The organism is Paenibacillus auburnensis, assembly GCF_927798115.1.
In the GTDB taxonomy this organism is placed as follows: domain Bacteria; phylum Bacillota; class Bacilli; order Paenibacillales; family Paenibacillaceae; genus Paenibacillus_AQ; species Paenibacillus_AQ auburnensis.
On sequence record NZ_CAKMMG010000001.1, the window covers coordinates 692060 to 807402 of the forward strand.

Consider the following 115343-nt stretch of genomic DNA (forward strand, 5'->3'; position numbering starts at 1 on the left):
GACACCGGTGGTTTTCTTGAACACCTTGGAGAAGTGGGCCAATTCCATGCCTACCTGCTCAGCGATATCGCTGATGCTGAACTTGGAGCCCGATAGCAGCCGTTTAGCCAGCTCCATCCGCTTGAGCTGCACATATTGCATCGGCGGCATGCCCATGAATTTCTTGAAGTAAGGAATGAAATAATTCGGGTGAAGATGCACAAGCTCGGCCAGTTCCTCTACCTCCATAGGTACATTCAGGCGTTCATCAATATAACCCAGGACATTAGCAAGTTTACCCTGGTCACCGGTATGCGCCAGATCATCGAGAAAATTGGCATACCCCCCGCCCTCCAGGCAGAGTGCAAGTAATTGAAGCAGACTCGCCTGTCTCCGCAAGGTAGAGAGAAAGCTGTCATCCTCAAACAAAGCGATCAGCTCATTAAAAATAGCCCGCACAGCATCCGGATCAGCAACTTCGCTGATATAAAGCTTGCCTGCACTATGGAACAAAGGCCATTCCCCGATCTGCGCATCGAAATGACAATAATAGCGGATATAAGGATTACGGGGAGAGGTCATGGTTGTTTGGGTTGTCCCCGCCGGCATAATCATCAAATGCCCGGCATGCGGATAATGGGTTTCTCCGTTAATAATTACCTTGCCTTCTCCGCTGTCAATGAAATACAGCCGGTTAAAGGAAGGCGTCTCCTTGTTCCGGTCCCAGCCGGGGTATTTACTGCTCAGCTGGGCATGGGTGACTCTGACCGTCAGATTCTGCAGCAGCCGTCCGGTCAGATTACCGGGATGGTTCATGTGTCATTCCTCCTCCCTAAGGTCAGCTATATAAGCGAGGTAGTAGTCTACCTAATAGGCGGAAGCAGCGGAGGGGAAGTTTGGAACTGTAGGAGCGATAGCGTCCGCCTTTAGGTTTGGATTTCTACCGCGATAAGCGGTTCAAATCAAGAAATCCAAACCTAACAGCGGCCGGAAGTCCAAACATTCCCCGCAGTTGCGTATGGCCGGTTAGTAGTTATAGCTTGTATATCATGACCATTATACCGCTTTCATTTGTTCAATACATCTTAATTATATACAAAAACACCTTAATTCCGCTCATGTTCATCACCGGGGATTAGGGTTATTCTCATTTCATAAACATTTACAGGAGTGATCCGAATAATGAAGAAGGTCCGATTTGGAATTATCGGTGTTGGCAACATGGGCCGGGCCCATGCCCATAGCCTGCTGAAAGAGGTAAAAGGAGCTGAATTAACAGCCGTCTGTGATATTAGTCCTGAGCGTCTGGAGTGGGCGGCTGAGGAGTTGCCTGAGCATGTACAGCGGTTTAGCAGCAGTGAGGAGCTGTTCGAATCAGGGTGTGTCGATGCGGTCTTAATCTCTACCCCGCACTATGATCATCCCGTGCTCGCTATTCAGGCTTTTAAACACGGCTTACATGTGCTGATCGAAAAGCCGGCTGGTGTATACACGAAGGCCGTCCAGGAAATGAACGATGCTGCCGCACAGAGTGACCGCATATTCGGCATTATGTACAACCAGCGGACGAATCCGCTCTATCAGAAGCTGAGAGAGCTGATCCAATCAGGCGAGCTTGGTGAGATCCGCCGCACGAACTGGATCATCACGAACTGGTACCGTTCACAGAGCTATTACAACTCCGGCGGCTGGCGTGCCACCTGGGCGGGAGAAGGCGGCGGTGTGCTGTTGAACCAGGACCCCCATCAGCTGGATCTCTGGCAGTGGACAACCGGGATGATGCCGAAGCGTGTAAGGGCTTTTTGCCATTTCGGCAAGTATCGCAACATTGAAGTGGAGGATGATGTAACCGCCTATGTCGAGTATGAGAATGGGGCAACCGGCCTGTTCATAACTACGACAGGGGAAGCGCCGGGAACGAACCGTTTTGAGATTACCGGAGACAACGGAAAAATCGTCGTAGAAGACGGGAAGCTGACCTTCTGGCGGCTGCGTACACCGGAGCCGGAGTTCAATGCCGCCTATACCGGAGGATTCGGACAACCGGAATGTTGGAAATGCGAAATCCCGGTAGAGATAGGAAGCGGTGAGCAGCATGTAGGTATTTTGCGCAACTTCACAAATGCGATTCTCACGGGTGAATCCCTTATAGCACCAGGTGAAGAGGGGATACATGGTCTGACGCTTTCCAATGCCATGTATCTGTCGGCCTGGACAGACAACTGGGTAGACCTGCCGATCGATGCAGACTTGTTCTATGAACAGCTTATGGAGAAAGTTCAGAACTCCACCTTCCGCAAAGAGGCTGCTGGTCCCCGGACACTGGATGTATCAGGAACACATTAGCTGCATTCAGCTGATTTTAAAAACCTATTAAGGAGTGACTCCGCTGCATGAAACAGACAACGATCGCCGCACAAATGTACACCTTGCGAGAATTTACCCAAACCCCGGAGGGTTTACGGGAAGCTTTTCAGAAACTGAAAGATATCGGCTATCAAGCTGTGCAGATTTCCGGGATTGGCAAGATTGATCCTCAGCTGGTCAAACAATATGCCGATGAGGCAGGGCTTGTGATCTGTGCGACCCATGTATCCTGGGACCGGCTGGTGAATGATCTGGAAGCACTCGCTGCTGAACATAAGCTGTGGAATTGCAAATACATCGGCCTCGGAGCTCTGCCCGTTGAATATCAGAACAGTCTGGAAGGCTACCGCACTTTCGCGCGGCTGGCTTCAGATATTGCCCGTACGCTGCAACAAGAGCATGGCTTGCAATTCATCTATCATAATCATGATTTTGAATTTGAACGCGTAGACGGAGTTCCTGGCGTCGAGGTGCTGCTGAAGGAAAGTGACGTTAATGCACTCGGCTTTGAGCTGGATTTGTACTGGGTACAGGCTGGCGGGGGAAGTCCGGTAGACTGGATCCGTAAGGTGCAGGGTAGGATGCAGGTGGTGCATCTGAAAGATATGGCGGTTGTGGATCGAAAACAGGTGTTTGCCGAAATAGGTGAAGGAAATATGAACTATGAAGACATTATCAAAGCCTGCCGTGAGACCGGTGTGGAGTGGTATGTTGTGGAACAGGATGTCTGCCGCCGTAATCCGTTTGAGAGCCTGGCTATCAGTCTGAACTATTTACAGAAGCTGTTATAGTCTGAGGAGGATAAGAAGCATGAACCGGAAAAATGGGATGCTGTACGCACCTACGCATGAAGCGCGGCCGGTGGTGGGGCCGGGAGAATTCACATTTGCAGCGATTGCATTGGATCACGGTCACATCTATGGGATGTGTAACGGGCTTGTGGAAGCAGGCGCGATATTGAAATGGGTCTACGATCCAGATGAGGCCAAGGTCAAAGCCTTCACCGCCGTCTATCCGGGAGTCAGAGCCGCCCGCAGTGCTGAAGAAATTCTGGAGGACCCTGTAGTCCGGCTGGTTGCTGCGGCGGCTATTCCCTCGGAGCGGGCAGGTCTGGGTCTTAGGGTCATGGCGCACGGGAAGGATTATTTTACGGACAAAACACCGTTCACCTCGCTTGCCCAGCTGGCAGATGTGCGGCTTCAGGCGGCTGAGACCAAGCGCAAATACATGACTTATTTCAGCGAACGGCTGCATGTAGAAAGTGCAGTTTACGCCGGACATCTGGTGGAGCAGGGGGCGATCGGCCGAGTCCTTCAAGTGATCGGCATGGGCCCGCACCGCCTGAATGCGGCAAGCCGGCCGGATTGGTTCTTCAAGCGTGAGAACTACGGCGGCATTCTGTGCGACATCGGGAGCCATCAGATCGAGCAGTTTCTCTTTTACGCGGGCTGCCGCGATGCTAAGGTGCTGCACAGTAAAGTTGCCAATTATAATAATGCTGCTTACCCTGAGCTTGAAGATTTTGGCGATGCTACGCTCGTCGGGGACAACGGGGCTACGCAGTATTTTCGCGTGGACTGGTTTACGCCGGAGGGACTCGGAACATGGGGGGACGGCCGGACGATTATTATGGGGACCGAAGGTTATATTGAGCTGCGCAAATACAGTGATATTGCGCGTTCCGAAGCCAAAGATCATGTCTACTGGGTAGACGGACAGGGCGAGCATTATGAGCATGTTGCAGGCAAAGTGGGCTATCCCTTCTTCGGAGAACTGATCCTGGATTGTCTACAGCGGAGCGAGCTGGCGATGACCCAGGAGCATGTCTTCAAAGCAGCAGAGCTGTGTCTGATAGCACAGGCTGAAGCCATGAATCTTACACCGGATACCCTTAAATAAATAGCGGAAGCGCATTACGAACGGATGGTGTTAACAATGACTACACTTGGGGCAGCCATTATCGGCTGCGGAGCCATTGCTCCGCTTCATGCGAAGGCGATTGCCTCTATGGAAGGTACACAGCTCCTGGCCGCAGCGGATAGTGATGCTGATCAGGCAAATGCCTTCGGAGAGCAGTACGGCTGCGGGGTTGTGCGGGACTACCGTGAGCTTTTGGGCAGAACAGATATTGATATTGTGCATTTGTGTACGCCCCATTACCTGCATGCACAGATGGCTATTGATTTCCTGAACGCCGGCAAACATGTCTTAACTGAAAAACCGCTGGCCATCGATGTACCTTCTGCACGGCGGATGCTGGAAGCGGCTGATCATAGCAAGGGACAGCTTGGCATCGTATACCAAAACCGCTATAATGAGCCTTCCATTCAGATCAGGCAGACCATAGATCATGGGACGCTTGGGAGTCTGCTCTGTATGAAGGGCGTAGTTACTTGGAACCGCAGTGAGCATTACTATACGGAGAGCGGCTGGAGGGGGAAGTGGGCGACCGAAGGCGGTGGCGTACTGATTAATCAGACCATTCATACTCTGGATCTGCTGCAGTGGTTCGGAGGTGAGATTTCCTCTGTCAGCGGCAGTGTAAGCACGGATGTGCTGGAGGGAATCATCGAGGTGGAGGACAGTGCCCATGCCTGCATCACTTTTAGTAACAAGGTGCGGGGGCTTTTTTATGGCACCAATGCTTACTCGGTCAATTCACCCGTAGAGCTGGAGCTGGTGTTTGAATATGGAACCCTGCTGCAGCGCCGGGATTGTCTTTATTTATGGAAAGACGGACGTGAGGAGCTTCTATGTGAGCCCGGTACAGCAGCTACCGGTGGTAAATCGTACTGGGGGACAGGACATCAGCGGTTAATCCATGATTTCTATGACCATATCCGGGAGGGACGGGAGTTCTGGCTGAACGGCCGGGAAGGAATAAAAGCACTTGAAATCATCGCCGGCATCTATAGTTCATCAGGAAACCAAAGGGTTCCGGCATCAGCTAATGGACTCCGCTCAAATTGACTTTATGGACATTTAGCCTTATCTTCATATCATGCGTTTTGTTTTTATACGATGATAGACAGAGAGAGGGAATTGAGTGATGGAACAGGCGATGTTTGCTGGGGGCTGCTTCTGGTGCATGGTCACTCCGTTTGAGGAGCTGCCGGGTATACACGGGATTGTGTCCGGCTATGCAGGAGGTACAATCGAGAATCCGACCTACGAACAGGTCAAGACTGGAACAACCGGACATTTCGAAGTTGTACAGATCACTTTTGATCCGGAAGTATTTCCATATGAGAGGCTGCTGGAGCTCTTCTGGCCGCAGATTGATCCGACTGACGATGGAGGACAATTTCAGGACCGGGGAAGCCAGTACCGTACAGCGGTGTTTTATTATAACGAAAATCAGCGTTTAGCGGCCTTGGCTTCCAGGGAGCAGGTTGCGGCCAGCGGCAGATTCGAAGGTCCAGTCGTGACGGAAATTCTGCCTGCGCCAGTCTTCTACCGGGCTGAAGAATATCATCAGGATTACCATAAAAAGAATCCGAAGCATTACAAAGAGGACCGTGAACAGTCCGGCCGTGATACGTTTATTTCGAAGCACTGGTAAAAATAAAATTTGTCTTGAAGACTCTTCAACGAAATCAGTATTCGCCCTTTTGAGAATTTAGAGGGAAAAACGCCTGCTAATTATGAATGAAATGTCTTTATTTTGGGGTTAGAGGGAAATTATCCCTGTAATCTTCTCTCTACATGCTTCAAAAGGGAATCTCTCCAAGAGTAGCGGGCATATTTCCCACTAATTTCTTAAATGGTACGTCGGTCATAGAAATAGAAGGAGAGAATCCCTTTATTGGGATGAAAATAACTTTTTCTTATTTCCGTCCACTGTCAAGCACTAATGTGAGTGTTGAGCCATCTTGAAAAGCCTTATATCTCTTGATTTCAGGAGAATTAAGGCCTTTTTCACTATTTGGAGGATTCGCTTGATTCATTCTATCAAATTGCACTAATATGAAGTTCATATACCATTACAACTATGAGGTGAATCCATGCGGTTTCTTGAATTTCATATCGGCCAAGTATTTAGAACGAAGTCTTTATCCATAACAAAAGAGAATATTACGAGCTTCGCTTCCGAGTTTGACCCGCAATATATGCATTTGGATGAAGAAAAAGCCAAGCAGGGCAGATTTAACGGAATCATCGCCTCCGGTATTCAGACCCTTGCGGTGACATTCAAACTATGGGTGGAAACAGGCAGCTATGGTGATGATGTTATTGCCGGAACGGCGATGAATAATATTAGATTTCTTAAGCCGGTGTTCCCGGGAGATGAATTACATACGGTAGTTGAAGTCATAGATGTAATAGAGAAAAAGAATGAGAACGGGATTGTTACGGTTCGGCTTTCGACCTTCAATCAATCTGATGAAAAGGTATTTGAAGGGGAATTATCCGTTCTGGTAAGAAAATAAAGCAGACTCTCTAAGCTCAATAAAACAGCGGCAGCTCAGGACTGTTCCCGGTCTATGGCTCCCGCTGTTTTATTTTAAGGGACTAGTTTAATTGTCTTTTTTTTCGCTAGCGCTGTGATTGTGATGCCATGGGCAAGTACGGACTTTCTGTCAGAGGTACTGGAGAAGGCTATGGAGTTAAGCCGATTTATAATAAAGATCTTAAAACAATTGGAACTCTATAAGATAGATTGCAACCTAATTTTGCAGACATTCCAATTTTAGCTAATTAATACTTCTTTAAGAAAGATACCAATGGTATTGTAGAATTTGTAACAACCATAGAGGCTAATACATCTTTTCTAGAATACTATAAACCATTATTCAATAGATCGCTTATTCTTATACCCGGCGGATTTGGTGTTGTGATGGTTTCTGTTCCTGCAATTCCTTGAAGAAAGAAGGGGGAGGTTTATGAGGGAGTTTAATACCAATGAAGGAATTGGAGGTTTCACTGTTGGTTATTATTCGACTGATAGTGTGCAAGCTACTAATGCAAGTTGGACAAGACAATCTAGATTTGTCGGTCCATCCAAACCTTCTGTAAAAACTGTTTGTGAAGTCCCTATAGCAGTGAAAGAAAATCATTTTGTGATTAACAATAAAAGAGATTTGTTATTTGGGGGAGATGGGGAATTTTATAATGTAAATATAGGAGGTAAAATCAATTGGCATTATAAGGATTTACGAAATATTATTGATAGATTCTTTTTTACAAGTCCAATAATAATGAAAAGTGGTTATGTTTTATTTGGGACTTCGGGAGCATGGAATTCAAAGGGACATAAAGTAATTGCATTAGATATTAACGGAAATATTGAGTGGGAGTTCAGTTGCGAAGATGGTGTTTCATCAACTTGTGTTACCGATAGTGAAGGGAATATTTATTTTACTACCTACGGTTCAAAGTTATATTCCATCGATTTAAAAGGGAACCTCAGGTGGATCTTTCGTTACGAGGCTGAATTTTCATTAACACCCGTTATATCTAAAGATTGTAAAATTTATATTTCGTCTAATGATGAGTTTATGATGATATTAGATTTATCGGGGAACCTATTAGAAAAATTCGAAATAGGAACGTGTGGGCCGCATTCCTTCCCGGTATTGGATCAACGTGGTAATTTATATTTCAAAACAAATATGATTGATGATATTCAGTTGATATCATTAGATAGCGTGGGAACAACTAACTGGCTTTTTAGTCCTAAAAGAGGAGATATAATTACATCTCCTGCACTAAGTGAAGCGGGATTTATATTTGTAGGGGCCACCTTTTTTCAACTAATTTGTGTTGACTGCGCTGGGACAGAGATGTGGACGACAGAAGTTGAAGGATTTATGAGCCATCCACCAATAGTAGATGTAAATAGTAATATATATACAGTTAGCTATAAAGAAATTAGAGGTAAAGGTTATTCTTATCTGCAATCATTTAGTCAAGAAGGCAAAGAAAGTTGGAAAATAAAAATGGAAGGGATTCTAACGCTGCCTGTTCTTAGTTCAGATGGCGAGATAGTTTTATTGTTAAATAAAACAAGTGGTTGGTCACAACAAACACAAATAATTACAGTAACATAGAAGATGTTAACAAAGTCTTCAAGAGCGATCATTATTATTGAGGAACCAGGTGTTGTATACCGATTCCGGGTCTTCTTTAACGTTTTGTTCCTTACCTTAATCCGTTCCTAATCTCAGACGGTTTACCCGAATTCAATAAAGAGCAGAGCCTTCCGGTTACCGGAGGGGCTCTGCTCTTTTGAAATAAGAATATATAGAGTTACTAGTGGTTCATGCCAGCCATTCCGTTAATAATTTCCGGGTTGACCATACCAAAAATCATGGCGATATGTGCGACTACCAGGAAACCGCTGATCAGCATAAAGTGCAGCTTCAGCTTGCTCTCCTCCGAACGTTTGCGGGCGATCAGGCCCAGGTCCAGCAAAGCTAACGGCAGCAGGAAAAGTACCCCGCTCAAGTAAAAGCCCACCGCTACAACATCAACCCAGGTATGCCATTCACCGTTCACCGTGAGCGGTACAAATGCAGTCGGGAACAGGTACAGAAACACACCGGTAAAATAAAGACCGGCCAGGATACTGCATACCCGGTTGAATGCTCTCAGCGGTCCGTTTAGTTTTTTGGTGAACAAAATAATAAACTCAGTGACTGTAATCGTCTCCGCAAAAATAACGGGAATCGCCATAAATAAAATCAGATTCCATGGCTGGTTGTCCGCAAGCAGGGACATGTAGTGTGTCATGGTCATGTTACATCCTCCAATAGCAAATTAGCTTACTCTCAGATCTTAGTCGATAACTATGTGGAATGTATGTAGAAACGGGGGTATGATTGAACAAGCTGTGAAGTGAAGCTAGATGGAGTTCAAAGTAATGAATTTTGAGGGGGGCAGGTCGAAATGAGCGGAAAGCTGAAGAGTATTTTATTTGATTTGGACGGGACCTTAACCGACCCGAAAGAGGGAATTACCCGATGTGTCGAATATGCTTTGAACAAGTTCGGTATTGAGGTAGATCATCTGGATCTGCTGCTCCCGTATATCGGGCCGCCGCTGTATGATTCGTTTGTGCAAATTCAGGGATTACCCGAGGAACAGGCGGCTCAGGCAGTAGTTTATTACCGTGAACGCTACAGCACTATAGGGATGTTTGAAAATAGTGTCATACCCGGTATTCCGCAACTGCTGGAAACACTACAGGGAATGGGATACACGTTATACGTTGCTACTTCGAAACCAACTGTATTCGCCGAAGAAATTCTCCGGCATTACGGGCTGGACGGATACTTTAAGCATGTCGCAGGCAGTAATCTGGATGGTACACGCTCCAAGAAGCGTGAGGTGATCCAGTATGTGCTGGAACAGAATGTCATAGCTCCGGAAGAGGCTCTGATGATCGGGGACAGGGAGCATGATATTATCGGGGCAAAAGGCTGCGGCGTAGCCTCTGTCGGTGTATTGTTCGGCTATGGTTCGGAGGAGGAGTTGTCCAGTAGCGGCGCGGATTATATTGCTTCCACCGTAGAAGAGATTCAGGAGATTATTTCACGTATTGGTGTTTTGGCTGGCGGGGAATGGCTTCGGACAATAAACTAATTTTAACATTTGCTCTTGACTTTTCGGAGGGCGGTTCAGTATTATGTAACCAGCAACACCATATCCAAGGCATTGACCAAAGACATGATATCCTTCAAGGACTGACCAGAGAGAGAAGTGATTGGTGAGAGCTTCTTACAGAGACCGGCCGGATGTTACCCCTTTGCAGCCGTGGCACTGAACCCTCCCTGCTGTTAGGGCGGCTGTAAATGCCACCGACTTATCCCCGATACCGGATACCATGAGGATTATGCGACTTTACTTCCGTCTAACAGCAGGGGGTTGTAACAGCGCAGGTCAAACTAGGGTGGAACCACGAGCTGAACGCACTCGTCCCTTTTCGGGAGAGATGCGTTTTTTTGCGTTCAATACCACTTGAAGAGATGGAGGCCACAATCATGGAGATCAATGTAACACTACCGGATGGAAACGTTAAGAGGTATTCGTATAACACCGAAATTAGTGCAATAGCTGAATCTATAAGTCCCAGTCTGAAGAAAAATGCGGTTGCAGGTAAAATAAACGGCAAACTCGTGGACCTTCATTACCCGGTTGCACATGACAGCCGGCTTGAAATCGTGCTCCTGGATAGCAAAGAGGGCCAGGACATTCACAGACACAGCACAGCCCATCTGTTGGCTCAGGCTATTAAACGCATATATGGCGGCAAGAATGTTAAGCTTGGCATCGGTCCGGTGATTGAAGACGGGTTCTACTATGATATTGATATCGAGCAGCCATTGTCTAGCGAGGATCTGGCGGCAATTGAACTGGAGATGCAACGGATCATTAAGGAGAATCTGCCGATTGTCCGCCGGGAAGTCAGCCGGGAAGAGGCGGTTGCCCTGTTCGAAAACCTTGAAGAACCGCTTAAGCTGGAGCTGATTCACGATCTGCCCGAAGATGCTGCTATCAGTATTTATGATCAGGGTGATTTCTCGGATTTGTGCCGGGGGCCGCATCTGGCTTCAACTGGCCAAATTAAAGTATTTAAGCTCATGAGTGTAGCCGGAGCTTACTGGCGCGGGGATTCGAATAACAAGATGCTTCAGCGGATTTATGGCGTCTCGTTCCTAAAAAAAGCGCAGCTCGAAGAGCATTTGCATATGCTCGAAGAAGCGAAGAAGCGTGATCACCGCAAGCTGGGTAAAGAGCTGGAGCTGTTCATGTTCTCCGAAGAATCCCCGGGAATGCCGTTTTACCTGCCAAAAGGGATGATCATCCGCACAGAGCTGGAGGATTTCAGCCGCAGACTCCAGCGGGAACGGGCATACAGCGAAGTCCGCACACCGCTGATGATGAACAACCGGCTGTGGGAGCAGTCCGGACACTACGATCATTACAAGGACGATATGTATTTCACACATGTGGATGAGGCGAAGTTTGCGCTGAAGCCGATGAACTGTCCAGGACATATGCTGATCTTCAAAAACAGCCGTCACTCCTACCGGGAGCTGCCGATCCGCCTAGCCGAATTCGGGCAGGTGCACCGTAATGAATCTTCCGGGTCCTTGAACGGGATGATGCGTGTCCGTACTTTCTGCCAGGATGATGCCCATTTATTCGTCCTGCCGGAGCAGATTGAAGCAGAAATCGGGCAGGTGCTGGATCTGATCGATCACATCTATAACGTATTCGGCTTCGAATACAAGGTCGAGTTATCCACTCGTCCGGAGGATTATATGGGAGAAGAAAGTCTCTGGGATCAGGCCGAAGCGGCGCTGGAAATGGTGCTTCAGAACCGTGGCATCCCCTACCGGATTAATCCGGGAGACGGCGCCTTCTACGGGCCAAAGATTGATTTTCACATTCTGGATGCGCTGAAGAGAAGCTGGCAGTGCGGAACAGTACAGCTGGATTTCCAGATGCCGGAGAAATTTGACCTGACTTACATCGGTGAAGACGGTCAGAAACACCGGCCAGTCGTCATTCACCGGGCGGTGTACGGTTCGATCGACCGGTTCATTGGAATTCTCACAGAGCATTTCAGCGGGGCTTTTCCGGTATGGCTGTCTCCGGTGCAAGCCAAGCTGCTGCCTGTTTCCGGGAATCATGCAGACTATGCCTTCCAAGTGAAGCAGGCACTGGCGTCCGCCGGAATCCGGGCTGAGGTGGATGACCGCAACGAGAAGCTTGGCCTGAAGATCCGTGAAGCCCAGCTTGAAAAGGTTCCGTATATGCTCGTCCTTGGTGATAATGAGCAGAAATCCGCTACAGTCTCCGTTAGAAAACGTGCTGCGGGCGATGCCGGGACAATGAGTATAGAAGAGATTGTCCGTCAGATTGCTGTTGAGATTGCTGATAGAAGTTAATTGTTCCTACATTAAAATGTATCAAGATGAACAGCTCCGTTTTTACATAAACGGGGCTGTTTTTTTATAGAAATATGGCAGACAGTGAGGGCGGGATATCTTATAATCTATTAGGAAGTACGCTTAAGAGCGTGATTAATCAGAATATAGGAGGCAGCTTCGTGATCTCGGACAACATTAGACAACTGAACGGTACATTTATTAAAATGGTTCCTATGGAAGCAGCACATAAGGCAGAGTTGACCTCCATACTGAACAATCCGCAAATTTGGGAGTTCACCTGGAGGAAAATAGCCTCCGCCGGTGAAGTAGAGCAGCTGATTGATACAGCACTTACGGGTAAAGAGAAGGGGCATGACCTGCCTTATGTGATGATTGATCTTTCGACTGGCAGAATCGCCGGCACTTCACGGATTATGCATATCGACCGGACTCACAGGAATGCAGAAATCGGCTGTACCTGGATCTCTCCAGACTACTGGAGAACTCCGGTTAATACGGAGGCCAAAGCGCTGCTGCTGCAGCACTGCTTCGAGCACCTGGAGCTGATCCGGGTCAATTTCACGATTGTCGGTGACAATCTGAGATCCCAACGAGCTATCGAACGGATTGGTGCGGTAAAAGAAGGCGTCCTGCGGAAACACCGGATCACTTCAGGGGGGGCTGTGCTGAATAATGTGCTGTACAGCATCATTGATGAAGAGTGGCCTGCGGTAAAGGCGAATTTACATTATCTGCTGCATGAGAAATACATCAGGCAGTAATCGATGCTGCGTTTAATAATAGAAGCAAGAGCCACCGATCGGCTCTTTTTTTATGCCTGTTTAATTGATATAATAGAAACATATATTCCCCGATAACAATAACTTATCAGTATCACCCAGCCCATATTTCACCCTGCATGGGGTAAATATGGGTTTGTGTTATTTATTCGGGATTCCTAAGATGATGCTAGACTATGACTTGATGGCGAGGTAGGCATTAGATATGAACTGGACGGATTTTGGTGAACGGAATAAACGGCTCAATCCCCTATGGAGCCTTGGTGCAGGCATGAATCTCGGTGAACTGCAGCCTTATAAGGAGATGATTGCGCTCAGCGTGCTGCTGCAGGTCTACTACCTGGAGCTGGAATCGAACGAGCAGCGGTCTAAAGAAGATATCATCGCTCTTGCATGGAGTTCATTGGAACGCTTCAATATTGCCAGGCTAGGCACGACTGAATCGGTGGAACGGCTGGTCGACGGATTGCTGTGGAGCGGCAGCGGCGGTGATTTTGAAGCGGTGTATTATAACGACCACACCCGGCAGATGACGGTGCAGAAATACAAATACTTCACGGTTGACGAGGATGCAACCCGAAGCAGCTGGGAAGAGAATGGTACTACCATTTACAGGCTCTCCGAATATGCATTAGAGCTGATCTTCATGAGCCATGAGATCATCGATGAATTTCAGATCAGCATTAAGCTGCTGGAGATACAGATGCATATTAAGCATGGCCGTGTAACCCGGGCGATGCAGGATGTGAATGAACTCATTTCGCGTGTACGGAAGATGACCCAGCAGCAGCAGGAATACCGCAGCGCTTTGCGCCGCAATCCGAAGCATATTTTCAGCGAATATGGCGTGATGCGGCATCAGCGGTTGGAGGAGATTAACCAGCAGTTTGACGAAGAACGTAAACACTTCGATAATATTCACCGCTCGCTGGCCCGGCTGGCCAATGACGAGAAGGATGTAATCGACTTTAACGAGCTGCGTCTGCTGTCCGAACGTGTGGAGCTCTCGCGTAAAGTGCATGATGAGCTGGCTGAGGTCGTCCTGAGTATTTTTGAAGCCGAGACGAACTTAAGACTGAATTTCCCGGAGCTGTTCTGGGGAGCCGCAGGCTTTAATTTCCGGACGAATGTCTGGGAGGAATGGGTGAAGAGTGAGGGCCTTCCCGGAGGGGACAGCCTGGAACTCCTGGTCAGCGGGCTGTTTGCGCCGCATCAGGACTTCATCTATCCTCTTGCCTGGGCTTGGGAGGAGCAGGATGTCGGCTTTTTGCCGGAAGATTTGTTTGATGAGCCGGAGGATGAAGGAGAAGAGCAGGAGGCTCCTTATGTTCCGAAGTCGATCCCGTGGGCTAAGGTCTCTGAGCTATGGCTTCCTGTATTTACGGAGCTGGCTGAAGCAGGGCGGTTTACATTCTCAGCAGAGGCTTTCCCGGTAGAGGCCAAGCTGCAATGGGCAAGGACGCCGGATGCCGTCGACCTATGGGTACAGTTTTTTCACACGGAGATTAGGGTTCAAGAGCTTGGAGCAGACAGCCCGGGCGGGACGGACGAATGCCAGCAGTTAATCCAGCATCTACTCGCAGAACATCCTGAGCTGGAGGTACTGCGTGGCAAAGTACTTAGAACAACAATTGACCGAGAACAGCGGAATGAAGCCGTCAGATGGCCTGGGCTGGAAATGAGCCCTTATACCATGACTATAGTACAGAGATGAGAGGTTAGAGCATGAGCTATTCATTAGAACAATTACAGATGGCCTCCCGGCTGTTTTTTGATCTGCTTCGCCGGAAAGTAATTTCACTTGATGATCCTGCCGCGGCGGAATGCCTGCAGGATACGGGGGCTTACGATGCCCTGCAGTATCTGGCTAAAGAGGGAGGTTGCCGGATCATGAATTCCGGACACCGCCTGCATCTGTTGGTGAATCCGCTCGGCTCGGGATTTGCCACCAACTTCACCCAGCTGCGGAACAAATACTCAAGGGTTGAGCGTAAAACCCATCTACATATTATCAACGTCATTATTCTGGTATTTCTGGCGGAGATGGATCAGGACGAGCAGCATTTCAAGCCCGGACAGGACAGCATGTCCTATATTCAGATTGCTGACCAGGTATCTTCATTGTTTCAGTCATGGAATGACATGGATGAAGACGGGACGTTCAGCAAACAGTGGCGTCTGGATATACAGGCGATGTACAAGGTATGGACCAGTCTTTATATGCAGACTAAGAGCCAGGAGGACGGAGACTCTTTATCCAGAGGGTACGGCTCGCGGATCGGTTTGATCCATGAAGGCATGAAGCTGCTGGAGGATGAGCATCTGGTATTCATTTCTGAGAATGAGAAGCGGATTTTCCCGCGCGAAGAATTGTATGAACGAATGCGGTACCTGTATCACGATGTTGACCGTTATAAGGAACTGAAAGCTTTGATCGGCCGGACCTTGACGGAGAAAGAAGGGGAAGCCCATGCCGCGCATTGAGCGTATCCGAATCGCCGGACTGAAGTATGAGAAGATGCTCAAAAAATATGATGATATGGTCCTTGACCTCTGCAACGAGGAAGGACCGGCCAACACTCTGATCACCTTGATGAACGGCGGCGGAAAGGGCGTACTGCTGCAGTCGATTTTTCAATTGCTGATTCCCAAAGCCGCTTGGGGTAAAGATAACGAGAATCAGGTAGAGGCTTTCTTTCATAATCACAAAAAGCAGCTCAAGCCCTATACCTTCCATGTCGCTATTGAATGGAAGCTGGATAACGAAGACCGTAATGAATATATGACAACCGCAATTGCCATGACTGCTCACAGTTCTGTTGACCAGCTTGAGATCAAGGTGGATTATTTGCTATACACCCTTATGGATTATGACGAGCAGGCGGAGCTCACCCTTTCGACCCTGCCCCTCTATAATCAGTCAGAAGACGGTCCGGCGAGTTTTGAAGCGATCCAGCAGTTTGTGCGCGAGCACCGCGGGGAGATTGTTTCGTTTGGCAGCAGCAATTCGGAGCTCAAGAAATATTACAATTATCTGCAGGAACGGGACATTCATATCGGTGAGTGGCGTAACATGAAGAAAATTAACGGCGAAGAAGGCGGGATTAAGGGCTATTTTCAAAAAAATGATGCCTTCACGAACCAGAATCTGTTCGAGAAGCTGATCATTCCAGAAATCGGCTCCAGTCTTAACGAAGGTCTTCGCGAGGAAGACGGCTCCCTGCAGCGGATGTTCCTTGATACGGCGACGGTCGCCCAGCGGCTTCCTATGCTGGAACAGCGGGAGAAGGCTTTTGCCGAATTCACTTCACTGGCTGCGCCGCTCTATGATCTGGTGAAGCAAGGAACGGAAGCCGAGCAGAGTTTTCAGGAGTCCGAGCTGCAGGGGCGGCAGATTTTTACGGTCATCCATGATGAGCTTAAGACTGCCGAGGACAGGCGGCGTGAGCAAGCAGATGAACTGGTCCGCCTGCATCAGGAAGCCCGCCAGCTGCGGTTTGAGGCAGACAACCTGAACTATCTGCGCAGCAAAGAGGAACATGACCGGAAGCAGGATGAGTTCAAGGGAATCAGTGATAATCAGGCAAGAGCACGCGGACGGCTGGATGAATCGAAGGAGAAGGAAAAACATCTGGAAGTGGCGTACTACTTAGCCAAACGCAAAGTCCATCTCCGCCAGATCGAGCAGTGGCAGAAGGAAATAGAAGCGATCGAAGGTTCGCTTGAAATGAAGGAACGGCAAGAGGTGATTAAGAGCGCCAAGAATGAGCTGCGTACCCAGTGGGATAAGGTATCCTTGCTGTGGCAGAAGCAAATTTCCATATTTGCTGAGCGCCAACATGCCTTAACGACAGAAGAGGCGGGATTGCAAAAGGAAAGAGAAAGTTTCCTACTGGAGCTGGGCGGACTGGAGAACCGGATTAATGAGCTTACTAGCGCTATCCGGCAATTTACAGAGGAAACGGGCATCTTCACCTCACGCCATGGACAAGAAGCTGCGTCCGCTCCAGGTGCAGCGCTTCAGCGGACGTTAATAGCTATCAACGGGATTGAAGGCAGTATCACCGAACTCAAGGAGCAGCGCAAGCTTGCCGAGGCGCAGCGGTTCAGCCTGCACAAAGCTCATGCAGAGCTTAGCGTAAAACAGAACGCCCAGAATCAGCAAACTGATGAGCTGAACAATCAGCTTGAAGTTCAGATGAACAAAGAATCACAGCTATGGTCACAACTGGTCGTGCTGCTTGAGCTGTATGAAGAGCATCAGGTAATGGGTGTATCGGCATTGTTTGAGGCCAAAGCTGTGATTCAGGAGCGGTTTATCCGCAGGCTGGATGATGCTGAGCAGCAGACGAAACGGCTCAGAAGAGCTTATTACCATCAGCAGATGGATGTAGAGCTGCAGCAGGAAGCGTACTGGCTGCCTAATGCAGACGTTCTTACTGTGAAAGATACGTTGGATGCTCTGAAGATTACCTCCATGCTCGGCAGTTCTTTTCTCAATGACTTGTCTTATTTAAACCGTGAAGAAGAGCTGGAACGTCATCCGCTGCTCCCGTACGGACTAATTGTTACACAGCGTGAGGCGGATAAAATCCCTCCTGGTGCTTTGAAGGAAATTATCCTCAAATCTGCTGTACCGGTCTTTATCCGCGAAGAAATGGCTGGGACGGCAGTGGAGCCCTTCCGGCTGCTCTCCAACCAGGGGCCCCAGATGATTCTGCAGCCTGAACGCTTCCAGGACTGGAAGCGCGGTATCGCATCAAGGCTGAAGGAGCAGGAGGAAGAGCTGCAGGACGCGGAAAATTACCTCTCCAAGCTGAGATCTGCCCGCCAGGAGTTCGAGCGGCTGTTCCAAGGCGAGCATACGATGAATCTCAGAGCTAAGCTGAGCACACTTGCACAACTCAGCGATGAGCTTGTCCGGAAGCTAAGTAGCCTGAACCATGAGATCAGCAGCAATGAAGAGGCTCTGGCAGGCATTCAGAAAGAACTGGTTCAGAATGAACTGGAGCAGACCGGGCTTGAACAAAGGGTGCAGGCGCTGCGCCAGTGGGAAGAACGTACGAAGAAGCAGGAGCAGGACTACAGGGACAAGCAGAGCGCTGTGGAACGCAAACAGGTTCTAAGCAAAGAGATAGCCGCCAAGGAGCAGGGGATTGCCCAGCTGAAAGCGGAAATGGACAGCACCGCACAGCAGCGCGTGAATTGGATTGGGGATACCCGCTTCTCCTTGTTCCCGAGGCTGCAAAGCTGGTTCCCTGAGCTTGTTTTTCCTGGTGAACTTCAGCCTTCAGAGGCTTCCGCTTTGAAGGAGGAAGAGCTTGATCCTGAGGCTCAAAATATGCTCCAGCAGCTGCTCAGTACTGTGGAAAGCCTGCAGCAATCCTTAACGCAGAATGAGCTGGAAATCCGTACCCGGGCGGGCAATATTAAACGAGCTGGTGAACAGTTGACTGAGCTGGAATCCGCCGTCAATCAGGTAGATAAACAATGGAAGAATGCGGCTGAGCCTTCCGATTCTCCGGAAACCCTTATGACAGCGAGAGCACGCCAGAAGAACGAGACAGCTAATCTGGATGAAGATTACCAGAACGTGCGTGAATCCTTCATCCGCTGCCAGACGATTCTGGAGAACCTGCAGAAGGATCTGCGGAAAGCTGAAAAAACGATCAAAGAAAAACACGAACGCCCGGTGGAAATCTGGCAGGAATCCCTCGATGCTAAAGAAGCAGAGGTTAATGCACGCAACCGGGAAAACGAGCATTTGCTGAACAGCTGCAAGCAGGCCTTATCTTCAATGGATCAGTGGATTCAAACGCTGAGTAATCAGAGCAAGATAATGGATACGCATGTTGAAGGCCGCACACAGCTGAGGGAAGTGCCGGAAGAAATACAGCTGCGCGTAAGAGAAGATTGTGAACCGCTGGTAGCCGATTGGCTGCTACAGAGCAAGAAAAGCCGCGGAGAGCGAGCCGAAATCTCCCGCAAAGTGAAGGAAGAGAAATCTTCTTTAAGCAGTAAGCTCGCCAAGTGCGGATGGAACAGCGAACTGGAGACCAAGATTCAGGAGCGGCTTAATACCGTACACTGGGATGATTTCTTTATTGCCCGCCAAGTGCTGGATTCCATGCTGCAGAGCTCGCAGGATCAGATTGAGAGCATCCGTAGTGATAAGGAAGGGATGGAGCTGTCCCGGAAGCTATGGGTCGGGCGCGCCGCCAAGCGGGTCGTGCAAATTGTGGATATCCTGAAGCGCATGGAACGGAGGATGATCATCCACAATGAGAACGGACATGCCTTTCCGCTGGTGCGGCTGAATTATAAGAATATCACCGTTCCAAAGACTACAGAGGATATCGAACCGCTGGTCAGCGACTATTTCAACCGCTGCATCAGCATTTTGCTGGAGAAATATCCGAAGATTGAGCAGGTTCCGGCAGCTGCGGTCAAGGAGCTTATAAATGACGGGAAAATCGTATATGCCGCAATGCAGAACCGTTTCCCGGTGCTTCAGGTGTACAAGCCGGTCACCGAGAACTACTTCCTCTATGCGGCCCCGGAAGAATTCCATTACTCCGACTGGGAGGTTATTAACCGCGGAGCGCTGGATGAAGCTGTCGGCAGCGGCGGTCAGCGCCAATCCGTGCAGCTTCTGGTAGCGATGATGATCATGACGCATAAACGGGTTAACCGTGAGAACAAAGGCTGGACGGTCTTCTTATATGACAACCCGTTCGGCGAAATGGTCTCTAACAACGTGCTTGATCCGGTATTTGAGATCTCCAAAGCATTGAGGTTCCAGTGGCTGATCGTCACGCCGCCGGAGCTGGTTAAGAATGATGTCAGTGTCCGTTTCGGCGTTTACTGGCAGCTCTATTTTGGCGGCGATAAGGGAGAAATGCTGGAATCCACGCTCGTAAAAGGCGGAAGAAAGCTGATCCCGGCTTCGCTGTTCTAAATATAAAATATCAAATAGAACCAGCCTGCCAGGCTCAAACCTGGCAGGCTGGTTCTATTTTTATATGGATGTAATTTTAGATCATTCAGGAGACTATTAAATCATACTAGTGTTCCTCTTCGCATAGAATCTATTATCTATCTAATCAAGTAATAACATCGGGCAGGGGGATTCAGATGAATCGGAAGATTATCAAAATAACATTTATCGCCATGATGCTGAGTATGATGCTACCGCTACTGAGCTGGGCAAAACCGGCTGTACCGGAGCCTACGGAATCGTTCTACGTCAATGATTTTGCCAATGTAATTGACGTAAAGGCTGAGAACTATATGGTCAATTACGGAGTAAAGCTTCACCAGGAGACCGGAGCACAGGTGGTGCTGGTTACGGTTGACTCCACAGGGGGAGCTTCCATGGAAGAGTATGCGACTTTGCTGTTCAACAGCTGGGGTATGGGTTCAGCGGATAAGAACAATAGAGTCCTCCTGCTGCTCTCGATCAAAGATAATAAATATTGGGCACTGCAGGGAAACGGGCTAAAGAGCACCTTAACAGATAACGTCTTGTCACAGATTCTCTCGGATTCACTCGAGCCGGACTTTGCGGACAAAAATTACGCCGCCGGTGCGCGGAAAACCTACGGAGCACTCATTGAACGCCTGGGCGGGATTTGGAAAGAGCCGCTCGGGAGCAGGAATTATGTGGCTGACAACGCCAGAGTCCTGCCTCAGGTAACCAGGCTGTATCTCAACCAGTCCAGTAACCTTTATAAAACAACGACCGGAAGCGGCATTTACATCGTAACAGTGAAGAATACCGGAGGCCGCAGCCTGCAGGATTACACCTACGCAAAATTTGCATCCATACGTGCCGGTTCCAGGGATGTGCTGCTAGTGCTGGATATCGAAGGCGACAACTACCATGTGCTGCAGGGAAGAAATGTAGACAGGACGCTGACGAATGAGCTTATCAGAGGCATTCTGGATAAGGTGCTCGAACCGCAATTTGCCGGCAAAAATTACGCTGCCGGTGTCACAGCAACGGCAAATGAATTTTACAGCTTTTTTCTGGCCAGAGCAGATCACAGTCCGGAAATAGCTTCGGCAGCTTCCATGACAGCTTTTACAGCGGCAAACGACAATTCCATAAACACCGGAACGGATAGACCGGCAGTGTCGACAGCAGCTATATCGTTAACGAAGCCAGCCTCATTGAGTAAGGGACTGACATTTCTTGCGCTTTCCATTATATTTATCGTATTGATTGCAACGTTGGTGTCACGCCGCAACCAATATAACTAGAGCAGCAGAACCCTCTTTTCTAAGAGGGTTTTCTTTATTTTACAAGTTATGGATCGCAGAGTTAAAAAACTGAAACCTTTACTTCCGCGATATCGTCTATCATGGGAAGATATGATTCTATCATGATTTCCATTATATGCATCTCCAGGGAGGAAGAAAGAAGTGAGTACTTCATCATTACCCCAGCGTTCAGACGTACGAAAGAAGAAAAAACCTGTCCGTAAACGTAAGAAAAAAAGCTTTCTGCGCAGACTCACCCGAGTCTTCCTATTCTTTATCGTGTTGCTGGTTGCTGCCGGGGGCTGGCTGTATTTTGCACCTTCTGCCCATAATCTCCGTTATTTGATCGCAGACACATTGATAACGACACAACACCGCTATATGGCGAAATATATTATTGGTGAAGATGAGCTGAAGAATCGGGTAGCCGAGTACAATCAGCGTTTTGTACATATGGGTGACGAGAAGGATACCCATACGATCGCAACCCCTGCACCTGAAGTTGAAGCAGAGAAGCCGCTGGTCGAGATTGAGAAGGTGTCCGGGACTAGTTATTCAGGTTATGTAATGACGGTCAATGATCCTACGAAGGTCCGGTTAGGTGTTCCGGGTAAAATCGGCTCCGGTGAGAAAGTATCCAGTATGGTCAAGCGTACCGGGGCGATTGCCGGAGTGAACGGCGGAGGGTTTGCCGACCCGAACTGGAAGGGTAACGGATTTAAACCGATCGGGCTGGTCGTATCGCAGGGAAAGTTATTTTATAATGGCCTTGGCGGCAAGAAATCTACACAGATAGTTGGCCTGGATAAGCAGGGCAAAATGATTGCAGGAAACTATTCGCTGGAAGAGCTGAGTGAGCTTGGTGTGCAGGAAGCTGTATCTTTTCAGCCGCGGATTATTGTCAATGGCAAGGGATTAATCAAGAACGCAGCAGAGGGCTGGGGAATTGCACCAAGAACCGCGATGGGCCAACGTGCGGATGGGGCGCTGCTGTTTGTTGTCATCGACGGCCGGCAGCCTGGTTACAGCATCGGTGCGAACCTTTATGACGTCCAGCAGATTATGCTGAAGCATGGAGCGGTAATTGCCGCGAATCTGGACGGCGGATCATCGACGGTACTGGTTAAGGATAATGAAATCATTAATAAACCTTCTTCGCAATACGGCGAACGTTATCTGCCTACGGCATTTCTCGTCTTTGAGCATCCGGAGCAGGCACAGATTGCGAATATTTGGGAAGGGCTTGATCCTTCGCAGATCGATGCTGCCAAGAAGCGGACACAGTAACGATAGATTTTAAGAGAGCAGTAGACGTAGTACCGCAAGTAAGGATATGCTAATAAAATAACTAGATACGCACAGGGCTACAGCCTTTGATTAGAGGGGGAACGGGATTGACATTGCAGCAGCTCCGCTACGCCATTGAGATTGCGAACAGCGGCTCTATGAACGAAGCGGCCAAACGGCTTTTTGTGTCACAGCCCAGTCTCTCCAATGCCATCAAGGAACTGGAGAGCGAGCTGGGAATCACGATTTTTGAACGGACCAACCGGGGAATCAGCATTTCAGCGGAAGGCATGGAGTTCTTGGGCTATGCAAGGCAGATTATCGAGCAGACCGAGTTCATGGAGAACCGGTATACCGGCAAGAAACGCAGCCCGGTTTATTTTTCCGTGTCCACCCAGCATTATGCTTTTGTCGTCGATGCTTTTGTGCGTCTGATGAAGGAACGCAAGGTGTCGGAATATAATTTCAGCCTGCGTGAGACACAGACCTACGAAGTTATCGAGGATGTGCGGACACTGCGCAGTGATCTCGGGATTTTGTATATCAACGAAAGCAACTATAAGGTAATGAATAAGCTGTTCAGCGACGGGAACCTCAAATTCACCCCGCTGTTCAACACGAATCCGCATGTCTATGTCAGAACCGGACATCCGCTGTCCGCTAAGGAAAGCCTTATCCTGGACGACATCCTCCCTTATCCGTATATTACCTTTGAGCAGGGAGACAACAATTCTTTGCACTATTCTGAGGAAATGCTTAGCTTCACCCAGATTGAGAAGAATATAAAGGTAACCGACCGGGCAACACTTACGAACCTGCTGCTAGGCAGCGATTCCTATACAATAGGCACTGGAATCATGGCTTCTGAGCTGAACGGCAACGGCCTGGTGACCATACCTTATGACAGCAATGAAGTGTTTACCGTCGGCTGGATTACTCACAAGGACCGCAAACCCAGTGAAATCATGTCGAGTTATATCGAACTATTAAATGATCTGGTCGCAAGCAGTTACTTCGACTTGAATCAATTCTTACTATAACAGCAGGAGGGACGTATGATCAGTCCAATAACCGGTTCCGCCAGAAATGCACCGCCCTTTCGTTATGACATCGTCGGCAGCTTCCTGCGCAGTGACGAAATTAAGGCAGCCCGCAGCAGGTATGAACAGGGCGAGATTACAGCTATACAGCTTCACGAAATAGAGAATAAGGAGATTGCTGAACTGCTGAAGCATGAAAAGGCGTTGGGCCTCAAGGCAGTCACCGATGGGGAATTCCGCCGTTCGTGGTGGCATCTTGATTTCTTCCTGGGGATTAAAGGAACTCAAAAAATCATCCTCAATCAAAGCAGCGGCTCCAAGGAAAGTACTCAGCGGGCTGAGAGCTTTAAGATTACCGGCAAAATCGCGTTTGAAGATCATCCGATGATTGCCCATTTTACGCAGCTGCAGGAGATGGCAGGAGATACGCTGGCCAAAATGACGATCCCAGCCCCATCCTTGTTCCACTTCGTGCAGGATTATAACGGGAATGAAATATATCCCGATCAGCAGCTGCTGTATCAGGACATTATTACTGTATATAAGGCTGCTATTCAAACCTTTTATGATGCAGGGTGCCGTTACCTGCAGCTGGATGATACCACCTGGGGTACGCTTTCCAGCGGCAGACACCGGGCCCATCTCCGCAGCAGAGGAGTCGATCCGGAGCAGCTTGCTAAGGATTATGTGCGTCTGATTAATGAGAGTATTGCCGGCAGACCTGAGGATATGACGATCGCGCTACATGTGTGCCGCGGCAATTTCCGGTCCACCTGGTTCGCAGCGGGCGGTTATGAGCCGGTTGCCGAAGTGCTGTTCGGTGAAACGCAGGTGGATGCCTTTTTCCTTGAATATGACAATGAACGTTCCGGAGACTTCGCTCCGCTGCGGTTTATCCGTGACCAGTTTGTAGTGCTTGGCCTGGTTACCACCAAACATGGGGGACTGGAGAGCAAGGAGCAGCTAAAGCTGCGGATCGCCGAAGCTGCCCAATATGTGAATATCGAGAAGCTGTGCCTCAGCCCGCAATGCGGTTTTGCTTCAACGGAGGAAGGGAACATCCTAACCGTAGAAGAGCAGTGGGATAAGATCCGGCTGGTCGTTGAGACGGCGAATGAAGTTTGGGTTTAGTTCTATTATGCGGAGAAGAAGTATCTGGGACTATTCAAAAGATTCTTCTTGGAACTTTAACTTGAAAAGCCCGGAAATCCATGTTTAAATAATCTTAATTGTATACGAAAAGCGATGAAGAGAAGAGTACTTAAGATAACGTTGTTCCCAGAGAGCTCCAGGGTGGTGAGATGGAGCAGCAATGTGCTTAACGAATAAAGTCTCCGAGCTGCATACGGAATTGGGCAAGGCAATATAGCTCAAGGATGGTATGACGGGATCTCCCGTTACAGAGATAGGGTATAAGCGTAATGGCCGTACCTGAAGAGGCGGGCCTGGCAACATGTCCGTGAACAGAGGTGGTACCACGACGCTATTCATAGCTCTCGTCCTCAAGATAACAATCTTGAGGGCGGGAGCTTTTTTGCTTTTCCTATATTAATAACAGAGGAGAGTTAACATGCATTGGGCACAAAAATACGCAAACGATTTAATCCAAAACCATCCTGAGCGCCAGACCTTTGTATGTGCATCAGGGATCAGCCCGTCGGGTTCTGTACATATCGGGAACTTTCGGGAGATCGTCACCACATACTTCGTCACGCAGGCATTGAAGAAATCCGGTAAAGAAGTACGATTTATTTTCTCATGGGATGATTTCGACCGGTTCCCCAAGGTTCCGGCTCAGCTTGATCCTTCTTATGAACAATATATCGGCTTACCATATACCAAGGTGCCTTGTCCCTGCGGAAGTCATGCCTCCTATGCGGAGCATTATGAACAGGAATTTGAACAGGCACTGGCTGCTTTCGGGATCGTTCCCGAGTTCATTTATCAGAGCCGCGAGTATCAATCGCTCAGGTATAATCCGGCCATTCTGCACGCGCTGCGCAACAGAGCGGAAATATACGACATTCTGATGATGTTCAAAACCGGAAAAACAACGGACGATGCACGGACAGCCTTTTATCCGGTACAAGTATACTGTGAGCGCTGCGGGAAGGATACAACCAGTGTCCATGCTTTTGATGAAGACTCAGAAAACATAATCTATAGCTGCAAATGCGGCTGTTATAATACGCTTTACGTTCCAGAGGCGGCGAATATCAAACTACACTGGAAAATCGACTGGCCGATGCGCTGGGGAATGGAGCAGGTCGTGTTCGAGCCGGGAGGCCGGGACCACTCCTCTGAAACGGGCAGCTATAATGTCGCCAAGGTGATCTCGAAGAGAATCTTCGGGAATCAGCCTCCGTATTACGTGCCTTATGAATTCATCAGCATCAAAGGCAGCCATGCCAAAATGTCCAGCTCTTCCGGCCATAATTACACGCCTGCCGATCTGCTGGAGGTGTATGGGCCAGAGCCGATCATGTTCCTGTTTGCCAAATATCATCCGAATACCGCTTTTAGTATTGGGCTTGATGAGGATGTTCTGCGTAATTACACGGAGTTCGAAAGATTCCGCAAAGCATATGACGCCGGAACGCTGACTGACGAAGATTTACGCACAGCCATAGAGCTGTCACTTATGCAGGATAACGAATCTCATGCACCAAGCTTTAGTCAGGTATCCAGTCTGCTGCCGCTGATCAATTTTGACAACAGAGTACTGCAGGAACTGCTCAGGCAAGGCGGTGAAGATTACTCTGAGGAAATCATTCAGCAAACGGCAGCACGGGCCGGGCATTGGATCAGACAGTTTGTTCCACAAAGATTAGTCACGGTGAACGAAAGTCAGGACACGACTTTGTACCATACGCTTGGGGCTGTTGAGCAGGAGCGGATTAACGCTTTTTGCGGCTTGTTGAGAGAAGAAGAATTAGAGGAAGAGGAGCTCATGAGACGAGTTTACGCCATTTGTCACCATGATGACAAAAAGATGATGAGAAGCAATCAGAAACGCCTGTTTGCCTTGATATATCAGCTTGTTCTGCATCAGTCAGAAGGCCCGCGGATTCCCGCACTGATCCAGGCTGTAGGAACGGAACGTCTACTCAGTCTGCTGGACTTTACGGGATCGTCCCGGGAGAGGTATAATAGAACGGACTGTTTATAATTAATGTTGGAAAGTGAGCGGAACACTATGGGTCGTAAATGGAATAATATTAAAGAAAAGAAAGCATCCAAGGATGCCAATACTAGTAAGATCTATGCCAAGTTTGGTGTTGAGATTTATGTAGCAGCCAAGAAAGGCGAGCCGGATCCGGAGTCGAACCGTGCACTTAAGGTCGTTCTGGAACGTGCCAAAACGTATAATGTACCTAAAGCTATCATCGACCGTGCGCTGGAGAAAGCTAAAGGCAGCGGCGACGAAAACTATGTTGAGCTGCGTTATGAAGGCTTCGGTCCAAGCGGTTCCATGATCATCATCGATGCATTGACCAATAATGTGAACCGTACAGCTCCGCTTGTGCGTTCCGCATTCAGCAAAAACGGCGGAAACATGGGCGTCAGCGGATCGGTAACGTATATGTTTGACACCACGGCTGTTATCGGACTTGAAGGCAAATCTGCCGAAGAAGTTATGGAGCTGCTGATCGAGGCGGACGTAGATGTGCGTGATGTGCTGGAAGAGGATGAAGCGGTTATCGTGTATGCCGAGCCTGACCAGTTCCATGCGGTTCAGGAAGTCCTGCGCGGAGCCGGTATCACCGACTTCACCGTAGCAGAGCTGACAATGCTGCCGCAGAACTATGTAACCCTTCCGGAAGATGCCGAAGCCCAATTCGAGAAGCTGATCGACGCTCTGGAAGAACTCGATGATGTACAGCAGGTATATCACAACGTCGATTCCGAAGAATAGGGAGAATAATCCGGGCTGCAGATTGCCACAATAAGCTGAACCATTAAGTTTACACTTAAGGAGGCAGCACAGTGACAAATGACTATAAACCGGACAAGAACCTGATCAACACCGTCGAGGAGCTGGACCAAACGCCGGTTACCAGCCAGCAGGCCCAGCAAATGGAGCAGAAGAAGCTCGATGTCCGCAAGGAAGCTCTAATGGATGATAAGACGACTTATAAGAAGAATGAACAGAACACTTATAAGTGACACTTCCGCTATAAAGGGAGTAAGAGAGCGGCAGGAGATGATCCTGCTGCTTTTTTATTGAGGCTGGAAAATACATAGCAGGAGGATTTAACAAAAGCATGGACCATATAAGTACAGGAATGATCATCGTTTTGGTGGTTTGCGGATTTTTGGCCGGATTCATAGATTCTGTAGTAGGGGGCGGAGGGCTAATCTCGATTCCGGCCCTACTGTCCGCAGGCATTCCCCTTCATCTGCTGCTGGGCAGCAACAAATTGGCCGGTACAATGTGTTCGTTTACAAGCACTGCTTCGTTTGTCCGTTCCGGGAAAATCAACTTTCAGCTGCTGAAGCTGCTCATTCCCTTTTCAATCATTGGGGCGGTGGCTGGCTCATTTACCGTCAGGCAGGTACCCTCAGAGTTTCTGAAGCCACTTGTTATAGTTATGCTGGTTGTAATTACGATCTATACCTTATTCAAAAAATCATGGGGTGATGTGTCCACCTTCTCCGGCAGCAGCAAAAAAACACGTCTGATTGGCATTATTGTGGCGCTTGTTATCGGGTTTTATGACGGATTTTTTGGTCCGGGCACCGGATCATTTCTGATCTTTGCTTTTCTGATGCTGGGCTTTGAGTTTGTAACTGCCGCCGGCAATGCCAAGGTTCTGAATTTTGCCAGCAATATCTCCAGTCTGCTCACGTTTATCGCGCTTGGTTCTGTCAGCTTTTATTATGGTTTGCTGCTGGGTGTACCAATGGTGGTTGGTGCAGTTATTGGCTCGAAGGTTGCGATCCGTAAGGGAGCCGGATACATCCGGCCGCTCTTTATTACAGTGACTGTGATCTTGATCGGCAAGCAGATTTGGGATACGATGCACTAAAGACACACTCTTGCTGAGGTGATGGATAGGTTGAAGATCACGTTAATACATAAGGAAGCGGCCTGGCAGCTAAGACACGAGGTGATGTGGCCAGAGCGTGAGCTGGACTACGTGAAGCTGGAGGATGACGATGCCGGGTTGCATTACGGGCTATTCGAAGGTGAAGAGCTGATATCAGTAGTCTCTCTATTTATAGGCGGTAATGAAGCTCAATTCCGCAAATTTGCTACCCAGGAATCACAGCAAGGCAAAGGGTATGGGAGCAGACTGCTGCAGCATATGCTGAACGAAGCGGAAAGCTCCGGTGTGAAGCGGATTTATTGTAATGCCAGAAGCCACAAAGCAGCCTTTTATCAGAGGTTCGGATTGGCAGTAACAGACCAGACCTTCACTAAAGGCGGAAAAGACTATATTATTATGGAACGTTTCTTCGGTGCATCCGGAGAGGGAGAGAGAAACGGAGTGAAACAGATTAATGACTAATAAGTTATATTACGAATCTGCATATATCAAGGAATGGGAGACCGAGGTCAGCCGGATCGTGGAGAGGGAGGATGGGCTCTACCTGATTTTGAAGGACACAGCATTCTATCCGCTTGGCGGCGGACAACCCTGTGATACCGGATTTATTAATGATATTCCTGTGCTAGATGTCATTTTGGAGGAGGAAGAAGTACTCCATAAGGTGGAGAGCCTGCCTGCAGGGTCTAGCGTAAGCTGCCGGATCGACTGGGAGAGAAGATTTGACCACATGCAGCAGCACAGCGGACAGCATTTGTTGTCCGCCATGTTCCTTGAGCTATGTCAGGCGATGACCCTGAGTTTCCACCTTGGGAGCGATTATGCGACGATTGATATCGAGCTGCCGGAGTTGTCTGCGGAACGGATGCTTGAGGTTGAGGCAGAGGTGAACCGGCAAATCTATCTGAACCGCAGCATCACCAGTTATTTGGTCAGTGAGGAAGAATTGGCCCGATTGCCGCTGGTGAAGCAGCCCAAAGTAACCGAGAACATCCGGATTGTGGAGATCGAAGGTGTGGAGTATAACGCCTGCGGTGGAACGCATGTCTCCTCTACAGGCTCAATTGGCATGATTAAGCTGCTAAGATCTGAGAAGCAGAAGGGTAACATCCGTATTACCTTTAAGTGCGGAGGGCGTGCACTGGAGGAATTCAATAACAATGCCCGCATCCTTAGCGCCTTGTCCGTGAAATTCAATACCGGCAAGGATGAAATCGTGGACCGGATTGAGAAGTGGGAGTTGGAGCAGAAGCTACTTCAAGCGGAGCTCACGGCCCTTAAAGAGCAGAATGACAGCTATGTGGCGGCTGAGCTGTTGTCAGTGCAGGAGCCAGGCAGCGGGATCGTCGCGCAGGTTTTTGAGCAGAGATCACTTAAAGATCTGCAGAGTCTGGCGGTTAAGCTGACGGCACTGACGGACTTGCCGGTGCTGCTGTTGTCAGCTGCCGAGAATAAAGTGGTGTTTGCCCATAGCGGAAGTGCCGGGCTGTCCTGCGGCGCCTTTTTCAAAGCCAACTTAGGGGAGTTTCAGGGAAAAGGCGGAGGCAGTGACAAAATGGCTCAGGCCGGCTTTCCTACCTGGGAGCAGGCCTTGGCTTTCTATGAATTTGCAAAACGGCAATAGCACCTGAGCAACATTGTTTTGCGGTACACTTGCCGGGAGTACAAGAAAAGAACCTGAATCCTCGTATACAAGGGTTCAGGTTCTTTTTTAAGCACTTAGTGAAGTAATGGTAATCTACCAGGAAATAACTACTTTTTAACTGCAGTCATAAGCATAAGAGTTAAGAAATTTTCGGTGTCGGCATCGTGAAGTTCAAAATCTGCCGTTTCTCTCCATAACGCCTTGCCGTTCGGGATGTCTTCAGCGTATGTAACCTCAACAAGTTTTGTCTTTTGCCACATATTTCTCCACCATCCGGCACTATGCCAGGCATACATTTCCGGTTCCCAAAGTGAAGCCAAGCCATCCGGCAAGCCTTCGGTGAATTCCCTTGTCAATGCAGGGCATACAATTCCATACTGACCGCCTTGTTTAGCTAATCTTGCGTAATGGCTGCTGAAGTAACACTCGTCAGTACCGAAGTAATGATAAGCATCTATGCTGATTACCGCATCAAAAAATTCACTGGCAAAAGGCAAACTACGGGCATCCGCTTGTATCGGAACAACCAGATCACTGACGCCTGCTTTAACAAAACGTTTATAGTTATCGCTTGCACTAAACCAAAGGTCATTGGCATATACATTAACTCCATATTCCTTCGCCAGTATAATTGATGTAATGCCTATGCCGCACCCCATATCTAGAACGCGCATCCCAGGGGTAAACTTCATTTTTTCGCACAGCAACTCGAGAAGACGAAGGGCATCCGGGCCCATAATATATTTACTGTTCGTTTGTTCTTCGAAATCTTTAATTAATTCGTTGATCAGGTCACCGTATTTTTCTTTAAAAAGATATGTTTTCATTGTTCATTCTCCTTTTTTGTAGTCCCTGTAAAGGTCTTACAGAAAAAGAGCATAAAGAAGCTCTGAATCGTTTATGCCCTTTACAGGGTTAGTTAAAACTCACCTTTATCAATCGCACAATGCTCATCATATAGACACATCCTTTCACTATTATGTTATTTATTGTAATACTCCATCATCGGCCGGCACGGCGATTTATATCACAGATGACCGGGGTTTTATAGTTTTCTTGCTTTAACTACGAAAGTTACAGGCAGCATTTTTGCTTTTTTTGCAAAATCACTGTTATCGTTCTTCGCTTGCATAATGTCCTCATCTGATTCCTCAATTAATTGCTCAAGGACAAATCCCGCTTTTGCGAGCGCGTTCAAATAGGTCGATAGTTTACGGTCCGATAAGGTTAATGTACCTTCATCAAGGGATGCGGTATACCAGGATTCATCGAAATAAGATTTTGTAAAAGCAAGCATGTTATTCTCTGCAACAACACATTTGTGTATAGGATGAGACCAGCTGAAAATAAAGACGCCATCCTTTTTCAAGTAAGAAGCGATCCTGCTAAAAGTACCCTCAAGGTCGGTGGTCCAGCCTAAGGCATAAACCGAATAAACGAAGTCAAAATAGTTCTCCGGAATCCCACATTCATCTTCCATGGGAGAACAGATCAATTGGGCTGAAAGACCGCAGGACCTCAAAAGTTGCGAAGTCTTTTCGATTTGTTTTGCAGATATATCGGTACCCCATAGTTCAGATGCTTTGCGTTCCCCCAGATAAAGCAAGGACTGCCCGCTTCCACAGCCTATTTCCAGTACCTTTTTTCCTGAAACATCGCCCAAAAGCTGGCACTTCTCTTCGGAGACATAGGCTCCATACAAAGGAAGCGCGGTTGCTCCCAGGATTTCATTTCCTTTTGTATCCCAAAAGATGCTGTTTGTTTTATGTATAGAATTTCTGTCCATCTCGGCTGTGATAGCGCTGCCAACTGCGCCGGCTCCAATAACATTTGTTCTATAAACTGAATTCTTGTCCATGTCGATACCCTCTCCCGATTTAATAATATGAGCCAAAAGCGTATATCCCAACTTGCGCGTTATCCCAATAACACATATCGATCACAAACATTCTGCGATTTTGATGCCAAAATAATGTATCATTTTTCTATGAACAATTCCACCTAAAATATTCCATACAGCGTCTGTCTGTTCTCTTAATGAAAGTACACCTCCCCGGAGCAATTTGTGGATAGTGAGAAGGATGGTGCTTTAGCGCAGTCTGCCAATTCTTGATTGACATCGCAGGAATAAATGCGGATTTCCGCTTGGAAAATTCTAGTAGGAGTGTGTAGAATGAATTTAAAAGATAAGTTGATATTAATAAAAGAAAATGGCTATAAAGCCCCTTCCGATACATTCCAGTTGGTACAAGAAATGATAAATAACATCGGTTATTTGGATGCCCAGCTACGTGATGAGCTCATTTATACAACCTTATCACATTGGATTCCTGGTAATTCTCTAACTGCATACGAACTAGAGCAACTTCTGCCCGTTGTTTTGGATAACAAACATTTGCTTTTTAAGCTTGGTGAAACAAATACGGACTCCGTCTTCACCCGATCTTTCTCTATGCTAGTTATACCGCTCTTCTTCATGAGGCATAGAGAATCACCATTTCTCACAAGAGAGCAAATTCATCAGATAAAAGAGAAAGTATTTTACAATTTAAAAGAAGAGCGAGATTACCGGGGGTATGACGAAAAAAAAGGCTGGGCTCATGCCATAGCCCATGCAGCAGATGCTTTGGACGATTTGGCTCAATGTTCCGAACTGGATGAAAATGACCTTTTAACCATCCTCAATTTGGTTTACGAAAAGATGACCATAACAGATCGAATTTACTCCGATGGTGAAGATGAGAGAATGGTAAGATCCATAATAAGTATTTTAAACAGAAAAATTCTTAGCCAGACTTATGTAGAGCAATGGATTCAAAGTTTTGGTGAAGTGGAGAGAAATTCAGAATTTTTTCCTGCCTTTAAACAAAAGAATAATATAAAGAACTTTTTGAAAAGTTTATACTTTCGAGTTAAATTTTACAAAGTAGATGACGGTCTCTGTACAATTATCGAGCAAACTTTATATAAAGTGGAAAAAATATACTATTCATAAATACCGGGAGAGTGACGAGAGATGAACAATGAAGAAAGGTTTTCGGACCGGGTTGATTCCTATTTGAAGTACCGTCCAAGCTATCCGAAAGAGGCTGTTGATTATTTGTATGACTCCATCGGGTTGCGTTCGAACAGTAGAATAGCAGACATCGGTTCAGGTACAGGGATCTTTGCAAAGCTGCTTCTGGAACGCGGAAGCTATGTGACCGGGGTTGAGCCGAATCAGGCAATGCGGGTAGCCGCTGAGCAAATACTCGGAGATAAGCCGAACTTTCAGACTAGTTCCGGGTCAGCAGAATCTACAGGATTACAGGATCAGTCAGTTGAATTTATTGTCTGTGCACAGGCGTTTCACTGGTTTGACCGCTTAGCAGCACGAACCGAGTTTCGCAGAATTCTAAAGCCAGGTGGGAAGGTGATACTGCTCTGGAATTCCCGGCTTACAAACGGCACCCCATTTCGTGAGGAGTACGATCAACTGCTTCATACATACGGAACTGACTATGAGAAAGTTAATCATAAAAATATCTCTCATGAAATCCTTCACTCTTTTTTCAAGGAAGGTACGATGCAAGAAGTTCGGTTCAGAATGAGTCAGCTATTCGATTTCGAGGGCTTAAAGGGCCGGCTGCTATCCTCTTCATACAGTCCTACCCCGGGGCACCCGAATTACGATCCGATGATGAAGGAACTGCGGGATCTTTTTGACCGGAACAATCAGGATGGTTTAGTTCCTTTCGAATATGAAACTGAGATTTATTGGGGAGAAGTATAGGTAGTATTACATGTAATTCTTAAGATGCTGTCCACAAGATTTGAGCTTGTTCAAGAAACCGTCGTTAAGCATGGACCCATTTCACTTCATGACTCCTGATCAATAGAGACGTACCAGACAGAAATATTCGAAAAGACCTTGACTTAGAGTGGACTGTAAGCCGTACACTACTACTAAGACTATTCCTATTTGAGGAATAGGGGAATGAGAAAGCAATAAGTTACTGAAAGCGATAACAATGCCGCAAAATTGAATCAACAATCTAAATCTCCGGGAGGCAATCATATGAATTACCGCAAGCTTGGAAATACCGGTCTATCAGTCAGTGAAGTCAGCTTTGGCACTTGGGCCATTGGCGGCGACTGGGGGACAAGCCGGGACGAGGACGGACTGAAGGGGCTGTCACTCGCAATCGAACAAGGTGTGAATTTTTTCGACACTGCTGACGTTTACGGTTCTGGACATGCCGAAGAGCTGCTAGCCAAGGCTACCAAAGGTAAGGAAGATCAAATACATATTGCCACGAAGTTTTGCCGTGCCGGCGATATTCATGATCCTGAAACTTACTCGAAGCACATGGTTAGTGAGTATGCTGAACAAAGCCTGCGCCGTTTACAGCGTGAAGCGATTGATCTGTATCAGATCCATTGCCCGCCGATTGAGATTCTGCGGGATGGAAGTGTATTTGCTGTATTGGATCAATTAAAGGCAGAAGGAAAAATCCGCAACTACGGCGTAAGTGTTGAAACAATAGAAGAGGGTCTGCTATGTCTGGAGTACCCGGGTGTAGAATCGCTCCAGGTTATCTTTAACCTGTTCCGCCAGCAGCCTGCGCTTGAACTGCTGCCGCGGGCAGAAGCTCAGGGAACCGGGATTTTGGTACGTCTGCCGCTTGCCAGCGGGCTTCTTACCGGGAAGTTTGGGAAGGACAGCACCTTCCAGCCGAATGATCACCGCAACTTCAATGCAAACGGCGAGCAGTTCAATGTCGGGGAGACCTTTGCCGGACTGCCGTTCCCCAAGGGTGTAGAGCTGGCGTCCCAACTGGAGTGGATCAGCGAAGGACGGGGCAACATGGCTAGAGCCTCGATGCGCTGGATTCTTGATCATTCTGCAGTCAGCTGTATCATACCAGGCTTTAAGAATGAAGCTCAGGTTACTGATAATCTGGCGGCGGGGGAAGTATCATCCTTCACAGCTGAAGAAATGCAGCGGTTGAGCCGGTTTTACAGTGACGATGTAGCTCCACACATCCGCGGGGGTGTATAAGCGCAAGTTATGACAAGAAATACAACCATTGGTCTGCTCGCTCATGTCGATGCGGGAAAAACAACCTTTGCAGAGCAATTGCTCTACCATACGGAGGCAATCCGCAGCCGGGGGCGGGTAGACCATAAAGATACTTTTTTAGATACGCATGACATTGAAAAAGCGCGCGGGATCACAGTATTTGCCGATCAGGCTGAATTTAGCATGGGAGATTCACGTTACTTTTTGTTGGACACGCCCGGTCATGTCGATTTCTCGCCGGAGATGGAGCGCGCACTGCAAATTCTCGACTATGCCGTGGTCATTGTAAGCGCCGTTGAGGGAGTAGAAGGACACACAGTAACGGTATGGCAGCTGCTTCGGCGGCATGACATACCGACTTTCTTTTTTATCAACAAAACTGACCGTACGGGCGCCGATCCGCAGCGGGTACTAGCAGAAATCCGCCAGCAGCTTACCATAGATGCCGTTATGCTGCCTGACCTGGAAGCTGCCGGAGCTGGAGAAGAACTTCAGGCGTTTATGGCTGAACGCGATGAACAGCTGTTCGAAGCTTATCTCGGCGGAAGCCTAAATGATTCTGCATGGCAGGAAGCGCTCATCACGATAGTCAAACAAAATAAGATCTTCCCGTGTATGGCAGGTTCTGCGCTGCTGGATGTTGGTATAGATTGCTTTCTCCGAAATCTCGAAGCATTAACAAGCACCGGATATGATCACCGTCTGCCATTTGCCGGGAGGGTCTATAAGATCCGTCATGATGAGAGAGGTACACGGATTACCTACATTAAAGCGCTGCAAGGCGTACTCAAAGCTAGAGAGGAATTGGCTTACGGCCCGGCGAGGGAACGGGTCTCCGAGCGGATTACCGGGATCCGCAGAATTTACGGGGCAAAGGCAGCTGCTGCAGATTGGGGGGCTGCCGGTGAACTGTTTGCAGTTACGGGACTAACAGCTGCCATGCCTGGCGAAGGCGTTGGGGCGTTACAGGATCACCTGGGCAGCGAGCTGATTCCGACTTTGAAAGCTAAAGTGAATTTTGCACCGCCAGTCCACCTTAAGGAAGTGCTTCATGCCTTCCAGCAGCTAGGTGCAGAAGACCCGTCACTAAATGTCAGCTGGGACGAAGCGCTGCAGGAGCTGCATATTCATGTTATGGGACAAATCCAGCTGGAGATTCTGGACCAGATTCTGCGCGAACGGTTTCGTATTCCGGTGACCTTCGGCGATCCGGAAATTCTGTATCTGGAGACGATCAACAATACGGTTTACGGCTGCGGCCATTTTGAGCCGCTAGGACATTATGCAGAGGTGCATCTTAAGCTTGAACCCGGCGAACGAGGCAGCGGAATCTCTGTTTATAATGAGTGTCATCCTGATGACTTATCTGTCGGTTACCAGCACCAGATTGTGCAGCATCTTAAGGATAACGGCCATCACGGCCTGCTTACCGGATCACCGCTGACCGATCTGCGCATCACGCTGCTAAACGGAAGAGCCCATAATAAGCATACCTCCGGCGGGGATTTCCGGGAAGCGGCTTATCGCGCCTTACGACAAGGGCTGGAGCAGGCGGAGAATATATTGCTGGAGCCGGTTTATGATCTCAAGATCAGGATAAATACCGATTATGTGGGCAAAGTAATGGCAGATATCCAGCAGGCAAGCGGAAGCTTTACGGCACCAGAGGTAACAGAGCAGGCTGCAATTATTACCGGTACAGTACCGGTTGCGACATTTATGAACTATTCGGTCAGACTAGCCTCAATGACACAGGGCAAAGGTTCCTTGTCGCTAAGGGTGGCCGGGTATCAGAACTGCCATCAGGCGGAGAGTGTGATTGAGCACAAACAGTATGATAAAAATGCGGATCCGGCTTATAGTTCAATTTCGATTTTTTGTTCGAAAGGACAGGCCTATTCGGTTCCCTGGGATGAAGCAGAGCGGCATATGCATGTAAAGCTACAGCGGTAATTCCTGAAGCATGCAAAGTAATCAGGACATATGTCCTTTTCTCAGCAACGGATATTGCTTTACTCTTAGAAAGAGCAAAGTCAAGATTCGGAGGGGATTTCCATGACTGCAATGATAGACAAGATAGCCTGGATTCACATCGTTGAAGGGAAAGTATTAAGTGCACGTTCCAACGGTAAGGACACCTATTATTTTCCCGGCGGCAAGCGTGAAGCGGGTGAAACCGACAACGAGACCTTAATCCGCGAAATCGAAGAGGAATTAACGGTCCATATTCAGCCGGATACCATTCAGCTGTTCGGCAAATTTGCCGCAGCAGCCCACGGTAAAGAGGCAGGGGTACAGGTCCAAATGACCTGTCTGACTGCGGATTATAGCGGAACGCTTGCTCCGGCAGCGGAAATCGCTGAACTGGCCTGGCTGAGTTATAAAGACAGAGACAAGGTTTCCGCTGTCAGCCAACTTATTTTTGACCAATTGCATGAAATGAAGCTGCTCCTCTAATTGGATGTTAACCAGATATGGCCCGTTTCAGCCTGTTAAGGCTTGAAGCGGGCTTTCGTCTACTTATGGCAGATTAGTAAATTTCAGTTTAGGACATATGTCCTTCACGGATTACGCCGGATGTCATTTAATTAAAGCAGAGAACACATAGAGGAGAGAGAAGCATATGAAAGGAATTATATTTGCCTTTATTGCAGGAGCGTGCATTACGCTGCAAGGGGTCGCAAACGCGCGAATTAGCCAGGATATCGGCACATGGCAGGCGGCGACAATAACCCAGCTTACCGGTTTTATTATGGCGCTGGTCATTCTGCTGTTTGTACGGGATGGAAAGAAACAAGGCTTGAAAAAAGTTAAACCTTTATATCTGACGGGAGGCGGACTGGCCGCATTCATTATTTTCAGCGAAGTTACCGCCATTCAGAACATTGGAGTCACCTTTACCATATCTGCGCTGCTGATTGCCCAGCTGTTTTTGACCTTCCTGATCGATATTAACGGCTGGTTTGGTGTAGCTAAACAAAAAATGCGGCTACCCCAGTTCCTTGGCATCGGGATGATGATTGCCGGTGTCATTATTCTCAAATTCTGAGACCCAGCCGGAGGTGAAAATCTGCGATGAAAGAAATTAAAGACCGCCAGCAGATAGATTCCTATATGAAGGATCAACAGCTGGATGCGATTTTTACCGGACCCTTAGGTGAGCATTTATCGCTCTACAGTTTTGATCAGGGAGAGTATATTTGTTCCAAAGGTGACCCATCAGGAACGCTGTATATATTAGTAAAGGGTAAGCTGAAGATTTACACGACAACTGCCGAAGGTAAAACCTTAATCATCTCCTTTAAGACACCGCTTGAGTTGATTGGGGATGTTGAATATATTCAGGGGACTGAGATGATAAATACGGTTGAAGCTGTATCCCCAGTGCATATGCTCGGTATCTCATACGTCTGGCTTCAGAAACATGGCAAGAATAACCCCGCGCTGCTACAGTTTTTGCTGGAGATTATCACGCTAAAGTTTTACCGTAAATCGGATTTTCTGAGTCTCAATCTAATGCATCCGGTGGAGGTGCGGCTGGCCAGTTACCTGCTGTCGATCAGCTATGATGAATCAGATCCTTCATTTACCGGTCAGCTTAAGACAATTAATCTGGTGGATACGGCCAACTTTATCGGCACCAGCTATAGACATTTGAACCGGGTACTGCAGAAATTTTGCCGGGACGGATTAACCGAACGCAGCAAAGGGCTCATCCTTGTAAAAGACCGGAAAGGGCTTAGCGCCGTGGCCCACCGAAATATTTATGAATAACTAATTCGTAACATAAGGAGTTTTTGCAAAATGATACTTGGACTATTATTGGCTTTATTCGCGGGATCGCTGGTAAGCCTGCAGAATATTTTTAACAGTAAAGTGAATGAACATACGGGATCATGGACCACGACAACACTGGTTTTGGGCATGGGCTTCATCGCTTCCCTGATTATGGGACTGATCACTCAAGGAACTGGCATGTTCACACTGCAGCATATGCAGGCGTGGTATTGGTTCAGCGGAGTTATCGGTGTGGGGGTTGTAATCTGTCTCGTGCAAGCTACCAAGCTGCTGGGAGCTACTTACGCAATTTCGATTGTACTAACATCCCAGCTGGGTTTCGCGCTGTTATGGGATTCACTGGGATGGCTGGGTCTGACTAAGGTTCCGTTCTCCCTCAATCAGCTGCTGGGTGTTCTGGTCATCGTTGGCGGTATTCTAGTATTCAAATTAGGCGGAGGCCGTGAGGCTGAGCCAGAGGATAAAGTTAAGTCTGGCCAGCGGCGGCAGGCCCTGCATATGGACTAATGAATCTTAACCTGAATAAGCCAGAGCCTCCTGAATCCCAGGTAGCTCTGGCTTATATTTTTGTGTCATACGGCGCTGCCGGCTACACTTGTCCCAGCGAAGCTGCTTTGCTGCCGTGAAGCAGGCTTTTCCACTTCGCGTATACCGCCCATGCCTCGCCATTGTCGAGCAGATGCTTGCAGGTGTACACGCCTTCTTCAATCGAATTCACCTTGCCGGCCAGATGGAGTCTGACTCCGCCATTTAGCAGGGTCTGGTTGTAAAAGGCCATGTGCCCGCCGCCCTGAAGAACCTCCTCCGCAGTTTGCAGTTGGCGCAGGGCCGTCCATTCCAGCTCAGGAACTTCCGTTTCCAGCCCAAGGGACTCCGGATCGATGATATCCAGCTGGGCCTGGCCGCCAGTGATCGTGTATACCCGGTTTGGACGGTCGATGTAGAGATCCTCGGAGCCTTCAACCCCCTGGACAATCAGTCCTTTTTGATACCCGAGCTTAATGATCAGTCTGGAGAGACGGTCAAATACGGTATTATGATAAATCCCGAATACGATATAAGGGGAGCAAGAATAGTCAATCAGCTTCTCTGCGGTATTCAGGATGGTTCTCATTCCGATATCCTCTCTTAGGGGGCGGAGGGCACCGAGCGGGGGACACCAGTCTTCTGCTTTGGCGAACAGCACGCCGCTGCCGGCTGCCGCTTCAATGGCATCAGCCTGTGTTAGCCTCGCGATATCTATGCCGGACTCCTGAATCATATCCTGCAAGGTAACGCCCCATTTTGGGGGAAGACAAGCTGTACCATGCAGGGTAACCGGCACACCTGCAGCGGATAGCAGAAAAGCTGTTGGAAAAGTTGCGATGAAGGAATGCTTCCGCCCGTCATAAGGTCCTGCGCAATCAAGTCCCTGCAGCACCGGTTCACGGCGGGCAAGCTTACGACTGACGGCTACAAAAGCTTCTAGCTCTTCAATACTCTCCAGCTTGATCCGTTCAGCGATCAAAAAGGCTCCGATCTGCACAGGAGAGGCCGTCTGCCCTAGGATCGCTTCTGCTGCAATGAGCGCTTCATCGTAGCTCAAATCCCGCGCGCCGCGTTTGCCTCTGGCGACTTCTTTTAGAATATTAATCATGTCGGATTCTCCTTAAGTTTGATCCTGCAGCAGCTGATAGACTTTGACGATGGATGTAGCTACATCCACCATACGTTTACGTTCGTTCATCGCCTGCTTACGTAAAAGGTCGTAGGCTTCGGATTCACTGATGTTTTTGGCTTTGGACAGAATGCCCTTGGCCATATCGATCCATTTGCGTTCCTCGATCCGCGCAAGCAGCTGTTCCTTCTCTTTCAGCCACTGATGGCGCTCAAAGCACTGTCTGGAGCTGAAATGAAGAATCCAATGTATCTCCTGGGCCTGCATAGAAGGGGAGAGAATACCATCCACCATAATATCATCACCGCAGGCAGAGACGGATAAGTTTGCGGTAGATGAGGTGCACCACCACAGAACAGGGGCGATTTTGTGCCGGATAAGCTTTTCTCTCCAGAGATTAATCTCGGTAATCGGCATATTCAGAATGAAGGCGTCAATATCCCGGATCATTCCAGCAGCCTGCTCCTGGTCAGTGGCTACACCGACTACATACCCGCAGGACTTAAGAATGCCTTCCGGACTCTGTGCTGAGCGAGTCTCTATGTCGTTCTCTGTTTTGCCGTTATGAATCAAGAGCAGGGAATGCATAGCTTGACGCTCCTTTTAGATCGTAATGATCGAGGCATAATAGCTGAAGTGTACCGCTAATTGATTAGATGTTATATTATATAACACAAAACACCCTGTTTTGTCGATGGATTTAATAAATAAAAATTTATATGTCATCATTATTGACATTTAGCGAGGTGCTGTAGTATAGTCGATTTAACAAATTCATTATTACGGCGAGTACAACGATGTATTCGGTCGAAGCGGCAATGGCGCCTGCTCTCACAATATCGCAACGGGAAAACTATTTTTCCGGGCGGGGTGAAGCGGGTTATTTCTGTTGTCTACATGGAGAGGGGAGAGAGAGACATATGTCTACTTTACGCAAAAAACTGGTCATGGTCGGCAATGGAATGGCGGGGGTAAGAGCGATCGAGCATTTATTGAAATTGGCCCCCGAGGCTTATGAAATTACAATATTCGGTGCCGAACCGCATCCCAATTATAACCGGATAATGCTGTCCTCTGTCCTTGCAGGCGGAGCTTCTATGAACGATATCATCATTAATGATCTGGAATGGTACCACAGTAATGGCATCCGTCTTTATACAGGACATACCGTAACTTCCATCGATACCCGCCAGAAAAAAGTGCACACGGATAAAGGCATTGAAGCCAGTTATGATGAGCTGATTCTGGCCACCGGGTCTAATCCGTTCATGCTGCCGCTGCCTGGAGCTGAGAAGGAGGGTGTGATCGCATTCCGCGACATTAAGGACACCCAGATTATGCAGGAAACAGCGAAGACTCACCGGAAAGCACTGGTGATCGGCGGCGGTCTGCTGGGACTGGAGGCGGCCAGAGGGCTTTTGCATCTGGGGATGGAGGTATCCGTTGTCCATATCCATGAATATATTATGGAACGCCAATTAGATGAAGCAGCATCTGTGATGCTCCGCAAAGAGCTGGAAGCGCAGGGGATGAAGTTCCTCCTGAAGAAGCAGTCAGAAGCCATCCTGGGCAAAAAAAGAGTGAAGGGCCTGTTGTTTGCCGACGGAGAAATTGCTGAAGCAGACCTGATTGTAATGGCCGTGGGCATTAAACCGAATATTGAACTGGCCCGCAAAAGCGGGATTGAGATCAACCGCGGCATTATCGTAAATGATTATATGGAGACAAACACTCCCGGGGTATATTCCGTAGGGGAATGTGCAGAGCACCGGGGGATCGCATACGGGCTGGTTGCTCCATTATATGAACAAGGAGCCGTTCTCGCCAAAAGACTGGCAGGGGTACAGACCGAAGGCTATGCGGGTTCGATCACTTCAACCAAGCTGAAGGTGTCAGGTGTGGATGTATTCTCAGCGGGCCAGTTTACCGAACAGCCCGGTTCCCGGGCGCTCCGTTACCAGGATGAGATTGAAGGAGTCTATAAGAAACTGGTGATTAAGGATGACAAGCTGGTAGGCGCGGTGTTGTTCGGAGACACGGGAGACGGGGCGCAGCTGTTCTCCATGATTAAGAATCATGAGAATATTAAAGGAATGGAGAAAGAGCTGCTGCTCGGCGTATCATCTGATGCGCTGGCTTCACCAAAAGGGAATCGCCTGGAAGCGATGGCTGATGATGAGATTATCTGCGGCTGCAACGGCGTGTCTAAAGGCGCAATTGCCGAAGCGATACAATCCGGAGGGTGTACCAGTGTGGGAGCGATCAAAGCCTGCACGAAGGCTTCTGCTTCCTGCGGCGGCTGCAAACCGCTGGTGGAAGGACTGTTACAAATATACGCCGGTGATAATGCTGTAACGGTGAAGGAAGGCATTTGCGGCTGCACCACGCTTGGACGTGATGAGATTGTTGCCGAAATCAAACGCATGGAGCTGAAGACGGTAAAGGAAGTAATGAATGTACTGGACTGGAGCAATGACGAAGGCTGTGCCAAATGCCGTCCTTCCCTGAATTATTATCTGGGCATGCTGTGGCCGGAAGAATATATCGATGAAAAGGAATCCAGATTCACGAACGAACGCTACCACGCCAATATTCAAAAAGACGGAACCTATTCCGTAGTGCCGCGGATTTACGGCGGGGTTACCACACCGGCTGATCTGATCAAAATCGCTGAGGTTGCAGCCAAATTCGATGTGCCCATGGTGAAGTTCACCGGCGGACAGAGATTGGATCTGCTCGGCGTCAAGAAAGAGGATCTGCCGAAGATGTGGGAGGAGCTGGATATGCCATCCGGCCATGCCTACGGCAAGACACTCCGGACCGTCAAGACCTGTGTCGGCTCTACCTTCTGCCGGTTCGGTACCCAGGATGCGATCGGCATGGGAATCCGGCTGGAGAAAGCCTTCGAGCGGCTCAACACTCCGGCCAAGGTGAAACTGGCAGTATCCGGCTGTCCGCGCAACTGTGCAGAAGCTACAATCAAGGACTTCGGTGTTGTTGCGATCGATGGAGGCTGGGAGCTGCATATCGGCGGCAACGGTGGTGTGCACGTTCGGGCCACGGATCTGCTCTGCGTAGTCAAAACAGATGATGAGGTGCTGGAATGGGCCAGTGCATTCCTACAATACTACCGTGAGAATGCCGGATGGAATGAGCGGACTGCCCAGTGGGTTGAGCGTGTAGGGCTGGAAAGCATCAAGCAGGCACTTGATGACAGGGAAGAGCGCCTTGCCCTGAAGGAGCGGATTGAAGCCACCCTGCGATTGACAAGCGACCCATGGAAGCAGATTGTCAATGAGCCGGAGCTGCGTAAAAATTTCGAGCCTATTACACAACCTGAGACGGTATAAGGAGGCCCTACCCATGACAATGACCAAAATGCTCGTAGGCAATGTAAATGAAATTGATATTAAAGGGTCCCGGAAGCTGCTTGTGGGGAATACCGAAATCGCCTTGTTTCGCCTAACAACAGGAGAGGTTCTGGCTATTGAGAATAAATGCCCCCACAAAGGAGGCGCTTTGTCTGAAGGTATGGTCTGCGGATCAAGAGTGCATTGTCCGCTCCACGACTGGAGAATAGATCTGCACAGCGGCAATGTTCTAACCCCGGATACAGGTCATGTTAAGACCTATGAGGTAGAAATTGACCCTGAAAGCGGCAGTATCTATCTGACCATATAGTTCTTAAACAAAGTAGAGGCGGGGATAATATGCATGATTATTCTGATATAGAGACCGTCAAGCTGGCCTCGCTGGGGGAAAGCTTATGAAACAGGGCAGTATATCTATCGTCGGTGCAGGCCCGGGTGATCCTGAGCTGATCACGGTCAAAGCAATGCGCCGCATTCAGGCAGCAGATGTTATTCTGTATGACCGCCTCGTGAATGAAGAACTGCTGGATTATGCATCAGGTGACGCGATCCGCATCTATTGCGGGAAAGCTCCTGGTCAGCATTCCATGCCTCAAGAATCCACAGAGCGGTTGATGATCAAGTACGCTGCAGCAGGCAGTCATGTGGTCCGTTTAAAGGGAGGAGATCCGTTCGTTTTTGGCAGAGGCGGGGAAGAAGCATTGGCCGCCGCCGCTGCCGGAATACCGTACGAGATCATTCCCGGAATTACTTCGGCCATCGGGTCAGCCGCTTCCGCCGGTATTCCGCTGACCCACCGGGGAGTAGCCGCCTCATTCGCCATCGTAACCGGCAGCCGCTGTCAGGACGCTGATGCTCCTGTCCGCTGGGATATGTTGGCCCACAGTGTGGATACTTTGGCAATCTATATGGGCGTCAGCCGGTTAAGCGAAATCTGCGGGCAGCTGATGAAGCACGGCAAGGATCCGCAGACTCCGGTTGCCTTAATCGAGAACGGAACCACATCAGGCGAGCGGACGGTCACTGGAACTCTTGGCAACATCGGCAAGCTGGCGGCAATGATGAAGATCCATAATCCGGCAATGATTATCGTCGGAGAAGTAGTTAATGTAAGAGAGCAGCTGCTAAGTCTGGAGCATGCGGCCCGTTCGCAGATCGGTTGAGCCGGGAATGTCACAAAGGTAGTGAGTGCGGTCACACGGGTGGAAGGTGCAGCCGGGTTATATTTGCGGTATACTCTATTCACAGAATGCACCGCTCCAAGGAGGTAACTATCTATGCACATTCAACTCGATACGCTAACTACTGACCGGCTTCTTAAGAGTCTTGCAGGCCAGCCGGGATCCTTCAAGCTGTTCTATGATACGGAAGACTGCGGCTGTAATGGCGTGCTGGTCATTCAGATTATTACTGAGCCAAATGCAACAGATATTGTATTTCAGCAAGAACCGTTCACGTTTCTCTGTGACCGTCAGCAGGAATCCTTGTTCGATGAGGTCATGCGGCTGGAAGCGGAAGAGAATTATCCCTCTTACAAGCTAACAAGTGATTCTACGCTGTTCGGCAGCAATATCAGGGTAAGGGACACACGTCAACAAACGGTTAATTAGAATATAGAACATCGTCACTCAGTAAATCCCGTTTGCCGGAATCTTTGGTAGACGGGATTTTTGTATAGTCAGGAGGTGCGATAAGAATTAACCAGGAGGTTTTGAAACCACTACCCAAACAGGTCGTACTGATTGACATATATATTAATAATGCGAGGTGTTGTACTTGGGTATTGAGAGGCAAATTGTAAATACTTCAAAAGGAAGGCTGCAATATAACATCAGCGGTAACGGAAGTCCGGCGATTGTATTAATTAATGGCGGCTCGGGGCCTATTGAAGGATGGATGAGAATTCTGCCGCAACTTGCGAATTGGTCATCTGTATTTTCCTATAATCGCTTTGGTGTTGCAGGAAGTGACAAACCTCAAGAACCCCAAGACGGGTTGACCATAATTGAAACCTTGCGGGAAGTATTAAAGATAATTGGTCTTGAACCTCCATATGTATTGGTCGGACATTCATTGGGCGGATTATATGCAAATTTGTATGCTCGGCGATACCCGAATGAAATAGCAGGGGTTGTATTTTTAGAATCCAGTCATCCGAAAGATATTGAGCTGGAGGCGTATCAAGGAAAGGTAATCAAGAGGATCAATAAGATATTGTCGGTATTCGATTCCTTATCTCCATATAAGAAATTCAATGAAGTCAATTTTGTAAAGGAAACAGTACAACAAATCCTTACTGCCAATGCGTTTCCGGACATACCGGTATATGTAATAAGCGGAGAGAAAAATAATAAAATGATGCCGGAGATCGTTCGCACTAAACGACTGGAGCATCAGCTGGAGCTACTTTCTTTATCCGCAAACAGCAAACATTTCTCTGCAAAAAATAGCGGACATTTCCCGCAGTTCTCCGAACCCCAAATCGTCATAAACGCAATTCGGGAATGTTGGGAGCAAATGAAAGGAAACCTGTAATAAGGGAACATTATGAGTAAATTTTATACTATAAGAGCACGTGGTTCCGCTCAAACAAACAACAAACAGCAAGTCTCCGTAAAAGAGTCCTGCTGTTTGTTGTATTGTCTAAAGTTTAATAAGCGGTCCAGCCGCCATCAGCGGTTATGACTGAAGCGTTCACAAAGCTGGCTTCATCGGAAGCGAGAAACAGTGCTACCTTTGCGATTTCATCCGGCTTGCCGTTGCGCGGGTTAAGCGCTAATCCGGCCTGGATACGTCCCATACCGAATTCGTTAATATGGGTCATCGTTGAGCCGATATTCGTCTCTACTCCGCCTGGTGCAATCGCGTTACAGCGAATTCCTTCCTTGGCGTACATAAACCCGGTGTTCTTGGTGAAACCGACAACGGCATGCTTGGTGGCAGTATAGGCAGCGCCGGCACGGGCACCGAATAAGCCGCCAGCAGAGGCGATGTTGATGATAACCCCTTTTTTCTTATCTAGGAATAGGGGGAGTACTTTGCGGGTTGCGCGCATGACAGAGGTTGTATTGATAGCAAAAATCCGCTCCCACTGGTCATCCTTAATGTCACCTGCAGGCTCGAAGTTATCCATAATGCCAGCATTGTTGACCAGTATATCTACTGTTCCATACGTTGTGATAGCAGTATCGATTAGATTCTGAATATCTTCCTCTACAGCAACATTAGTCTTGACCATGATCGCATCGCCGCCGGCGGCTTTGATCTCATCCACTGTACCGTTAGCAGCCTCTGGATTAATGTCGGAAACAACGACCTTCGCACCTTCTTTGGCATATAGAATAGCGATCGCTTTGCCCATCCCTGAAGCAGCTCCGGTAATTACAGCAACCTTGTCTTGAAGCCTCATCTTCATTCCTCCTATCATTGTAGTTTCATTACCCAAGCAGCCCTGGTGAAGTTTTTCTTCAAAATTCATTCATAGTATAATTAATTTTAAATTAAATATTCAATATGCAAACTTGAACGTTACTGTCTGTTAAGCAACACTATTATTGACGATTGTACAGTATCAGCAAATTGATAGGAGGTTCCCATGACGACTACATCTCCCGTGTTAGACCGAAGAATAAGCAAATCCCAAGCGGCACTGAAGGATGCCATGATCCAGCTGCTGCATAAAAAAGATTTCAAAGACATCTCTGTCACAGACATCGTACAGCAGGCGAACCTGAACCGCGGCACCTTCTACAGGCATTATCAATATAAAGAGGAGCTGTTCGAAGCTATACTGGAGGATGTTACGACGGATCTGATCAACTCCTACCGTGAGCCTTATTTGCGTAATGAAACCTTTGAAGTCGGAAAGCTGACCTCTGCCGGGGTAAAAATCTTTGATCATGTGGCAAGAAATGCTTACTTTTACAAGCTAATAGATAATACGGGTGCACTAGCCGGCTTTCAGCACCGCATTTGTCATGTCCTTAAAACACTGGCGCTCCATGATATGATGCACACGCCAACAGTAAAGGACAAGCTCAATCATGAGCTGCAGGCCAGTTATCAGGCTTATGCTATTCTGGGTATGATCATCGAATGGATCAATTCCGGATTCAAATACAGCTCTACATATATGGCGGAGCAGCTGGTAGCCATCATTCATTTCAATTCCGCAGATGTTATATTTACACCGCATATCTCTGAATTAAGTTTTGATCCTGTAATAGACAATGTGTACAGAGAAGGGGAACACTGATGAAGTTTATTGGACTGGATATTGGTACGACATCAATCACCGGACTGATCTATGACCTGGAGCAGAAGACGGTTGTCTTCTCCGTCACCGATGACAGCGGCACTGGCACACTGGAGCACAAAGAAGAGTGGGAACGGCTTCAAGATCCCGAATCTATCATTAAGAGAACCAGTAGGATTCTTGAACAACTCTATCCCATGGAGGAGGAAATAAGCGGAATTGGCTTAACCGGACAGATGCACGGAATTGTCTATACGGATAACATGGGGCAACATGTCAGTCCATTATACACATGGCAGGACGGCAGAGCCGGTCTGCCAATGGATGGCGGTACTTCTTATGCACAGAAGCTGAGTGAGACTACAGGCTATAACATTGCTCCGGGTTACGGGCTTGCTACTCATTACTATAACATCCAGAACGGGCTAGTTCCGGCTGCTGCGGTCAACTTCTGTACGATTACAGATTATGCCGCACTTCGCCTGACAGGGAGCAGGTCGCCGTTAATCGATGCAACTCAGGCTGCCGGTATCGGGTGCTACAGTTTTGATGCGGGAGGGTTTGACTATGCAGCGATTGAACGGGCTGGAATACATACAGGGTTGTTGCCGCAGGTGGTACCTTCCGGTACGCTGATTGGAACCACGCCAAGAGGGATCCCGGTGTACTGCTCGCTCGGGGATAATCAGGCCAGCTTTCTCGGAAGTGTTCCGGTTCCCGGGGAATCGGTTTTGCTTAATATGGGTACGGGAAGCCAGCTTTCCGTTCTGCTGCCTGATGCTGAGTACCAGTTAGCGGGGATGGAGGTGCGGCCTTTTCCAGGCGGAGGCAGGCTTGTCGTAGGTGCGGCGCTCAGCGGAGGGAAATCCTATGCACTGCTGGAACATTTTTTCCGGGAACTAATTACTGCCTACACGGGAGAGGCACCAGGAAAGCTGTATAGCTTCATGGAGCAGCTTCTCAGTGATGTAGAAACTGCCGGGAAAGAACTGACAGTGAATACGCAGTTTCTCGGCACACGTACGAACCCGGAAGTGCGCGGCAGTATCGGGCAGATTTCGCTGGATAATTTCACTCCTGGCCATCTGGCTCATGCATTCCTGCAAGGGATGATTGATGAGCTGTATGCATTCTATACGACGCTTACTAGATTAACGGGTAGCGCCTTTAAGTATGCGATAGGGTCCGGAAATGCACTGCGTGCCAATGCTGTGTTATGCGGAAAAGCCCAGTCCACTTTTAAGCTGCCGCTGGCGCTTAGTCATTCACCGGAAGAAGCTGCGGTTGGAGCGGCACTCAATGCTGCTGTAGGAGCTGGCGGGGTAGAAAGCTTTACCGAAGCCGGCCAATATATCAGCCTGGAGCTGCCGGCAGCCCCTGAACCCGTTGTACCTGAAGCAGATTTCCCCATAAACCCGTGATCATGCCGAGACAGGCTGTACCTATGCTTTTCCCCGTCTCGGATTTACACTCTGGCGCTCTATCTCGCTTACTGAAGCTGATTTGCAGACGGACGAGTATCTATGCTTCCGCCGGATATATATGAGGAAATAATAGATATATAGAGTTTAATCAGCAACTCCCCGCTGCTTCCAGAGTGGGCTCAACCAGCAGCCGGCGAAGATCAGTAAATTAACGGCAATAGTGATCAGAAATACAGTACGCGGACCGGACAGCTCGGAGATCCAGCCCGATCCCATAATCGCAAACGGCATCCCCAGCTTGAAAATTGAACCGGTAATCCCGCTTACCCGGCCAATGAGATGATAGGGTGTAGTCTCCTGGCGGAACGTCCAGATGCTGACGGTGCTGACCGTCTCGAAACATCCGTACAGGAATAAACCGAGAGCGAGCAGATAAACAGAGTGGGAGGCATAGAAGATAATACTTGTAATCCCGGTGAATAAGCTGGACAAGGTCATTAACCGGCCAACCGGCAAATAACGCCGCAGTCTGCCGATCAGCAGGCTTCCAGCTAGCCCGCCGACTCCAGAAGCCGAGAACACGATCCCAAGCTCCAGATTGCTCAGCTTCAGCTCATCCTTGGCGAAGAAGATAATAGTAGTGTCTACCATACCGGATGAACAATTGAGGAACACAACGGCGATGCTCATCGCGAGCAGCAAACGGTTCGTGCGCAGCTCGGTCCAGCCTGTCTGAAGCTCCTTCCAGAAGCCTTCCCTGCTATGGGCTGCGATTCGTGGAGTTTCATCCGTTCTAATAAAGCTTAAGGTCACGAACGCCAGGCTGAAGGCCACTGCTGTGAGCAGCAATGCTTCATGCAGCTTCGGCAGCATTAGCAGAAGTCCGGTCAGCACGGGTCCGGCGATTCCGACAAAGGTCGTGACGAAGTTATAAGAAGCATTAGCCGGAGTAAGCATGGATGTAGGCAGAGAATGCTTCACCATGGCAACCCTGGCATTGGAGTAGGCATATCCAAAGGTCATCAGCAGAAACCCGGCTACATAGAACAGGAACAGTGAGTGGATACCCCGCTCAATCGCCAGATAAAGTCCGGCAAGTATAACAATCTGCAGCAGAATGGCGGTTAAGGACCATCTCTTCTTATGCGCTCTGTCCACAAGTACACCTATGAACACCGCAAGCAGCAGGTTTGGAAGAAACTCAATGCCACGCATTGTGGACATCACGACTGAGGATTTCGTGAGATCATATAGAATGAGGGGAAGCGCAAGCTCATAAATTTTATTCCCTAATGCCATAACGGCACCCGCGCCGAGCAGAATCATAAAGGCCGGACTCTGCCAGGTCCGCTGGGCTGCTGTGGCAATCGGTACATAATGTTTGGACATATCTGTTTGCACACTCCTCTTTACCTGTTGGTGTCATCAAATTATACTTTTGGGAAAGTAGAAGTAAAATAGAAAAATGAATTCTGCAATTTCGCCTTTTAGGGGAGGGCAATCAGATGGACATGGCGGATTATTATCTGAGGTTAAAAAAACGTTACGCTGCAGAAGCAGACGGCATCTGGTTTCCCGTTACAATGGATGAGCTGGCAGCTGTGTTTGACTGTACTAGGCGCAACACCCAATTCCTGATTCAAAAGCTGAAAGAGGAGCATTTTATCGGCTGGCAACCGGGACTGGGACGGGGGAATACATCAAAGCTTGTTTTGCTGCGCAATAAGGAAGAGCTGATGCTTGAGAGGGCACAGTATTTAGCTTCACATGGCCAGATTAATGAAGCCTTTATGTCCCTCCGGGAAAGTGACGGGGAGTCGCTGCATGCCGAATTCCGCACTTGGCTTGTGGAACAGTTCGGTGTGCAGAAGCAGAAGAGTGAGGCGGATGTGCTGCGGTATCCTTTTTACCGTCCTGTCCTGGATCTAGACCCGATGAAGGTGGTGCGGCGGACAGAAGCGCATATGATCCGCCAGCTGTGTGATACACTGACCCAATATGATGCAGCCAGCGGCCAGCTGAAGGCGGGGCTTGCCCATCACTGGGAACATGACGGAACATGTAGAAGATGGACCTTTTACCTGCGCAAAGGAGTGCTGTTTCATCACGGAAAACGTCTGACTGCAGATGATGTGAAGTATACCTTTGCTCGGATCCTTCAGTGGAACCCGAGGGATTGGCTGGTAAAAAGTGTACAGACTATCGAAGTTTCGGGCACTTACAGCCTGTGCTTTGAGCTGCAGGAGCGAAATGCGCTGTTTGCGCATTTTATTGCTACGGAAAGGTTTGCCATTGTTCCGGATGATCTGGAGCAGCTGGCGGCAAGACGTGATTTTACCAGGCTGCCGGTAGGGACGGGGCCTTTCAGCATTATCAGCAACACAGAATCTATGCTTGTTCTGGAAGCTAATGAGCATTATTTTGCCGGACGGCCTTTTCTGGACCGGATTGAGATGTGGGTGTGGCCCGGTTATGAGGAAGAACTGCGGCAGGAGCAACCGCTCGCTAATTCCCATCTCCTGTATTTTGAGGCGCTTAATAAGGTGGAGTCCGTGCAGACGCTGAATCAGCTTGAGCTGGGGAGCACTGTACTTACTTTCAACCTTTCTAAACCTGGGGTACTGCAGGATTTACAGCTGCGTCAGGCCATTCACCAGGTGATCAGCCGCAAACAAATGATACTGGAGCTGAAAGGCAGGAGAACTCAGCCCGCATCGGGGTTTGATCCTGGCTTCTATGATGCTGGCTACGCCGGTGACTGTTCAGCCGCAGCGACACTGGAACTGTTGAAACACTCCGCATATGCAGGAGAAATTCTCCAGCTGTATACTTATGAATATTTCAGCAATGAAGAGGATGTACGCTGGATTCAGACAGCATGCAGGAACATAGGTGTGCATATTGAGCTAAACGTACTGCCGATCCGGGAGCTGTCACAAGCGGAACTGATCATACAGGCGGATATGATTTATGCGGGTGAAGTGCTGGGTGACGAGCCCTCCATCACACTGCTCGAAATGTACAGGTCGAATAACGGATATATTCAGAACCATCTCGACCCTTCTATAAGACAGAAGGTGGAATCTATGCTGTCTGATGCGATTAGTGCACAAGAGGAGGAACAGCGGAGGGTGGTACTAAGAGCAGTAGAGCACGAACTAAAACAGCGGGTGAACGTACTATTTGTGTATCACAGTCTGCAGGAAGTCGGTCATAATCCGTCACTGCACGGTATCTCGCTGAATGCATGGGGTAAAATCAACTATAAAGATGTCTGGGTGAAGTGACATGATTAAGGCCATCCTTTGGAGGATGGCCATTTTTTAGAGAAGCCCGGTCTGCCTGCACCCTCAGGTTATTCTGCTGTGCTCAATTGCCGCTCATTCCACTTTAACAGGATGTAGCTTTTGATTTGTTCTGCTACTTGAGAAGGTGGTGTAGTGGAGGTGTCGATGGTAGGCATTGGCGGAATATAGTCGGTATCTGCATGGTCGAGTAGCCACTGTGCAAATTGCTCATGCTGCTTCAGCAGATCCTCTGTCCATATGGCATTGTCCTCGCGGCTGCGAAGCCGGGTACTGCGGGTTAGATCATCGCAATGGAGGTTAATAAAGCAGATTTCACTAAAGTTAGCGTAAGTATCACATTTTTCGGCATCCCAGGTCATAAACGTCCCGCAAATAATGGTACCTCTCCCTGACTTCGCTACGGCGTTCGCAAAATGCAGCAGTAGGTTATACCTGTCCTTATATTCCAGCTTATCCGCGGTTGTACCGAAATTATCAAGATCTGTGCTGAACACCACAAATTCGGGCATCAATGTTCTTAATTCATGCATCACGGTTGTCTTTCCTACGCCACTGGCACCTGTGATAATAAATAACGGCAATTTCTGTGTCATGATTCAGTTCTCCTTATATACTCAGTGATATAGCGGTGGTCCTCCTCAGAACTTGTCCAAAAGATAACAGGGGCCCGCGTAATATTCATTTGATGCAAGGCAATATTACGGTGGCGTCCATCATTGATCTCAAATCTGCCGAAGATATCGGAAATGGTGTATCCTGGGATAGCCAGTATATGAAAAAAGACGCCCGATCAGGCGTCCATGTGACTACTTTATAGCTATGTAGATCTCGATTTCTAAGTTTGCCGGATCGTACTTTCTGGTGTCGTAAAGCTCGAAATCTCCCGTGTACGTTCTGACCTCCGGTGAATCCTTGAAATAATCCCATATTTCTTGCCAGGCTTCCGCAACGACTTCATACACCGGACCTTTTCGTGTTTTGAAGACGAGGTACTTGCTCTCTGGTATTCGCATAACTTCAAGATTGTTGTCGTCCTGCGCCCGCGCATCGTTAATCTCATGTCCAATTAAGGTGGTATAAGCCCCATTTGCGTCACTTTCGTAGTCGGTATAAAGCGCGTAAATATAATGGGGATCTCTGATCCCGGGCAGGGAGGGGAGATTGCTCTGAAAGTAGGTTTCCCATAGCTTTGGCAAGCGCCCGTCTGTTCCGGCTTCTTCTGCGTTTGTGGTGCGTACCGCTACTCCTGTTAGCATCAGCTTTTGCTTGTGAGTGGTAAAAGTAATCATAGTCTGCATCAACTCCTTGCAACAAATTATACAGGGAGTAACTTGACTACCTAGTGTCAGGTATAGAAGGGATGTTCTGATAAATTGATTAAGTAGCTGGCAAAAAGCTATAATAGCTACTATATCTATTCATCCACGTATCATGAAAGTAGGATCATTATGAAAGTCGTTATGCTGCTCTTTTGGGGAATTGTGCTGTTCATTTTCACGTGTGCCGCCAATTCAAGCTTTTGGAGTACAGGTGTACTGCCGTATTTCCATTGGACGTCCTCACCGGATTTTCATCACTTGCTCCAGATGGATCTTTACCACACTAAGGCTTATATTATCCGGAAAATCGGGCATTTTTCGGGGTTTTCCATTTTCGGAACTCTGCTCTACCGCATCAATAAAAGCTATGGGAAAAGCATTTTATGGTCCGTAGGATTTGCCGTTGCAACTGAAATATTTCAGCTGTACTTCGGGCGAGACGGAAGGCTGTACGATATGGTTATTGACTCCTCAGGTATCCTGACCGGAATGATCCTTCTGGCACTTATGAAGAGCCGGATTAGAACAAGCGGATTGATAAGCCGGCGCAGTTAAATCAGTTAATCAAGCGCTTAAGCTGCCCCTGCATATAAATAGGTACTCAAAAAATCAGCCATGGTTAATGCCTGCCGTTCAATACGGTCATAGAGCTGAATACTGCCTTTGTAATCCTGCTGCAACATCGTGACTGCTTCTGCCTTTGTTAAGGCAAGATGCTCGTAAAACATTTTCCGGAATTCTTCCTTAGGGAAATAGGGATTCAAACGGGAGGGTAATTCAATAATCTGATCAGCATTTGCATACCACCGCTTCTCTGCTGACGCAGCGGCTGCGGAGTCTCCTGCTTTTGCCGCTTTCACAAGCTCAGAGGCGATAACCAAATGCTCTTTAATCAGTTTGCTGAAGGCATCGGCTGTGGCAGCTCCATATAAGGGTCTAAGCGCGTCCCCCATATCCGTGGCATTCCGCAGAAGCCGGGCTACCACTGGATCGGTATCGGGCAAGCCGAAGACAAGACTGGTGATCGCCATGCGGGTCCAAGCCACATGCTGCTCCCATAAAGAGCGCATGGCTTCCTTGAACTCAAACTGACCGGGGGAGAAGCAAATCAATTGCTGGCCTGTATTTGCAGGGGAAATATTAGACCATCCATACACCGATCTATTCGTATAAGGGCTGAAGCCGCCATTAGGATACATTAAAGATCCTCCCTTGAATTTTGATACCCTATACTATGGGTATTCCGCCTAGATGGTTCGTTTACATTCACTGATTCTTTAGTCCAACACACCTAAAAGGGGAACTCCTGTCGAAGGAATTCCCCTTTTTGATGTACCGTCTTGAACTTCGTTTATCTTGGTGAAATTGTAAACCGGAACGAATATGGCCGGTTGGCAGGCAAAGTGAACTCGTCATGCGTCGGGGCACCCCAGCTGTCATCGCCGCCGACGCCCATCTGCTTATAGTTCACCCGCAGTACAGTTTTATCCGAAGCAGGCAATTTATACACATGATCACTTGCTTCCAGTTCGTCGGGGGTCCACGGTAATGCGTTCACCTCAATCGGAACTGTTCCCTCGATATGGAAGCCTGTGCCGTTCACGCCTTCTGTAAGAGAAGCATATCTGACATCTGTTTTATTGCCGGATTCCTGAGGACGGAGATAAGGGGTGAACTGGTCAATGACCTTTCCGCTATATCGTCCAATTGCCGCGCCGGTATTTCTGTCCCAATGGTTCTCGTGCGGTCCGCGTCCGTACCAGGAGATGGTATCGAGTCCGCCGTCCAGCACGAACATCATGCCGAACTCAGGGATTTCCGGCAGATCACTGCCTCCCGGGTTCAAGTCTTGCGTGATCTCTACTGATCCATCTACCCGGATCTCATATCTCACCCGCAGAATGGAGTCAGGATTCGTGAACAGGAGGTAGGTGGCTGACACAAAGCAACGGCTGCCTTCCGTATGACAGTTGAAATCGATCAAACTCTGGGAGGTGGAGGCTTCTTTCCAGACGGCGCAGCGTTTATCCAGGCCGTTACCCAGGTCATTATCCGTGACGGCCCGCCAGAAATTCGCTCTTACAGGCTGCAGTAAACGTTCTTTACCGGCTGACTGATAGGAGTACAGTTCTCCGGTAGTTGTATTGAAAGCTAGAGAGAAGCTATCGCCTGAAATGGTGACGGCGTTTTCTTGTTCGGCAATGTGAAGCGCACCGCCTGTGGACACCACACGGCTGGATGCCAGCCAGGGCACAAGTACAAACTGTTCCCAGGCCATCTCATGATTGGCTTCTGACCATGAGGTTTCATCAGGCTGAGTAAAGGAAATAGTCAGCACAGCTTCTTTTCCATTCACCAATTCATTCAGCTCATAAGGAATGATGAATTCAACCGTTTCGCCAGGTGCTGCAGCTATCCGCATAGTACCTTCTTGGGTGGTTTCTCCATCCCGGGCGATTCTCCACTCCAGACTGTATTCTTCGATATTGGTAAATAAGAAGGTATTGCGGATCTGGAAATGTCCCTTTTGCAGATCTAGGGCAGAGATCTTGATGCTCTGATAGCATTTCTTCACCTCAAGCAATTTCGGAGTTACTGTACGGTCCGCAAACAATAATCCGTTGCCGCTAAAGTTTCCGTCATGCGGGGTTTCGCCAAAGTCTCCGCCATACGCCAGGTACTCTACACCTTCCGCTGTAGTAGTGCGGATCGCCTGATCCACCCAGTCCCAGATGAAGGCGCCTTGAATAATATCATATTTATCGAACAGTTCTGTATAAAGATGCAGTCCGCCGCAGGAGTTGCCCATCGCATGGCTGTATTCGCACAGAATATAAGGCTTTTGCGGGTTATTTTTGGCATATTGCTCCACGGCATCCGGCTTGATGTACATGGTGGATTCGATATCGCTGGCTGCCTCCGAAGGTCTGTAGTGGAAAATGCCTTCATAGTGAACAGGCCGGGTCGGATCGGCTTCTCTCAGGTAATCATGCATCGCAAGGAAATTATCGCCCCCAAAGGATTCGTTGCCCAGGGACCAGATGATCACGGACGGATGATTCTTGTCTCTTTGCATCATGGAATTGCAGCGGTCGATGACATTGGCACGCCATTCCGGTCTGCTTGCGGGAACGTTGTATTCATGCAGCTCCTGCTGGCCATACTGCCAGGAACCATGGGTCTCCAGATTCGTCTCATCAATCACATAGAGGCCGTATTCATCGCACAGCTCATACCATACAGACTGGTTCGGGTAGTGGGAAGTCCGTACAGCATTGATGTTATGGGATTTCATGAGCTGAATATCGCGGATCATATCTTCTTTGGAAAGGGCGCGGCCGGTGTCGCAGGAAAATTCATGGCGGTTGGTACCTTTCAGCACAATCCGTTTGCCGTTGATTTTCATCAGACCGTCTTTGATTTCGAACGTGCGGAAACCAACCTTGCAGCTGACCGCTTCCTGCAGCTGATCCTGATCGTCCACAACGGTAATGAGCAGGGTATATAAATGAGGCTTCTCCGCACTCCACTTCTTAGGGCGTTCGATGTGTGCGGATAGCTTAACCTGCTGAACCTCACCTTCGGCAAAAGTAATATCCGCCGACAACGGCTGTTCAAAGATTGGCTGTTTTTGGTCATCAAAGAGCTGCACTTGAACGGAATGAGGGGAGAGCTCCCGGTTGAAATAATTCTCCAGCTGCAAATTCACCTTAATATCGGCATCCGCAAAATCTTCATCAAGCTCCGTCACTACAAAAAAGTCCGTAAGGTGTACTTGAGGCGTCGTGTATAAATAAACATCGCGGAAAATCCCGCTCAGCCGCCAGAAATCCTGATCCTCCAGCCAGCTGGCATCACACCAGCGGTAGACTTCAACAGCAAGCTTATTCTCGCCTTCATGCAAGTAAGCCGTAATATCATATTCTGAAGGGGTAAAGGTGTCTTCACCATAACCCACTAGTTCACCATTCACCCATACATAAAATGCGGATTCGACCCCCTGGAAGCTAAGGAATACAGGCTGGCCTTCCCAGGCTTCTGGTACAGTAAATGTCCGGGTGTACGAGCCTACGGGATTATACACGGTTGGAGCAAAAGGAGGCTTCAGGTCAGGCTCGGAAAGGGCCCAGGGATAACGAACATTGGTATATTGCGGATAATCGTACCCCTGGAACTGCCAATGGGAGGGCACAGGGATTTCGGCCCAGCTGCTGGTATCGTAATCTGATTTATAGAAATCCTTGATGCGCTGCTCAGGGGTCTCCGCGAAGGCAAACTTCCAGCTGCCGTTAAGGGTTTGATAATTAGGGGAGGCTGTTTTGTCTCCATGCAGTGCCTGCTCAACAGTCGTGTAGGACATCATGGATGAATGAGCCGGCAAGCGGTTCAATTCAAAAATTTCGGGATTGTTATTCCATTCAGGATAGCCGTTGGCGGGTGGTTGGTAGTTTAGCTTCTTGCGCACATTAACATCTCCTTGTATTGTTATATTCATATTATAAATTGGCAAATGCCTATAAGATATACAAGGATATTATAGTGATATAACAATATATGAAACAGGTGAACAGACTTGGAGAGCATGATGGTTTTTTGCGAAACAGATGAAACGGTCCAGCTGCCGCTGTATGCTACAACGATCGGGTATTGGGAACATCAGGAAGAGACTGAACGTCCGGCAGGGTTTCCGGATTATCAGCTGCATCAGATTTTGGATGGCAAGGGCGAGCTGAAGATAAAAGATAAACGGCAGATTGTCGGCCCGGGAGATGTATTCATTACCTTTCCGGATATTCCGCATTCCTACACACCGGTTAGCCGGGAGTGGGAGCTGGCCTGGATATCTTTTCAGGGGAGAGAGGCCGGAGGGATGTTGTCCTATGCGGGCATCCGCGAGTCAGGTATCTGGAGACTAAGGGAACCAGAACTTCTTGCTCCGCTAAAGGAAATGCTGCTGCTGCCGGGAGGCAACGATCTCGAGGTGAACCTGGAACGTTCCAAGCTGCTGTACTCGCTGCTGCTGGACTTAAAAAGAAACCTGCCTCCTGCTCCGAATAAGGAAGATGAGCTTGTACGGATCAAACCGGTTCTGGAGCATATCGAGCTTCATCTGCACCGGACACTGACCTTAAAGGAGCTGTCTGAGGTAATCTCTGTTTCTCCACAATATTTGTGCCGGCTGTTTCAGCGTACGGTGCATGACCGTCCGGTAACCTATATCAATAAGCAGCGTATTAACCGGAGCAAGCAATTGATGTATCAGGAACGTGAAAAAAAGCTGTACGAAATCGCACAGCTGACAGGCTTTGAGAACGCGAGCTACTTCTGCGCGGTATTCAAACGATTAACCGGAATGAAGCCGGAGCAGTTCAAGCAGTTGCATGGTTTGGATTAAATGAACTGTAAAATACCCATAGCTATAAAAAACGCTCCTATCCATATTGCCACAGCACCTGAGAACGTTCTTGAATCGATGTAGGCTTGGCTTGGCTCAGAGTCGCCGCTAACTTTCCATCCTTCATTCATGCGCCAGTCAAAGGTAGGATTCTTGCGGACATAGATACCAAATGCAATCGTCCCGATCCCAATAATCATACTGAAAATTCCTAAGACGATCATTAGACCAACTCCTTTAAAGGGTTATACGGGAATTGTTGGTGAAGGTTCAGTAGAGTGAATAAATGTATTACGCCTTATCTCCCTGGTTATCGTCATTGTAAATAAACTGCTCTACCCGCTCAGCGGTAACCGCTACATCGGGATGCGAATTGTCGATTAGCGCCACGTTGGCTTCCGGCAGCGGCCACTTAAGGGTACGGCTGCAGAGTGACGAGCGGAAGAGCTCCCAATGACGAAACTTCCAGTCATCCAGCGGGGAATGCCTGCCCTGTATCCGCTTGCGGAACAGCTCCTCGTCAGCTAATGTGACCAGAACGACCTTGACTATTACGTCTTGCAGTGTAAGGCCTATCCTCTTCAGTTCGCTTTCAATCCAGCCAGGATCCGCTGCTTCCTTAGTGAAGGGTCCAACCACGTAGACATCGCTGTCCAGGCCGAGATTATCGAGTGCAGCATCCATGGTGATCCGGTACCCCAGGTCCCGGCACAGTCTTTTGTATTCGGCGGAATCCCTGTCTGTTGGGTCTAGTCCGTGCATCGTCATAATTGCATCAGCCGCAGGCCTTAATAAAATATCCATGTCGAAAAAGGCAGCCTTGCGGCGGGATGCGACTGCTTTGGCTAATGTAGTTTTGCCGGCGCCTGCCGGACCCAGGAAAAAGACAAGTTTGTTCATTTTCAGTAGGCTCCTTACTATCCTAATCGGGATGAACTTCAGCTTCTCTATCGTAACATGACTTATGTCTAAGTTGAAAATCAAAAAGGCGCGTATTTAGGATTATGGTGCCTGCAGCTTTTGATTTTGTACCAATGGGACAGCTTGCAAGAAACGGAGTAAAAAAGAGCAAATCATCGGCCGCTTAAGAGCGAAGTCAAAGAATACGCCTTCATTCGTGCAGAGGCGGCATTCTTTGGCTTTTATTTCCATACGTGGCGTTTTACATTAACCGATCACAGGCGTAAGATTCAAATCAGCAACCGAATACAATAACTGTTCTCAAATGGCTGAATTCCAGTAATGGGAACGGGGGAACCAATGGTGAACGCGGCATTCGCTCAAGATACTGCCGCTCACCCGGGGTGAATCCTTGCTGGGTGTTGATAAGCATCTCTGGCAAGGTAGGGCAATCTCGCTGCCCGAATCCGTCAGCTAACCCCGTAAGCCTCGAAGAGAGAGGATGAGCGCCATGATCGATTAATTGACCACGGAGAGCCCTGATGCTTCTGTGGTCTTTTTGCTGCGCACGCAGGAAGAGAAAATGTTCAGGATGGTAGTTAAAAATCTTATAACAACGAAAATAAGAGCATCTTCGTACGACCAAAACGGATCAAAACGGCTATAAAGGGGGGATTGATATCATTACTGTATTTATCGTGTGCTTCTGGGTAGGACTGCTGCTCCTCCTCAGCGGCGGATTTCATGGGCATGGCCTTGCAGGTCATATGCATGTAGGAGGCGGCGATGCCGGAGGTCCGGGTTTTGTGCCCATACTTCCGCTGATGGTATTTGTCACAGTCTGGGGCGGCACGGGTTATGTCCTGACTCGGTTTAGCGTGATGACTATGCTTCTAGTGGTGCTGATCTGCACAGTGGTTGCCTTACTGGTAGGCTGTCTTATGTATGTGGTGCTGGCCCGGGTGATGACCCGGTATGACAGCAGCATGAATGAAATTGATTATGATCCATCGGGTCTACTTGGATACATCAGTATTCCTGCATTGGATGGAGCCGTTGGGGAAATGAAATATGTGCTTCACGGAACGATGCGATCCATTGGAGTAAGGGCAGAAGCCGGCCAGCAGCTCTCCAAGGGCGATAGGGTGATTATTCTGAAGGTGGATAAAGGAATGGCAACAGTAACTCTCTTTGAGAGCGAAATCGGACAATTATAAATAATAGGGAGTGTCGAATGTTATGGTTCTTCTTTATTTAATCTCGGCAATTGTTGTAGTAATCCTGCTTGCTTTGTTCAGTATTGTAAATTCTTATAAAAAGGTTCCGCCCAATCAGGCGATGATTGTGTACGGCCTTGGCGGAAAAAGAGTGGTACAGGGCGGCGGGACATTCGTCATCCCCGGCTTCCAGAACAATAAAACCATCTCCATGATGCTGATGAGCTTTGATGTCATCCCGGCACAGGCAATGTTCTCCCGGCAAGGCATCAAGCTCAACCTGGAGGCAGTGGCTCAGATTAAGATCAAAAGTGATCCTACCGCTATTCTGACTGCCAGCGAGCAGTTTATCGACCGGCCGGAAGAAGACCGCGAGACGATAATCCTTCATTCAGTGGAAGGCCATTTGCGCGGCTTAATCGGGCAATTATCGGTGGAATCGATACTTAAGACACCTGACGAAATCAACAGCAAGATGCGGGAAACCTGCTCGGAGGACCTCGACAAGATGGGACTGGAAGTAGTCAGCTTCACCATTAAGAAAATTACCGACGACAAAGGCTACATCGATAATATGGGAGTTCCGGAAATTGAGCGTATCCGCCGCGATGCCAGCATTGCCAAAGCGGAAGCAGAACGCGATATTCAGATCAAGCAGGCTGAAGCTGAGAAAGAATCCTCCATTGCCAAAGCCAATGCACATCAAGCCACCATTGAAGCGGAAACCGCGGCCCGCGCCAAGGAATCCCTGTTCGAGAAGGATCTGAACATTAAGCAGGCAGACTTTAAGCTGGAGACAGAAGTGAAGAAAGCCCAGGCGGATCTTGCGTACGAATTGCAGCAGAACAAAATCAAGCAGTCGCTGGTTACTGAACAGGTCAAAATTACGCAGATGGAAGCGGAAGCCAACCGGACTGTCCGGGAAATCGAAGTGGAGCTGAGACAGAAAGAACTGGAGGCTACGGTGATTAAGCCTGCCCAGGCGGAAAACCAGGCTACGATTATGAGAGCAGAAGCAGCTAAGCAGCGGCAAATTCTCGAGGCGGAAGCTGAGGCAGCCACAACAACCAAACGCGGTCTGGCAACGGCGGAAGCAGAGCTGGCCAAGGGTAAAGCTAACGCGGAAATTGTTCAGCTGGCTGGAGCGGCGGAAGCAGGCGCACTTGAGAAGAAAGCCGAAGCCTACAAACAGTTCACGCAAGCCGCGCTCACGGTAGAATTCCTGAAGGTTCTGCCTGAGCTGGCTGAAAAAATCGCTTCCCCTCTGGCTAAGGTGGATAAGATTACAGTGATTTCACAGGATGGAGCTTCATCCGGCGTGAACAAAATTACCGGAGATATCGCCAAAATCATGACCCAGATTCCTGAATTGACCCAGACACTAACCGGTATGAACGTGACCGAGGCGATTAGCGGGCTGCTCGGCAGAAATAAAGAGCAGTAATCCATTATCGAAGTATTATTCAAACCAGCTCTGTACAGCGGCGATAGCTATTCGTGCCGTACAGGGCTGGTTTCGTTTGTTTCGGCCGGGATAAGTAGTTCAGGTCTGCTTAATCCTGTATAATAGCAAAATAAAACAGATTAGGATTGTTGGGGGCAGAATACAGATGAACATAAGACAGATCCAATTTTCAGACAATGGCCCAATCGAACGAATTATACGTGAATGCCTGATTGAATACGGAGGTAACCGTGACGGCCTGGCCTGGGCTGATGCGAGCATGCATGATCTCTATAGCTATTACAATGCAGCAGAGAACCGGGCTTACTGGATTGTAGAAGAAGATGGGGAAGTGCTGGGAGGCTGCGGAATCGCCGCTTTTGACGGGTCGGATGAAGTGTGTGAATTGCAGAAAATGTACCTCACTACGTCAACCAGAGGTACAGGAATCGCCTCAGAGCTGTTACAGACTGCACTAGATTTTGCAAAGCTTCACTATAAACAATGTTACCTGGAAACGCTGCAGACCATGGCCGCCGCGAACCGCTTTTATCAGAAGCAGGGCTTTACACTGCTGGCGGAGCCGCTTGCCGGATCTGAGCATTTTGCCTGTGACGCCTGGTATATTAAGGATTTAAACTAGCTAGATTATTATCATGGAAGAGGTGAATCCAGTGATACTTCCAGTTCTGACCTCCACACTTGCTGCACAAATCCAGCAGTCTGAGACAGACTATCTCACGTCAAGAATTCAATCCATCCTTGAGCGAAATGGGAATCCGGAGGGAGTGGAGATTGCGCGTTTCGGGAATGCTGCTGCTTTTTACATCAGGACTATGCCTTGGGCGCTGTTTAATTCCGTTAAAGGACTCTCGGATGAAGATAGTGATCAGTTGGAGGCTATCCTTCAGTTCTACCGGTCCAGAGACCGGGCCTTTCAGATCGATATCGATCCGGTCCGTTCCGGTTCCAGGCTATTCACAGCTCTGGCAGAAAAGGGCTTGCATCAGACAGGCTTTCATTCTGTGCTATACGGGCTACCTAAGCAAGAACCGCCTGCGTCACAGTCTAATATAAAGATTACTGAAATAACGCAGCCGTCTGAATTTGACGGTTTTGCCGAAATTCATTGCCTGGGCTCCGGAATGCCGCTATCTGCCAAACCTCATTTCATGAACAATAATATTGGACTACTGAACAGACCGGGCTGGAAGCTGTTTCTGGCTACGCTTGACGATGTCCCGGCCGGAGTAGCAGTGATGCACATCAATGGGAGTATAGCTTCCTGCACGCTGGCTGCGACCGCGCCGGAATACCGGAACCATGGGATACAAACCGCGCTGATTCAGCGCAGACTATACGAAGCTCATCTTGCGGGTTGTCAGCTTGTTGCTTCACAGGCCAGCTTCGGATCCACCAGCCAGAATAATCTGGAGCGTGCAGGTTTCCGGATCGCCTGGACACGGTCAGTATGGGGTTGAACAGAAAAATAGAATATACAATAGGAGACAATCAATGAGAAAACCAATTATCGCAGTTGATATGGATGATACCATCTGCCATCTCGTTAAGCGGGCGATTTATCATAACAATAATGAATTCCCGACCCATCTGCTACGCTATGAGGATATGTTCGACTGGAACAGTGACCATCTGCGCCATCCGGACAGCACGATGGATATCTTTTTTGGAAGACCGGGCCTGTATGAGGAGCTTGAGCTGTTCGATGAGCATGTAGTTGGAGAGATGGAGAAGCTGCACAATGCTTATGATGTTATTATTGTGACTGCAGCTGTACCGAAAACCGTCGTAGAAAAATGGAACTGGCTGCAAAAGCATATGCCCTTTATCCCGGCCGATAACTTCTTTACCTGCAAGCGGAAGCATCTGATCAACTTCGATCTGCTGATTGACGATGGCCCGCATAATCTGCTGCCTGCTGTACAGGAGGGCAAAAAAGTACTGTGTATCCCGCATCCCTGGAATCTGAGAGCAAGGGAAGAATATGCATTCCCGCTGATGACCTCCTGGAAAGGTGCGAAAGAGCGGATTGATGAAATTCTACAATCGTAGCCATACATTGTTAAATGCTTATAATCCTGTAGGCGCGATTGACAGACCGCCTGCAGGGACTTTATACTTAAGTCACTTAAACGTATAAGTGGAATTCAAATTCCCGCTATGAGGAGTGTACTGCTATGGATTTAGCGGCTTTTATTCATGAACCTAAAGGGGCATTATCATACGCCATTGATTCTGAGACCCTGCATATCCGCATCAAAACGAGAAAAGATGATATCCAGTCGGTCACCTTGCTGGCTATTGATCCGTTCAACTGGAAACCGGTAGCCAAGGATTCGCATGTCTATGAGTTTGCTGTAGATACAATGCAGCATGTGGAGATGAAGAAGGAGTATGTTACCCGGTACCACGACTGCTGGTTTGCCGAGCTTACCGGATTCAACTGGAGAAGAATTAAGTATGGCTTTGTGCTGAATGACGGCAATGATTATTGTTTTGCCGGCTGCCAGCAGTTCGTTCCGCTTCCCAAAGACTGGACACCGCCTAAGGATCACACGAACTATTTCCATTATCCTTATATTCTGGAAGAAGATCTGTATGAGGCGCCGTCGTGGGTAAAAGATACTGTATGGTATCAGATTTTTCCGGACCGTTTCAACCGGGGTTCTGCTGCAGAGGATGCGAAAGATAGGGAAGATCTACTGGAATGGGGCAGTGATGAGCTGGACGGCGTTCATAAAAAGTTCGGCGGAAATTTGCAGGGTGTCATTGAGAAGCTGGACTACATCCGGGATCTGGGCTGTGACGGCATTTATTTCACACCTATTTTTGATTCGCCAAGCTCACACAAATATGATACGAAAGATTATTTCAAGATTGATCCGCAGTTCGGCGACAATAGTAAACTTGGCGTTCTAGTAGAAGAGGCGCACAAGCGGGGTATTCGGGTCATGCTCGATGCAGTGTTCAACCATTGCGGCTATGAGCACCCGTTCTGGCAGGATGTATTGAAGCACGGCAGCAGCTCGCCTTATTTTGACTACTTCTATATCCTGGACGCGGACAAACCAGTGGTACCTGACACTGCGCTTGCGGCCAGTGAAGGCTATTATTTCGGAGAGCATCTGAATTACCGGACGTTTGCGTATACGGAGCAGATGCCCAAGTGGAATACCGGCAATCCTGCGGCAAGGGAGTATCTGTTAAGCGCAGCTGTCTATTGGACGGAACAATATAATATAGACGGCTGGCGGCTCGATGTGGCGAACGAAGTCTCCCATGATTTTTGGCGGGAATTCCGAAAACGGATCAAGGCCATCCGCAAAGACATTTATATTCTCGGAGAAAACTGGCTCTATTCGAATCCGTGGCTGCAGGGTGACCAGTTCGATGGGGTGATGAATTATGAGTTCACTGGACCGGTTACCCGGTACTTCGGGAAGGATCTTCCGGAACAGGAGCAGTATACTGCTGAGGATTTTGTGTATGCCATCAATCAGCTGCTGGTCAGCTATCCTAAGCATGTAGCGCGCAATATGTTCAATCTGCTCGACAGCCATGATACCGCGCGGATTCTGCACTTTTGCGGAGGAGACCCGGAGCTGGTGAAGCTTCCTTATGTCTTCCTGCTGACCTATGGCGGTTCACCAAGCATCTATTATGGCGGTGAGGTTGGCCTGGGCGGGGACGAACATCATAACCGTCAGTGTATGCCCTGGAAGCCGGACCAGCAGAATCTGGCGCTTTATCAAACGATCCGCAGACTGATCGGACTCCGCAAGGAGAATCCGCTGTTTAAGGCGATTGATATCGGGTGGCTGTCCGCAGGGGGAGCAACCAATACATTGATTTACAAAAAAGAAAGCAGCAGCGGAACCCTGTTTGTGCTCATCCATAATTCCAGCGAGCCAGCCGATATTGGGCTTCCCAGCGAAATGCAAGGACGGAAAATGAGAGATTTGTACAATGATCAGCCGGTTGAAACCGCTGCGGAAATCCGGATGGAAGCATATTCGTTTAGACTGCTGGCAGCGGAGTAAACTAAATTATGCAGGAGGAACAGTCATGACATCAGGTGCAAAACCGTCTATTCTGGACAAAATGACGATGACCGTTGAACGGAAGGACAACCGCGCAGTCTCGTTCACCAATAAAGAAGCGGTATATTACTTTACCCAATCCCATGTAACGGATCATCCTGAACACGCTTATTTTGAGGGATTGAACGTGGCGAAGAACCGGCTCTTTGGCGGATATACTTTATATGCAGACCATCAAAAGCTGGATAATCAGCAAGCAGCGGTTAAGGTCAGCCCTTATTCCATGATCCGTACTCACGGCAGCCTGACCGAAGAGCTGTGGCTGTTTGATTACCGGAATGTGCTTGAAGTAAGCCTGAACGGGGCAGGGAAAGACATTGGGATTACGCTAAAAGGAAAAGAGCTGGAGTATTTGAAGCTCAGTGGGAATACCGCTTATTTCAAGGCCATGGAAGGGGAGTGGATCATTGCACTGCGTCCCCGGAATGACCATCCGTTATCGCTGCGGAGCAAGGTCTTCCATACAGTTGGCGAAGCCGGGGGCTTCTATATTTCCGCTGCCCGGACATTAGCTGAAGCCGCTGCCTTAATTCAGGATACTGAAAAGCACGCAAACCGGCTGAAGGCTGAGCGCATTAAGCGTATGGAGGATTTTTTGCAGCAGAATGCTTATGTTACCAGTAGCAATGAACCGCTGACGCTCGCACTCCGCTGGCTCAGCCTGACGATGGATCAGCTCGTAACCAGACAACAGGGAGAGGGGATCTATGCCGGACTCCCCTGGTTCAATGAATACTGGGGCCGCGATCAGTTCATCGCTCTTCCGGGTGCGGTACTGGTCAGCGGCCAGTTCGAAACGGCTAAGCATATTCTTATGTCCTTTGCAGAATACCAGAACACAGATGAGACCTCGAAGTATTATGGCAGAGTTCCGAATATCCTGGCACCGGAGAATATTGACTACCACACGACTGACGGGACCCCGAGGTTTATTATCCAGCTGCAGGATTATGTTAAATATTCCGGGGATACAGAGGTTATTAAAAAGCTGTACCCGGCGGTGCGCAGCAGTATCGAAGGTTCGCTCAAGTACTGGGTGGATGCCAAAGGCTATCTCACCCATGATGACAATGAGACCTGGATGGATGCACGGGATGCTAACCTAAACTCCTACTCTCCGCGGGAAACCCGCGCCAATGATATACAGGCCCTGTGGTATCACCAGCTGCGGGCAGGTGTGTATTTTGCAGAATATATGGGCGATCAGAAGAATGCAGAGCAGTGGGGAAGCCTGGCTGACCGGTTAAAAAGCAATTTCGAACGGGATTTCCGCGATCCGTCACATCCGTATCTGGCGGACCGTTTGGATGCTGCTGACGAGCCGGAGTTCTCTCTGCGTCCGAACCAGCTGTTTGCTTTTGACATGTTCGAAGATCGTGACTTTAAGGATGCCGCAGTCCGTACTGCATGGGAGGAGCTGGTATATCCTTGGGGCGTTGCTTCCCTTGACCGGCAGCATCCATTCTTCCATCCCTTCCATCTGACAGAGAAGTATCATAAAGATGAAGCTTATCATAACGGCACCGTGTGGACCTGGCTGAACGGCATTGCCATGCAGCGCATGATTGAAGCCGGGCAGGAAGAAACCGCATATAAACTCTTCCATAATATGAACTGGCAGGCGCTTCATCTTGGGGTCGTCGGAGGACTGAGTGAGAACCTGGATGCCTACCCGCATGAAGGAGAGAGCTGGGCCAAACTGACCGGTGCCTATCTGCAGGCCTGGTCCAATGCGGAGCAGTTGCGTGTATGGTATCAGTATTTCCTGGGCGTAAGGCCTGATATGATCCATCATACAGTTCGGCTTGCTCCGCGAATTCCGCAGGAGTTAAGAGATCTCCATTATCATGTAAAAGTCGGAGAGGGTATGATTGAGGCTGAATATTCAGCGAATAACGCGGAGCAGCTGTACACCTACCGCTTCAAGGGAATCAAACTTCAGGCAGTGATCGATATTGCGCCGTTTGCCGAGCTGGAGCTTGAGGCCGAAGCGGGAGCTGAGCTGCGGATAAGCCGGACAGGGCAGGAGCTTGAGATTGAACTGGTGAATGGAAGCGGTGAAATCTTCAGGCAGCTAACTGTCCAACCTTCTAAGGACAGAATAGAGCAGCAGCTGCACAGCGACCAGTTCTTTGCGGGTGTGCATTTTGCAGAGCCGCTTGTACTGCAGAAGCATCCGGTAATGCAGCGCGAAAATACAACGGTTGTAGTAACAGAGGAATAGGCCGTATGCATTCGGAGACCAAAAAGACCAGTCATTTTAAGGCTGGTCTTTTTGGGGTTAACCCTCAATTCCGCTGCAGGGAGTCCGTCAGCTTAAGAGAAAAGGGCTTACAATTCTATTTTACAAAGAAAGCCCCTATGCGGGGCCGTATGTTAGTATCTGTGTGCGTATTTGCGGAGTTCCTCAGGAATGCTGATTTCCCCTAAAATCTCTTCAACAGCCTGCCATGCCTCTTGAAAAACACCACCGCTATAACTCGTCCGGTTCCGGGCGGGTCCGGTCATTGACATATCAAATACGATATATTCCCCGACATCTTCAATCACTCTAAAGCTTACTGCACGGTCATTTTTCTGAATCCGTACTTCTTCCATGATGCTTCCTCCTCATTGGATGTACCTGTATAAAGACATATTCACTAATAGAATTATACTATTATCGTGCATGTGCATCAATTCACAAATGTGATTTGTATAGTTACCAATAATGAGAGGAGAAAAGAGTATAGATCTTCCATTGTAATGAGATTATCATTAATCTGACCCACTTTGGATGAAAGAGTAGGATCAACGGGATTTATCCCATTAATCTGGCTCACTTTGGGTGAAAGAGCTGAATCAACGGGATTTATCCCATTAATCTTGCCCACTTTGGGTGAAAGAGCTGAATCAAAGGGATTTATCCCTTTGATCCTAACCCAAGCACTTAGCCCGCATGCTCACTAGTCCGCCATGTGCGTTCCTGCAGCCCCATAAAAGGGTCTATGCACATGTTATAACACGTGTTATACTTTTGCCGAGGTGCTGATATGAGCAAAAAAAGAGTAACCAGCCATGATGTAGCCAAACTGGCGGGCGTATCCCGCAGCGTGGTATCCGCTGTGCTGAACGATACACCAGGTATCGGGGTAGGCGCCCAGACCCGTGAGGCGGTGCTGCACGCGATCGCAGAGCTGAATTATCACGTGGATGCCCAGGCGCGTAGTATGAAGACCGGCCGCAGCATGACGTTGGCTGCATTCGGTGATACCGGACATCCGCTGTTTATGCGGCTGCTTGAAGGAATGCAGCGGGAATGCGAAGCGGCCGGATACCACATTCTGCTCTGCTCACCAGGGGAGCGGAGGCCGGGTGAAGCCAGGAGCGCGCTGCTGGACCTGTATCACCAGCGCAAGATTGACGGGATTGTTACGCTGGACAATACCAGCTACCGCAGTGCAGACTGGGCTGCTAAAGTGCACGACGCCGGTGTTCCCTACGTATCCGTGGAAGGATACGCAGAGACAGATGGAGTCCACTCCGTGCTGGCTGACTATAGAGGCAGTGTCCTTACAGCACTTGATTATCTGTGCAGGGATGAAGCAGAGTATCAAGAGGGGCCGGTCTATGCGGAGGTACATCACGGGACAGACGGCAGACGGATCAACTGGTCCGAGAAAAACCGCCGCAACGCTTATAAAGATTGGTGCAGCCGGCATGGCTATCAGCCGCAGATTAAGCGGATGGATGAGCTGGAGGGTGTTGAAGGTTGGATCAGCTGGCTAACTGAGCTTCAGGCGCAGGCTAGCAATGCATTGCCGCCGGTGCTGGTGAACTGGTCAAGCACGGTTCCCGACCTCTATCGCGCAGCCCGACAGCTCAGTCTCAGCATAGGTGATACGCTGAAGGTTATGTCCGCTGATAATACCATCCAAGGCGACCGCCTGAGTGTTCCCCGGCTGAGCTGTGTAGAAATTCCATATGTCCAGATGGGCGAGGAAGCCGTTCGCTGCATCTTGAAGCAGCTGGAACAGGGGCAAGACGGCAAACCGGGCAAGCTGTGGCTGCCGGCGGTCTTGAGACCGGGAGAGAGTGCATAATGTTTGGTTAAAATGGTCAGGAAAAGTAGCACTGGCTAAACTTATTAAGCTTACTGAATGGTTTATCAAAAAGCGGACCCTGCCATCAGCCGGACCGCACTGGAAATGGCATCCCCCCTTAGAGGATTGCCTTTTCTTTATAGCATATAACACGTGTTATAAAAAGGAGGATGAAAGCGTTGTTTTGGACAGATGAGAAGCTTGGCGCACGGATTGCTGAATTGGAAAGTTACCGGTACCGTGAGGCAGTTGTCTTAACGGAATGGCTTGGCCTTGAAGACAAGGAGGGGGCTAATGGTGTATACCCGCCGGACTTGAAGCTGGGAGATCCCTACCGGATCGGTGATTACTGGACCGGGCGGGATATGTACCTCTGGCTGCACAGAACGGTAGAGGTTCCGGCACATTGGCTAGGCAAACGTATTGTAGGCCTGTTCGATTTCGGGCGTACGGGCAGCGGGAATAACAGCGGTTTTGAATCACTGCTGTTTCTAAACGGGAAGCCGTATCAGGGAGTGGACTCCAATCACCAGGAGGTTTTTTTGGAGCCGGAGACAGCCGGTACGGCCGTCAGCTTTACCTTCCGGTTATGGTCAGGCCTTGAAGGCGGCGGGCAGCCGGTGCCGCAGGAGCATCGGATCAAGCGGGCGGAACTTGCGTGGCTTGATGAGGCAGCCGACAATCTCTATTACACCGGCCGGGCTATGCTGGCCGTATACAAATCGCTAGGCAGCAGTGATCCGCTGAAGCAGGAGCTGCAGAGCGCGCTGGACCGGGCCTTCCGCCTGCTGGACTGGTCGAGGCCGGGCAGCGAAGCTTTTTACGCCTCTGTCAGGGAAGCGGATGAGCAGCTGGCAGCGCGGCTTGCGGCGATGGAACAGAAGCACCCGGTAACGGTGACGGCTATAGGGCATACCCATATCGACGTTGCCTGGCTGTGGCGGCTGACCCATACCCGTGAGAAGGCGGCACGCTCTTTTTCTACAGTGCTGAGGCTGATGAAGCAGTACCCGGAATATATTTTTCTGCAGACACAGCCGCAGCTGTACGACTACATCAAGCGGGACTACCCTGAGTTGTACGCCGAAATTTCCGCGCGGGTCTGTGAAGGCCGCTGGGAAGCAGGCGGTGCGATGTGGCTGGAGGCAGATTGTAACCTGACGAGCGGCGAATCGCTGGTACGCCAGATTTTGTACGGCACGAAATTTTTGCGGGAAGAATTCGGCGTGGAATGTAAATATTTATGGTTGCCGGATGTCTTTGGCTACAGCTGGGCGCTGCCGCAGATTTTGCGCAAGTCCGGTATAGACACGTTTATGACGACCAAAATCAGCTGGAGCCAGTACAACCGTATGCCGCATGATACGTTCCACTGGCGGGGGATGGACGGGAGCGAGGTGCTAGCCCACTTTATTACTACACCGGAAGGACCGGAATCCAGCGCCTGGTATTATACTTACAACGGCTTAATGGAACCGTTCGCTGTCCAGGGCATCTGGGATTCCTACCGGGACAAGAATCTGAACCGCGATCTGCTGCTAGCCTATGGATACGGAGACGGCGGCGGCGGGGTAAACCGGGAGCATCTGGAGATGCGGCGCCGGCTCGATGCCATACCTGGGGTGCCGAACCTGAAACCGGGCCGGGCGGATGATTATTTTGAGCGCCTGAATGAGACCATCCGCAGCACGGATCAGTATGTCCATACCTGGGACGGTGAGCTGTACCTTGAGTACCATAGAGGAACCTATACCAGCCAGGCTTACAATAAAAAAATGAACCGCCGGCTGGAGCTGCTGTACCGGGAAGCGGAGTGGCTTCAGGTGCTGCTGGCTGCCGAGTCGGGCAGCTTCGGGAAATACCCGGCGGAGGAATTAAATGAGGGCTGGAAAATTATCCTGCGCAATCAATTCCATGATATTATCCCGGGCTCATCCATCCGCGAGGTCTACGAGGATTCGCGCGCGGAGTATGCGGAAGCAGAGCGGATCGGTATTCAGGCAGCCCGGAATGCAGGGGAATCTTTAACAGCTTCCTCCATACCGGATTCAGGCAAATCAGTATATACGGTATTTAACGGGGCTTCCTTTGACCAGGTAGGACTGCTCAGCGTAACCGCCGAAGATTCAGAATACAGACAGTGGCGGGATGAGAAGGGTTCAGTCCTGCGTGCACAGCAGCTGGACAACAAATGGCTGATCGAAGCGCCGGAGATCCCGATGCTGGCTGCAGCAGTCATTAGTGCAGACAGAACTGAACCTGTTGAACCGGCAGTTCAAACGAACTCTTTTGAATGGGAAAACTCCACCCTGACAACGCCTCACTATATTATGCAATGGAATGCCTCTGGACAGCTATGCCGCCTGTATGACCGTGATGCTGACCGCGAGGTGCTTGCTGCAGGGGAATGCGGAAATGTGCTGCAGGTGTTCGAGGATAAGCCGAAGCAGTATGATGCGTGGGACATTGATCTGTATTATCAGGAGAAAAAACGGGAAATTACCGCACTTGTCTCTGCTCAGCTGGTTGAATCAGGTCCGCTCGTTGCCGTGTTGCAGTTCTCCTGGAAGTACATGGACTCTTCGATCATCCAGAAGGTAAAAGTGTATGCCGTAAGCCGCCGGATTGATTTTGAGACGCTGGTTGACTGGCATGAGCAGCACCAGCTGCTTAAGGTTGCTTTTCCGGTCACCATCCGTTCGACAGAGGCTACCTATGATATCCAGTACGGTAATGTGAAGCGTCCGACTCATTGGAATACAAGCTGGGATTACGCGCGTTTTGAGAGCGTGGGGCATCAATGGGCGGATTTGTCGGAGCGGGGCTACGGCGTAAGCCTGCTTAATGATTGCAAGTACGGGTATGACATCAAGGATCATGTGATGCGTCTGTCGCTGATTAAATCGGCAACCTCACCGGACTGGCAGGCCGATCAGGGTGAACACCGGTTCACTTATAGCCTGCTGCCGCATGAGGGAGACTGGGCTGAAGGCCGTACAGCAGAGGAAGCGTGGATGCTTAACAATCCGCTGCAGGCGGTCCAGGGAGTCTTTTCCGGGGAAAAGAACAAATCGCTGATCCGCACAGATAGCGCCGGAATTGCAATTGACGCCATTAAACGTTCCGAGCAGGGTGACAGCTGTGTGATCCGGCTGCATGAATTCTTCGGCGGCCGCCGGAAAGTCAAGCTGAGCAGCGGATATCCTGTTCATTCCTGGCAGCTGTGCGATCTCATGGAGCGCCCACAGGGAGAGGTTAACTGCGGCGGTGAAATCGAGCTTGAATTCAAGCCCTATGAAATTCATACCCTGCTTATAAAATTCTTTGAATAGCTCTGCGAACTCATTATCCGGGAGGAATGAACATGCCGCTGATCAGAAGAGTTAACCGGCTGCAGAAAGAGCTGCAGCTGCGATGGATTAAGGAAAGCCGCGACATCGGGGAGTGGTCCCTGCAAAGGGCGTTTTATGCGGATGAAGGGGGGTACCGGTATGATGCTGAAAAGGAAACCGCTGCTCCCGGCCGCCTGCAGAGCCAGGTAAGAGAAACGCTGTTTATGGAAGCTACGGTCATAATACCGGCAGATTGGGCGGATAAAAAGGCCGGAATCGTATTCAAGGCCGGGGGAGAGGGACTGCTGTCCATTAACGGGTCGCCTTATCATGGACTCGACAAGAACAGAAGCTTTGTTCCTCTGTCCAAGACGCTTGCGGCAAGCGGTGAGTTGAAGCTGAGTATAGAGCTGTATCATGTGCCGCTGATTCCTGACGATCCTTTAAATGGTCAAAAGGATAATGATGCTCTGCCTGTGCATTTTCAGGAAGCCCGGCTGGTGACTGTAAACCCGGCTGCAGAAAGCCTGTATTTCACGGTGACCGTCTGTCTGGACACACTGAACCGACTGGCGGAGCGTTCGATTGAACGTCTTCAGCTGGAGCAAGCGCTTGAGGATGCCATTCTGTTTATCGGGGACCCGGCGGAGGCGGACGAGAAACGTTTCCAGCAGGCTGAGGAGCAGCTGCTAAGCAAACTTCAGGCCGCCGCGGGCAGCCGGAATCCGGGGGACGCCGGAACGATGCATATGGTAGGTCAGTCGCATATCGACCTCGCCTGGCTGTGGCCGCTGAAGGAAACCGTGCGCAAAACCAGCCGTACCTTTTCAACCGTTATTACGCTTATGGAGCATTATGATGATTACCTGTATTCGCAAAGCCAGCCGCAGCTCTACGCTTATGTAAAGAAGCATTTTCCTGACTTATATGAGCGCATCAAAAAGCGCGTAGCAGACGGACGCTGGGAGCTTGTCGGCGGAATGTGGGTTGAGCCGGATTTGAACATTCCTTCCGGGGAATCACTGGTCCGGCAGCTACTGTACGGGCGGGCCTTTTATGAACGGGAATTCGGCAAAACCTCACGGGTGGAATGGCTGCCTGATACGTTCGGTTATTGTGCCTCCCTTCCCCAGCTTCTGAAGAAGTCCGGCGTTGAATATTTCATGACCACCAAAATGAACTGGAACGACACAAACGCCTTTCCGTACGATCTGTTTTACTGGGAAGGCATTGACGGAACGAAAATTCTGTCCTTCCTGAATCATGGTCTTAACGAGAATACACTCCCGGGAGATGTTGGTGAGCACTGGGACAGCTTCAAACAGAAGAAAGCTCATCCGGAGCAGATGCTGCTGTACGGGTACGGAGACGGCGGGGGCGGCGTGACCCGGGAGATGCTGGAGGTCATTGGCCGTTCTGCGGCATTGCCCGGACTTCCGGTGAGCCGGTTCAGCACAGCTCATGACTTCTTTGACGGTGTCCGCGATGCTGCTCCCAAGCTGCCAGTATGGTCGGGCGACATGTACCTGGAGCTGCACAGGGGAACCTACACGACACACGGGAGCAACAAGCGCTGGAACCGTAAGGCAGAGGCGCTGTACCGCGAAGCCGAAATCTGGAACTCCCTGTCCTATTTATCAGGTGCGGCGACACTTGAGGGATGTGCGGAGCTGCAGCAGGGCAGGCTTCAGGAAGGCTGGGAGCTACTGCTGCTGAACCAGTTCCATGATATTATTCCCGGCACTTCCATCCCTGAAGTGTATGTTAAATCAGCTGAGCACTATGAGGAAATATTCAACCGCGGTGAAAAGGCGCTCGGCATTGCACTCAAGGCTCTTGCCGCAGCCGTTGATACCCGGGGAACAGGGACTCCGCTGCTTCTGTTTAACAGCCTTTCCTGGAACCGCAGTGATGCTGCACTCCTAACCGGAGGAGTCGAACTGCTGAATAAAGTCCCGTACGACGCCGGCGGAAATCCGCTACCATACGATCTGCTGAAATCAAAGGACAGTTACCAGATGAACTTTTGTCCGGGAGAGATACCTTCGCTGGGTTATACTACGGTCTGGCTGCGGGATAAGGCGGATGACGCAGCGGAGACAGTTACATCCGTTACACAGGATTCTGCGCCCGGCCGTGATATTGCCGGAACTGCAAATCTGGATCGATGGGAAACGGCCTACTACAGCTTACGATTTGACGATTCCGGGCGTATTGTCTCCTGGGTTGATAAAGCTGCAGGCCGTGAGCTGATTAAGCCTGACACTGCCGCCAATCATCTGCAGCTGTTCCATGACCGCCCGACGGTCTGGGATGCCTGGGAAATTGATCCGCATTTTGCGGAACAGCCGGCGGCGGAAGCCGTTCTGCTCTCCAGTGAAGTCATGCTTCAAGGAAACACCAGGGACATCTTGAGATTCTCCTGGCAGCTGAATGATTCGATGATTGAACAGTGTCTGGTTCTGTATCATGAGTCCCGCCGTGTGGATTTTGAAACCCGGGTGGACTGGCACGAGGAGCATAAGCTGCTCAAAGTTGCTTTTCCGGTAGATATCCGCTCCTCAAAGGCAGTCTATGAAATTCCATTCGGCAGCATTGAACGGCCGACCCATAACAATACGAGCTGGGAGCAAGCTCAGTTTGAGGTATGCGGACACCGCTGGGCAAATTTGTCGGAAGGCGGCTACGGGATAAGCCTGCTGAACGATTGCAAATACGGCTATGACATCAAAGGCAGCGTTATGCGTCTGTCCTTGCTGCGCTCCCCGCGCTGGCCGGATATTACAGCTGATATCGGTGTACATGAGTTCACGTATTCCCTGTATCCGCATGAAGGTGGCTGGAGGGAAGGCGGAGTGGTACGGCAAGGCTTTGAGCTTAATCAGCCGCTGACGATATACGCCACAACAGCACATGATGGCATACGCCCTTCTATGGCTTCATTACTGGAGGTGCAGAGCCGGCATGGTATTGTCGATGCAATCAAGATAGCCGAAGACTCCGGCGGAGCTGTAATCCGGCTGTATGAATCAGGCGGCGGCAGGGAACAGGTGGAGCTGGCTTTTTCCGCCGGACTGGAGGGACAGAAGCAGGCAGGCGGGGAAGCTCCGGCTGAAGGGCATGGCAGAAGTCAGGTCAGGGTAACAGAGACCAATCTGATGGAACAGCCGGCGGAGAACCCGCTGCTGTCGGTAAACGGCGGGACGGTAACCCGCATGCTTACACCATATGAAGTGGTTACACTAAAAGCAGTATTATCCAAATAGCAATGGCCTTTAAGCAGCTTTCCCTGGAGGGGAGCTGCTTTTTGTTTTGGCAGCTCAAGCGAATAGATATTTCCACCCGGTTTGTAGATGCATGGGATACGTTAAATCTTGAGTGCTTGCTACAATAGGACTGTAATCTAAAGGAACAGGTTCCAGCGATGATCGATCCTAAATAAAGGGGAGTGCATGCAAGTGACAAGAAAACGTTCACTGATCGGATCTCTGACTGCGGTTTTTGCCCTTACCGGGATATTGGCCGGCTGCGGCGGCAATAACAATGCCGGAAGCAGTGAAGCTACAACAGCGCCGTCCGGTTCGGCGGCTACAACGACACCTGCGGCTACAGCCGCTGAAGTGCAGAAAGTAAATTTCTCAATTGTCTCGGCCAGACCGGGTGATGAAGCTTTTTACAAGGAACAAATGGACATTTTTATGAAAGCGAATCCAGAGGTTAAGGTCACGGTCATTGCCAATCCGACGGAGCAGTATAACAATGCGCTGCAGCTGTCTTTTGCCGCTAACGAAGGCCCGGATATCTTCTTTATTGAAGGCGGTCAGCCTCAGGCGAGAACGGTGTACGACAATAAATGGGTAGAGCCGCTGGACAGCTACATGGATGATGCTTTTGTGGCCCGTTTCCCGGAAGGGGCCTTCAGCCGTACCAGCCAGACCCGGGTGAACGGGGAGGTCATCGGGATTCCGGTCCGCGACCCGCGCTTCGACAAGGTAAGACCGCTGTACTACAACAAGACTATTCTGGAGCAATACGGCTACAGCGAGCCGCCTAAGACGCACAGTGAATTTGTGGAAGCAGCCACCAAAATCACAAAAGAAGGCAAAGGCCAGGTGTACGGCTTCGCTATGATGGGCAAGGCGCCAGCGGTGTTTGGGCTGAGTGTCTCCGGCCTCGGATCAGGGCTTGAAGGCGGGGTAATCGGATACGAGGGCAACACAATTATCAATCTCAAAACCGGGCAGTTCTCGTCGAAGTCGGCGACACCGGTCGTGGAAATCCTGCGTAAGCTGAACGCGCAGAAGATTGTGGCGCCTGGCTGGGAGAACTGGGATACCGCCCAGATGCACCAGCAATTCGCAGCCGGACGGGTAGCGATGTTCATCGGTGCAGCATGGCAGGCAGAAGAAATCCGCAAGTTGAATGAGGGCATGGATATGGGCATTGCAGCTGCACCGATCCCTGATGCCGGACGGAGCGGATACCGGGATACTCCGACGATTGCCGAGCCGCGTTATGCAATGAGCTCACAGTCAAAGGTGAAGGAAGCCGCCTGGAAGGTGCTGGACTTCCTCGGGTCAGTGGAGTTTGAACGGGCGAATTACGAATATGCAAAAGAGCTCGTGCTGATGCCAGCAGCAATGGAGGGCATTGCGATGTCGGCGGATATGGAGCAGATCGTAAAGGTAATGGATGAGACTATCCGGATGGCTCCGGCTGTGAATACGAATAACCAGAACTATGACCAGTTCTCGAAGAGCATAAGCGATGCCATGCCGAAGCCGAAGATTCAGGAGGTATTCCTGAAGGCGGTGGTCAGCAACGAGGATCCGGTGCCGCTGGCGGAGGATTATGATGCCAAGGCCAATAAGGTCATCGATGAGCAGATCAAGATTGCAAACGACGGAGGCATCAAATTCAGCAGAGAAGACCTGAAGTATCCGAATTGGAACCCGATGGAGAATTATATCATCGAATAAGCGCTGATCCTCAAGGCCCCGGAAACCATACAGAAACAGACAGGAGTGAATTCACAATGGGTTACGGCACACCACAGCAGAGTATTCCTGCTTCCGCCGGCAAGGCTCCGCTCTCCAAAAGAGCGGAGCTGTTCAAACAGATCAAGAAGCACCGTTATCATTACCTGTTCGTGCTGCCGATGCTGGTGTTCTTTGCCGCTTTTACTCTGTGGCCGATGATTGCAAGCTGGTACTACTCGTTCTTTAACTGGGACGGCATCGGCTGGCCGACGGACTTTATCGGGCTTGGCAACTTCAGGGAGGTCGCATCCGATCCGGGCTTCTGGAATGCTTTTATGAACACGTTCCTGTTCGCCCTGACGCATGTGCTGATCCAGATGCCGCTGGCACTCATCGTTGCGGTCATTCTCAACAACCAGTTTCTTTCAGGGAGAAATGTATACAGGCTGCTGCTGTTCGTGCCCGTTATCTCTACTACGGCGGTTATCGGCGTTATTTTCTCGATTCTGCTGAACCCGCTGGGCGGCGCGATTAATGAAATGCTGCTGGGCACAGGGCTGATCAATGAGCCGATTAACTTCCTCGGTTCTACAGCACTCGCGCTTCCGACACTACTCGCTGTTTCTGTCTGGAAAAGCTTCGGAACTCCCATGATCTACTGGCTTGCCGGGCTGCAAACGATTCCGGGCGAACTGTTTGAGGCGGCAAAAATTGACGGGGCAAGCAAGGTGCAGAGCTTTTTCCGGATTACTGTTCCGATGCTGGCGCCAATTGGTCTTGTCATTACTCTGCTCACTTTTATCAACAACCTGGATCCGTTTGATCTGGTCCGTACGATGACTGAAGGCGGGCCGGTGAAGGCGACTGATGTAGTGCAGACTTATATATTCCGCTATGCGTTCGAACCGGAAAGCGGTTCATCCCGTTACGGTTTCGCCTCGGCAGCAGGCATCCTATTCAGTCTGGCCGTCCTTGTTGTCGTCATCATTCAAGCGCTGACCGGCAAATATGCCCGCAGATCCGGCACGAAAGGAGCCTAAGCCCAATGTACCGCCTAAACCGATTCCTGAGACAGCTGCCGGCCCAAATCCTGCTGCTTGTCTTCACACTAATCTGGAGTTATCCGTTCATCTGGATTATCTCGTCCTCCTTCAAATCGCAAAGTGAAATGTTCCTTGGCGGAATCAACATCATTCCCAAGGAGCCGACGCTTGATAATTTCGTGAGGGCCTGGGATCTGGCTAACTTTTATCAATATTTCTTTAATTCGGTTATCGTTACCGCATCTGTCGTACTGCTGGTCCTTGTTCTTACCTCAATGGCAGGTTACGCGCTGGGAAGAGGCAGCATGCCCGGTAAAAAGCTGATCATGACGATGCTGGTCATGTCGATGTTCCTGCCCAAAGGCTTCACCATTCTCCCGCTGTTTGAGCTGATCGTCGGGCTGGGCTTCAACAATACGCTGATGGGCGTCATCCTGGCCGAATCGGGTCCGTCCAAAATCGTATCCATTCTGCTGTTTGTCGGCTACTTTGCCTCGCTGCCCAAAGAGATGGAGGAGTCCGCAACGATTGACGGGGCCGGTTATTTCCGGATGTTCTTCAGCATTATGCTGCCGTTGTCGAAGCCGATCCTGGGCACAGTAACCATTTTCAGCTTTATCGGGGCATGGAATGCGTTTTTTGTTCCGCTGACGTTCACTTTAAGCAAGCCGTCGCTGCGGACGCTGGGTGTCGGGATGTATAACTTCTTTGGAACCAACAGTGTGGACTGGACCGGGCTGGCGGCGGGAGCGGTTATGTCCGTAGTGCCTATCATCATCGTTTTCCTGTTCCTGCAGAGGTATTTCATCGAAGGTCTGGCCGGTTCCATTAAAGGCTAATCAGGCAGGAGGTGTAGCATGAGTCGATCACAATCCGTCCGGGCGGAGGTTCTCGTGGTTGGAGGCGGGACAGCAGGCTGTGTGGCGGCAATTGCGGCCGCTGAGGAAGGCGCAAAGGTCATTTTGGTCGAAAATGATACTGCACTCGGCGGAGTAGCTACCCGCGGTGGTATCCACCGTTATTACTACGGGTCACCCGGGGGGCTGCAGGAGGAGATTGACCGCCGTACCGCAGAAGCAGCCGCAGTGTTCGGGGGAAAGACCAAGGGCTTTCATCCGGATGCCAAACGGGTAGTGCTTGCCGCCCTATGCCGGGAAAAGGGGATTGGGGTCTACCTGAACTCAGCAGTTTATGAGGTCATAAAAGATGAGGAGAATGTTGAAGGAGTGCGCGTGTTAACTCCGGCCGGGCGGCTGGAAATCCGCGCCCGGGTAACCATCGACAGCACAGGAAATGCCCATTTGGTACGCATGGCCGGCGGCCGACTGCGGTACGGCAGGGAGCTCGACGGCGTGTACCAAAATTACTCCTTCATTCCACGCAGAGTACTGAACGGTGAGATCGGGTATGACAATCTCGATGCGGGGTGGGTAGATCCGTATGATCCCTGGGATGTGTCGCGCGCTTTTATCCGCGGCCGGGAATGGGTCAGGGAAGGGTATACACAAGGAGCGCATTATTTTGCCGTGTCGTCCATGCTCGGGGTTCGGGAAGGCGGTCTGATCGAGGGTGACGCAACGATTACCCTGCAGGATTATATTGAAGACCGGCCTTCACCGGAGGTGATCTGCCGCAGCTATTCCCATCTGGATAATCACGGCTTCGACACAGGGAATGAAAGTGAATTCAGCCAGCTGTGGATTGCGGTGATGGGCCTGTTCGTGAAGGGGCTCTGGTGCGATATTCCATACGGGGCGCTTTTGCCTGCCGGTCTCGGAAATCTGCTGGTAGCCGGGCGGGCACTCTCGGTAGACCGTGATGTCGGAATGGGCGTACGGATGCAAAAGGATATGCATAAGGTTGGCGAGGCCGCAGGGGTTGCTGCTGCGATGAGTATCCGTTCCGGCTGTACACCGCGTGAGCTCGACCGTTCAGGGCTGCAGAAGCGGCTGGTGGAACGGGAAGTGCTGGAAGCGGAGGAACTGCGGCGGACTCATGGCCGGAATCTGCGCTTTAAGCGCGGTGAGCTGGCTGGTGTGGAGCTGGGAAGGGAGAGCGCCGCTTCTCTTAGCGAACAGCTTGCCTATTATTTCGAGACGGACGAGCGGTGGAAGGCAGTCTGGTTACTGGGCAGCTCTGCTGCAGCTGCACAGGACCGTCAGGCCGCCCTATTGCTGGAAAGCAAGCTTAAGGAAGGCACACCGGAGGCAAGATTCTGTGCTGCTATCACACTGGCCATGCTTGGAAGAGAAGAGACAGTTCCATATCTTCTGGAACGCATTGCCTACAGGGATATGAATAAGCTCAGCAATCATCCCAAATGCGTCCCGTTCTGGATTGCATCGTTTGTTCTGCTGCGCATGCTGAAAAGCACCGCCGGAGTGATTCTGGCTGTAGCTGCACTTAAAGAGCAGCCGGGCACTGTTCACAGCACCTTTTTACTGGATTACTTGTCAGCTGTTTGTCCATTGCTTAACGACGGGGAGCGCATTGAGGTTGCCGGAGCTGTTGCGGCGTGGTTGGAATCCGGTGAAGCGGGCAGTGATTACCGGATGCACGGGGACCGGCCGGAATCGCTAAGCTGGAGTCTTGAGCTCAGGGCAGCAGCGCTGCTGGCAGACTTGACCGGGGAGCATGGGAAGGACACTGGAGCTGCGGCCGCAGCGTCAGCCGATCCGCGCGGTTATGTCCGCAACGCGGCTACCCGGCTTCTTCCTTGGAGCATGGCGGGTAACCCGGACGAAGAAGGGGCGATTCCGCAGCTTGGGGAGTTTGACATAGCGGTAATTGGCGCTGGAACCGCAGCGGTTGTCTCTGCAGCAGCCTTAGCCCTTCAAGGCAGAAGAGTAGTGCTGATTGCAGACGGAAGCGCCTTACTGACAGAGGTTACAAAGTCCCGGATGACTTTATTCAGTGGAATGAATGTAAAGGTTGACGGTGGTGTTGAACATGAGCTGGTTGACCTGCTGCAGGAAGAAGGGGCTTGGAACGGCGAGCAACTGGAGCCGGTAAAGGTACAGCTGGCGGCAGACCGCCTGCTGCAGAATGCCGGGGTAAGCGTTCTGTATGAGGCCCGCTGTCTGAAGCAGCAGAAGGCAGAAGGATGGAACCGGATTGAGATTGCCTATAAGAACGGCAAAGGCTTGCTTGCTGCCGGCAGGATTATTGGGCAAGCTGATTCATCTCTGGTCGTCCGGCAGGCCGTTCCTGGTACACTGACTGCGGTATTGACAGGTTTCCGGCTTTCCGATGAAACGGCTTATGGCAGCTGGATGGAATGGAACCTTAACAGTAACCGGCTGTATCTGCGTCTACGGCCGGGTTATTATCCGGAAGAAGCGTATTTGGATGTCCGCTGGCCGGCAGAAGCTGGGGAAGCTGCAGGTACAGGTGAGCTGCTTATGCTGCCGGCAGTTGAGGAACTCCGGAACCTTGGAATGATTCCGGAGCATGCTGCTCTCGCCTATATTGCAGATGAACCGTGGCCGGACGGGTTGTCAGATGATGCAGGAACTGTTAATGCAAAACCAGCTGAAAGCTTCTGGATTGCCCGGCAGATTAAAGCGGGGCTGGCCGCTGCTGCACCTGATAATTGAGAATGGCAGAAGTAGTAGGCTTTTTGTTCATAGAATATCTATTCCATATTCAAAGGAGCGATTATTCATGAGTATTCTATCTTCTTTGCCGTTAATACGTGTAGCTGAAATCAAGGTGGAAGGCACACCGTTGCCTGATGTAACCTTCAGTTCTCTGGCAGCACTCGTACCTGAAGGCACTCGGCATCTGGTTGTCGAGGTCAATGCTGCCCAGACCTATACGGAGCGCAGATTCTGTGAGGTTATTCTGAACGGTGATACCGCCGCCCACTATAACCGCAGAGAATTCGTTGCATCCGGTTCTACGGTAACGACAACCAGCACGACGAATACTGATATTGCCCAGGGCGTAGACATCCCTCCTTCAAATGCAGGGTATGGAGGCGGTTATCTGCTGTTTCCCTTTGCCTTCCGTACAGACAATCTGAAGCTCTGGCAGAGTATGGGTTCTTCGCTGGAGACAAGACTGCAGCGTCATGCCGGAGCCTGGGAGAGCACAGCAGCGGTTGACTCTATTACACTTCGGCCATGGCAGAATGTACCCGGCGGGTTTAACCATTGGGCAACAGGCTCCATCATCACCTTATATGCAGTCGATGAAGCGCTGCTGGCCACAGACCGGCTGCCGGATACGCAGTCCAAGAAATTCACGTTCGGCACGCTGCCAACGGATGCCAATCATCTGATCCTGCTGATGTATCTCCGGTCCAGCCATAGTGTGTCTACCCGTCAGGGCGACCGGGTATATCAAGAGCTGAATCAGGATAGCGCCTCTTCAAATTATCCTGTTCAGCGTTTCGGGGGGGAAGGGATTGCGGATGCTAAAATCATCGACGAATTTTATAACGAGAAACGGGTCGGCTGGTCAACAGCAGCAGCAGCTCCAGCGGAATCCTTCGGCAATCTGGTGGTCATGTATCCGGAATACCGCAGCACGGATTTCCATAAGCCGTGGATAAGCCAGCATGCTGCGTACGAGGATATTTTCTATCCCGTCAGCCAGGAGAACGGCCGGAGAAGGAATACGGCAGCATTGACCCGACTGCATTATTTCCCGGGTATGGGCGGAGAATCTTATCTTCCCGGTTCAATCATGAGCGCGTACAAGTCCGGGACACCGGCTGCGCGGCATGTTGTCTCCGCTTCCGGTGAAGCTTCGGTCACGCTTCAGGTTCCTGCCGGAAGTGTCGGCCTCCGTGCAGTAGTGGTTGCCAGAACAAACAGCAGCGCGGAAGAGGACCGGCTGCTGATCGAGCTTAACAATGATACCTCTGCAGCAAGCTATGCCATCCGCAGGGCATCGGCCAAGGGGGAACTCAACATCGAGGGAACGCATGAGACGATGCTGCAGACAGACAATGAAATCGGAGTCATTCCGGGCGGTGGGGCAGAGGCCGGCCAATACGGCTGCGGTGCACTGTCCATTATCCGGCACGCTGAGACCGACCGCCATAAGCATATTCTGTCACTGATCGGCGCAGCCAGCGGCCGCCTGGCCTTGTACGGCGGCCGGTGGAAGAATACCGCAGCCGTAACCACCGTGACCTTCAAGCCGAAGGCCGGCACATTGTTTGCCGCCGGCTCAGTCTTCGAGCTGATAGTTGCGGCTGATGCACTCTAGGCGCATATATGGTATGGAATGTCGCGGTCAAATGAAGGGCAAAAATGCCCTTGATTTAGCCTAATGCCGCAGTTACGGGCAAATACCTAGCAACAACAAAAAGGAGTATTCCCGAAACATTGCGGAGTACTCCTTTTTCCTGCCCCTAAACTTTGCCCGTACGCAAGCCTTCTTCCTCCCGGTACTGGCTGGGGGTTTTGCCGACCAGCCTGCGGAAAATCCGGGCGAAGTATTTATAATCAGGGATGCCGACCTGTTCGGCGATTTCGCCGACCTGCTTATCCGTTTCACGCAGGTACTGTTTGGACTTCTCAATCCTGTAGCGGGTTACGTAATCGGAGAAGTTAATACCGGTCTGCGCCTTGAACAAATGACTGAAGTAGTTCGGGCTGATGGCGGTGTATTCGCTGATATCCGCTACACTGACCGGCTCCCGGTAATGTCTGGCGACGTAATCCAGCGCCTTTTGGATTTCGCTGCGCTGCACAGGCTGGTCGAAGGATAGCTGGATGGCACTCTGCTTCCACATGAACAGGCGGAGCAGAAATTCTTCAGCGTCGAAGATCGTCTCGATGCCGCCGAGCTCAGAGCGAAAACGGCTGCGGGAATCAGCATCTGCCGTAGTCCAGCGCACGGCCAGTTCCTCCATCCAGCGAAGCAGTTCATCAGGCCGGAGCTGCATCCTGGTAAAAGGCCGTATGTATGCGTCATGCACCAGCCGCTGAAGCTGTGACGGATCACTCCAGCCGGCAAGCCGTTCCACCGGGTCCGGTAGTTCCGGTAAAGATGAGTTATGATCATTCAAGGCAGCGGCTGGTTCAGCTCCAAGCATGTTCTCCTGTCCGGCTCCTGATGCGGCCTCGCAAATGTGCAGCCCGCCGTGCCCGTGATAGAACAGAGCGGCCCTCAGCTCCTCTAATTCGCCGAAAGCCGAGCTTAACGATGCCGGCCAGGTTTGCGGGATGGTATCCATGCGGTGTGTTGAGCTTATACAGACAGAGACGGTAAACGGCAAATATTTTCGCGCATGATGCAAAATATTTTCATAGAATAGCTGAAGCTCCTCCTGATCACCGCAGGATGGGGACAGCTGAACCCACAGTCCGATACTTTGCAGCTCCCAGTCGTAAACATTGCAGCAAAGCTTCCCATCCGCAAGTTCCTCAATGATCCTCATCATCACATACTTGAACAGGGAGAGGTCCTTGGCATGAAACGTCCGGGAGAGTGCGGTGAACCGGTCTATGCTGACCATTCCCAGTACATACGCCGGTGCAGGCCTGTGCCAGTTCACGAAATCACAGGTACTATTTAGCTTAGATATGGACTGCACAGCCCCGGACATAATATCATGGATGAGCTGTTTGCGCAGCAGCGGCTGGCTGTCCTGCAGATGCTTGCGTTCCTCAATAGACAGCAGCATTTTCTCCCGGTCGGCTTCGATCTCAGAACGGGCCTGAACGAGAATGTCCAGCAGCTCTTGATAACCGGAGGTCACCTTCAGCAGATAACCTAACGCACCAAGCATTACCGCCTTACGGGCGAATTCGAATTCCTGAAAGCTGGACAGAATAATTACTTTGACCTGCGGCATCTGCTGTTTCAGCTGCTCCGTCAGCTCCAGTCCGTTCATCCGGGGCATTACCACATCGGTAATGACAATGTCAGGGCTCAGCTGCCGGCACAGCTCCAGCGCTTCTTCGCCGTCCTCCGCTTCCCCGACAATTTCAAAGCCATGCTCCTCCAGCGGAAAAGCATAACGGAACCTCTCGCGGATCAGCGCCTCGTCATCTACTACGATACAACGGATTTTGTCCAGTACAACCGGATTAATGCTCATCTGCCTGTCCTCCTCTCAGCGCCGGGAAGGAAATGATAATCTTGGTGCCAAGCCCTTCAGTGCTTTCAATTTTCAGACCGTAAGCCTCTCCGAATTGCAGCTGCAGCCGCTCATGAACATTCCGCAGGCCCATTGACGAGTAACGCGGAAGCTCTTCAGAAGCATGAAAGCCGTGGTCGGAAGGCTCCAATAGTCCGGCAAGCCGCCCGGCTGGGATCCCAGTGCCATTGTCTTCTATGTAGAGCTGTACGATTTTGGATTTGTGCAACCTGCCGCCAACCGTAATCTGCCCGTCTCCGCGCCGTTTTTCCTTAATTCCGTGAAAAATGGCATTTTCCACAATTGGCTGCAGGGTCAGCTTTAGAATTTGACAATCGAGTATTTCTTCATCCACCTTAAAGGTAACCGCAAATTTGTTCTGGTAGCGGATTTGCTGCAAATATACGTAATGCTTCAGTCCCTGCAGCTCATCGCCCAGCGAAGTCAGCGCTTCCCCTTTGCCCATCGAATAATTCAGCAGATTAACGAGCGCATGCAGCACCTTGGCGATTTCGTCCGTCCGTTTCAGGTCGACCAAGGCATTAATGGAGTTAAGCGTATTGTAGAGAAAATGCGGGTTAATCTGGGCTTGCAGCGCGCGGAATTCGTACTGCTTTTTCATCTTTTCAATTCTCAGCTTGTCGTCAATCAGCTCCCCGATATGATCCAGCATGACGTTAAAGGAGTCTGCCAGCGTGCGGAACTCATCCTTGCGCTTCAGCTGGACCCGGAGCCCCAAATTACCTTTTTGAATACGGCGCATCTGCAGAATCAGGCCGGAGATCGGTCCGTCAATGTAACGAGCCAAAAAAAACGAGATAATTAGCGAAAGCAGTATAAAAAAGATCACCAGATAGATGGCATAAACCCGCAGCTGAGTGACCGGAGCGAGGATGTCCTGCTTGTCAACAAAGCTGACCAGCCGCCAATTCTGCGAATTAGGGCTGCCGAACAGAGCCACAAATTCCTCATTCGCTGTATACAAGGGGAGCACGCCGGCGGCTTCCTGCTGAAGATAGCTTTTGATCTGGGGAAAAAGACCGCTGTATTCATCCTGCCGTACTTTAACAGAGCTGAGGATCGGCTGGATCTCCGGGTTGAACAGCAGGGTGGAGGTGGAGGGAGAAGGATTCATACCGGCGATCAGCTCGTTCAGGGCAAGCAGGTCGATGTCGGCAGCCAAGATGCCCTGGATGTCCATTCCTCTGTAAACGGTTACGGCCATCGTAAGTACAAGCCCTTTATTCTTGGACTGGTAGGGGCCGGCAGTCTGCAGGGAGGTCCAGGAGGTCCGGGCAGAGGCAAACAGCTTATCCACAAGGGACTCCGGAAGCACAGTAGTCTGTGCCGTTTCATAAACAGAGTAGTCCGGGGCAATGAAATACATGCCTCTGGAAAAAGGATACACGGAATACTGATACATCTGAAGCACACGGGTAATACCTTCCCGCGACTGGTCCGTTTCCGACAGCTTTCCGGCCAGCTGGCCGAGCGGAGCCTGGATATCCGATAGAATCCGTTCCAATTGCTCGGATTGCCGGTCCGAGTACGATTTCATCTGGCTCATCTGTTTTTCGGTCAGCAGATCGGTAATATACCCGTAGGCAATCAGGCTGATCGATAGTGCAACCGTCAGCATACAGGCAAGGATGATGACGAACATTTTAAAGCGGATTTTGTGCATAAAAAGTAGCAGCTTCTTCATAGCCGGCAGCCCTCCGCATATTTGACCTGTAAGTCCAGTTTAACGATGCTTTTTCACCACTGTCAATGCGCTGGCCAAAGCGGATAGATTTATCCACCCTTGTTGTAGCTGTGTAGGATACGCTCCGAGCTTAGACAAAATGATGACATGCAAAAGTCCTTGTGTATGTTATCATCTATTAGTCTGTAAATCTTGTAAGGATTTTGATAGCAGATGGAGTAGTTACATGTCAGAGGATGTGCTATTTTTGTAAAAGCAAGCGAGATTTCCCTAAGCTGAGAGGAGAGATTTACGATGAAGCTGCTCAATTATGTGCAGGATGGCGGTTATAAGCTGGGTATACATACGGATGCAGGGATTGTAGACGTTGCCGGAGCTGCTGAAGCAAGCGGACAGACGGAGTTAGCGGACCTAAATATCCATCAGGCCATTTCAGGCGGAGATGCAGTACTTGATAAGCTGCTTAGTCTTACCGATTTCGCTCACGGTAACCCGGCCAACAGCCATTTGCTGCTTGATGAAGCCGGACTCGCCTTTGGGCCGGCGGTGACCCATCCGGGTAAAATCCTCTGCGTGGGCCTCAACTACCGCAAGCATGCGGAAGAAACGAAGGCAGCGATCCCGCAGACGCCGATTCTGTTCAGCAAATTTAACAATGCGCTGGCCGGGCATCAGGAGGAGGTGCCGCTACCAGCGGTTTCTCAGCAGGTGGACTATGAGGCTGAGCTGGCCATAGTGATTGGTCGTAAGGCTTATAATGTAAGTAAAGAGGATGCACTTGATTACGTCTTCGGCTATTGCTGTGCGAATGATCTATCGGCCCGTGATTTGCAATTCCGTACCCAGCAGTGGCTGCTCGGCAAAACCTGTGATAAGTTCGCACCCGTAGGTCCGTATCTGGTTACAGCGGATGAAATAGGGAATCCGAATAACTTGAGAATTACCTGCACGGTTAACGGTGAAGTACGGCAATCTTCGAATACGTCAGATATGATCTTCCATTGTGATGAGATTGTCAGCTACATTTCACAGCATATGACGCTGGAGCCGGGGGACATCATTCTGACAGGTACACCGGAAGGCGTGGTACTCGGTTATCCGCCGGAGAAGCAGGTATATCTGCATGCTGGCGATGTCGTGACCGTGGAGATCGAACAGCTGGGCAGGCTGACCAATACAATGACCTTATAACCGTGTCTAAATGAGATCATCCTTAGCGATATAAACAGCGGCAGCCATGGACGAAATTAAGTCCTAGACTGCCGCTGTTTGATTAAGCAAACGTTCCTGTTAGTTCATCAATCTAAAGGTATGTAACCATAGTTATAGATGTACCTACGACTCCAACTTCTTTAAAATCAAATCGTTGATATAATCTCACTGCTCCCAAATTGCCCGGATCTACACTTAATGATACTCCTTTTATGCCCTTTTCTTTCATTTCATCAATAAGTGTTTTTATCAACGCTGCACCAATTCCTCTTCCTCGATATTCAGCCTTTACAGCCAAGCCTAGTTCTGGTATATCATGACGAACATATCCAAATCCTTTATTGTCTTCAGTGAACAACCGGGCCGTAATTGAGCCTACAGATAAGCCAATGCTATTTACTGCAATGAATCCCATGTCTCCTTCTTTACCCCAGCCTTCCACATACTTGGATAAAAAGGGCTCATTAATGACGTTCCGGTTAAAAGGCTGTTGTCCTTCGGGAACATATAAAGATTCGTAGAGCATTTCCCTTAAAAAAGGTGTATCTGCCTCAGCAACTGGTCTGATTGAATAAGAATCCAAAGTCAATACCTCCCAAAATAATGATTATGATTAGCAGATGTCCCCTCAAATAGCTGTTACCCGGTTGCTTCCATTCTTTGGTTCCGCTCTTCCTGTAAAATAGTATAGTATAACTCGTCCCAGATTAAATACCCATCCATTTAGTCAAAAGCATAATTTCCCCCAATATCCTATCGGTATAGAGCTTATGCATAATCTTTTCAACAATTCGCAAAAAGATCAAAAACAAGCAGACAAAACCCGGAATTTAAGTATAGAGTGCTGCATAGTCTAGAGTAATTCTTCTCGCGTAAGCTTTTGCAGAAGGGACACAGTCAGTGGAGTGGCTGGTTTCGGTCTGCCGTGAGGGATGGAGGCACTTGTACGATGGACGCCCTATTAAGCAAATTGTCCGAACAGCATATGCTCACAGCAGATGAAATCATCTGGTTTCTCCGGCATTTAACCCCCGACCTTAAGAAACGGTTATATCTTTTAGCTTCTGAGACCTGCAAGCAGTATTATGCTGAAAGCGTTTACTCCCGCGGTTTGATTGAGTTCTCCAACTTCTGTAAACAGGATTGTATGTATTGTGGTCTGCGTAGATCCAATTCACTGGCCCAGCGGTATAGGCTGACGGAGGAAGAAATACTCGAGTGTGCTGAAGAAGGTTATCAGCTTGGATATCGTTCGTTTGTACTGCAGAGCGGGGAGGACTTCCGGTTTACAGAGCAAGCGATGGTCTCAATTGTCAGAAATCTGAAAAGGCTTTTTCCCGATTCGGCTGTTACATTGTCAGTCGGCGAACGAAGTGAAGCCTTTTATCGTGCTTTGTATGATGCAGGCGCTGACCGGTATCTGCTGCGGCATGAGGCAGCTTCACGCCAGCTCTATGAGTCGCTGCATCCCGGCATGTCGTATGACAACCGCATGAACTGCCTGCGTGTGCTGAAAGAGATCGGCTATCAGGTAGGGGCTGGCTTCATGGTGGGGCTTCCCGGCCAAACCTATCAGCATCTTGCCGAAGATTTGTTGTTTCTGCAAGAGTTCCATCCGGAAATGATCGGGATCGGCCCGTTTATCCCTCATAGTGCAACACCGCTTAAAGAGGCTGCCGGCGGAACAGTGGAGGACACTCTGGTCATGATAGCCATGGCAAGATTAATGGTTCCCGATGCTTTAATGCCAGCTACCACTGCTATGGGCACACTTGATCCGGTTGGGCGGGAAAAGGCGATTGCAGCAGGAGCGAACGTCGTTATGCCTATTCTGTCCCCGCTGAAGGTCCGCCGCAAATATGCGCTCTATGAGCATAAAATCTGCATGGGCGATGATCCCGCGCATTGCCGGAGTTGTATTGAAATGCGGATTGCCGTGTCCGGATACAAGCTGGAGCTGAGCCGCGGCGACCACTGTAATTTTCCCTGCTTATCTAAGGAAGAACTCGCAAGGTGAGCTTTCTTATAAGGAAGTAAGTGAAACATTTCACTTACGGAATAAAGAATTCAGCAGCACTACAAAGGAGGAAACCAGTTGTCTACTTTGACGAAGAAAAACGCACTCGGCTTCTTTGAAATCCGGCTTGAATCCATCGGCGGACTCGGCGCCAACCTGGCAGGAAAAATGCTTGCGGAGACCGGCGCGCTCGAGCTGGGCTTTAACGCCGCTAACTTCTCTTCCTATGGCTCTGAGAAAAAAGGCTCTCCCGTGAAAACCTTTGTCCGCTTCTGTGATCCGGAGATTGAGATCAGAGATCATAGTCCGATTGAAGAGCCGCATCTGATCGCGGTTTTTCACGAGGCTCTGTACAAGATTGTAAACGTGGCAAGCGGCCTGCAGCCGGACGGGGTGGTTCTGGTCAACACAACCCGCGACTTCGATGATGTACGTTCAAGTCTGAAGATTGAATCCGGGACAATTGCCCTGATTGATGCCATGGGGATAGCCGTTGAGGAGAGAACCAAGATCAACACGGCGATGCTTGGTGCGATGTTCCGTATTTGTGATTTCCTCGATCCCGAGGCGATGCGTACCGTTATCCGCAGAACGTTCGAGAAGAAATATCCGCAGCTTGTGGAGCCCAACCTCCGCACTTTCGACCGGGGCTACAATGAGGTGGAATTCAAAACGTATGAAGTACCGGAAGGCTCGCAGATTAAACCTTTCAAACGTGTACAATCCTTGCTTGGTTACAAAACGCAATTGCCAGGCGGAGTGATCGCAGCACAGGGAAACAGCATACTCAAGGATCTGGGCGGTTCCCGCGCAGGGCTGCTACCGGAGTTTCATGCCGAGAAATGCATCAATTGCGCGGCCTGCGATAATGTCTGCCCGGACTATTGCTTCGTATGGGAATCGGCAGAAGACAAGCGCGGCCGCCTGCAGCAGGTTCTGCGGGGCATTGATTATCAATATTGTAAAGGCTGCCTGAAATGCGTCGAAGCCTGCCCTTCTGATGCGCTGACCAGCCTCCGCGAAGAACCCGGCTATGCCGAGCTGAACCGTGTTACCCAAGTGTTCTGTTAAATGAAGAGGGAGGAACCTACTAATGGCTGTTAGTGAAAATAAATTATCTGATGCTGTGCCTGCCGAGCAGGTCACATGCTTTGAATCCGGCAATGAAATGGCGGCTACAGCAGCCGCACAGATCAACTACCATATGATGGGCTATTTCCCTATTACTCCGTCCACTGAGGTGGCGCAATATCTTGATCAGATGAAGGCCCGCGGGCAGCATGATATTCAGCTGGTTGCAGCGGACGGAGAACACGGCTCCGCCGGCATCTGTTACGGCGCAGCTATGGCTGGGGCACGGGTTATTAACGCCACCAGCTCGCAAGGATTTCTGTACATGCTGGAGCAGCTGCCTACCCAGTCTGGCACCCGCTTTCCAATGGTCCTAAATCTCGTTACCCGCGCGGTCAGCGGACCGCTCGATATCCGCGGCGATCATTCCGACCTGTATTACGGCCTGAATACCGGCTGGGTCATCCTGACAGCCAGCACACCGCAGGCAGTATACGATATGAACATTATGGCACTTAGGATTGCCGAGCACTCGGAAGTCCGGCTGCCGGTAATTGTAGCTTATGACGGTTTCTTCACCTCCCACCAAAAACGCAAAGTAAAGTACTTTAAGGATAACGCTATAGTTCAGCAATTTGTAGGCCCGAATCCGAATCACGCCTACGCTAATGTATCTGATCCGTCCCGGCCGGTGACTATCGGTGCGCACATGGGCGGAGATGACCTGCTCAACAACCATTATCAGCTGTCTGAAGCGCTTGAAAAGGCCGGCGAAGTATACAGTGAAGTAGCCCGGGAATATGCGCTTTTGTCAGGACGTGAATATAAGGTTCTCGATCTGTACCGGATGGAAGATGCTGAATACGCCTTGTTCCTGCTCAATTCTGCAGGTGAGACGGCCAAGGATACCGTCGACGCGCTGCGTGCCAAAGGGATCAAAGCGGGGCTGATCCGGCCGAATATCATCCGGCCATTCCCGGCAGAAGAGCTGCGTACTGCACTTAAGAACGTCAAAGCCCTGCTTGTCGGCGAACGTGCAGACTCTTATGGTGCACAGGGCGGCAATCTGACCCATGAAATCCGCTCGGCACTGCAAATTGATCCGGATAACAAAACCATCATTCTCTCGCGGATCTTTGGCCTTGGCGGAAAGGATTTCTATGCGGATGATGCGGCTGCCTTCTTCCAGCTGGCCATCGATGCAGCAGAGCAAGGCAGCGCTGAGAAGCCTTTTGACTATTACGGCTATTATCCCGGTGAAGAAAAAGACGCACTTGCGCCGGTAATCGAACCGATGCATGGCAATGCCTACAAAACCGGACTGATCCAGGTGACCCAAAACGAAGAAACAGGCCTGCTCAAAGTCAAGCTGCCGCCGCTGCGGCAATTGACCGTGAAGCCTCACCGTTTAGCTCCCGGACATGGCGCCTGCCCCGGCTGCGGGGCACTTTCTGCCCTGGAATTGTTCTTCAAAGGCATTGAGGGTGATATGGTCGTACTGTTTCAGACGGGCTGCGCGTATGTGGTCACGGCAAGCTACCCGTATTCCTCACACAAACAGACCTTTGTGCACAACCTCTTCCAGAATGGTGCAGCTACACTGGCCGGGATGGTAGATGCTTTCTATGAGCTGAAGCGGCGCGGAGAAATCCAGGTTTCTGATGACGTTACCTTTGTGATGGTCTCAGGTGACGGCGGTATGGATATCGGGATGGGAGCGACCGTAGGCGCAGCCCTGCGCAACCATAAAATGATCATTCTGGAATACGACAATGAAGGCTATATGAACACCGGTTCCCAGCTGTCCTATAGCACGCCGATGGGACACATGACCAGCACCTCCGGTGTCGGCACCACGCAGAAGGGGAAAAAAGGCCACCATAAAGACACCGCGCAAATACTAGCTGCCTGCAATATTCCTTACGTGTTTACCGGTGTAGAGAGCAACCCGCAGGATCTGCTGCAAAAAGCGGCTAAAGCCCAGTGGTATGCGAATAATGTGGGCACTGCCTACGGCAAAATCCTCTGTGCCTGCCCGCTCAACTGGAAGACACCGGATGACCAGGGCAATGAGCTGGTGAAGGCAGCTGTAGATTCCTGCTTCTTCCCGCTGTATGAGATTGAACAGGGCATTACCCGCATTACCTATAATCCGGAAGAGAAGGGCAAGCGGATCCCGGCGGTTGACTGGCTGAAACGTATGGGCAAAACGAAGCATCTGGTGAAGGATACCGAGCTGCTGCAAGATTTTGAGAATGAAATCGAACGCCGCTGGAACCGGTTGAAGCTCAGACATGAAAACGCGCTGCTCTAATCTGGATTGAAGGGAGCCTGCCTAAATGGAACACCAACAAACCTGCTCAAGCGTCGACATTGCCGAAGCCGATGAGAAGTTGGAGAAAGTGAAACACGCCATCGAGCAGTTCAAACTCATGAAGGGTGCTTTGATCCCTGTACTTCATGAAGTGCAGGATATATACGGATTTTTGCCGGAGCCTGTGCTCCAGGTGGTTTCGGAAGAGCTGAATCTGCCCTTAAGTGAAATTTATGGGGTTGCTTCGTTTTATCATTTCTTTTCCCTGACTCCGAAAGGAGAGCATGTGATTCATGTCTGCATGGGAACCGCCTGCTACATCAAAGGGGCTCAAGCGGTGCTGGACCGGCTCAGTACAGAGCTTAAGGTTCCTGTGCAAGGAACGACAGAGGACAACAAATTTACACTTGAAGCGACACGATGTCTGGGAGCCTGCGGACTCGCCCCTGTCATGACGATCGGTGAGAAAGTACATGGACGCCTAGTGCCTAATGCCGTGCCGAAAATTATTAATGAGTATAAGTAATTCCCGGCAATTCACGCACATTTTTAACAGGAGGTATTGGCATGAAGCTGTTAACGGATCTTGATGCTATCCGCACGCTTACGCAGAGCCGTCTGGATAACCGGAGAATCACCGGGGCCTCCGGGGAGTCTATTACATTCAGATCAGTGATGGTGTGCGGCGGTACAGGATGCACATCCTCGGATTCTAATACCATCATCGCCGCTTTGGAGCAGGAAATATCCAGCCACGGGATTGAGAGTCAGGTGGAGGTCGTGCGAACGGGCTGTTTCGGCCTTTGCGAGCTGGGGCCAGTCGTGATCGTCTATCCGGAGGGCATTTTTTACAGCCGGGTAGAGGTGAAGGATATTCCTGCTCTTGTGGAACAGCATTTGCTGAACGGCAAGCCTTATGACAAGAAAATATACGAAAAGACCCGGCATGGTGAGGAAATCCTGAGCTTTGAGGAAACAGACTTTTATAAAAAACAAGTGCGGATCGCGCTTCGCAATTGCGGTACCATTGATCCCGAAGTCATAGATGAGTACATTGCCAGTGACGGTTACAAAGCGCTTGCCCAGGTGCTTACGACGATGAGCCGCGAGCAGGTGATTGACACGGTTAAGCAGTCCGGGCTGCGGGGACGCGGCGGCGGCGGATTCCTCACTGGTCTTAAGTGGGAGTTCGCGGCCAAACAGAACAAACAGCAGAAGTATGTCATCTGCAATGCCGACGAGGGTGATCCAGGAGCATTCATGGACCGTTCAATCCTGGAAGGCAATCCACACTCGGTCATCGAGGCGATGGCCATTGCAGGGTATGCCATCGGTGCGAACCAGGGGTTCATCTATGTCCGGGCAGAATATCCTATCGCGGTACAGCGGTTTACCAAAGCACTGGATCAAGCACGCGAGTACGGGCTGCTGGGCGATGACATTTTTGGCACCGGCTTTACCTTTAACATCGATGTGCGCCTTGGCGCGGGGGCATTTGTCTGCGGAGAGGAAACCGCTTTGATTCACTCCATAGAAGGCCACCGGGGGATGCCGACACCTAAGCCTCCCTTCCCGGCTGTTGAAGGATTATGGGGGATGCCGACAATCATCAATAATGTGGAAACGCTTGCTAATATTGCTCAGATTATTCTGAACGGCGCAGAGTGGTACGCAAGTATCGGAACCGAGAAATCGAAGGGGACCAAGGTGTTTGCACTCGGAGGCAAGGTCGTGAACACCGGACTGGTTGAGGTTCCGATGGGCATTACGCTGCGCGAGGTCATCTTTGAAATCGGCGGCGGGATTCCCGGCGGTAAAAAATTCAAGGCCGTTCAAACGGGAGGGCCGTCGGGGGGTTGCCTGACCGAAGAACATCTGGACTGCACCATAGATTTTGATACACTGACCAGTCTAGGTTCCATGATGGGCTCAGGCGGAATGATCATTATGGATGAAGATACCTGCATGGTGGATGTCGCCCGGTTCTATCTGGACTTCACCCGTGACGAATCATGCGGCAAATGCACCCCTTGCCGGATCGGTACCAAACGGCTGCTTGAGATGCTCGATAAGATTACCGATGGCAAAGGGACGATGGAGGATCTCGAGAATTTGGAGCAGCTGTCGCTGCAGATTAAGAACGCCTCTCTGTGTGCGTTAGGGCAGACTGCCCCCAACCCGGTATTGTCGACCATTAAATATTTCCGTGATGAATATATGGCTCATATTACGGACAGCAAATGTCCGGCCGGTGTCTGCAAATCCCTGATCTCCTATGAAATCGATGCTGAGCTGTGCCGCGGCTGCAGTCTCTGTGCCCGGAAATGCCCTAGCGATGCGATTTCCGGCAAAGTGAAGGAACCGTATGTCATCGATAAGGCAACCTGCATCAAATGCGGCGTCTGCTTCGATGTGTGCAAGTTCAAAGCGGTAGCGATAGTCTGACGATAGGAGTGATCAGGTTGAACACGATTAAAATAATGATCGATGGTCTCGAGACGGAAGTCGTCAAAGGCACCACCGTGCTGGAAGCAGCCCGTGATCAGGGCATTAATATTCCATCCCTCTGCTATTTGAAGGGGGTTAACCATTCTTCAAGCTGCCGGGTATGCGTGGTTGAAGTCGGCCCGAGGCTTATCGCATCCTGTACCCTGATTGCAGAAGAGGGCATGAAGATTCTGACGAACACGAAGAAGGTGCGCGATGCACGCAGAACATCTGTAGAGCTATTGCTCTCCGATCATGACCGGGAATGCCTCAGCTGCTCCCGCGGGGGCGGCTGTGAGCTGCAGACCGTATCGAATGATCTGAATATCCGTAAAGTTACTTATACCGGTGAACAGTCCAGCCGGGAAAAGGATTATACTTCACCGGCCATTCTGCGTGACGCCTCCAAATGCATCCTCTGCGGACGCTGCGTTGGCGCTTGCGGCACGGTGCAGACCGTGGGTGCCATCGGCTTCGCCAAACGGGGATTTGATACTGTAATTTCCACAGCCTTTGGCCGGTCGCTGGCGGAATCCACCTGCGTCAACTGCGGCCAGTGTATTATGGCTTGTCCGGTAGGCGCACTTACAGAGCATGAGAACATCAGTGATGTTTGGAATGCTATCGCCGATCCGGGCAAGTATGTTGTCGTACAGACTGCACCTGCCGTACGTGTTGCGCTTGGAGAAGAATTCGGCATGCCTGTCGGCACGCGCACCACCGGTAAGATGGTGGCTGCACTGCGCAGACTGGGTTTCGATAAAGTGTTCGATACGAACTTCGGGGCGGATCTGACCATTATGGAGGAAGGTACAGAGCTGCTCTCCCGGCTGAGCAGCGGACAGAATCTGCCGCTGATGACCTCTTGCTGTCCGGGCTGGGTGAAGTTTATGGAGCATAACTTCCCGGATATGCTGGATAACCTGTCAACCTGCAAATCCCCGCATGAAATGGAAGGGGCTGTGATTAAATCCTACGTTGCCGGGAAGCTCGGTATTGATCCGCAGAATATTGTTGTCGTCTCGATTATGCCATGTACGGCGAAGAAGTTCGAAGGTGCACGGGAAGAGCTGTCCCATGAGAATATGCAGGATGTGGACTGGGTACTGACGACCCGTGAGCTGGCAGCGATGATCAAAGAGGCCGGAATCGACTTTGCGAACCTGAAGGATGAGGCTTTTGATAATCCGCTAGGTATCGGCTCCGGTGCAGGAGCCATCTTCGGTACAACAGGAGGCGTAGCGGAGGCTGCCCTCCGTACGGTTTTCGAGCTGACCTCAGGCAAACCGCTCGATACCGTCGAATATACCGTTGTCCGCGGCATGTCTGGAATCAAGGAGAATACCATTGAGCTGCCGGATGGTAAGCAGATTCGTACTGCGGTTGTTCACGGCCTCGGCAATGCCCGTAGGTTAATGGAAGCGATGCAGCGGGGGGAGAAAAGCTATGACTTCATGGAAGTGATGGCCTGCGCCGGCGGCTGTATTACCGGAGGCGGACAGCCGATTGTAGATGCCAAAACCTCCGAGAAGATCGATATCAAAGCCGCACGGGCTAAGGCGATTTACTCCGAGGATGAGGCGCAGACCATCCGTAAATCGCATAACAATCCTTTTATCAAAGTGCTGTACGAGGAGTTTCTGGGCGAACCGAATGGTCACCTTGCCCATGAACTGCTGCATACGCACTATACGGTGCGCTCGAAGTATTAGGTGAGCCTTCCCGGAGCAGAGAGATGTTGTCCGGTGATGGTCCGGGAAGGTGAGTTTTGAGGTTAAGTCAACACTTTCTAAATCAATTTTTAACTTGAATTGCAAGATGATTATGCTAATTACATTGAACTTTCAAAATAATATTCAGGGAAAAGTGGCGGAGGGGAATTTTGGAACTGTAGGAGCGGTAGAGTCCGCCTTTGTCTGCATATTTCTACCGCTAGAGGCGGTTAAATCAGGAAATCTGCAGACAACAGCGGCCGGAAGTCCAAATATTTTCTGGAGTCACGGCAATCCCAAATAATTTCATTAGTTAATTAACTTTTAGGAGGATGGTGAAATTGCGGAAGGATTGGGAACCAGCGGACTTTATCAATGACGCAGAGATATTATCCAGTCTGGAAGAGGCGAAGAGTCTGGCCGGGGAAGAGGCTGTTGTCCGGGCCATTTTAGAGAAAGCCAGGTGCTGCAAGGGATTGACCCACCGGGAAGCCGCAGTGCTCCTGGAGGTTACTGATAAAGAAATTCTGGCCGAGATTTACAGCTCGGCAAGGGTGATTAAGGAGAAAATATACGGCAACAGAATTGTCTTATTTGCTCCTTTGTATATAAGCAATTATTGTGTCAATAACTGCGAATACTGCGGGTATAAACAGTCCAATCAGGATTTTGTAAGGCGAAAGCTGAGCAAGGATGAATTGGCGGATGAAGTCCGTGTGCTGCAGGGTCTGGGCCATAAGCGCCTGGTTATTGAAGCAGGAGAAGATCATGTGCAATGTGACATTGACTATGTCGTTGATGCGATCAAAACGGTGTATTCCGTAAAGGTCGATAATGGCAGCATCCGCCGCGTGAACATCAATATTGCAGCAACCACAATTGAAGATTACCAAAAGCTGAGGGATGCGGAGATAGGGACCTATATTCTTTTTCAGGAGACCTATCATAGACCCACCTATGCAGCGCTGCATCACAACGGTCCAAAACGGGATTATGACTGGCATACCACGGCCATGGACCGCGCTCAGATGGGCGGGATTGATGACGTCGGCGTAGGTGTTCTTTACGGATTATATGACCACAAATATGACACCATTGCGATGTTAATGCATGCAGAACACCTGGAAGAACGGTTCGGGGTCGGCCCGCATACGGTATCCGTTCCCCGATTGCGCGAGGCGGACAATGTAAATTTGAAAACGTATCCATTCCTGGTGAAGGATGATGACTTCAAGCAGCTGGTTGCCGTTCTGCGGCTGTCCGTTCCTTATGCCGGGATGATTCTTTCCACCCGTGAAGCGTCGGCTTTCCGCGATGAGGTCATTCAACTCGGGATTTCCCAAGTGAGCGCCGGGTCCAGTACAGGTGTAGGCGGTTATATGGAGGCAAAGCAGGGATTAGCAGGGATGTCCAAGGAAAAACCGCAATTCGAAGTTGGTGATCATCGTTCGCCTGAAGAAATTATCCGCGGACTTTGCCGGGATGGCTATGTGCCCAGTTATTGTACCGCCTGTTACCGGGAAGGGCGCACCGGTGACCGGTTCATGCGTCTGGCGAAATCGGGGCAGATTCATAACGTGTGCCAGCCGAACTCGCTTTTAACCTTTAAAGAATATTTACTGGATTACGCAGATGAGGAAACCCGCGCACTCGGTGAAGAAATCATCCGCAAAGGGCTAGATGATATTCCCAAGGAAGCCGCGCGGAAAATTACTAAAGACCGGCTGGAGCGGCTCGAAAACGGAGAGCGGGATTTGCGCTTTTAATAGACCCATAAGGAGAGATTCGCAATGCAAACCACACCGCAATCTAACAAGATGCATATTGCAGTATTTGGCCGGAGAAATTCCGGGAAATCCAGTCTGATCAACGGGCTCACCGGTATGCCTTTTCTGATTGTTAACGACAAGCCGGGTACAACGACTGAACCGGTCTTCCAGGCTTTTGACATCCCGATAGTAGGTCCGGTAATTATCGTCGATACTGCCGGGATTGATGACGAATCCGATCTTGGCCGTTTCCGTGTGCAGAAGACCCGTGAGGTTATGGATCTGACCGATCTAAGCCTGCTGATCTTCTCGGGGGAGTCAGATGACTATAAGCTGGAAAAGGAATGGTACCATGAGCTGGTCAAACGCAACATTCCCGTGATCGGTGTGATTACAAAAGTAGATGATCATTATGTCGATGTGGATCTGTTAAAAACCGAATTGAAGATTCCGTTCGTCAAAATCAGTTCAAAGAAAAATATAAATTTCGGAAGCCTGCGCCATGCGATACGCGATTTCGCCCCTGCCGAATTTGAGCGTTCCAGTATTCTTGGCGATCTGGTGAACCAGGGTGAAGTCGTGGTGATGGTTATGCCGGAGACGATACCTGCACCGAAATACCGTTTAGTGTCCTCCCAGCAGCAAATCCTGCGTGATTTACTGGATCATCATGTAATGGCTTTGTCCGTTACTGAGGTTGAACTTCCGACACTGCTGATGAACCTCAAAGGGATGCCGGATCTGGTTATCACGGATTCCCAGGTATACGACAGTGTGAGCGAAATTCTTCCGGCCAACGTGCCGTTAACCACCTTTGCCATTCTAATGGCGCGGTTTAAGGGGGATTTGCCGACCTTTGTAGCAGGGGCTGAAACGATTTCCAGCCTGCAGCCGGGGGATAAGGTGCTGCTGTCCGAGGCCTGTATCCATCATCCGCATAACGGCGAGATTGACCGTGAACTGGTGAAAGCAAAGCTACAGGAAATAGCAGGAGGCAAATTGGAGATCAGAACCAGTGTAGGGCCCGACTTCCCGGCCAATCTAACCGGGTATAAGCTGATTGTGCACTGTGGCGGCTGTATATTCAACCGGAAGCAGCTGATGAACCGGCTGGCGAGCTCGGGAGAACAGCGGGTGCCGATCACGAATTACGGTATTGCCTTTGCTTATTTCAAAGGCATCCTGCCGCGTGTACTTGAAATAATGCATGTGAATTCTTAACTTAAGGAGCCGTCAAAACGATGGAGGAGCTATGCAGAGCAATGCGCCGTGAACAGGATGCATTAGGCATCAGGGATATTCCAACGTCCGCATATTATGGAATTCAAACGGCCCGGGCCATGGAGAACTTCCCTGTAAGCGGGCGGGCAGTTAACCCGAATTTGATCCGGAGCCTGGTCACGGTTAAAAAAGCGGCTGCGCTGACTCACTTGAAGCTAAAAACGTATCCGGCGGAGATTGCTTCGGCCATCGTGCAGGCTTGTGATGACATTCAGGCCGGGAATTACTTGGAGCAGTTTACTGTTGATGCACTGCAGGGCGGTGCAGGCACTTCAACCAATATGAATGTTAATGAAGTATTGGCAAATCGGGCGATTGAGCTGTTGGGCGGGGTGCTTGGAGACTACACGCTGGTGCATCCGCTGGATCACGTCAACTGCTGTCAATCCACGAATGACGTCTACCCGACCGCGCTGAGAATTGCTGCTATTGGCCTGGTCCGCAGACTCAGTGAGGCGTTCGCTTCCCTTCAGGAGACTTTGCAGGAGAAAGAGCTTGAATTCGCAGATGTGCTGAAGCTGGGACGCACGGAACTGATGGATGCCCTGCCGATGACGGCGGGCCAGGGCTTCGGGGCTTATGCCAAAGCGGTCGCAAGAGACCGCTGGCGGCTCTATAAAGCTGAGGAGCGGCTGAGGGAAATCAACATTGGCGGTACAGCGATCGGCACCGGAATGAATGCACCGGCCAAGTATACATTTTATATGACTGATCTGCTGCAGGATCTGACCGGCTATGGTCTGGCACGCAGTGAATTTCCAATGGACCCGACGCAGAATATGGATGTGTTCGTTGAAGTCTCCGGTCTGCTAAAGGCCGCCTCTGTGAATCTGCTGAAGCTCTCAGGTGATCTCCGCCTGCTGGCAAGCGGACCTGCAGGCGGGCTTGGGGAGCTTAAGCTCCCGGCTGTACAGGCAGGATCTTCGATCATGCCCGGTAAGGTCAATCCGGTAATGGCCGAGATGACCGGACTCGCAGCGATGCGCGTAATCGCCAATGATACAGCAGTTACCCTGGCTGCTGCCGGCGGACAGCTGGAGCTGAACGCTTTTATGCCGCTAATTGCGGAATCACTGCTGGAATCGCTGGAGATTCTGGACCATGCCGTCCGGTTGTTCGAGGAACGCTGTGTACGGGGGATTCTCGTCCATGCAGAACGGTGCAATGAGCTACTGGAGAACTCCGCCGTGCTTGCTGCCGCATTCATAGGCCACATCGGTTATGAGATGAGTACTGAAGTTGCTAAAAGAGCCAGCCGGGAAGGTAAACCTGTACGCCAAGTGCTTCTGGAATCCCGGCTGCTTCCAGTGGAGCAAATTGATCAGATATTGAATCTTAATCAGATCACGAAACCCGGTGTACCCGGCAAATAAACAATACTTGCGTTCACTTAAACTTTGGCACAAGGAGAGAATAACGTGAGCCTGAACGAATCCCCCCGTGGAAGCCGCCTGCATATCGCCTTATTCGGCAGGCGCAATGCCGGCAAATCCAGCCTGATCAATGCGCTGGCTAAGCAGGATATTGCTGTTGTGTCTCCGGTGGGAGGGACGACTACTGACCCTGTCTATAAATCAATGGAGCTGCTTCCGCTCGGACCTGTTGTGCTAATAGATACAGCAGGTCTGGATGATGAAGGAGAGCTCGGGGGGCAGCGCAAAAAGAAAACACTGGAAGTGTTGAACAAAACCGATATTGCCCTGCTGATTATCGGTGCTGACAGCGGTGTAACCTCCTTTGACAAGGAGATTGCCGGACTTATCCAGAGCAAAAACATCCCTGTCATTGGGGTATTAAATAAAACAGATTTGTTAAACAGGACAGAAGATCCGGATGGCAAAGACCTTGCAGCACTTGTGAAAATAACGCAAGAGTGGTTGGGATTCCAAGTCATCCCTGCCTCTGCGGCAGAGCAGCAGGGGGTCAGCAAGCTAAGGAAAGCGCTGACTACTGCAGTTCCGGAGGAGGATGGCCGCTTCCGCATTGTAGGTGACCTTCTGACTCCCGGTGATCTAGTTGTTCTGGTCGTCCCGATTGACAAAGCAGCCCCCAAAGGCAGGCTCATTCTGCCCCAGCAGCAGACCATCCGTGATATTCTGGAGAGTGATGCCATAGCGGTCGTTACCAAGGAACATGAACTGAAGCAAACCCTGGAGAGCCTAGGCAGGAAGCCGCGGCTGGTGATTACAGATTCGCAGGTTTTTCTGAAGGTTGCCGCCGATACACACAAGGACATTCCGCTTACCTCATTCTCCATCCTGTTCGCCAGACATAAGGGAAATTTGGAGGAACTGGTCAGAGGTGCGCGGGCGATTGACCGACTGCAGGATGGAGACAAGGTGCTGATCGCCGAACCCTGTACTCACCATACCCAGCCGGACGATATCGGCAGTGTGAAGCTTCCGCGCTGGATCCGGCAGGCGACCGGCAGGAATATCGAGTTTCATCATGCAAATGGCATGAGCTTCCCTGATAACGTGAACGAATATGCGCTCATTGTGCATTGCGGCGGCTGTATGATCAACCGCAGGCAGATGCTCTGGCGGATGGAGCAGGCGGCCTTATACGGTGTGCCCATCGTCAATTACGGCGTGGCCATTGCCCATGTGCAGGGGATCCTGGAGCGCGCGATATCCCCATTTCCGCTTGCGCGTCTGGCTTGGGAGGAAGATGAAGCGGGCAGGAATAGTGGCGATTGTTAGAAATCCGGTTGTGAAATCTATAATCTTTGGTCACGTAAAATAAACAAGCCGATCTGTTAAATAACAGAATCGGCTTGTTATATTGCATTGATTATAGAATTAGATTCATAGACTTATTCAAAATTGTACAGCCAATCCCAAGCATCTCCAATAGCCTGATCCTGAGATGAATCGTCAGCGGCAGATGGGGCGGAAGTGTCCGGGGAAGCTACAGCCGGTCCGCTATCCGTTGCCGCTTGTCCGTTTGCAGGTAATACGCGGCGTGCGGTTGTATAGTGGGAATCCCACCAGCCGGTATCGAGGGGAGTAATTGTCACTCCATCATCGCCGTAAGTGTGAAGTATTTTACCGTCACCCATATATATAGCTACATGATGCACCGGAGAATAGAAAAATACAAGATCACCAGGCTGCAGTTCATTTCTAGGGATAAATGTGCCAACGGTCGATTGTTGTTTTGAAGAACGGGGCAGGGAGATTCCATGTTGTTCAAAGACAAATTGCGTAAATGAAGAGCAGTCAAAAGAACTGGTAATCCCTGATTCAGCCCCGTACTCATAACGAACTCCCTGATACTTCAATCCCGTTGCAATAACTTGATCAGCGATGCTGGCAGAGACGGAGCTCGCAGGCGTTGTACTTGTTGCCGCATAGGCAGTACTATTGTTCCCGGTAATTCCGGTTCCGGCTGCTAATAAGGCTGCCCCTAAGCTGACTCCGATCGTGAAGTTGCGGATACGTCTTTTGTGAGTTGTATTCATGTGTTACCTCCTGTTGCTGCAGTCTGGTCTATCACCTGAATCAACCCTAACATAGTTTTTCTTAACATAAATTGCTAAGGACCTTGATAGTACGGTACCCGCAAGGCTTCTAAGCCATTTATTAAAAAAAGATTACAATCTTGTCATAAGTTTTTGTTGACATGTAAGGCTGCATGAGAGTTCCATGATTTTTGCTGAGTGAATCTTAATGCAATCTTAATGCTAGGGTCGAAGTTGTAATACTACGCTGATTTTGTGCATGCTATACTAGCTAACAGCAACTATATTGTCAGAAAGGGGCTTAACATGGCACCTCACCGAACCGGCGCAGCTGTCCTGCTGGAGCAAACTTCAGGGACCCCGGCGGAGAAAAAACGCGGCAGGTTAAAAATATTTTTTGGATATGCCGAGGGGGTTGGCAAGACCTGTGCCATGCTGTATGCCGCTCTTGAGGAGCAGAAGGAGGGTATGGACGTTGTCGCCGGACACATTGAGACCCATCACCGCCCGGAAACAGCGGCTCTTGCGGAAGGTCTGGAACGGCTTCCATTACTGGAGCTTCCCTCAAAAACAGCTGTTATCCATGAATTTGATCTGGATCAGGCGATCCGCAGACGGCCGGACCTGATTCTGCTGGATGATCTGGCTCATCATAACGCTGCCGGCTGCCGGCACAAAAAAAGATACCAGGATGTCGAGGAACTGCTGCGGTCAGGAATTAACGTATATACAACAATCAATGTCCAGCATATAGAAAGCCTGCATGATGTAGTATCGGCAATTACCGGCAACTCCGTAACTGAGCGTATACCGGATAGTGTATTTGACAGTGCCGATCAGATTGAACTGGTCGACATTCCACCCGATGATCTGATCGAACGTCTCAACAAAGGAAAGCTCTACCCTGTAGAGCAGGGGGAAGAGGCAGCCGGATCTCCTGTATTTGTCAAAACCAAGCTAATCGCCTTACGGGAAATTGCTTTGCGTTATACTGCAGATCAGCTGAACCGTATTGCTCAGCGTTACAGTGAAAGGGCGAACAAGAATACCTATAACACAGCAGATCATATTCTAGTTTGTCTGTCATCAGCTGCCTCAAGTAAAAAGGTGATCCGCACAGCAGCTAGGATGGCTGAAGCTTTCCGCGGATCTTTTACGGCACTGTATGTGGAAACGCCGAAAACCAAAGACCTCACGCCCAAAAGCAAATCGGAGCTCAGAGACAATCTCCGGCTCGCCGAACAGCTCGGTGCGCAGCTCGCTACAGTATATGGTGAGGATATCTCGGGACAGATTGCCGAATATGCCAAATCAAGCCGGGTCACCAAGATTGTGATTGGCCGTTCCCAGAGCAGTAAAAAAAGATGGCTCACTAAAACTAGTCTGGTAGATAAGCTGACTGTGCTGGCACCGAATATTGATATACACATTATTCCGGATACCCAACCGGCTCGCTACAACAGATTTCCGGCCTACGTGAAGCCGCACCTCTCACTGGCTGACACCTTGAAGACGATCGGGATTCTGACGGTATGTACCTTGATCGGACTGTGGTTTCAATTTCTCGGATTCCGGGAAGCGAATATCATCACGGTGTACATTTTGGGAGTTCTGTTGAATGCTTTGGTTACCAGTGGCAGGATTTACAGTGCGATAACATCGATCTTAAGCGTGCTTGTCTTCAACTATTTCTTCACTAAGCCTTATTTCTCTTTAGAAGCGCATGATTCCGGGTATCCGGTTACCTTTCTGGTCATGCTGCTGGCTTCCATTATAAGCAGTACACTAACCATGAGAATTAAGGAGCAGGCGCGCCAATCTGCGCAAAAAGCGTACCGGACAGAAGTGCTCCTGGAGACAAGCCGTAAGTTGCAGCAGGCGGAGGGCGCCCCGGCGATCATCAATGAAACTGCAATCCAAATGGTGAAGCTACTGGACCGGACGGTCATATTCTACCCCGTGGAGCAGGACACTTTAGCTGAGCCGCTGATTTTTCCAAAGTTAGAATCGGCGGTTAATCCCCGGGCATATACCGGTGTAAACGAATGGGCCGTTGCAGACTGGGTGTATAAGAACAATAAACGTGCCGGAGCAACCACGGATACCTTTTCGGCTGCCAGCTGTCTGTACCATGCCGTCCGCGGCGGGGATACCGTATTCGCAGTAGCTGCCATTGTTATGGACCAGGAAGAGCCATTGGGAATTTTCGAGAAAAGCCTTATGATTGCCATGCTCGGGGAATGTGCGCTCGCACTGGAAAAAGAGCTGCTGAATGAGCGGCAAAAGGAAATCTCGCTGCAAATCCGACAGGAACAGCTGCGCGCAAATCTGCTGCGGGGGATCTCCCATGATCTGCGTACGCCGCTTACCAGTATTTCCGGTAATGCCGGAATTCTTATGGGAAACTCTATCGTGTTGAGCGAGGAGCAGAAAACAGGCTTATACACGGATATATATGACGACTCCATGTGGCTGATCAACCTGGTGGAGAATCTACTGTCCATTACGCGGATCGACAATGGCAGTTTAAATCTAAATTTTCAGGCGGAGCTGCTGGAAGAGGTCATTGCTGAAGCCCTGATGCATATCAACCGTAACAGTGAAGAGCACATAATTCAAACGATGCTGGAAGATGAGCTGCTTATGGCCAAAATGGATTCTCGGCTGATTGTACAGGTGCTTATTAATTTATTGGATAACGCAATTAAATATACTCAAACCGGATCGGAAATCATAGTGTCAGCGAGACGCGAACAACACTGGGTACGGGTTGAAATATCTGATAACGGCCCCGGGATATCTGAGGGAGCCAAGAGCAAGCTGTTTGATATGTTTTATACGGCAGACAATCAACGCGGAGATAGCCGCCGTGGCTTAGGGCTTGGGCTGTCTTTGTGCAAATCGATTGTTCATGCTCATGGAGGTACAATTGAAGTAAAGGATAATGTACCGCGGGGTACGGTGTTCAGCTTCACCCTGCAGGCTGAGGAGGTGAATGTTCATGAATAAACCATTGATTCTTGTTGTAGAGGATGACAAGCCGATCCGCAAGCTGATTACGACCACGCTGGAGACACAGGGATACAAATATCATACAGCTGAGACCGGTGAAGCATCGATCCTGGAGGCAGTGTCCCATCAGCCGGATATTATGATTCTGGATTTAGGGCTACCGGATATGGATGGTGTGGACATTATCAAAAAAGTCCGGTCCTGGTCCAATATTCCCATTATTGTTGTCAGCGCACGCAGCGAGGACCGTGACAAAATCGATGCACTGGATGCAGGTGCAGATGATTATCTGACTAAACCGTTCAGTGTGGAGGAGCTGCTGGCAAGGCTGCGGGTCAGTCTGCGGCGTATCCGCTATGACAGCGACAAGCTGCAGAAGGATGCCTCGGTTTTTACCAACGGAAATTTAAAAATCGATTATGCCGCCGGCTGCGTATGGATGGAACAGGAAGAAATCCATCTGACCCCGATTGAATATAAACTGCTGTGTCTGCTGGCCAAGAATGCAGGCAAAGTATTGACGCATAATCATATCCTGAAGGAAATCTGGGGCAGTCACACCTATGATATCCCTGCCCTGCGTGTATTTATGGCGACTCTGCGCAAAAAAATCGAAAAATCACCTGCGCAGTCTAAAATCATCCAGACCCACATCGGTGTCGGTTACAGGATGCTGCAGGCTGGAGAAGACAGCAAAGTGATCTAAGTTCTTTTCAAGAGAATAATAATATATGTAAAAACCATGTTCTTTCGTGAACATGGTTTTTTGCTGTTTCTTCATCTCTTAATGCAATCTATATTCCCTCGCGGTAACCCTAATTCAGTACTAACGGCCGGAATGGTACGCTTAACAGGAAGAATATCGCATAACAGAAGGGGTCTTATTAATGAATGAATGGCTGCAAAATATCGGTCTGTTCTCCATGGTGCTGGCACTGCTCTATACCATTAAGAAAGGGTTTAATTATTACGATTTAAAAGGGATAGGTGATTATGAGGATGTTGAAATCACGAGGCAGGTAGAGGAAGCTGTCCAGAGTCTCCCCTCACGCAAATCTTAATGCAATCTTAATTCTGTCAGACTAACCCTAACCCTGAACTAATGGCAGTGGTGATAAGCTGAATTCAGAAGTTAGAAATGCTAAAGAGACAGATTATCCTGGAGAGGAGTGGTGAAGCTGATGATGGACGTGTATATGGTAGCAGCGCTCGCTGCAATATTCGGAGTTATCTACGCGTTTGCTCAGTGGTGCGGGCATGTGGCTGAGGACAAGGGAGGGGCAGAATCATGACAGTGGTATTAACAGTAACCCTTCTGTTGTTTCTGTATCTGGTGTACGCCTTGATTCATCCGGAGAAATTCTAATTAACTAGAGCTATATATAAGGGAGGGTCATCTGTGGGCATTGTGCAAATTATCGTAGTCATTGCCATACTGCTGCTGCTGGTAAAACCGGCAGGGACTTATTTATATCATGTATTCTCAAATGAACCCAATAAGACAGACCGTATCTTTGGCGGTGTCGAACGTGGGATTTTCAAATTAAGCGGCCTTAACAAGCGTGAAGGAATGTCATGGAAGACCTATGCCTTGAGCTTTTTGTCGACCAACATTGTACTGGTTGCCTTCGGGTATATCGTTCTCCGCTTGCAGGCAGGACTGCCGCTGAATCCAAACGGGATTAACCAGATGGAACAAACGCTAACCTTTAACACGGTAATCAGCTTTATTACTAACACCAATCTGCAGCATTACAGCGGAGAGACAGGACTTTCTTATTTCTCGCAAATGGCTGTGATCACCATGCTGATGTTTACTTCTGCGGCCAGCGGTTTTTCTGTAGCCGTCGCTTTTGTAAGAGGGATTACAGGCAGGGCGACACTGGGTAACTTTTTCGAAGATTTCGTGAAGTCGATTGTCCGGGTGTTTCTGCCGCTTGCACTAATCATTACCTTGGTGCTGGTTGGATTGCAGGTTCCGCAGACTTTGAAACCAACAATTCAGATAACAACTATGGACGGTCAAATCCAACAGATAGCAACCGGACCAGTCGCTTCCCTGGAATCGATCAAACATCTGGGCACAAACGGCGGGGGGTTCTTCGGGGCCAACTCAGCGCATCCGTTCGAGAATCCGTCACCGCTCACCAATGTGATTGAAATCCTGTCGATGTGGACGCTGCCGGCAGCACTTCCCTATATGTACGGTCTGTTTGCCAAGAATAAACGGCAAGGCTGGGGGATTTTTGCCGCCATGATGACCTTGTTCGTGCTGCTGCTATCACTCAATTATTATGCAGAGAGCAGCGGGAATCCGGCGATAAATAGTATGGGCATAGATGTTTCACAAGGCAGCATGGAGGGAAAAGAAGTTCGCTTCGGCATACCGCAATCCGCTTTGTTCACGACAGTAACGACTGCGGCCACAACAGGCAGCGTCAATAATATGCATGATACCCAGACGCCGCTTGGCAGTATAACGCCGCTGGCATTGATGATGCTGAATAATGTATTCGGAGGTAAAGGCGTCGGATTGGTCAACATGCTGATGTACGCCATTCTCGCAGTATTCCTCTGCGGTCTAATGGTCGGCAGGACACCGGAATTTCTCGGCCGCAAGATTGAAGCCCGGGAGATGAAGCTGATCGCGGTCGCCATTCTGATCCATCCGCTGATCATTCTGGTTCCTACCGCTGCCTCATTCCTGACGGATTTGGGTCAAGGTGCAATCAGTAATCCGGGTAACCACGGCCTGACGCAAGTTCTATACGAATACGTCTCTTCAGCGGCGAATAACGGTTCAGGTTTTGAGGGGCTTGCGGATAATACTACCTTCTGGAATATGATGACCGGGGTGATCATGCTGCTCGGACGGTATGTTTCCATTATCGCTCTGCTGGCAGTTGCAGGTTCGCTCCTCCGCAAGCAACCTGTTCCGGAGACGATCGGCACGTTCCGCACTGACAACGGCCTGTTCACCGGTATTCTTATCGCCACGGTGCTGATTATTGGTGCACTGACATTCCTGCCGGTTGTTGTGCTTGGTCCGATTGCCGAACATTTGACTCTACGCTAGGGAGAGGAAGAACAGAAATGAGTACTGTACAGAAGAAGAAGCTGCTAACGGGTCCAATGATGCGGAGTGCGGTCAAAGACAGCTTTGTGAAGCTGAATCCGGTGACCCTAATGAAGAATCCGGTCATGTTCGTCGTTGAAATAGGTACGTTTATTGTCTTGATGATGGTGCTGCTTCCCGGTTATTTTCATGCCTCGGAAGCTATAGGGTTCAATATTACGGTCTTCGTCATCCTGCTGGTCACTGTATTATTCGCCAACTTCGCAGAAGCACTGGCGGAAGGGCGCGGCAAAGCGCAGGCGGATTCCCTTAAAAAGACGAAACAGGATATTTCCGCGAACAAGGTGGCTGGAGGTTCGATAAAAATCGTAGCTTCTTCCGAGCTGCGCAAAGGAGATATCGTCGTAGTCAGCCAAGGTGAACTGATTCCCGGCGACGGTGAAGTCATCGAAGGCCTGGCCTCAGTGGACGAATCCGCGATTACGGGCGAGTCGGCTCCTGTCATTAAGGAAGCGGGCGGAGACTTCAACTCGGTAACCGGCGGCACGAGAGTAGTGAGTGATGAGATTAAGGTGCGAATTACCAGTGATCCCGGTGAGTCCTTCCTGGACCGGATGATTTCCTTGGTCGAAGGGGCCAAGCGCCAGAAGACCCCTAACGAAATCGCGCTCAATACCCTTTTGATCAGCTTGACGATTATATTTATGATTGTTGTGGTTACGCTGCGTCCCATTGCCGCCTATCTTGACGTTGATCTGGAAATACCGGTATTGATCGCTCTGCTGGTCTGTCTGATTCCAACGACAATCGGCGGACTGCTCTCGGCTATCGGGATTGCGGGGATGGACCGTGTTACACAGTTCAATGTACTGGCGATGTCCGGTAAGGCCGTTGAAGCCGCCGGAGATATCAATACGATGATTCTGGATAAGACCGGGACGATTACCTTCGGGAACCGGATGGCGAGCGAATTTGTTCCTGTTGGCAAGGAGACAGAGGAGGATGTGGCCGTATGGGCTGCGCTAAGCTCACTTAAGGACGAGACACCGGAAGGACGTTCAGTCATTGAGCTCGTTAAAAAGCTGGGTTACAGCTACGATGCCGGACTTGCTTCAGGAGCAGAGTTTATAGAATTCCGGGCTGAAACGCGGATGAGTGGAATGGATCTTTCAGATGGCCATAAAGTCCGCAAAGGGGCTGTGGATTCCGTCAAACGCTGGGTGGCTTCTCAAGGAGGAATCATCCCGGATAACCTGGATCAGCACTCGAACATCATTGCCGGCAAAGGCGGCACTCCGCTTGCTGTAGCAGTAGATAACCGCATCTACGGTCTCATTTATCTGAAAGATACCGTAAAGCCTGGTATGAAGGAGCGGTTCGAAGAGCTGCGCAAAATGGGAATCAAAACCATTATGTGTACCGGTGACAACCCGCTTACAGCAGCAACCATCGCCGCGGAAGCCGGTGTGGATGGATTTATTGCCGAAAGTACACCGGAGAATAAAATAGAGGTCATCCGCAGTGAACAGAAGGAAGGCAAGCTGGTGGCCATGACGGGTGACGGCACCAACGATGCGCCGGCACTTGCTCAAGCGGATGTGGGGCTTGCAATGAACAGCGGCACTACAGCTGCCAAAGAAGCGGCCAATATGTTTGATCTGGACTCTGACCCGTCCAAGATTATTGAAGTTGTGGCGATCGGCAAGCAGTTGCTCATGACACGTGGCGCACTGACCACGTTCAGTATCGCCAATGATATCGCCAAGTATTTTGCCATTATCCCGGCGATGTTCACACTGGCTATTCCGGAGATGGAAGTGCTGAATATTATGGGGCTTGGCTCGCCAAGTTCGGCGATTATCTCCGCGCTGATCTTTAACGCGATCATTATCCCGCTGCTTATCCCGCTAGCAATGAGGGGTGTATCCTATAAGCCGATGAGCTCCACCAGGCTGCTGCGGCGCAATATTTTCATCTACGGGTTCGGTGGAGTGGCTGTGCCTTTCCTCGGCATTAAGCTGATTGATATGGTTGTCAGCCTTTGGATCTAGAGGAACAAGTTCTAGCGGCAGAAAGGATGAACATTAATAATGTTAAATAACGAATCAAACC

At 49.9% G+C, this 115343-nt stretch carries 92 protein-coding genes, 1 pseudogene, 1 riboswitch and 1 other annotated feature (2 of these 95 running past the window's edge); of the genes and pseudogenes, 74 read left to right on the forward strand and 19 right to left on the reverse strand.

Annotation, left to right across the window (positions count from 1 at the left end):
- Positions 1-795, reverse strand: partial view of a helix-turn-helix domain-containing protein gene (locus L6H70_RS03215; RefSeq protein ID WP_236329701.1) — the 5' portion only. Its footprint begins 33 nt before the window's first position; 795 of the gene's 828 nt are visible here — the first part of the coding sequence; its start codon is at positions 793-795; its stop codon lies off the left edge, out of view.
- 366 nt (positions 796-1161) lie between these two features.
- Here L6H70_RS03215 and L6H70_RS03220 point away from each other — a divergent pair, with 366 nt between their 5' ends.
- The 7 genes from L6H70_RS03220 (at position 1162) to L6H70_RS03250 (ending at position 8396) form a co-directional block, all read left to right on the forward strand.
- Positions 1162-2325: a Gfo/Idh/MocA family protein gene (locus L6H70_RS03220; RefSeq protein WP_236329702.1), complete on the forward strand. Its 1164-nt coding sequence runs from the start codon at positions 1162-1164 to the stop codon at positions 2323-2325.
- A gap of 47 nt (positions 2326-2372) precedes the next feature.
- Complete coding sequence (locus tag L6H70_RS03225; RefSeq protein ID WP_236329704.1) at positions 2373-3137, forward strand: sugar phosphate isomerase/epimerase family protein; 765 nt, start codon at positions 2373-2375, stop codon at positions 3135-3137.
- A gap of 19 nt (positions 3138-3156) precedes the next feature.
- Positions 3157-4245 carry a Gfo/Idh/MocA family protein gene (locus L6H70_RS03230; protein ID WP_236329706.1) on the forward strand — a complete coding sequence of 363 codons (1089 nt, stop codon included), beginning with the start codon at positions 3157-3159 and terminating at the stop codon, positions 4243-4245.
- Positions 4246-4281: 36 nt separating this feature from the next.
- On the forward strand, positions 4282-5316 hold the full coding sequence (locus L6H70_RS03235; protein ID WP_236329708.1) for a Gfo/Idh/MocA family protein: 1035 nt from the start codon (positions 4282-4284) through the stop codon (positions 5314-5316).
- 79 nt (positions 5317-5395) lie between these two features.
- Positions 5396-5908: a peptide-methionine (S)-S-oxide reductase MsrA gene (gene msrA / locus L6H70_RS03240; RefSeq protein ID WP_236329710.1), complete on the forward strand. Its 513-nt coding sequence runs from the start codon at positions 5396-5398 to the stop codon at positions 5906-5908.
- A 442-nt stretch (positions 5909-6350) separates the two neighbouring features.
- A complete protein-coding gene (locus L6H70_RS03245) occupies positions 6351-6776 on the forward strand; it encodes a MaoC family dehydratase (protein ID WP_236329712.1) in 426 nt (141 codons plus the stop codon).
- Between the two features lie 453 nt (positions 6777-7229).
- On the forward strand, positions 7230-8396 hold the full coding sequence (locus L6H70_RS03250) for an outer membrane protein assembly factor BamB family protein (RefSeq protein ID WP_236329714.1): 1167 nt from the start codon (positions 7230-7232) through the stop codon (positions 8394-8396).
- 202 nt (positions 8397-8598) lie between these two features.
- Here L6H70_RS03250 and L6H70_RS03255 read toward each other — a convergent pair whose 3' ends face one another.
- On the reverse strand, positions 8599-9084 hold the full coding sequence (locus L6H70_RS03255) for a DUF6803 family protein (protein ID WP_236329716.1): 486 nt from the start codon (positions 9082-9084) through the stop codon (positions 8599-8601).
- A 150-nt stretch (positions 9085-9234) separates the two neighbouring features.
- On the opposite strand from L6H70_RS03255, the gene L6H70_RS03260 reads away from it, so the two are divergent.
- The 16 genes from L6H70_RS03260 (at position 9235) to L6H70_RS03335 (ending at position 30288) form a co-directional block, all read left to right on the forward strand.
- Positions 9235-9930 (forward strand): HAD family hydrolase, encoded by a 696-nt coding sequence (locus L6H70_RS03260; protein WP_236329719.1) that lies wholly within the window; start codon positions 9235-9237, stop codon positions 9928-9930.
- A gap of 398 nt (positions 9931-10328) precedes the next feature.
- Positions 10329-12242 carry a threonine--tRNA ligase gene (thrS, locus tag L6H70_RS03265; RefSeq protein WP_236329721.1) on the forward strand — a complete coding sequence of 638 codons (1914 nt, stop codon included), beginning with the start codon at positions 10329-10331 and terminating at the stop codon, positions 12240-12242.
- A 161-nt stretch (positions 12243-12403) separates the two neighbouring features.
- Complete coding sequence (locus L6H70_RS03270; RefSeq protein ID WP_236329723.1) at positions 12404-13006, forward strand: GNAT family N-acetyltransferase; 603 nt, start codon at positions 12404-12406, stop codon at positions 13004-13006.
- Positions 13007-13229: 223 nt separating this feature from the next.
- Positions 13230-14738, forward strand: coding sequence for a hypothetical protein (locus L6H70_RS03275; RefSeq protein ID WP_236329725.1), 1509 nt, complete (start codon positions 13230-13232; stop codon positions 14736-14738).
- A gap of 11 nt (positions 14739-14749) precedes the next feature.
- Positions 14750-15508: a DUF6063 family protein gene (locus L6H70_RS03280; protein WP_236329727.1), complete on the forward strand. Its 759-nt coding sequence runs from the start codon at positions 14750-14752 to the stop codon at positions 15506-15508.
- Positions 15495-19982 carry a coiled-coil domain-containing protein gene (locus L6H70_RS03285; protein WP_236329729.1) on the forward strand — a complete coding sequence of 1496 codons (4488 nt, stop codon included), beginning with the start codon at positions 15495-15497 and terminating at the stop codon, positions 19980-19982. Before L6H70_RS03280 ends, L6H70_RS03285 begins: the two co-directional genes overlap by 14 nt.
- Positions 19983-20158: 176 nt before the next feature.
- Positions 20159-21286, forward strand: coding sequence for a TPM domain-containing protein (locus tag L6H70_RS03290; RefSeq protein WP_236329731.1), 1128 nt, complete (start codon positions 20159-20161; stop codon positions 21284-21286).
- A 162-nt stretch (positions 21287-21448) separates the two neighbouring features.
- Entirely contained in the window at positions 21449-22573 is a 1125-nt protein-coding gene (locus L6H70_RS03295) for a phosphodiester glycosidase family protein (RefSeq protein ID WP_236329733.1), read from the forward strand.
- Positions 22574-22680: 107 nt separating this feature from the next.
- Positions 22681-23613 (forward strand): LysR family transcriptional regulator, encoded by a 933-nt coding sequence (locus L6H70_RS03300; RefSeq protein ID WP_236329734.1) that lies wholly within the window; start codon positions 22681-22683, stop codon positions 23611-23613.
- A gap of 15 nt (positions 23614-23628) precedes the next feature.
- The gene (locus L6H70_RS03305) at positions 23629-24744 is read left to right on the forward strand and encodes a 5-methyltetrahydropteroyltriglutamate--homocysteine S-methyltransferase (RefSeq protein ID WP_236329736.1); all 1116 of its coding nucleotides are present in this window, start codon (positions 23629-23631) and stop codon (positions 24742-24744) included.
- A gap of 105 nt (positions 24745-24849) precedes the next feature.
- Positions 24850-25120, forward strand: a binding site (T-box leader).
- A 63-nt stretch (positions 25121-25183) separates the two neighbouring features.
- Entirely contained in the window at positions 25184-26782 is a 1599-nt protein-coding gene (lysS, locus tag L6H70_RS03310; protein ID WP_236329739.1) for a lysine--tRNA ligase, read from the forward strand.
- A gap of 27 nt (positions 26783-26809) precedes the next feature.
- The gene (locus L6H70_RS03315) at positions 26810-27529 is read left to right on the forward strand and encodes a YebC/PmpR family DNA-binding transcriptional regulator (RefSeq protein WP_054942064.1); all 720 of its coding nucleotides are present in this window, start codon (positions 26810-26812) and stop codon (positions 27527-27529) included.
- Positions 27530-27600: 71 nt separating this feature from the next.
- The gene (locus L6H70_RS03320; protein ID WP_054940500.1) at positions 27601-27780 is read left to right on the forward strand and encodes a hypothetical protein; all 180 of its coding nucleotides are present in this window, start codon (positions 27601-27603) and stop codon (positions 27778-27780) included.
- A gap of 98 nt (positions 27781-27878) precedes the next feature.
- Positions 27879-28643, forward strand: a complete 765-nt coding sequence (locus tag L6H70_RS03325) for a TSUP family transporter (RefSeq protein ID WP_236329741.1) — start codon at positions 27879-27881, stop codon at positions 28641-28643.
- Between the two features lie 30 nt (positions 28644-28673).
- Positions 28674-29126 carry a GNAT family N-acetyltransferase gene (locus tag L6H70_RS03330; RefSeq protein ID WP_236329743.1) on the forward strand — a complete coding sequence of 151 codons (453 nt, stop codon included), beginning with the start codon at positions 28674-28676 and terminating at the stop codon, positions 29124-29126.
- The gene (locus L6H70_RS03335; protein ID WP_236329745.1) at positions 29119-30288 is read left to right on the forward strand and encodes an alanyl-tRNA editing protein; all 1170 of its coding nucleotides are present in this window, start codon (positions 29119-29121) and stop codon (positions 30286-30288) included. The genes L6H70_RS03330 and L6H70_RS03335 overlap by 8 nt, the downstream gene beginning before the upstream one ends.
- Positions 30289-30416: 128 nt before the next feature.
- Here the strand turns inward: L6H70_RS03335 and L6H70_RS03340 are convergent, their stop codons facing one another.
- A complete protein-coding gene (locus L6H70_RS03340; RefSeq protein ID WP_236329747.1) occupies positions 30417-31136 on the reverse strand; it encodes an SAM-dependent methyltransferase in 720 nt (239 codons plus the stop codon).
- 218 nt (positions 31137-31354) lie between these two features.
- Positions 31355-32167 (reverse strand): class I SAM-dependent methyltransferase, encoded by an 813-nt coding sequence (locus tag L6H70_RS03345; protein WP_236329750.1) that lies wholly within the window; start codon positions 32165-32167, stop codon positions 31355-31357.
- A 315-nt stretch (positions 32168-32482) separates the two neighbouring features.
- On the opposite strand from L6H70_RS03345, the gene L6H70_RS03350 reads away from it, so the two are divergent.
- The 8 genes from L6H70_RS03350 to L6H70_RS03385 all read left to right on the forward strand — a co-directional run bounded on the left by L6H70_RS03350 (position 32483) and on the right by L6H70_RS03385 (position 39676).
- Positions 32483-33304, forward strand: a complete 822-nt coding sequence (locus L6H70_RS03350) for a DUF2785 domain-containing protein (protein WP_236329753.1) — start codon at positions 32483-32485, stop codon at positions 33302-33304.
- A 21-nt stretch (positions 33305-33325) separates the two neighbouring features.
- Positions 33326-34081, forward strand: a complete 756-nt coding sequence (locus L6H70_RS03355; RefSeq protein WP_236329756.1) for a class I SAM-dependent methyltransferase — start codon at positions 33326-33328, stop codon at positions 34079-34081.
- 285 nt (positions 34082-34366) lie between these two features.
- The gene (locus L6H70_RS03360) at positions 34367-35350 is read left to right on the forward strand and encodes an aldo/keto reductase (protein WP_236329757.1); all 984 of its coding nucleotides are present in this window, start codon (positions 34367-34369) and stop codon (positions 35348-35350) included.
- 9 nt (positions 35351-35359) lie between these two features.
- The gene (locus L6H70_RS03365; RefSeq protein WP_236329759.1) at positions 35360-37324 is read left to right on the forward strand and encodes a GTP-binding protein; all 1965 of its coding nucleotides are present in this window, start codon (positions 35360-35362) and stop codon (positions 37322-37324) included.
- Between the two features lie 102 nt (positions 37325-37426).
- Positions 37427-37828 carry an NUDIX hydrolase gene (locus L6H70_RS03370; protein WP_236329761.1) on the forward strand — a complete coding sequence of 134 codons (402 nt, stop codon included), beginning with the start codon at positions 37427-37429 and terminating at the stop codon, positions 37826-37828.
- A gap of 166 nt (positions 37829-37994) precedes the next feature.
- Positions 37995-38420: a DMT family transporter gene (locus L6H70_RS03375; RefSeq protein WP_236329763.1), complete on the forward strand. Its 426-nt coding sequence runs from the start codon at positions 37995-37997 to the stop codon at positions 38418-38420.
- 26 nt (positions 38421-38446) lie between these two features.
- Positions 38447-39145: a Crp/Fnr family transcriptional regulator gene (locus tag L6H70_RS03380; protein WP_236329765.1), complete on the forward strand. Its 699-nt coding sequence runs from the start codon at positions 38447-38449 to the stop codon at positions 39143-39145.
- 30 nt (positions 39146-39175) lie between these two features.
- On the forward strand, positions 39176-39676 hold the full coding sequence (locus tag L6H70_RS03385; RefSeq protein ID WP_236329767.1) for a DMT family transporter: 501 nt from the start codon (positions 39176-39178) through the stop codon (positions 39674-39676).
- 82 nt (positions 39677-39758) lie between these two features.
- On the opposite strand, the gene L6H70_RS03390 is transcribed toward L6H70_RS03385, so the two are convergent.
- Positions 39759-40805, reverse strand: coding sequence for an anthranilate phosphoribosyltransferase (locus tag L6H70_RS03390; protein WP_236329769.1), 1047 nt, complete (start codon positions 40803-40805; stop codon positions 39759-39761).
- A 12-nt stretch (positions 40806-40817) separates the two neighbouring features.
- Positions 40818-41414 (reverse strand): ANTAR domain-containing response regulator, encoded by a 597-nt coding sequence (locus L6H70_RS03395; RefSeq protein WP_236329771.1) that lies wholly within the window; start codon positions 41412-41414, stop codon positions 40818-40820.
- A 332-nt stretch (positions 41415-41746) separates the two neighbouring features.
- On the opposite strand from L6H70_RS03395, the gene nirB reads away from it, so the two are divergent.
- From nirB to L6H70_RS03420, 5 genes are all read left to right on the forward strand, one after another.
- Positions 41747-44176, forward strand: coding sequence for a nitrite reductase large subunit NirB (gene nirB / locus L6H70_RS03400; protein WP_236329773.1), 2430 nt, complete (start codon positions 41747-41749; stop codon positions 44174-44176).
- A 19-nt stretch (positions 44177-44195) separates the two neighbouring features.
- Positions 44196-44507, forward strand: coding sequence for a nitrite reductase small subunit NirD (nirD, locus tag L6H70_RS03405; protein WP_236333093.1), 312 nt, complete (start codon positions 44196-44198; stop codon positions 44505-44507).
- Between the two features lie 85 nt (positions 44508-44592).
- Complete coding sequence (gene cobA / locus L6H70_RS03410; protein ID WP_236329775.1) at positions 44593-45360, forward strand: uroporphyrinogen-III C-methyltransferase; 768 nt, start codon at positions 44593-44595, stop codon at positions 45358-45360.
- A 114-nt stretch (positions 45361-45474) separates the two neighbouring features.
- Entirely contained in the window at positions 45475-45807 is a 333-nt protein-coding gene (locus L6H70_RS03415; protein WP_236329777.1) for an iron-sulfur cluster biosynthesis family protein, read from the forward strand.
- A 166-nt stretch (positions 45808-45973) separates the two neighbouring features.
- Positions 45974-46732: an alpha/beta fold hydrolase gene (locus L6H70_RS03420; protein WP_236329779.1), complete on the forward strand. Its 759-nt coding sequence runs from the start codon at positions 45974-45976 to the stop codon at positions 46730-46732.
- A gap of 115 nt (positions 46733-46847) precedes the next feature.
- Here L6H70_RS03420 and L6H70_RS03425 read toward each other — a convergent pair whose 3' ends face one another.
- Complete coding sequence (locus tag L6H70_RS03425) at positions 46848-47606, reverse strand: SDR family oxidoreductase (protein WP_236329781.1); 759 nt, start codon at positions 47604-47606, stop codon at positions 46848-46850.
- Positions 47607-47792: 186 nt separating this feature from the next.
- Here L6H70_RS03425 and L6H70_RS03430 point away from each other — a divergent pair, with 186 nt between their 5' ends.
- Both L6H70_RS03430 and L6H70_RS03435 read left to right on the forward strand, forming a co-directional pair.
- The gene (locus L6H70_RS03430) at positions 47793-48452 is read left to right on the forward strand and encodes a TetR/AcrR family transcriptional regulator (protein WP_236329783.1); all 660 of its coding nucleotides are present in this window, start codon (positions 47793-47795) and stop codon (positions 48450-48452) included.
- On the forward strand, positions 48452-49873 hold the full coding sequence (locus L6H70_RS03435; protein WP_236329785.1) for a sedoheptulokinase: 1422 nt from the start codon (positions 48452-48454) through the stop codon (positions 49871-49873). The genes L6H70_RS03430 and L6H70_RS03435 overlap by 1 nt, the downstream gene beginning before the upstream one ends.
- A gap of 147 nt (positions 49874-50020) precedes the next feature.
- Here L6H70_RS03435 and L6H70_RS03440 read toward each other — a convergent pair whose 3' ends face one another.
- Positions 50021-51265 (reverse strand): MFS transporter, encoded by a 1245-nt coding sequence (locus L6H70_RS03440; protein ID WP_236329786.1) that lies wholly within the window; start codon positions 51263-51265, stop codon positions 50021-50023.
- Between the two features lie 116 nt (positions 51266-51381).
- On the opposite strand from L6H70_RS03440, the gene L6H70_RS03445 reads away from it, so the two are divergent.
- Positions 51382-53163 (forward strand): SgrR family transcriptional regulator, encoded by a 1782-nt coding sequence (locus L6H70_RS03445; protein WP_236329788.1) that lies wholly within the window; start codon positions 51382-51384, stop codon positions 53161-53163.
- 68 nt (positions 53164-53231) lie between these two features.
- Here L6H70_RS03445 and L6H70_RS03450 read toward each other — a convergent pair whose 3' ends face one another.
- A complete protein-coding gene (locus tag L6H70_RS03450; RefSeq protein ID WP_236329790.1) occupies positions 53232-53777 on the reverse strand; it encodes a P-loop nucleotide/nucleoside kinase family protein in 546 nt (181 codons plus the stop codon).
- 213 nt (positions 53778-53990) lie between these two features.
- Positions 53991-54473 (reverse strand): GyrI-like domain-containing protein, encoded by a 483-nt coding sequence (locus tag L6H70_RS03455; RefSeq protein WP_236329792.1) that lies wholly within the window; start codon positions 54471-54473, stop codon positions 53991-53993.
- A gap of 159 nt (positions 54474-54632) precedes the next feature.
- Here L6H70_RS03455 and L6H70_RS03460 point away from each other — a divergent pair, with 159 nt between their 5' ends.
- A complete protein-coding gene (locus L6H70_RS03460) occupies positions 54633-55058 on the forward strand; it encodes a VanZ family protein (protein ID WP_236329794.1) in 426 nt (141 codons plus the stop codon).
- Positions 55059-55075: 17 nt separating this feature from the next.
- Here L6H70_RS03460 and L6H70_RS03465 read toward each other — a convergent pair whose 3' ends face one another.
- Both L6H70_RS03465 and lacZ read right to left on the reverse strand, forming a co-directional pair.
- Entirely contained in the window at positions 55076-55702 is a 627-nt protein-coding gene (locus L6H70_RS03465; protein ID WP_423802766.1) for an acetylglutamate kinase, read from the reverse strand.
- Positions 55703-55854: 152 nt separating this feature from the next.
- Positions 55855-58968: a beta-galactosidase, LacZ type gene (gene lacZ / locus L6H70_RS03470; RefSeq protein WP_236329796.1), complete on the reverse strand. Its 3114-nt coding sequence runs from the start codon at positions 58966-58968 to the stop codon at positions 55855-55857.
- 117 nt (positions 58969-59085) lie between these two features.
- Between lacZ and L6H70_RS03475 the strand changes: the two genes are divergently transcribed.
- Entirely contained in the window at positions 59086-59898 is an 813-nt protein-coding gene (locus L6H70_RS03475) for an AraC family transcriptional regulator (RefSeq protein WP_236333098.1), read from the forward strand.
- On the opposite strand, the gene L6H70_RS03480 is transcribed toward L6H70_RS03475, so the two are convergent.
- Positions 59895-60122 carry a DUF6199 family natural product biosynthesis protein gene (locus L6H70_RS03480; RefSeq protein ID WP_236329798.1) on the reverse strand — a complete coding sequence of 76 codons (228 nt, stop codon included), beginning with the start codon at positions 60120-60122 and terminating at the stop codon, positions 59895-59897. The two genes, L6H70_RS03475 and L6H70_RS03480, sit on opposite strands and share 4 nt — an antisense overlap.
- A 67-nt stretch (positions 60123-60189) precedes the next feature.
- A complete protein-coding gene (locus L6H70_RS03485) occupies positions 60190-60798 on the reverse strand; it encodes a P-loop nucleotide/nucleoside kinase family protein (protein ID WP_236329800.1) in 609 nt (202 codons plus the stop codon).
- A gap of 317 nt (positions 60799-61115) precedes the next feature.
- Positions 61116-61302: riboswitch (cyclic di-AMP (ydaO/yuaA leader) on the forward strand.
- Between the two features lie 179 nt (positions 61303-61481).
- Here L6H70_RS03485 and L6H70_RS03490 point away from each other — a divergent pair.
- From L6H70_RS03490 to L6H70_RS03520, 7 genes are all read left to right on the forward strand, one after another.
- A complete protein-coding gene (locus L6H70_RS03490; protein WP_480244805.1) occupies positions 61482-62015 on the forward strand; it encodes an NfeD family membrane protein in 534 nt (177 codons plus the stop codon).
- Between the two features lie 22 nt (positions 62016-62037).
- Positions 62038-63459, forward strand: a complete 1422-nt coding sequence (locus L6H70_RS03495) for a flotillin family protein (RefSeq protein ID WP_236329804.1) — start codon at positions 62038-62040, stop codon at positions 63457-63459.
- Positions 63460-63625: 166 nt separating this feature from the next.
- Positions 63626-64102, forward strand: coding sequence for a GNAT family N-acetyltransferase (locus L6H70_RS03500; RefSeq protein WP_236329806.1), 477 nt, complete (start codon positions 63626-63628; stop codon positions 64100-64102).
- Positions 64103-64133: 31 nt separating this feature from the next.
- Entirely contained in the window at positions 64134-64940 is an 807-nt protein-coding gene (locus L6H70_RS03505) for a GNAT family N-acetyltransferase (RefSeq protein ID WP_236329808.1), read from the forward strand.
- Between the two features lie 34 nt (positions 64941-64974).
- Positions 64975-65532 (forward strand): 5' nucleotidase, NT5C type, encoded by a 558-nt coding sequence (locus L6H70_RS03510; protein WP_236329810.1) that lies wholly within the window; start codon positions 64975-64977, stop codon positions 65530-65532.
- 125 nt (positions 65533-65657) lie between these two features.
- Positions 65658-67520, forward strand: coding sequence for a glycoside hydrolase family 13 protein (locus L6H70_RS03515; protein ID WP_236329812.1), 1863 nt, complete (start codon positions 65658-65660; stop codon positions 67518-67520).
- 25 nt (positions 67521-67545) lie between these two features.
- Complete coding sequence (locus L6H70_RS03520; RefSeq protein WP_236329814.1) at positions 67546-69804, forward strand: amylo-alpha-1,6-glucosidase; 2259 nt, start codon at positions 67546-67548, stop codon at positions 69802-69804.
- Between the two features lie 152 nt (positions 69805-69956).
- On the opposite strand, the gene L6H70_RS03525 is transcribed toward L6H70_RS03520, so the two are convergent.
- Positions 69957-70178, reverse strand: a complete 222-nt coding sequence (locus L6H70_RS03525; RefSeq protein WP_236329816.1) for a hypothetical protein — start codon at positions 70176-70178, stop codon at positions 69957-69959.
- A gap of 434 nt (positions 70179-70612) precedes the next feature.
- Between L6H70_RS03525 and L6H70_RS03530 the strand changes: the two genes are divergently transcribed.
- The 8 genes from L6H70_RS03530 to L6H70_RS03565 all read left to right on the forward strand — a co-directional run bounded on the left by L6H70_RS03530 (position 70613) and on the right by L6H70_RS03565 (position 86233).
- The gene (locus L6H70_RS03530; protein WP_236329817.1) at positions 70613-71662 is read left to right on the forward strand and encodes a LacI family DNA-binding transcriptional regulator; all 1050 of its coding nucleotides are present in this window, start codon (positions 70613-70615) and stop codon (positions 71660-71662) included.
- Between the two features lie 179 nt (positions 71663-71841).
- Positions 71842-74994 (forward strand): alpha-mannosidase, encoded by a 3153-nt coding sequence (locus tag L6H70_RS03535; protein ID WP_236329818.1) that lies wholly within the window; start codon positions 71842-71844, stop codon positions 74992-74994.
- Between the two features lie 32 nt (positions 74995-75026).
- Positions 75027-78260: an alpha-mannosidase gene (locus L6H70_RS03540; protein WP_236329820.1), complete on the forward strand. Its 3234-nt coding sequence runs from the start codon at positions 75027-75029 to the stop codon at positions 78258-78260.
- 192 nt (positions 78261-78452) lie between these two features.
- Positions 78453-79973: an ABC transporter substrate-binding protein gene (locus L6H70_RS03545; RefSeq protein WP_236329823.1), complete on the forward strand. Its 1521-nt coding sequence runs from the start codon at positions 78453-78455 to the stop codon at positions 79971-79973.
- A 56-nt stretch (positions 79974-80029) separates the two neighbouring features.
- The gene (locus L6H70_RS03550; RefSeq protein ID WP_236329825.1) at positions 80030-81013 is read left to right on the forward strand and encodes a carbohydrate ABC transporter permease; all 984 of its coding nucleotides are present in this window, start codon (positions 80030-80032) and stop codon (positions 81011-81013) included.
- A gap of 5 nt (positions 81014-81018) precedes the next feature.
- Positions 81019-81855 carry a carbohydrate ABC transporter permease gene (locus L6H70_RS03555; protein WP_236329827.1) on the forward strand — a complete coding sequence of 279 codons (837 nt, stop codon included), beginning with the start codon at positions 81019-81021 and terminating at the stop codon, positions 81853-81855.
- Between the two features lie 18 nt (positions 81856-81873).
- Positions 81874-84612: an FAD-dependent oxidoreductase gene (locus L6H70_RS03560; RefSeq protein ID WP_236329828.1), complete on the forward strand. Its 2739-nt coding sequence runs from the start codon at positions 81874-81876 to the stop codon at positions 84610-84612.
- Between the two features lie 67 nt (positions 84613-84679).
- Positions 84680-86233 (forward strand): hypothetical protein, encoded by a 1554-nt coding sequence (locus tag L6H70_RS03565; protein WP_236329831.1) that lies wholly within the window; start codon positions 84680-84682, stop codon positions 86231-86233.
- 145 nt (positions 86234-86378) lie between these two features.
- Here the strand turns inward: L6H70_RS03565 and L6H70_RS03570 are convergent, their stop codons facing one another.
- Positions 86379-88073 (reverse strand): response regulator, encoded by a 1695-nt coding sequence (locus L6H70_RS03570; protein WP_236329833.1) that lies wholly within the window; start codon positions 88071-88073, stop codon positions 86379-86381.
- A complete protein-coding gene (locus L6H70_RS03575) occupies positions 88063-89817 on the reverse strand; it encodes a cache domain-containing sensor histidine kinase (protein ID WP_236329835.1) in 1755 nt (584 codons plus the stop codon). The genes L6H70_RS03570 and L6H70_RS03575 overlap by 11 nt, the downstream gene beginning before the upstream one ends.
- Positions 89818-90111: 294 nt before the next feature.
- Between L6H70_RS03575 and L6H70_RS03580 the strand changes: the two genes are divergently transcribed.
- On the forward strand, positions 90112-91008 hold the full coding sequence (locus tag L6H70_RS03580; protein ID WP_236329838.1) for a fumarylacetoacetate hydrolase family protein: 897 nt from the start codon (positions 90112-90114) through the stop codon (positions 91006-91008).
- A gap of 112 nt (positions 91009-91120) precedes the next feature.
- Here L6H70_RS03580 and L6H70_RS03585 read toward each other — a convergent pair whose 3' ends face one another.
- On the reverse strand, positions 91121-91612 hold the full coding sequence (locus L6H70_RS03585; protein WP_236329840.1) for a GNAT family N-acetyltransferase: 492 nt from the start codon (positions 91610-91612) through the stop codon (positions 91121-91123).
- A 366-nt stretch (positions 91613-91978) separates the two neighbouring features.
- On the opposite strand from L6H70_RS03585, the gene hydE reads away from it, so the two are divergent.
- The 10 genes from hydE to hydF (L6H70_RS03635) all read left to right on the forward strand — a co-directional run bounded on the left by hydE (position 91979) and on the right by hydF (L6H70_RS03635) (position 106382).
- Positions 91979-93046, forward strand: coding sequence for a [FeFe] hydrogenase H-cluster radical SAM maturase HydE (gene hydE / locus L6H70_RS03590; RefSeq protein ID WP_236329842.1), 1068 nt, complete (start codon positions 91979-91981; stop codon positions 93044-93046).
- Between the two features lie 78 nt (positions 93047-93124).
- The gene (locus L6H70_RS03595; RefSeq protein ID WP_236329844.1) at positions 93125-94117 is read left to right on the forward strand and encodes a 2-oxoacid:acceptor oxidoreductase family protein; all 993 of its coding nucleotides are present in this window, start codon (positions 93125-93127) and stop codon (positions 94115-94117) included.
- 22 nt (positions 94118-94139) lie between these two features.
- A complete protein-coding gene (locus tag L6H70_RS03600; protein ID WP_236329847.1) occupies positions 94140-96431 on the forward strand; it encodes a thiamine pyrophosphate-dependent enzyme in 2292 nt (763 codons plus the stop codon).
- Between the two features lie 25 nt (positions 96432-96456).
- Positions 96457-96957, forward strand: coding sequence for an NADH-quinone oxidoreductase subunit NuoE (gene nuoE, locus L6H70_RS03605; protein WP_236329849.1), 501 nt, complete (start codon positions 96457-96459; stop codon positions 96955-96957).
- A gap of 41 nt (positions 96958-96998) precedes the next feature.
- On the forward strand, positions 96999-98876 hold the full coding sequence (gene nuoF / locus L6H70_RS03610) for an NADH-quinone oxidoreductase subunit NuoF (protein ID WP_236329852.1): 1878 nt from the start codon (positions 96999-97001) through the stop codon (positions 98874-98876).
- Positions 98877-98884: 8 nt separating this feature from the next.
- On the forward strand, positions 98885-100630 hold the full coding sequence (locus tag L6H70_RS03615; protein ID WP_236329854.1) for an NADH-dependent [FeFe] hydrogenase, group A6: 1746 nt from the start codon (positions 98885-98887) through the stop codon (positions 100628-100630).
- Between the two features lie 332 nt (positions 100631-100962).
- Positions 100963-102396, forward strand: a complete 1434-nt coding sequence (gene hydG, locus L6H70_RS03620; protein ID WP_236329856.1) for a [FeFe] hydrogenase H-cluster radical SAM maturase HydG — start codon at positions 100963-100965, stop codon at positions 102394-102396.
- Positions 102397-102420: 24 nt separating this feature from the next.
- Entirely contained in the window at positions 102421-103620 is a 1200-nt protein-coding gene (hydF, locus tag L6H70_RS03625) for a [FeFe] hydrogenase H-cluster maturation GTPase HydF (RefSeq protein WP_236329858.1), read from the forward strand.
- A gap of 20 nt (positions 103621-103640) precedes the next feature.
- A complete protein-coding gene (locus L6H70_RS03630) occupies positions 103641-105053 on the forward strand; it encodes an aspartate ammonia-lyase (protein WP_236329860.1) in 1413 nt (470 codons plus the stop codon).
- Positions 105054-105098: 45 nt separating this feature from the next.
- Positions 105099-106382 carry a [FeFe] hydrogenase H-cluster maturation GTPase HydF gene (hydF, locus tag L6H70_RS03635; RefSeq protein ID WP_236329862.1) on the forward strand — a complete coding sequence of 428 codons (1284 nt, stop codon included), beginning with the start codon at positions 105099-105101 and terminating at the stop codon, positions 106380-106382.
- A gap of 251 nt (positions 106383-106633) precedes the next feature.
- On the opposite strand, the pseudogene L6H70_RS03640 reads toward hydF (L6H70_RS03635), so the two are convergent.
- Positions 106634-107143: pseudogene (locus L6H70_RS03640) on the reverse strand (C40 family peptidase); the annotation flags it as partial.
- A gap of 306 nt (positions 107144-107449) precedes the next feature.
- On the opposite strand from L6H70_RS03640, the gene L6H70_RS03645 reads away from it, so the two are divergent.
- From L6H70_RS03645 to kdpC, 7 genes are all read left to right on the forward strand, one after another.
- Entirely contained in the window at positions 107450-110152 is a 2703-nt protein-coding gene (locus tag L6H70_RS03645) for a sensor histidine kinase (RefSeq protein ID WP_236329864.1), read from the forward strand.
- Positions 110145-110861: a response regulator gene (locus tag L6H70_RS03650; RefSeq protein ID WP_236329866.1), complete on the forward strand. Its 717-nt coding sequence runs from the start codon at positions 110145-110147 to the stop codon at positions 110859-110861. Before L6H70_RS03645 ends, L6H70_RS03650 begins: the two co-directional genes overlap by 8 nt.
- A 181-nt stretch (positions 110862-111042) precedes the next feature.
- Positions 111043-111216, forward strand: a complete 174-nt coding sequence (locus tag L6H70_RS03655) for a hypothetical protein (RefSeq protein WP_236329868.1) — start codon at positions 111043-111045, stop codon at positions 111214-111216.
- Between the two features lie 227 nt (positions 111217-111443).
- A complete protein-coding gene (kdpF, locus tag L6H70_RS28865) occupies positions 111444-111521 on the forward strand; it encodes a K(+)-transporting ATPase subunit F (protein WP_206105117.1) in 78 nt (25 codons plus the stop codon).
- A gap of 33 nt (positions 111522-111554) precedes the next feature.
- Complete coding sequence (gene kdpA, locus L6H70_RS03660; RefSeq protein WP_279306723.1) at positions 111555-113231, forward strand: potassium-transporting ATPase subunit KdpA; 1677 nt, start codon at positions 111555-111557, stop codon at positions 113229-113231.
- A gap of 17 nt (positions 113232-113248) precedes the next feature.
- Entirely contained in the window at positions 113249-115282 is a 2034-nt protein-coding gene (gene kdpB, locus L6H70_RS03665) for a potassium-transporting ATPase subunit KdpB (protein WP_236329870.1), read from the forward strand.
- Positions 115283-115321: 39 nt separating this feature from the next.
- On the forward strand, positions 115322-115343 hold the 5' portion of the coding sequence (kdpC, locus tag L6H70_RS03670; RefSeq protein ID WP_236329873.1) for a potassium-transporting ATPase subunit KdpC. It continues 593 nt past the right edge of the window; only the first 22 of its 615 coding nucleotides appear in the window; its start codon is at positions 115322-115324; the stop codon falls past the right edge of the window.

What these genes read in the sequence shown, in the direction of transcription:
- L6H70_RS03345 (WP_236329750.1), bottom strand. Translation starts at nt 32,167, where the DNA reads ATGGACAAGAATTCAGTTTATAGAACAAATGTTATTGGAGCCGGCGCA.
- L6H70_RS03455 (WP_236329792.1), bottom strand. Translation starts at nt 54,473, where the DNA reads ATGATTACTTTTACCACTCACAAGCAAAAGCTGATGCTAACAGGAGTA.
- L6H70_RS03440 (WP_236329786.1), bottom strand. Translation starts at nt 51,265, where the DNA reads ATGTCCAAACATTATGTACCGATTGCCACAGCAGCCCAGCGGACCTGG.
- L6H70_RS03385 (WP_236329767.1), top strand. Translation starts at nt 39,176, where the DNA reads ATGATACTTGGACTATTATTGGCTTTATTCGCGGGATCGCTGGTAAGC.
- kdpB (WP_236329870.1), top strand. Translation starts at nt 113,249, where the DNA reads ATGAGTACTGTACAGAAGAAGAAGCTGCTAACGGGTCCAATGATGCGG.
- L6H70_RS03475 (WP_236333098.1), top strand. Translation starts at nt 59,086, where the DNA reads ATGATGGTTTTTTGCGAAACAGATGAAACGGTCCAGCTGCCGCTGTAT.
- lysS (WP_236329739.1), top strand. Translation starts at nt 25,184, where the DNA reads ATGCATTGGGCACAAAAATACGCAAACGATTTAATCCAAAACCATCCT.
- hydG (WP_236329856.1), top strand. Translation starts at nt 100,963, where the DNA reads ATGGTGAAATTGCGGAAGGATTGGGAACCAGCGGACTTTATCAATGAC.
- L6H70_RS03565 (WP_236329831.1), top strand. Translation starts at nt 84,680, where the DNA reads ATGAGTATTCTATCTTCTTTGCCGTTAATACGTGTAGCTGAAATCAAG.
- L6H70_RS03250 (WP_236329714.1), top strand. Translation starts at nt 7,230, where the DNA reads ATGAGGGAGTTTAATACCAATGAAGGAATTGGAGGTTTCACTGTTGGT.
- L6H70_RS03530 (WP_236329817.1), top strand. Translation starts at nt 70,613, where the DNA reads ATGAGCAAAAAAAGAGTAACCAGCCATGATGTAGCCAAACTGGCGGGC.
- L6H70_RS03495 (WP_236329804.1), top strand. Translation starts at nt 62,038, where the DNA reads ATGGTTCTTCTTTATTTAATCTCGGCAATTGTTGTAGTAATCCTGCTT.
- L6H70_RS03550 (WP_236329825.1), top strand. Translation starts at nt 80,030, where the DNA reads ATGGGTTACGGCACACCACAGCAGAGTATTCCTGCTTCCGCCGGCAAG.
- L6H70_RS03465 (WP_423802766.1), bottom strand. Translation starts at nt 55,702, where the DNA reads ATGTATCCTAATGGCGGCTTCAGCCCTTATACGAATAGATCGGTGTAT.
- hydE (WP_236329842.1), top strand. Translation starts at nt 91,979, where the DNA reads ATGGACGCCCTATTAAGCAAATTGTCCGAACAGCATATGCTCACAGCA.
- L6H70_RS03645 (WP_236329864.1), top strand. Translation starts at nt 107,450, where the DNA reads ATGGCACCTCACCGAACCGGCGCAGCTGTCCTGCTGGAGCAAACTTCA.
- L6H70_RS03520 (WP_236329814.1), top strand. Translation starts at nt 67,546, where the DNA reads ATGACATCAGGTGCAAAACCGTCTATTCTGGACAAAATGACGATGACC.
- kdpF (WP_206105117.1), top strand. Translation starts at nt 111,444, where the DNA reads ATGACAGTGGTATTAACAGTAACCCTTCTGTTGTTTCTGTATCTGGTG.
- L6H70_RS03460 (WP_236329794.1), top strand. Translation starts at nt 54,633, where the DNA reads ATGAAAGTCGTTATGCTGCTCTTTTGGGGAATTGTGCTGTTCATTTTC.
- L6H70_RS03655 (WP_236329868.1), top strand. Translation starts at nt 111,043, where the DNA reads ATGAATGAATGGCTGCAAAATATCGGTCTGTTCTCCATGGTGCTGGCA.
- L6H70_RS03375 (WP_236329763.1), top strand. Translation starts at nt 37,995, where the DNA reads ATGAAAGGAATTATATTTGCCTTTATTGCAGGAGCGTGCATTACGCTG.
- L6H70_RS03290 (WP_236329731.1), top strand. Translation starts at nt 20,159, where the DNA reads ATGAATCGGAAGATTATCAAAATAACATTTATCGCCATGATGCTGAGT.
- L6H70_RS03280 (WP_236329727.1), top strand. Translation starts at nt 14,750, where the DNA reads ATGAGCTATTCATTAGAACAATTACAGATGGCCTCCCGGCTGTTTTTT.
- L6H70_RS03580 (WP_236329838.1), top strand. Translation starts at nt 90,112, where the DNA reads ATGAAGCTGCTCAATTATGTGCAGGATGGCGGTTATAAGCTGGGTATA.
- L6H70_RS03355 (WP_236329756.1), top strand. Translation starts at nt 33,326, where the DNA reads ATGAACAATGAAGAAAGGTTTTCGGACCGGGTTGATTCCTATTTGAAG.
- hydF (WP_236329858.1), top strand. Translation starts at nt 102,421, where the DNA reads ATGCAAACCACACCGCAATCTAACAAGATGCATATTGCAGTATTTGGC.
- thrS (WP_236329721.1), top strand. Translation starts at nt 10,329, where the DNA reads ATGGAGATCAATGTAACACTACCGGATGGAAACGTTAAGAGGTATTCG.
- L6H70_RS03365 (WP_236329759.1), top strand. Translation starts at nt 35,360, where the DNA reads ATGACAAGAAATACAACCATTGGTCTGCTCGCTCATGTCGATGCGGGA.
- L6H70_RS03500 (WP_236329806.1), top strand. Translation starts at nt 63,626, where the DNA reads ATGAACATAAGACAGATCCAATTTTCAGACAATGGCCCAATCGAACGA.
- L6H70_RS03480 (WP_236329798.1), bottom strand. Translation starts at nt 60,122, where the DNA reads ATGATCGTCTTAGGAATTTTCAGTATGATTATTGGGATCGGGACGATT.
- L6H70_RS03630 (WP_236329860.1), top strand. Translation starts at nt 103,641, where the DNA reads ATGGAGGAGCTATGCAGAGCAATGCGCCGTGAACAGGATGCATTAGGC.
- L6H70_RS03575 (WP_236329835.1), bottom strand. Translation starts at nt 89,817, where the DNA reads ATGAAGAAGCTGCTACTTTTTATGCACAAAATCCGCTTTAAAATGTTC.
- nirB (WP_236329773.1), top strand. Translation starts at nt 41,747, where the DNA reads ATGTCTACTTTACGCAAAAAACTGGTCATGGTCGGCAATGGAATGGCG.
- L6H70_RS03570 (WP_236329833.1), bottom strand. Translation starts at nt 88,073, where the DNA reads ATGAGCATTAATCCGGTTGTACTGGACAAAATCCGTTGTATCGTAGTA.
- nuoE (WP_236329849.1), top strand. Translation starts at nt 96,457, where the DNA reads ATGGAACACCAACAAACCTGCTCAAGCGTCGACATTGCCGAAGCCGAT.
- L6H70_RS03650 (WP_236329866.1), top strand. Translation starts at nt 110,145, where the DNA reads ATGAATAAACCATTGATTCTTGTTGTAGAGGATGACAAGCCGATCCGC.
- L6H70_RS03430 (WP_236329783.1), top strand. Translation starts at nt 47,793, where the DNA reads ATGACGACTACATCTCCCGTGTTAGACCGAAGAATAAGCAAATCCCAA.
- L6H70_RS03360 (WP_236329757.1), top strand. Translation starts at nt 34,367, where the DNA reads ATGAATTACCGCAAGCTTGGAAATACCGGTCTATCAGTCAGTGAAGTC.
- L6H70_RS03540 (WP_236329820.1), top strand. Translation starts at nt 75,027, where the DNA reads ATGCCGCTGATCAGAAGAGTTAACCGGCTGCAGAAAGAGCTGCAGCTG.
- L6H70_RS03555 (WP_236329827.1), top strand. Translation starts at nt 81,019, where the DNA reads ATGTACCGCCTAAACCGATTCCTGAGACAGCTGCCGGCCCAAATCCTG.
- L6H70_RS03425 (WP_236329781.1), bottom strand. Translation starts at nt 47,606, where the DNA reads ATGAGGCTTCAAGACAAGGTTGCTGTAATTACCGGAGCTGCTTCAGGG.
- L6H70_RS03225 (WP_236329704.1), top strand. Translation starts at nt 2,373, where the DNA reads ATGAAACAGACAACGATCGCCGCACAAATGTACACCTTGCGAGAATTT.
- L6H70_RS03445 (WP_236329788.1), top strand. Translation starts at nt 51,382, where the DNA reads ATGGACATGGCGGATTATTATCTGAGGTTAAAAAAACGTTACGCTGCA.
- L6H70_RS03600 (WP_236329847.1), top strand. Translation starts at nt 94,140, where the DNA reads ATGGCTGTTAGTGAAAATAAATTATCTGATGCTGTGCCTGCCGAGCAG.
- L6H70_RS03435 (WP_236329785.1), top strand. Translation starts at nt 48,452, where the DNA reads ATGAAGTTTATTGGACTGGATATTGGTACGACATCAATCACCGGACTG.
- L6H70_RS03390 (WP_236329769.1), bottom strand. Translation starts at nt 40,805, where the DNA reads ATGATTAATATTCTAAAAGAAGTCGCCAGAGGCAAACGCGGCGCGCGG.
- L6H70_RS03370 (WP_236329761.1), top strand. Translation starts at nt 37,427, where the DNA reads ATGACTGCAATGATAGACAAGATAGCCTGGATTCACATCGTTGAAGGG.
- L6H70_RS03230 (WP_236329706.1), top strand. Translation starts at nt 3,157, where the DNA reads ATGAACCGGAAAAATGGGATGCTGTACGCACCTACGCATGAAGCGCGG.
- L6H70_RS03315 (WP_054942064.1), top strand. Translation starts at nt 26,810, where the DNA reads ATGGGTCGTAAATGGAATAATATTAAAGAAAAGAAAGCATCCAAGGAT.
- L6H70_RS03235 (WP_236329708.1), top strand. Translation starts at nt 4,282, where the DNA reads ATGACTACACTTGGGGCAGCCATTATCGGCTGCGGAGCCATTGCTCCG.
- nirD (WP_236333093.1), top strand. Translation starts at nt 44,196, where the DNA reads ATGACCAAAATGCTCGTAGGCAATGTAAATGAAATTGATATTAAAGGG.
- L6H70_RS03335 (WP_236329745.1), top strand. Translation starts at nt 29,119, where the DNA reads ATGACTAATAAGTTATATTACGAATCTGCATATATCAAGGAATGGGAG.
- L6H70_RS03525 (WP_236329816.1), bottom strand. Translation starts at nt 70,178, where the DNA reads ATGGAAGAAGTACGGATTCAGAAAAATGACCGTGCAGTAAGCTTTAGA.
- cobA (WP_236329775.1), top strand. Translation starts at nt 44,593, where the DNA reads ATGAAACAGGGCAGTATATCTATCGTCGGTGCAGGCCCGGGTGATCCT.
- L6H70_RS03380 (WP_236329765.1), top strand. Translation starts at nt 38,447, where the DNA reads ATGAAAGAAATTAAAGACCGCCAGCAGATAGATTCCTATATGAAGGAT.
- L6H70_RS03255 (WP_236329716.1), bottom strand. Translation starts at nt 9,084, where the DNA reads ATGACCATGACACACTACATGTCCCTGCTTGCGGACAACCAGCCATGG.
- msrA (WP_236329710.1), top strand. Translation starts at nt 5,396, where the DNA reads ATGGAACAGGCGATGTTTGCTGGGGGCTGCTTCTGGTGCATGGTCACT.
- L6H70_RS03560 (WP_236329828.1), top strand. Translation starts at nt 81,874, where the DNA reads ATGAGTCGATCACAATCCGTCCGGGCGGAGGTTCTCGTGGTTGGAGGC.
- L6H70_RS03395 (WP_236329771.1), bottom strand. Translation starts at nt 41,414, where the DNA reads ATGCATTCCCTGCTCTTGATTCATAACGGCAAAACAGAGAACGACATA.
- L6H70_RS03510 (WP_236329810.1), top strand. Translation starts at nt 64,975, where the DNA reads ATGAGAAAACCAATTATCGCAGTTGATATGGATGATACCATCTGCCAT.
- L6H70_RS03305 (WP_236329736.1), top strand. Translation starts at nt 23,629, where the DNA reads ATGATCAGTCCAATAACCGGTTCCGCCAGAAATGCACCGCCCTTTCGT.
- L6H70_RS03515 (WP_236329812.1), top strand. Translation starts at nt 65,658, where the DNA reads ATGGATTTAGCGGCTTTTATTCATGAACCTAAAGGGGCATTATCATAC.
- L6H70_RS03220 (WP_236329702.1), top strand. Translation starts at nt 1,162, where the DNA reads ATGAAGAAGGTCCGATTTGGAATTATCGGTGTTGGCAACATGGGCCGG.
- L6H70_RS03275 (WP_236329725.1), top strand. Translation starts at nt 13,230, where the DNA reads ATGAACTGGACGGATTTTGGTGAACGGAATAAACGGCTCAATCCCCTA.
- L6H70_RS03340 (WP_236329747.1), bottom strand. Translation starts at nt 31,136, where the DNA reads ATGAAAACATATCTTTTTAAAGAAAAATACGGTGACCTGATCAACGAA.
- L6H70_RS03350 (WP_236329753.1), top strand. Translation starts at nt 32,483, where the DNA reads ATGAATTTAAAAGATAAGTTGATATTAATAAAAGAAAATGGCTATAAA.
- L6H70_RS03485 (WP_236329800.1), bottom strand. Translation starts at nt 60,798, where the DNA reads ATGAACAAACTTGTCTTTTTCCTGGGTCCGGCAGGCGCCGGCAAAACT.
- nuoF (WP_236329852.1), top strand. Translation starts at nt 96,999, where the DNA reads ATGAAGCTGTTAACGGATCTTGATGCTATCCGCACGCTTACGCAGAGC.
- L6H70_RS03285 (WP_236329729.1), top strand. Translation starts at nt 15,495, where the DNA reads ATGCCGCGCATTGAGCGTATCCGAATCGCCGGACTGAAGTATGAGAAG.
- L6H70_RS03245 (WP_236329712.1), top strand. Translation starts at nt 6,351, where the DNA reads ATGCGGTTTCTTGAATTTCATATCGGCCAAGTATTTAGAACGAAGTCT.
- L6H70_RS03415 (WP_236329777.1), top strand. Translation starts at nt 45,475, where the DNA reads ATGCACATTCAACTCGATACGCTAACTACTGACCGGCTTCTTAAGAGT.
- L6H70_RS03260 (WP_236329719.1), top strand. Translation starts at nt 9,235, where the DNA reads ATGAGCGGAAAGCTGAAGAGTATTTTATTTGATTTGGACGGGACCTTA.
- L6H70_RS03450 (WP_236329790.1), bottom strand. Translation starts at nt 53,777, where the DNA reads ATGACACAGAAATTGCCGTTATTTATTATCACAGGTGCCAGTGGCGTA.
- L6H70_RS03325 (WP_236329741.1), top strand. Translation starts at nt 27,879, where the DNA reads ATGGACCATATAAGTACAGGAATGATCATCGTTTTGGTGGTTTGCGGA.